This is a genomic window from Gordonia aurantiaca (assembly GCF_039939235.1).
GTDB lineage: Bacteria > Actinomycetota > Actinomycetes > Mycobacteriales > Mycobacteriaceae > Gordonia.
The window spans coordinates 450,857-563,698 of the sequence record NZ_JBDUUF010000001.1; the positions used below are offsets into that span (position 1 = coordinate 450,857).

Genomic DNA, 112,842 nt, shown 5'->3' on the forward strand with positions numbered 1-112,842 from the left:
CTGTAGCACGGTCAGCAGGCGGCGGCGGTCGACGCGGTCGGCGATGACGCCCGCATAGGGGCCGATGACCAGGACGGGCAGTGCCTGCAGGGCGACGATGACACCGAGCACCGAGGCCGAACCGCTCAGCGTCAGCACGAGCCAGGCCTGGGCGGTGGACTGCATCCAGGAGCCGGTCATCGACACGGCCATCCCGGTGTAGAAGATCCGGTAGTTGGGGATGCGCAGCGACGCGAAGACGGTCTGTTTCCGCTGCGCATCTTCGTTCGCCGTGACGACCTCGTTCGGCTCGGGTGCGGGGTCGTCGGTCATCGACGTCCATGCTAGTTGCTTCGTTCAACCGTCACCGGTGTGGGATCGCGCCGATCGCTCCCCGAGAACCTCGTCGATCACGTCCATCAGGGCCAGCGGTTCCTCGAGCATGATGTGGTGACCGGCGCCACGGAGTTCGACGACGCGGGCCGGATCATCGAGATGCGACGTGACCTGATCGACCATCGCCGGCGTCATCACACCGTGTTCGCCGTGGACAACGCTCAGCCGCACGTCGCGGGGCGGCCGGGGCGGGAGGTCGCGTAGTTCGTCGGCGAATCCGCGGTCGAACTTCCACCGCCAGCCGTCGTCGTCGCGCACCGCGGACTGTCGTGCGACGTGCGCGAGCGTGTATTCGAGGCTCGCGTGGTCGGGGACCAGGCGGAAGCGTTCGAGGGCGGCCTCGAGGGTCGGATAGGTCCTGTTTCCGCGCGGGATGCCGTTCTGCGGCTGGGTGCGCTGGATCTCGTCGAGGCCCGCGGCGTCGAGGATGCGGGAGTCGACCAGCATGAGGTCACGCACGAGGTCCGGGTGCGCGAGCGACGCGCGGATTCCGACCAGACCGCCGAGGCTGTGCCCGATCACGACGGCATCGGTGCCGGCGCCCGCGTCGGCGGCGACCGCGACCACCTCGTCGGCCCAGGTCGCGATGCTGTACGTGTCACGCCAGTCGCTGTCGCCGTGTCCGGAGAGATCGGGTGCGACGACCCGCCGGTGCTGCGCGTAGCGCGGCGCGATGTGGTCCCACCAACCGGAGTGGGCGGCGCCGCCGTGGATCAGGATCAGGCCCGGTGCTCCGCGTTCACCCCAGGTGCGGTAGGCGATCCGCGCGCCGTCGACGGTGATCGACGCGCGCTCGGGCGTGGTCTCGACGGCGGCCCTGAACCATTCCGGAACGTCCTCGGTGACGTTCGTGCCCATGGGCTTCTCCTTCATGCGCCGAGAGCCCCTGGCGGACCGTCGACTGCTGAGGTACATACGGTGAGATCAATATAGACATTTCGACAACTACTACATCGGGTGAGGATGGTCGCGGCGATGGCGCAGACGGTGATCGTGTCAGGTGGTACGGGCGGACTCGGTTCGGCGGTGACGAGGAAGCTGCTCGACGACGGCCGGCGGGTGGTGGTGCCGTGGGTCGTGGCGGCCGAGCTGTCGCGCCTGCCCGAATCCGATCGGCTGGTGACCATCGAGGCCGATCTGTTCGACGAGTCGTCGGTCGCCGAGGTCGTGGCGACCGCGGCCTCCGACCCGTCGGCCCCGGTGACCGCGGTGGTCAACCTGGTCGGCGGCTTCGCGATGGGCGAGCGCGTGCACGCCACCCCGATCGGCGAGTTCGAGCGGCTGCTACGGCTCAACCTGCGTCCGCTGTATCTGTTGTCGGCGGCGGCCATCCCGAAACTGATCGAGGCGGGCGGCGGTTCCGTGGTCGGGGTGTCGGCGAAGGCGGCGTTCACGCCGTTCTCCGGGGCGGCCGGCTACATCACGTCGAAAGCCGCTGTGTGGGCGTTCATCTCCGCGCTCGCCGCGGAGTACAAAGACGACGGCATCCGCGCCAACGCCATCCTGCCGTCGGTGATCGACACCCCGGGCAACCGCGAGAGCCTGCCCGATTCGTCCCGCAAGGGGTGGGTGTCGCCCGAGTCGATCGCCGAGACCGTCGCCTTCCTGGTCTCCGACGCCTCGGCCGCGGTGACCGGCGCACAGGTGCCGGTGCCCGGGGTCGGCTGAGGGCGGGCCCGCGGAGGGGTCGGTCCGCGGAGGGGTCAGTCCGCGCGCCGGTACACCGTGCGTCCGCCGATCACGGTGTGGCGCACGGCCTCCGAACCCCGCGCGAGCGCGTCGTGGAGCGCTCCATCGAGCAGGACGAGGTCGGCGGGGGCGCCGGCGTGGACCGTCCGCGGCGCGCCGCCGGGCTGCGCGAGCGGCGCGAGATAGCGCGCGAGAGCCGTTGTGCGGTCGATCCTTTCGTCCTCACCGATAATCCGGCCGTCCGGTGCGCGACGCGTTGCGGCGGCGTCGACCACCGCCCACGGGTCGACCGGGCCGTACGGGGCGTCACTCGACATCGCGAGCGGCACGTCATGGTCGACGAGGGAACGGCACCGGTAGAGGTCGGGGACGTCCGCGGCGTCGAGGCGGTCGAGGAAGTCGTCGCCGCGATCGGCGAGGAAGCCGGGTTGGGTCACGACCGTGAGACGCCGGCGGCGCAACTCACCGACGGTGTCCGCGGCGATGATCGCGCCGTGCTCGACGCGGTCGTCGGGGTGGGCGCCGACCTCGTCGAGGGCGGCGAGCAGCAGGATCAGCGACTCGCGGGTCACACTGTGCACGGCGACGCCGCGGCCGGCGTCGTGAGCGGTGCCGATGCGGTCGCACAGCACGTCGAAGTCGGGGAGGTCGGAGTCGGCCAGCACGATCTTGACCGGCCCGGCGCCCACCGTCGCCGGGAGATCCGCGGTCGGTGCGCCCAGGAGATGGAGACGTTGTGGGACAGCGCCTCTGGTGTGTGCCTCGACGAGGTCCCGCAGGGCGTCGGCGTCGAGGTCGGGAGTGGCATCGGTGACGCCGGTGATGCCGTGGCGCGCCAGGGACGTGCCGACCGACGACAGATCGGGCGGGGCGGCGCGCCCCAGTCGGTCACGAAGCCAGTCGTCGGCGCGCCATACGCGTCCGGTGGGCGCGCCCGACTCATCGCGTTCGACGCCGGGGTGATCCGCGGTGGCCAGCCCGACCCGCTCGGCGGCCGCGGAGTTGAGGAACCACACCGCGCCGCTGCGGTGTTGCAGGCGGACGGGACGGCGTGCATGGAGACGGTCGAGCCTGGTCGAATCCAGCAGACCGGCAACGGTTTCCACGTATCCGACGCCGCGGACCCAGCCGGCCTGGTCCGCCCCGGCGGCGTCGAGGGCGGCGGCGAGTCCGTCGGCGCTGGTCACCTGCGGCGGTCCGCACCGCACCGACCACGTCGAAGCGGCCAGCGCGTGCAGGTGGATGTGATGGTCGTGGAGTCCCGGGATGAGCGCGCCCCCTCGGCCGTGCACGACCTCGTCGACGCCGGTGGCCGGCAGGTGGACGCCGACGGCGGTGACCGCCGCATCGTCGACCCGCACGTCGACGACTCCCGTCGGCGGGCCGTAGGGGAGCGACACCCGCCGGAACAGGATGCTCATCGGGGGATTCCCAGGTCGGCGAGGACGGCGTCGGTGTCCCGGCCGGGAGGTGGTGCGGCGGCCATCGGTCTCCGGGGCCGCGGCGGAGCGAGTTCCACCGCGCCGGAATCGGTGTCGACGACCCATCGATCGCCGTCACGCCGGGCCGCCCGGGCCGGGCGGCCGTCGAGGGTCGCGGCGGCCGTGGCGCGCATGGAGATGTCCCACAGCACACCGGGGCCGCCGTGCTCCCGGGCGTCCGAGGTGCTCATGGCCGATGCCGCGGCGGTCAGACCGGCCAGGGGATCGGCGATCGCGTCGCCCACGAACACCGGTCCGCTGTCGTCGTGGGCCACGAGGCCCGCGGAGGCGGCGATGTCGTCGCCGAAACCGATCCGGTCCGAGTCACGTCCGGCGGCGGTGATCGAGATCCATGTACCGCCGGCTGCGACGAACTCCTCGCTGCGCAGGCCGAATCGGCGCAAGGCGCGGGGCCGCGACGACTCGATGACGATGTCCGCGGCGGCGACGAGCCGGTGGAGTGCGTCGCGCTCGGCGTCGACGGCCGGGTCGAGCACGACCGACTCGTGCCCGCCGTGGAGGAGACGATAGAAGTCCGGGTTTCCGCGGCGCGCACCGTCGGGACGTTGTGGCGTCTCGACTTTCACGATGCGGGCGCCGGCGAGACCGAGCAGGTGCGCGCAGAGCGGGCCGGCCCAGAGCGCGCTGAAGTCGACGACGAGCAGCCCGTCGACGGACCGCGGAATCGGGTCGGGCACCGATCTCGGACGAGTGGCGTCGGCGATCTCCTCACCCGCTGCGACGCCGCCGCCGGGGATACCCAGCAGTGTGGCGCGCTCGTCGAAATCGGCGCGGGTGTGGACGCGCAACCAGTCGGCGACGGCGGGCCACACCGTGCGGGCGTCCACCTCGCGTTCGACGAGTGCGCCGAGCAGCGCCGGATCGTCCGGGCGCGCGCAGCTGACGGCCACCCACCCGTCGACCGCCGGCAGCAGCCGCCCGGAACCGCCGGGGGTGACGTCGCCCCGGCGACGGTGGCCGGTGAGGGCCGCGCGTTCGGCGAGGAGCGCGGCCCCGTCGACGTCGACGGAACCCGCGCTCGCGGTGCGGATCCAGTCGGTGAGTTCTCGTGCCCGTGCGGCGGCGTGACCAGGCGGGATGATCGGCGGGCCGTCGGGTCGTCCGGTGAGATGCGGTATTCCGCTCTCGGCCCATGCGCGCACCGGGGCGCAGGACGCGTGGCTGGTCACGGCCGAAATGCTACCGTCCGCACGACAAAGCTCAGGAGGTTCATCGTCATGCACGTCCGACGCATCTCGATCGCCGATCTCGCCGCCGAGCCGCTCATCGGCGGCGGCGATCTGCTCGGTGTCGAAGCGGAGGTGACGCGTCCGATCACGCTGGTCGACCTCGATGTGCCGGTGCCGGTCGACGTGCTCGACCGCGCGGTGGCGCGGGCCCGGACGTCCGACGTCATCCTGGCCGGCGTGGCGAGTGGTCCGCTCGCCACGGAGTTGCATCATCTGGTAGAGGCACTGGACCTCACATTCGCGCCCGTCGCCGACCATCGTGCGGTGGTCGGGGCCGCAGACCTCGACACCGACCTCGACGCGCTGGTCCGGGGGTTCGTCGACGCGGGCGTTCGGTGTCCGCAGGCCTCGCTGGTGGCCGCACAGGTCGTCCGCACCGCGGCGCCACTCGAGCCGGTGGCCGCCATCGACGTCGAATCCCTCGGGTACTCCACGCTGCAGGGCGGTATCGAATACGGCCGGTGGCTCGAAGAACGCCGCGCACTGGGGCGGCCGCTACCGCCGGCCGCCGATGTCGACCCGGTGCTGCTCGAGCGCGACGGCACCACTCTGCACATCACCCTGAACCGGCCCGAACGACGGAACGCCTACGGCACCGCGCTGCGCGACGCCCTCGTCGAGGCGCTGCGGATCGCGGTTCTCGACGACTCGATCGAGCACGTCGTAATCGACGGTGCGGGCAGCTCGTTCTGCGCCGGCGGCGACCTCGACGAGTTCGGCCACATGCCGGATTCGACCACCGCGCATCTGATCCGCACCCGCGGGGGAGCGGGCCGCCTGGTGGCGACCCTCGCCGACCGGATCGAGGTCCGGCTGCACGGGCACTGCGTGGGCGCGGGGATCGAGATCCCGGCCTTCGCCGGGCGGATCGTCGCCGCACCCGACACCCGAATCCGCCTCCCCGAGGTGTCCATGGGACTCATCCCCGGTGCGGGTGGCACCGCGAGCGTGTCGCGACGGATCGGCCGGTGGCGGGCGCTGTACCTGTTCGTCACCGGCGCCGAGATCGGCGCGGAGCAGGCGCTGCGGTGGGGGCTCGTGGACGAGGTCGTTGGCTGAGCGTTCCGCGGAACTTATCTAACTCAGTTGTTTGATTTCTCCCTTTCGGCGCCCTTCTTCTGCTTACGATCCCCGGTGAGCTGAGGCCGTCGCGCCCGATGGTGCGCGGGTGCTCGCAGCGATTCGAACGAACTCGGTGAGGGGTCGACGACAATTGTCGGATGCAGTTCTCGTGGAGCGCCGTGGGCGCATCCTGGTGATCACGATCAACCGTCCGCAGGCGCGCAATGCGATCAACCACGAGGTGAGCCGGGCGCTCGCCGACGCGATGGACGAGCTCGACGACAGCCCGGACCTGTCGGTGGCGATCCTGACCGGCGCGGGCGGGAACTTCTGTGCGGGCATGGATCTCAAGGCCTTCGCCGCGGGCGAGCGGGTCGCCATCGACGGGCGCGGTCTCGGCTTCACGCAGAAGCCGCCGCGCAAACCGGTCATCGCCGCGGTCGAGGGTTTCGCGCTCGCCGGTGGCACCGAGCTCGTGCTCGCCACCGACCTCGTGGTGGCGTCGAGATCGGCGAGGTTCGGCATCCCCGAGGTCAAGCGCGGCCTGGTCGCCGGCGCAGGTGGCCTGCTGCGCCTGCCCCGGAAGATCCCGTACCAGAAGGCCCTCGAGCTCGCCCTGACCGGCGACAACTTCACCGCCGAGCAGGCCGCCGACTGGGGCTTCGTGAACGTGCTGACCGAGGAGGGCGGCGCGCTCGACGGCGCCCTCGAGCTCGCCGAGCGCATCACCCGCAACGGCCCGCTCGCCGTCGCGATCACCAGGCGGATCATCGCCGAGTCGGAATCGTGGGGCGAGGACGAGAAGTGGGACCGGCAGGCCGAACTGCTCGCCCCCGTCTTCACCTCCGAGGACGCGATCGAGGGTGCCAGGGCATTCGCCGAGAAGCGTGAGCCGCAATGGACCGGCCAATGAATCGACTTCCGCTGCGACCACACCGACCCAGCTGAGGAGAACACATGTCGTTCGAGGGAGAAGTCGCACTCGTCACCGGTGGCGCGGGTGGGCTCGGCGCCGCGACGGTCCGCCGCCTGCACGACGCCGGCGCGTCCGTGGTCATCGCCGACGTCGCCGACGAACCGGCCAAGCAGCTCGCCGACGAACTCGGGGAGCGAGCCATCCACGTCCGCACGGACGTGCTCGACGACGACTCGGTGGACGACGCGCTCGACCGGGCCGGGCAGCTCGGCGACCTGCGCTACGCGGTCATCGCGCACGGCGGTTTCGGCGTGGCGTCGAGGCTCGTCGACCGCGCCGGCTCGCCGCACCCGATGAAGGCTTTCGTCGACACGATCGGCCTGTACCTGACCGGCACCTACAACGTCCTGCGTCTCACGGCGGCGAGGCTCGCCGCGTCCGCGCCCAAGGCGAACGGCGAGCGCGGCGCCATCGTCATGACCAGTTCGATCGCCGGCTTCGAGGGCCAGATCGGCCAGACCGCATACGCGGCCGCGAAGGCGGGCGTCATGGGCCTCACCCTGTCGGGCGCCCGCGACCTCGGTTCGATCGCGGTCCGCCTCAACACCATCGCTCCCGGCACCATGCGCACACCGATCATGGAATCGATGGGAGAAGAGGCGCTCGCCAAGTTCGCGCAGGGGGTCCCGTACCCCAAGCGGCTCGGCTCGCCCGATGAATACGCTGCGCTCGCACAGCATCTGCTGGAGAACACCTACCTCAACGGTGAGATCGTCCGCCTCGACGGCGCGCAGCGGTTCCAGCCGCGCTGACGTTGGTCACGAACACCTAACGACGGCTCCTCTCGGCTTGGGGCGCCCGGTGAACCTCGGTTACCTTTGTTGCGTCTGAGAATATTGTTAACAAAGGGGCTGTTGGTGCGTTCGTGGTGGAAGAAGCGACTGGTCGTCGCCGCGTGTGCTGTCGCGGTGGCCGCAGCCGGAGCGCCCGCGGCATCGGCCGCGCCGGCTCCCGATCCGAAACTTGCCCGGATCGATACGGTCATCCATGATTCGGCACAGCAGACGACGCTGATCGTCTACTCGGGTGCCATGCGCAAGCTGATCCCGGTCAACGTCCTGCGTCCGCGGAACCAGAAGAAGCCGGCGCCGACGCTGTACCTGCTCAACGGGGCCGGGGGCGGTGAGGACACCGCCACCTGGGGTGCGAAGACGCAGTACGCGAAGTACTTCTCCGACAAGCACGTCAACGTGGTCACGCCCATCGGCGGCGCGTTCTCGTACTACACCGACTGGCAGCGCGACGATGCCGTCCTCGGCCGCAACAAGTGGCAGACGTTCCTCACCAAGGAGTTGCCGCCGTTGGTGAACAAGCAGTTCGCCACGACGGGCAAGAACGCCATCGCGGGAATCTCGATGGCCGGCACGTCGGTGTTGAACCTCGCGATCGCCGCGCCGCGGCTCTACAAGTCGGTCGCCGCCTACAGTGGCTGCGCCCGCACCAGTGATCCGTTGGGGCAGGCCTACATCCGGATGGTCGTCGCCGACCGTGGCGGCGGCAACCTCGACAACATGTGGGGCCCGGTCAACTCGTCGGGCTGGCGCGCAAACGACCCGTACCTCAACGCCGCCAAGCTGCGCGGCACGAAGGTCTACATGACCAGCGGCACCGGCCTTCCCGGCTGGTACGACCGGCTCGAGGCCCCGCTCGTCGCCGGCGACCCGGCGACGTTGGCCAACCAGGTCGTCATCGGCGGCATCATCGAGGCCGCGGTCAACGAGTGCACCAAGCAGATGGCACAACGCTTGCGCGCGTTGAAGATCCAGCACAAGGTGCTGCTGCGCCCGGACGGCACCCACTCGTGGGGCTACTGGGAGCGTGACCTCAAGACCACCTGGCCGATGATCGCAAAGGACCTGAGGTGACCGAGGGCGACCGACTCCGGGCCGAGGACCTCCATCCCGGTCAGGTGCTGGCGCTGGGGTCCCACAAGGTGACCGAGGACGAGATCGTCGAGTTCGCGGCCGCATGGGATCCGCAGGACTTCCACGTCGACAGGGAGCTCGCCGAGAAGCGTGCCTACGGCGGACTCATCGCCAGTGGCATCCACACCATGGCGATCTATCAGCGTCTCGCGGTCAACGGGGTGCTGCGCCGCCTGCCGGTCATCGCCGGCAAGCGCCTGGCGGACACGGTGTTCCTGCGTCCGGTGCGTCCGGGTGACACCCTCACCGGGAAGATGATCGTCGACGCCGTCGACTTCGACGACCGCGGTCGCGCGCTCATCACATCGACGGGCGAACTCGACAACGCCGAGGGCAAGGCGGTGTTCCGGACCGTCGTCGAGGCGTACGTGCAGGCCTCGCCGGCGGAGTAGCGAGCCGTCCCCAGGGGAGTGGCGGGCCTCGCCACTCTTGCTCGGCGGCCGTCTTGCTGGGCCCGGTCCTCCTGTCCGGCCGGGTCCTCCTGTCCGGCTCAGTCCTCCTGCTTGACGCGGTCCTTCAGCAGCAGGCGCACGGTGAGCTCGAGGCGGTTGGTCACGTCGGTGGCAGATGCGCGGCGGGTGAGCCACTGGACCAGATTCGACATCCATACGTCGGAGAGCACGCGAGCGATCGCGAGGTCTTCCTCGGTGGGATCGCCCTCGTCGACGATGGCGTTCGCCAGCAGCCGGTCGATGATGTTGGCGACCTGGTCGACCTCGGCGGTCGCCGACGCGTCGGCGAACATGAACGCGCGCGTCATCGCCTCGGTGAGCAGCGGGTCGCGCTGCATCGCGAAGGTGATCATGTCCAGCACGTGGCGGAGGCGGTCGATGGCGTTGTCGCCGCGCAGCTGGGAGCGGTCGACCTTGGACTCGACCCGCTCGAACTCGCGCGCGAGCGCGGTCACCAGCAGGTGGACCTTCGACGGGAAGTAGCGGTACAGCGTGCCGACCGCGACGTCGGCCTTGTCGGCGACGGTGCGCATCTGGACGGCGTCGTAGCCGCCTTTCGAGGCGAGGGCGAGGGTCGCGTCGAGGATGCGGCGCCGACGCTCGCGCTGCGCGGTGGAACCGGCTTCGGGCGACGAGGCCGGGGTCGGTGTCCCGGCGGGAGCGTCGACCGCGGCATTGCCTGGTGCAGAGCGGGCCATGTGCTTACGAACATCCTCACGTGATCGGCGACCGGGTAGGCGGGGAATCTCGGGTGGCTACCCGATCACCTCCACCCATGGCATATTAGAACAGGTTCTAATTATTCCTCACAACCTGACATGCAGGGGATCACTCGTGACAATCGCCACGTCTTCCGAGCAAATTGCCGTCTGCCACAGCATCGAGTCCTGGGCGCGCGCCGCGAAGGTGACCGAGCTGGTCCGCTCCGACATCGACAAGCCGCGCGACCAGTGGACGCAGCTGTTCGGCCGGCTGGCCGACCTCGGTGTGTTCGCGGCGGCGCTTCCGGAATCGGCGGGCGGACTCGGCGCGGGCTTCGTGGACGTGGCGGCGATGATCGAGCAATGCGGCGCCGAACTCGTGCCCGGCCCGATCGTCCCGACCGTCACCGCGGCGATCGCCCTGTCCGGCCTCGACGACCCGCGCGCGGGTGAGCTGCTGGAGCAGGTGATCACCGGGTCGACACCCGTCGTCACCCCGGCGGCGAGTCATACGCGCACCGTGGTCCCCGAGCTGTCGGACACCCTCGACCTCGGACTGGTCGGCGGATACGTCGACGGCGCCGCGCTGCTGCTGGCCCTCGACGTCCCGGGTGCGGACTCCCGCTGGTGGATCCTCCCGCCCGGAGCGGGACGCGCCGACGTCGCGCCGCAGGCCCCCCTCGACGGCACCACGTCGGTGTCGCGGGTTCGGTTGTCCGGGGTCACGTCCGAGGACCTGATCCCGCTGTCGGACGCCGCGCTCGTCGAGGGGCTGCTCTCGGCGGCGATGGCCGCCTACCAGAGCGGCGTCACCCGGTGGGCGCTCGACACCGCCGTCGAATACGCCAAGGTCCGAACGCAATTCGGTGCGCCGATCGGCTCCTTCCAGGCCATCAAGCACATCTGCGCCGAGATGCTCTGCCGCAGCGAGGAGGTCACGGCCGTGGCGTGGGACGTGGCCTGCGCCGTCGACGAGGTGCTGACCGCGAGGCCCGAGGAGCTCGACTCCGCGCGTGAGCAGCTCGCGCTCAGCAGGCTCGCCGCCGATGTCGTCGTCGCGTCGGCGCCGGTCGCCGCCGCGAAGGACTGTGTCCAGGTGCTCGGCGGCATCGGCTTCACCTTCGAACACGACGCGCACCTCTACCTGCGGTCCGCGCTGGCGGCACAGGCCGTGCTGGAGAACGGCACGGCCGCGGCCACCGCGCTCGCCGACCTCGGGTGCAGCGGCGCGCGGCGTCGGTTCGCGCTCGACCTCTCGCAAGTGGAGGACCGTCGTGACGAGGTCCGGGCCACCGTCGCCCGCATCGCCGAGACCGATCCCGCCGACCGCCGTCGGGTGCTCGCCGAGACCGGCTACCTCACGCCGCACTGGCCCGAGCCCTACGGGCTCGGCGCCGACGCCGCGCTGCAGCTGCTCATCGACACCGAACTCGACGCCGCCGGGATCGAGCGGCCCGACCTCGTCATCGGCGCCTGGGCGATCCCGACGATCCTGGCCCACGGCACCGACGAGCAGCGGCGGCGTTTCGTCGCCCCGACCCTGGCCGGCGAGATCGTCTGGTGCCAGCTGTTCAGCGAACCCGAGGCCGGCTCCGACCTCGCGTCCCTGCGGACCAGGGCGGAGCGGGTCGACGGAGGCTGGAAGCTGTCCGGCCAGAAGATCTGGACGTCGCAGGCGCACAACGCGCAGTGGGCGATCTGCCTGGCCCGCACCAACCCCGAGGCGCCCAAGAACAAGGGCATCACCTACTTCCTCGTCGACATGTCCTCGCCCGGCATCGACATCCGGCCGCTGCGCGAACTGACCGGTCGTGCCAACTTCAACGAGGTCTTCCTCGACGGCGTCTTCGTCCCCGACGACTGCGTGGTCGGCGAGGTCGACGGCGGCTGGCGACTGGCGCGCACCACCCTCGCCAACGAGCGCGTCGCCATGGGTGGCTCCGGTCTCGGCAAGGAGATGGAGTCCCTCCTGCGTCAGGTGAAGGGACTGGGCCGGGAACTCACCCCCGACGAGCGTGCGGCGCTCGGCAGGCAGTTCGCCGACGCCCACGTCGGGCGGGTGCTCGATGCCCGGGCGGCCACCCGGCAGCTGGCCGGTCTCGACCCCGGCGCGCTGTCGAGCGTCCGCAAGCTCATCGGGGTCGGGCACCGCCAGTCGGTGCCCGACCTGGCCCTCCGCCTGCTCGGCGCGCAGGGTCTCGCACTCACCGACGCCGGCGACGCCGTGCTGCAGAACCGGTGCCTGTCCATCGCGGGCGGCACCACCCAGATCCTCAAGACCGCGGCGGCTGAACGGATTCTCGGTTTGCCTCGCGGCTGACGGCCAGTTCTGGGCGAAAAGCGCAGATGAACCGCGATCTCTACCCCATGTCGGGTGGACTCTGATACAACTAGAACAAGTTCTAGTTCTGTTGCCCGCACATGGAGGAGACGCAGGGTGGACTTTGCCCTGGACGCTACGGCGATCGCGGTGCGCGACGTCGCCGACGAGGTGTTCGCACGCCGACAACCCGACTGGGAGTCGACCTTCGGCAAACGTGGTCGCAACGACCGGCCGGGCAGTGATCGGCCGGGTGGGTTCGACACCGAGACCTGGCAGGCTCTCGTCGACGCCGGCCTGCTGGTGCTCCCGTTGCCGGCGTCGGCCGACGGCGACGAGGTCGACGAGGCCGGTCTGCTGCCGCTGTTGCGCCGGATGGGACGCGCCGCGGCGGTGACCCCGGCCCTGGGTACCCTCACCGCCGCGCTCGTCCTGGCGAAGGCCGAGTCCGGGGTGTGGGACAGGTGGGGCGAGTCGATCGTCGGCGGCCGCTGGGCCGCCGTCGCACTCGGTGAGCACGGTGACGCCCTGACCGCGACACCGCAGACAGGCGTCCGCGGTGGACGCCTCAACGGCACCAAGGTCGGTGTGCTGCACGCCGAAGGTGCGTCGGTCCTGCTCGTCACCACCGATGCGGGCGTCGTCGCGGTCCGGCCGGACGCCGACGGCGTCACCCTCACCCGCACCCCGACCTCGAGCGGCTGGGGCGAGTACACGGTCACCTTCGACGACGTCGCCGTCGACGACGCCGACATCATCGGCCGCGACCTCGCCGGCCTGCGTGACCGTTTCCGCCTGGCCCTCTGCGCCTACGGAGACGGCCTGATCGCCGGCGCCACCCGCCTGACCGCCGATCACGTGTCCACGCGTGAGCAGTTCGGCAAGCCGATCGCGTTGTTCCAGGCGGTCGGCCAGCAACTCGCCGACATCTACGTCGTCGGCCGCTCGATGGAGCTGGCCACCACGGCGGCGGCCTGGCGGCTCTCCGAAGGGCTCGACGCCGCAACGGATCTCGGCATCGCCGCGTACTGGCTGGCCGAGGAGATCCCGCCGACGCTGCGCACGATGACCCACCTTCACGGCGGCATCGGCGTCGACATCACCTACCCGCTGCACCGCTACTTCTCCATCGCCAAGGACCTCGCCCGCCTGGTCGGTGGGTCGACGGTGCGACTCGACGAACTCGCCGACACCACCGATGGTGCTGCCTCGGCCGGACAGGGGTGAGAGATGTTCATCGACCTGACACCAGAACAGCGCAGGCTGCGTGCCGAACTCCGCGAGTACTTCGCCGACCTCGTCAGTCCCGAGGAGGCGGAGACCATGCTCACCGAGCGGCACGGGCCCACCTATCGCAAGATCATCAAGCGCATGGGCGACGACGGCTGGCTCGGGGTGGGCTGGCCGAAGGAGTTCGGCGGCAAGGGTTTCGGTGAGATCGAACAGCAGATCTTCACCAACGAGGCGGTCCGTGCCGACGTCCCCCTGCCGTCGGTGACCCTGCAGACCGTCGGCCCGACGCTGCAGGTCCACGGCACGGAGGAGCAGAAGCGGAGGTTCCTGCCCGCGATCCTCGCCGGCGACGTCCACTTCGCCATCGGCTACACCGAGCCGTCGGCGGGCACCGACCTCGCGTCGCTGACCACCACCGCGGTACGCGACGGCGACCACTACATCGTCAACGGACAGAAGATCTTCACCACCGGCGGCCACGACGCCGACTACATCTGGCTCGCCGTGCGCACGGACAAGGACGCGCCGAAGCACAAGGGCATCTCGATCCTCATCGTCGACACCAGGGATCCAGGGTTCAGCTGGACCCCGATCATCACGGCCGACGGCGCCCACCATGTGAACGCGACCTACTACAACGACGTCAAGGTCCCGGTGTCGATGCGCGTGGGCGAGGAGGGCGACGGTTGGAAGCTGATCACCACCCAGCTCAACCACGAGCGGGTCATGCTCGGCCCCGCCGGACGCATCGAGGGCCTCGCCGCACGACTCCGGGAATGGGCGCAACGACCCGGGCCGGATGGCACCGTCATCGCCAAGCATCCCGACGTGCGGCGTGCGCTGGCCACCATCGACGCCTACGGCCGTATCAACGAACTGCTCAACTGGCAGGTCGCATCCACCGGTGAGGCAATTTCGATGGCCGACGCCGCAGCGACCAAGGTGTTCTCCACCGAGCGCATCCAGACGGTGTGTCGCATGGCCAACGAGATCATCGGCCGCTACGGCGATTTCACCGACCCGGAGACCGCGGCCCTGGTCGACTGGCTCGACGTCCAGCAGAAGCGGCACGTCGTGATCACCTTCGGCGGCGGGGTCAACGAGGTCATGCGCGACATGATCGCCACCGCCGGACTCGGACTGCCGAGGGCCAAGCGATGAGTACGACGCAGGAGAGGGACGAGGTGACCACGGCCGACGGTGTCAGCGGCGACGAGGCGATCCGGGCTGCGGCACAGAAGATCATGGACGGCGGTCCCAGTGCGCCGGTCCGCGGCCGGGATCCCATCAACCAGCCGATGATCAACAACTGGGTCGAGGCGATGGGCGACAGCAATCCCATCTACGTCGACGAGGCCGCGGCGCGCGCCGCCGGACACCCCGGGATCGTCGCCCCACCGGCGATGGCCCAGGTGTGGACGATGCGCGGGCTCAACGGTGTTCGCACCGCGGACGATCCGCTCGGCCGCGCGTCACAGCTCTTCGACGAGGCCGGGTTCACCTCCGTCGTCGCGACCAACTGCGACACCGTCTATCACCGCTACACGCGACCGGGCGAGGAGGTGTCGCTGTCCGCCGAGCTCGTCGAGGTCGTCGGCCCCAAGAACACCGCGTTGGGCGAGGGCTGGTTCTTCACCACCCGCAACGTCTGGTCGGTGGTCGGAGAAGACGGTGCAGACGAGGTGGTTGCCGAGATGCGGTTCCGCATCCTCAAGTTCCGGCCGCCGGCCGCGAACACCGCCTCCGAGGAGACTGCCGCCCGGCAGGCGTCGGTGGTTCCCGACGATCTCGACCCGGCTCGGATGCTCAAGCCGAGCGTCTCGCGGGACACCGCATTCTTCTGGGAGGGCGTCAAGGCCCACGAGTTGCGCATCCAGCGCGACGGCGAGGGCGCCCTGCGCCACCCGCCGGTCCCGGCGACGTGGAAGCCGCGCCGGCCCGACGGCACGGTCCCTGAGACCGATTACGTCGTCGCGGCCGGAACCGGGACGGTATACAGCTACGTCGTCCACCGGGCACCCAAGGTGCCCGGGCGGCAGCTGCCGTTCGTCGTGGCCCTCGTCGAACTCGACGAGGGCGTGCGGATGCTCGGCGAGCTGCGCGGCGTCGAACCGGAGGAGGTGTCGATCGGCATGCCGGTGCGGGTCACGTTCCTCGATTTCCCCGCGGACGAGGACGCGGGCACGGAGGCATGGACGCTCTACGCATGGGAGCCGGCCGGATCGAGCGAGGGGACGGACCGATGACCGGTATCGCCGCAACACCGATCTCGGTCGGGACCACGTTGCCGCCGTTGACGATCGAGGCCACGCCGACCTTCGTCGTGGCCACCGCGCTGGCCACCCGCGATTTCCAGGACGTCCACCACGATCGCGATCTCGCCCAGGCGAAGGGGTCCAAGGACATCTTCGTCAACATCCTGACCGACACCGGGTTGGTCGAACGGTTCGTCACCGACTGGGCCGGCCCGAACGCCCGAATCCGCTCGATCGCGCTCAAGCTCGGCGTGCCCTGGTACGCCTACGACACGGTCACGTTCGCCGGCGAGGTCACCGAGGTCGCCGACGACGGGCTCGTCACCGTCGCGGTCACCGGCACCAATTCGCTGGGCAAGCACGTCATCTCGACCGTCACCCTCACCATCGGCGACGGCGCCCACGATTCGACAGAACAACATTCGGCAGAAGGGAAGGGACGCTGATGGGCACGCTGTCGGGACAGGCGGCGATCGTCGGCATCGGCGCCACCGAGTTCTCCAAGGACTCCGGACGCAGCGAACTGCGACTTGCCGCAGAGGCGGTGCAGGCGGCCATCGCCGACGCGGGCCTCACGCCGGCCGACGTCGACGGGCTGGTCACCTTCACCATGGACACCAACAGCGAGATCTCGGTCGCGCGTGCCGTCGGCATCCCGGAACTGACCTATTTCTCGCGCATCCACTACGGCGGCGGCGCCGCCTGCGCGACCGTGCAGCAGGCCGCGATGGCCGTCGCGACCGGTGTGGCCGACGTGGTGGTCGCCTATCGCGCCTTCAACGAGCGGTCCGGACTGCGCTTCGGGCAGGTGAATTCGGCGGTGGCCAACCAGGAGAACTCGTCGGGTACCGAGAACGCCTTCAGCTATCCGCACGGACTGTCGACGCCGGCGGCGTTCGTCGCGATGATCGCGCAGCGGTACATGTACGATTACGGCGCCACCAGCGAGGATTTCGGCCGGATCGCCGTTGTCGATCGCAAGCATGCGGCGAACAACCCCGATGCGTTCTTCTACGGCAAGCCGATCACCCTCGAGGACCACCAGAACTCGCGCTACATCGCCGAACCGCTGCATCTGCTCGACTGCTGTCAGGAGTCCGACGGCGGCGTGGCGCTGGTGATCACCTCGGCCGAACGCGCCAGGGAACTGCCACACAAGCCCGCCGTGATCGCCGCGGCGGCGGCGGGTTCGGCGGCGGACCAGTACATCATGACCAGCTACTACCGCGAGGACTTGGCGGCGCTGCCCGAGATGGGGCTCGTCGGTCGCCAGTTGTGGTCGCAGTCCGGCCTCGGACCCGACGACATGGACATGGCCATCCTCTACGACCACTTCACTCCGTACACCCTCATCCAACTCGAGGAACTAGGCTTCTGCGGTCGCGGAGAGGCCAAGGACTTCGTGCGCGAGCCGGGAGCCCTGGAAGTGGGCGGGCGGCTCCCGCTGAACACCCACGGCGGACAGCTCGGTGAGGCCTACATCCACGGGATGAACGGCATCGCCGAGGCGGTCCGCCAGATCCGCGGTACCTCGGTCAACCAGGTCGACGACGCCGAGAAGATCGTCGTCACCGCCGGAACCGGTGTCCCGACAAGCGGACTGGTGCTCACCGCATGAGCACGCCCACCCGCCCCGTCCCGATCGAACACAGTCAGCCACATCCGTCCACGAACACTCTTGAAAACGAGGAGCGCGCACGATGAAGTTCAACCTCGCCGATGTCTTCGAAACCGTCGCCGATTCGGTGCCCGAGCGGATCGCGCTCAGTTACCAGGGCCGCCAGATCAGCTACGCCGAACTCGACAAGCTCTCGAACCAGGTCGCGCACCTCCTCTCGGACAACGGGATCGGCGCGTTCGACAACGTGGCGCTGTTCCTGAAGAACAGCGTGGAGCACGTCACCAGCCTGCTCGGCCTCCTGAAGATCCGTGCGGTCCCGGTCAACGTCAACTACCGCTACACCAATGCCGAGCTGCAGTACATCTTCGACAACTCCGATTCGCGCGCGATCATCGTCGAGCTCCCCGAGCACCAGCGCAGCGTCGCCGCGATCCTCCCCGAGATTCCCACCGTCCGTACGGTGTTCGTCATCGGTGAGATCGTCGACGAGCTGCATCAGGCGGTCGCCGACCTGCCCGGCGGCCGACTCGTCGAGGTCGTGTCGTTCTCCGACTACGAGTCCGAGCCGGACCACCGCGACTTCGAGCCGCGCAACGGCGAGGAGCTGTACCTGCTCTACACCGGCGGCACCACGGGCTATCCCAAGGGCGTCATGTGGCAGCACGACGACTTCTTCCGCAAGCCGCTGTCCGGCGGCAACCCGTACGGTGAGGCGCGCAAGGACCTCGAGGAGATCGGCACGACGGTCAAGGACTTCCCGTCGATCGCGTTCCTGCTCGCGGCCCCGCTCATGCACGGCGCGGCGTCGTACTCGCTGTTCACCTTCTTCACCCTGGGCGGGCGCCTGGTGATCCAGCGCGACTTCGATCCGGCCGCCATCGTCACCGAGGTCGAGAAGGAGAAGGTCAACATCGTCCTCATCGTCGGCGACGCCATGGGCCTGCCGCTCGTCGAGGAGATGGAGAAGCGCAAGGACGAGGTGGATCTGTCGTCGATGTTCTCCATCACCTCCGGCGGTGCGATCTGGTCGCAGCACGTGCGCGACCGCATGCTGGCGGTGAAGCCGGATCTGGTGCTGCGCGACAACTTCGGCGCCTCGGAGTCGGGCAACGACGGCGAGATCATGATGGACGAGAACGGCCACCTGAAGGTGCCGCCGACCGACAAGATGATGGTCGTCGACGAGAAGCTCAACAAGATCGAGCCCGGCTCGGGCGAGGTCGGCTACATCGCCCGCATCGGCAACGTGCCGCTCGGTTATTACAAGGACCCGGAGAAGACCGCCAAGACCTTCCCGACCCTGCCGGACGGCACCCGCATCTCGATCCTCGGCGACATGGGCACGGTCGAGGCCGACGGCTCGATCGTCTTCCTGGGTCGCGGTTCCCAGTGCATCAACACCGGCGGCGAAAAGGTGTACGCAGAGGAGGTCGAGGCGGTCCTGCACGGGCACCCGGCCATCGCCGACGCCCTGGTGGTCCCGGTTCCCGACGAGAAGTACGGCCAGCGAGTCGCCGCGGTCGTCCAACTCGCCGAGGGAGCCGACGAGCCGTCGCTCGAGGACATCCAGGAGCACTGCCGACAGGAACTGGCCCGCTACAAGGTCCCGCGCACCGTCGTCTTCGTCGACGAGGTGAAGCGCACCCCGGCAGGCAAGGCCGACTACCGCTGGGCCAAGAACGAGGCGGCGAAGGAGAGCACCGCGGTCTAGCGCAGCTGCAAACCCGCCCACAACGCGACCACCGCCGCCCCGAGTGTCACCGGGACCGTCAGCGCCCCCAGGCGCAGGTACTCCCGGGACGTCGGGGCGGCGGTGTCCCTGTGCATGGTGTCCCTGTGCATGATCTCGCGCCACAACAGGTTCGCGAGCGAGCCGAAGTAGGCCAGGTTGGGGCCGATGTTCACCCCGAGCAGCATGGCCAGGACCAGGCCCGGGTCGTGGGCGACGAGTGGGATCAGCAGAAGCGTCGCCGGCAGGTTGTTGACCAGGTTCGCCAGGACCGCGGCCAGCACGGCGACCGTGAGGATGCCGAGCAACGTCGACGACGAGGGGATCAGACGCGAGATCCAGTCGCCCAACGGACCGTTGCGGACCGGCAGGATCACGACGCCCAGCGTCGCCACGAATCCCAGGAACGGGATGTTCACCGCGACCGCGGCGTCGCGCAGCGCCGGCAACGGTGAACGGATCAGCCCGGGCAGCGCGAAGATCGCCGCGCCGACACCGGCGACAACTGCGAGCGGCACCCCGAACGGCTCGGCGACCACGAACGCGACCAGCAGCAGGGCCAGCGCCACCAGCAGGAGAGTGGGTCGTCGGGGCGGCGCATCGGGGGTGTCGGGAGCCGGGACGTCGGGTGGCGTCGTCTCGCGCAACGCGTCGGCGAAGAACCAACGGAAGATCAGGTACTCGACGACGATCCCGGCCACCCACGGCGCGGCCATCAGCCCGGTGAACCCGAGAAAGCCCAGCCCGGTCGCCGAGAACGCCAGCAGGTTGGTCAGATTCGACACCGGCATCAACGTCGACGCGGTGTTGGCCAGATGCGCGCTGGAGAACGCGACCGGCGTGACCCGCGCGCCGATGTGCCGGGCGGTGGCGACCGCAACCGGGGTCAGCAGCACGATCGTCGTGTCGAGACTGAGGATCGCGGTGGTCATCGCGGCAACCACGAAAACGATGCGCAGCAGGCGGTGCGGGGAACCCCGGCTCCAGCCGGCCAGTACCGACCCCACCCACCCGAACACCCCCTCGCGGGCACACACCTCGGCGATCACCAGCATCGCGGCGAGGAACCCGATGGTGGGCGCCATGGTCACGACCTCGGCGACCGCCGCGTCGAGGTCGGTCAGACCGAGCGCGACGAGCAGAACGGCGACGGGGGCCGCGACCACCACGGCCGGGACGCGCTGCGCCGCAAGCGTTGCGGCGATGACCACGACGAGCGCGACGACGCCGACGAGGCATCCTGCGACGTTGTCGGTGGTGAGCACCGCAGAGAGGTTACGCGCAGGCGGGGACCAGGTCAGTCGCGGGCGAGGGTGTCGTCGCGGTCGGGATCGAGATCACCGGTCTTGTCGATGTACACCGGTCCCTCGACGACGCGACGGGGTGTGATCCACACCAGGACGACGGCGCTGACGAGCATGATGCCGCCCAGGATCAGCGACGCGTGCTCGAAGGGCACGTCGAAGGCCGACTGGCTACCCTCGGCGATCCTGTCGGCGAGCTCTTTGGATTGCGCCTCGAGGTTGTCCACGACGACCCGCGCCTCGGCGAGGGACCGCCCGATGAGCGTGGCGGCCTGCTCGGCCTGGGCGATGGTGGCCTCGCCACCCGCCACGTCGCCGGCCGCGACCTGCTGCTGTCCGGCGGCGGTGAGCTGTTCGCGCGCGAGATCCGCGGTGGGGCCGATCCGCGCCTTGTATCCGGCGGCGACCATCGAACCGGCGATCGCGATGCCGATGGCCGCGCCGATCTCGCGGGCCGTGTCGTTGATCGCCGACCCGACGCCCTGATTGTCCAACGGCGTGTTGGACATGATCGCGGTGGTCGCCGGCGCGGAGGCCATGCCGATGCCGATCGCGACGACCGCCAGGATCAAGGCCAGCGTCAGGTAATCGCCCACCCGGATCAGGCCGAGGAGGGTCAGGCCGATACCACACAGCAGCGCGCCGCCGGCGATCACGAATTTCAGCGAATCCAGCCGCACCGCCAGCCAGTTCGACAGCAGGGAGAACACACCGACGCCGGCGACGAACGGCATGAGGGCAACCGCGGACTGCAGCGGCGAGTACCCGAACACCAGCTGTAGCAGTTGCAGGACGAGGTAGAACATGCCGAACGAGGCGAGGAACTGCACCGCCACCGACAGGGAGCCCGAACCGAATGCCCGGTTGCCCAGCAGTCGCACATCGAAAAGCGGTGATGCCGAGCGCAGTTCGACCACGACGAACAACGCCGCCAGCAGCACGCCGCCGATCAGGCAGATCAACACCAGGGCGTCGTCCCAACCCCGGTGCGGGGCTTCGAGGAGACCGAAGACGATGCCGGTCACGGCGAGGATCGAACAGACGCTGCCCGGGATGTCGAACCGCCCCGGATCACTGTCCTTGCTCGTGCCGATGGTGAAGCACAGTGCCGCCGAGACGGCCGACGACGCGGCGAAGGTGATGAAGATCGAATGCCAGGAGAAGAATTCCAGGAGCAGGCCGGTCACGAGGAAGCCGGCGATCGCACCACCGCCGGCGACGGCCGACCAGATGCTGATGCCGAGGGCGCGCTGACCGTCGGGCATCCCAGAGGTGATGAGCGACAACGTCGTCGGCATGATCAGTGCGGCCGCCGCGCCCGCGAGGCAGCGGGTGAGGATCAGCTGTTCCGGGCCGTCGACCCAGATCGCGGCCAGTGACGCGAGGCCGAACAGGATGAGGCCGACGATGAGCACCTCGCGGCGTCCGAGGCGGTCGCCGATCGCGCCCGCCGGGAGCAGCAGGGCGGCCAGCGCGAGGGTGTAACCGTCGACGATCCAGGTCATCTGACCGGCGTCGGCGCCGGTGTCGACGGCGATGTCGGGGAGCGCGGTGTTGAGGGCCGCCATCGCCGCGACCACCATGCTCACCGAGAGGCAGGCGATGAGGACGAGCCACGCGGAGCGCCAGTCCATCCGGATGCCGTTCGGCAATTTCATGATTCGCCCCCGCCGTCGATGGTGTCTTCGTAGGATGCCAGGGTTGCCGATCGCCGCGTTGCGGTTTCGTTATCGCGACACGCGCGGGGGGAAATTCCGCAACGTGGGTAACTTGTGCCACATTTATCACTGCAGTACCACTCTCGGGTCAACCGGCTGTGGGACTGCGGACCGCAACGGTCGAAGTCGACCCCGGACAATCGAAAGTGGTGACAGGTCATGGCCTCACCCCGCATCGCGTCGGACCCCGTCGGACCCACTTCCGTCGCGTCCACGACCGCGGTGTCGTCGAACACCACCGAGATGTCACCGGCCCGCGTGCACGTGTGGCGAGTGCTGTCCATGCTCGCGGCGCTCATCGGTGTCATCGTCGCGCTCGTGGTGATCGCGTCGTCGGCGGTCTGACCGCCGACGACGCGATCCGCGCACGCTACTGCGCGTGCTTCTCGATGGTCGCGCCCACGCGCGGAAGTGCGGCGACCACGTAGTTCTTGGCCTTTCCGCGCAGCGAGTTGTAGGCCTTCGCCAGAGCCGGCTTGGCGGTGTCGGCCTGGGCGTCGGTGACCGCCAGCAGCGCCTCGGCCGCGGCATCGCCGTTGGCCGAGAGATGATCGCCGAAGGCGACTCCCGCCGGCTTCGAGTCCCAGAACGGCGCCAGCGCCGTCAGGAAGTCCTCTGCCAGCTGATCCGTGGCGCTGTGCACCACGTTCGGCTTCACCTTCTGGACCGCGGCGTACGCGGTCTTCACAGCGGCGCCGCTCAGACCCGACTGGTCGGCAACCTCGGCGTCGATGACCCCGACCAGGTCGGTCACCAGGGCGCTGCGGTTGTCGGCGAGAAGGGGCGTCAGCGAATCGCTCATGCGGTCTCCTTGTGGATATGCGACGTAGTGGTCCACGCGGTCCGATTGCCGGACCGCGTGGACAGAGTACTGGCCCCCGGTGACCGCGCAAGGCGGCCGCGGGGGTGTCAGCTACGCGCGCACACCACATTGCCGAGGGCCTTCGCGCCCTCCCGTTCGACCACGCTCGCGGTCGCCAGCAGGCGGGAACCGTCCTCCCACACATCGACCTGCAGCGTCTCGCCCGGGAACACGATCCCGGCGAAGGAGGCGGAGAAGTCGGCCACCGCGGTGACGTCGCCGTCGAGCAGCTCGTCGACGATCGCGCGGCACACCGATCCGTAGGTGCACAGGCCGTGCAGGATCGGCCGCGGGAACCCTGCCCGCTCGGCGAACCCCGGGTCGGAGTGCAGCGGGTTGCGGTCACCGCACAGGCGGTACAGCAGTGCCTGGTTCGGCAGGGTCGGCACCGTGAGACGGTGGTCGGGTGCGCGGTCGGGGTAGGCGACCTTCTCCGACCGGCCGCGCTCGCCTCCGAAACCTCCCTCGCCTTTGGCGAAGATGGATGACCTTGCGCTCCACAGGGTCTCGCCGGAGTCGTCGGTGGTGACCGACTCCTGGATGATCACCGCAGCCGATCCCTTGTCCTGGATCTCGGCGATCCGGGTGCGGGTGGTCGCCTTGCCGCTCGGTGGCAGGGGCCGGTGCGCGGTGATCCGCTGGCTGCCGTGCACGACCTTGGCGAGGTCGATGTCGACACCCGGGAAGGACACCCGCGGCGGTTCGGTGGCGTGGAACGACGCTGCGACGGTCGCGAACGTCGGCAGCACCTTCGGGGTCGAATCATGCACGTAGGCAAGGGCGGTGGTGTCCATCGGGTCGGCGGCCGCGCCCACCGCGAGGTGATACAGCGCGACATCCGATGCCGACCACTCGAACGACACCTCGGGCAGCTCGGCTCCGACGGCGACAGCGGGATCGATCGGCATGGCTCAGGCTCCTGTCTGTGGGGTCGTGACCGGGGTGGACTTGCCGGCGGCCTTCTCGGCGATGTCGCTGGCGGCGAGGTATCCGAAGACGATCGCGGGACCGATGGTCGCGCCCGGGCCGGCGTAGGTGTGGCCCATGACCGGGGCGCTGGTGTTGCCGGCGGCGTAGAGGCCCTCGATGACAGACCCGTCGGCACGCAGGGCGCGACCCGCGGCGTCGGCGTTGATCCCGCCCTTGGTGCCGAGATCGCCGGGCACCATCTTCACCGCGTAGAACGGCGGCTTGCTCACCTCACCCAGACTCGGATTCGGCTTGTTGGTGATGTCGCCGTAGTAGTGGTCGTAGCCGCTCTCGCCGCGGTGGAAGTCCTCGTCGACGCCGGAGCGGGCGAACCCGTTGAACCGCTTGGTGGTCGCCTCGAGCTCGTCGGCTGGCACGCCGATCTTCTCGGCGAGTTCACGGATGCTGCCGGCCTTGACGACCACGCCCGAGTCGAACCACTTCTTGGGCAACGGCTGTCGTGCGTTGATGCCGGCGAACAGGTACCGGTTGCGGCAGCGCTGATCGAAGATCAGCCACGACGGCACGTTCTCGCCCGGACCCTCGCCGTGGCCGAACTCGCCACCGTACATCCGGTGCACCGCTTCGACATATGGCAGCGACTCGTTCATGTAGCGCTTGCCGCGCATGTTGACGATGAAGGTGCCCGGCACCGAGCGCTCCGACAGCGCGAACCACGGACCGCGCGGCAGCGGGATCGTCGGTCCCCACCAGGCGTCGTCCATCAGCGAGACCGCGGCGCCGATCTTGAGGCCCGCGTTGATGCCGTCGCCGGTGTTGCTGGGGGCGCCGGTGGTCCACTCCGAGCCGATGGGTTCACGCTGGTACTTCTTGCGCATCTCCTCGTTGTGCTCGAAGCCGCCGCAGGCCAGGACCACGCCGTGGCGGGCGCGGATCTCGAACTGCCTGCCCTCGGACTCGGCGACGACACCGACGACGCGGTCGCCCTCGGTGATCAGGTCGACCAGTCCGGTGTTGAGCCGCAACGGGACCCCGGCCTCGCGGACGCCGATGAGCAGCTCCGCGGCCAGCGCCGCGCCCATCGCGATCAGCTTCTTGCCGCGGCTGCGTGCCCAGAAGAAGCGGGCGCCGACCTTCGCCATCCGCAGCGGACCGCGCCAGTGCCGCATGCCGGTGTTGAGCCACCGGTAGTCCGACTGCAGCACGACCATGTTCAGCGGCGCCTTGGTGTACTGCGGATGCAGTGTCTTCAGGTCGTCGCCGAGGCGGCGCGCGTCGAACGGGCGCGGCTCGATCGACCGGCCCTCGAGGCGGCCGCCGGGCGCCTCCGGGTAGTAGTCGGAGTAACCCTTGACCCACTCGAGGTCGAGGGGAGCGTGCTCCATCAGGAAGTCGAGGGCCTCCGGGCCGCGGTCGATGTAGGCGTCGATGCGGTCGGCGGGGGCGTGCTCACCGATGATCGCGTGCACATACTCACGGGCCTTCTCCGGCGAGTCGACGACGCCGTCACGGCGCAGCACCGAGTTGTTCGGAATCCAGACGCCGCCGCCCGAGCGCGAGGTGGAGCCGCCCCAGTAGGGCGACTTCTCGATCAGGATGGTCTCGAGGCCCTTGTTGGCCGCGGTGATCGCGGCACTCATGCCCGCACCGCCCGCACCCACGACGACGACGTCGTAGGTCTCGGGTTCGGCGCCGGTCTGCTGTGGGCTGGTCTGTGGATCGGTCGAGCCGGCCATGGGGTCCCCTTCGTGCGACGCAGCTGTAACGTGTTCTACTCCCTGAATTAGAACACGTTACAGAAACGGAATGCCAGGGTGGGCGACGGTCGAGGTCGCCGGGGTCGCGCTCAGCTCGCGGCCGAGGTCACCGCGACGTCGGCCGGAGCCCAGAATGCGCGCATCGAGGTGATCAGGCCGTGGTCGTCGAAGGCCATCACGTCGATCGGCTCGATGACGATCGTGCGGTCCGGCAGTGACGTGGTGACCCGGAAGCGGAATGCGGCCTCGCGGCCGGCGGCCCGCAGGGTGAGGAGTTCGGCCGTGGTCTCCACGCCGTCGAGGCCGCGGAGAACTCCTCGATCTGCTCGCGTCCGATCCTGGGGTCCGAGCCCACCGGGTCCTCGAGGCGGGCGTCCGGCGCGTACAGGGCGGCGACATCGCCGGACCGGCCCGTCGAGATCGTCGTGAGATAGCGGACCACCAGGGTCTCGATGTCGGGTCCGGATGCGGTCGTCATTCGTTGTCTCCTTCGCGGGTGCACCATGTCACGCGGTCGACGCGGCGCGACGGGTACGTGCATGCTCCGTCCGGGGGCGGGTCGCGCGGGCGTGCGCCGTCCGCTGAATGGGAGAGAGGCCGGAGCCCGGGCCGATACGCCGGTGTTCTTCCCGGTCAGCGGAAACGCGCGGCGCCACCGGCCCGCCCCGGGCATAGCGTTCGCGACCATGACGAACACATGGACCCGTGAAGAACTCGAGAACGTCTACCAGTCGTGGTTCACCGCGATCAACCGTGCCGGTTCCGGCGAGGGGAGCTGGAAGGACTTCATCGATCTCTTCACCGACGACGTCGTCTACGTCGAGCAGATGGCCGGCGAGCTCGAGGGCAAGGACGCGGTCTGGGCGTGGGCCGAGCCGTCGCTGGCGCAGTTCCCCGGCGATCACACCGTGGCCTTCCCGGAACGCTGGCACGTCATCGACGAGGTGAACGGCGTCATCGTGACCGCGCTCGAGGACGTCATGAAGGACCCGGGCGACGGCTCCCGCTTCGCGGCGACCCACATCAGCGTCCTCACCTACGCCGGGAACGGGAAGTTCTCCCGCGAGGAGGACGTCTACGACGTCACCTCGTTCCTCGAGCTGATCAAGTCCTGGGGCCGGCGCGCGATGGAACTCGGCACGCTCGACGAGACCCAGCGCGCATGGTTCGCCCAGGTCTACCCGGAGACCGTCCCCGCCTGATCCGAGGGCGGTCCACTGAATGGGAAGGGTTCGACCACCCCGTCGGAGGCCGTCCTACTGTACGTCTCGTGCACGCCGTGTGACCCAGTTCACTCAAGCCTCGCGCCCGCTGCTGACGCATTGGCGCACAACACATGTCACCAATCGACCTTCCGGAGGTTCACCGATGAGCAGTCCCGTCGACGCCGTGGCGGCCGCCGTCTCGGCAGCTGGCGCACCCACTTTCGAGGCCCGGAGCACCTCCGCCGGGTACTCCTGGCCGGAGTGCCCGCGCTGGCACGACGGGGTCTTCTGGTTCTCCGACATGTACACGGGGACCCTCAAGACCCTGGACGCGGAAGGCAACGCGACCGTCGTGGTCGACGCGAATGCCCGCGCGGCCGACACCGACGTGCCCATCGTGCTCGGCGGCTTCGGCTGGCTGCCGGACGGCCGGCTGATCGTGAACTCGATGCACGAGCAGAAGCTCCTCGTCCACGGCGGGGGAGGCCCCGATGACCTGAGTGTCTACGCCGACCTCTCGGAATTCGCGATCAAGGCGGTCAACGACATGGTCGTCGACGCCGACGGGCGCGCCTACATCACCCAGCTCGGCTTCGACCTCTTCCAGGGCGAGACCCCGATCACCTCGCCGTTGATCGTGGTGGAGCCGGACGGGACGGTCACCAAGCCGACGGACGTCCCGGAACTCATGTGCGGCAACGGGATCGCGATCAGCGCCGACGGGTCGAAGCTGTTCGTGGCCGAGGTGATGGCGCAGAAGATCACCGTGATGGACCGCGCCGCCGACGGCACGCTGTCGAACGCGCGCGACTTCGCGAGCTGCCCGTTCATGCCGGACGGCATCGGACTCGACGACGAGGGCGGCGTGTGGGCCGCGCTGCCCGGCGGCGGCTACGTCGCCCGCTTCACCGAGGACGGTCTCACCGACGCGGTCCCGATGCCGCTGGAGCAGGGCATCGCCTCGGCCTGCCTGCTCGGCGGACCCGACCGCAACACCCTCTACATGACCGTGGGATTCGAGGTCTTCGACTTCGAGAAGTCCGCCCGGGAGGCGCTCGGCTCGATCTGGACCGCCGACGTCAAGCACCACGGCGGAGCGACCCGTCCCTGACGCGGCTCACCAGCCGACGACATCTCCTGATCCCGACCCCAGAACCGAGGACGACAACATGACCACAGAACTCGATTTCACCGGCCGCGTGGTGATCGTGACCGGTGCCGGCCGCGGCATCGGCCGCGCGCACGCACTGCTGCTCGCCTCGCGCGGCGCATCGGTGGTGGTGGGCGACCTGGGCGCGACGACGGACGGTTCCGGCGTCGAGTCCGGCGACCCGGCCGCCGATGTCGTCGCGGAGATCACCTCCGCCGGTGGCCGCGCCGTCGCGGTGAACGCCGACGTCACCACCGACGAGGGCGCGAATGCGCTTGTGGACGCCGCGATCTCCGATTTCGGACAGCTCGACGCGGTGATCAACAACGCGGGCATCGTGCGTACCGCGCCGTTCCGCGAGGTTCCCGACGAGGAGTACCAGCGTCACCTCGACGTGCACTACCTCGGCCCGATGCGTCTCCTGCGTGCCGCCTGGCCGCACCTCGTCGAGTCGCCGGCCCCGCGCGTCGTCAACACCATCTCGCAGGCGATGCTGGGCAACCCCGGCATGGCGCACTACGGCGGCTCGAAGGGTGCGCTCTTCGGACTCACCCGCAACCTCGCGCTCGAGGGCCTCGAGTCGGGCGTCAAGGTGAATGCCATTGCGCCGGGCGCGGGTACGCGGATGGCCGAGGCGGCCGCCGACACGCTCTCGCCGGAGATCATGGAGTACATGCGCACCCAGTTGCTGCCGGAGCACGTGGCACCGGTCGCGGCGTACCTCGTGCACCCCTCGTGCGAGACCACCGGCGAGGTGTTCAACGTCGCCGGCGGCATCGTCAACCGCCTGGCGCTGGTCAACACCGTGGGGATCCACGATCCGGCGCTCACCGTCGAGACGGTCGCCGAGAAGTGGGACCAGATCATGGCCATCACCGGCGACGCGATCCCACAGGTGGTCGCCCCCGCGCAGATGCCGGTGTCCTGACCGGCATCCGATGTAGCGCTGCACAGCCCCCGACACTGGAGTACACACATGAGCACAACCGAAGCCGACCCGACGACGGTCAGCACCGAATACCCGTTCGAGGCGGTGCCGCCGGGAGAAGCCGCCGCCCGGTTCGCGGCGATCGCCGCAGATCGCCCGATGTCGAAGATGACTATGCCGTTCGGCGGGGACGTCTGGGTGATCCATCGCAACGCGACCGCGCGGGAGATGCTCGGTGACCCGCGCTTCGTCCGAGAGCCCTTCCGCACGGGCGAGCGTGTGGTGCCGTACTTCGTCGAGTTCCCGGACTTCCTCCGCTCGACCCTCCAGTTCGAGGATCCGCCGCACCACACCAAGCTGCGAAAGCTGCTGCAGCGCTCCATCTCTCCCAAGCGCGTGAAGGCGATGCGGGACTCGGCGGTGGCCTACGCCAACGAGTTGATCGACACGATGATCGCCGACAAGGGCGACGAGCCGATCAACCTCGTGCCCGAATACGCTGTCGCCCTGCCGATCCAGATGATCAGCAATCTCCTCGGCGTGCCGTCGGAGGACCGCGACAAGTTCCAGAAGTGGAGCTCGGCGACGCTGTCGACGTCGAACATGAGCGAGGAAGAGGTCATGACCAACATGACCGAACTCTTCGGCTACATCTTCGAACTCATCGAGCGCCGCCGCCAGGAGCCCCGCGAGGATCTCATCAGCGACCTGGCCAACGCCCGTGACAAGGACGACAGCCTCACCGACGCCGAGATCCTGCCGATCGCCATGCTCCTGGTGATCGCCGGATTCGACAACACCGCCAACTTCATCTGCTCGGGCGTACTCTCGCTCCTGCGCAATGCCGACCAGCTCGAGATCTTCCTGCAGGACCCGGACGGCGTGGCCCCGACCGCGGTCGAAGAGGTGTTGCGGCACGGGCGATTCGCCCTCGGCGACACCGTGGCCGGCGGTGGCGGGCTGGTGCCGTTCGTCGCCACCGAGGACGTCGAACTCGACGGACAGGTCGTGGCGGCCGGCGAGGCCATCCTGGTCGACCCGGCGGCGGTCAACCACGACGGCGTGGCGTTCGAGCACGGCGAGGTCTTCGACGTGCGTCGCGAGAACAACCCGCACCTGACGCTGAGCTACGGCCTGCATCACTGCCTGGGTGCGCCGTTGGCGCGCATGGAGATGCAGGTCGGCCTGGCGGAGCTGTTCAAGCGGCTCCCCGGCCTGAAGCTGGCGGGTGAGGCGGTCGTCGACACGACCAACCTGACGCTGCCGATCGTCGAAGTCCCCGTCACCTGGTAGGAGTAACCGTGCCGAAGGTGTTCTACACCCAGCCCGACGGCGTCGAGAAGATCATCGACGGCGCGGTCGGGGACTCGGTGATGGCGACGGCCGTCCGCAACGGCGTCACCGGGATCGTCGGACAGTGCGGCGGTTCGCTGTCGTGCGCGACCTGCCACGTCTATCTGGACCCGGCCGAGATGGGCAATTTCCCGGAGCCGGTGGAGGACGAGGAGGACATGCTCGAGTGCACGGCATCCGATCGTGAACCCAACTCGCGGCTGTCCTGTCAGCTGATCCTCGCCGAGGGCGTCGACGTCCACGTCGTCATCCCGGACGAACAGGTCTGACGTGGCGGGTGAACGAGCCGGCGCTCCCGTCCCGGAGGCGCCGGTGCCCTCCGGTGTCGGGGTGGTGGGCGCGTCGCACGCCGCGGTGGCGCTGGCCGACGGCCTGCGCAGCGCGGGGTACACCGGTGCGATCACGCTGATCACACATGAATCCCACCTGCCGTATCAGCGGCCGCCGCTGTCCAAGGCCCTGCTCAAGGGCGAGGCGACGGTGGACTCGCTTCGGCTGCGGGACGCCAAGTACTACGAGGACAACGGGATCGAGCTCGTCCTCGACACCGAGGTGACCGCTGCGCGACGCATCGGCGACGGGTACACCCTGGAACTGTCGAGCGACGGCCGCACGAGCCAGCGGACCTTCGACCGGTTGGTGCTCGCCACCGGGGCACGGGCTCGCACCCTCGATCTGCCGGGGGCCGAGCACCCCGACGTCGTGGTCCTCCGCGACCTCGGCGACGCACACGGTCTCCTGTCCCGGCTCGGGGCGGGACCCGTGGCGGTCATCGGCGGCGGGTTCATCGGCCTCGAGGTGGCGGCGACCGCCCGCGCGCTCGGGCTCGACGTGACGGTGATCGAGGCCGCCGACCGGCTGTTGGGGCGGGCCGTCGGCCCGGCGACCGCCGAGACCCTCCTCGACGCCCACCGGGCGATGGGCACCGCGGTCGAACTCGGCGCGGTGCCCGAGGCGGTGGTCGGTTCGGACGACCGCATCGTCGGTGTCCGCCTCGACGACGGCCGGATGATCCCGGCGACAACGGTTCTCGTCGGCGTGGGGGCGAACCCGCGGATCGAGCTGGCCGAGCAACTCGGGCTCGAGTGCGACGGCGGCGTGGTGGTGGACGATCGCTGCCTGGCGTCGGACGGGCGGACCCTCGCCATCGGCGACTGTGCCGTGCACGTGTCCTCCACGGGTCGCAGGTACCGCCTGGAATCGGTGGACAACGCCACTGAGCAGGCCGCGGTCGCTGCGAGCGTGATCGCCGGCACCGAGGCCCCGCGGCGTCAACCGCCGTGGTTCTGGTCGGACCAGGGCGATCAGAAGCTGCAGATCGTCGGCCTGGTGGGCGGCCACACCTCGGTGCTGGTGCGAGAGGACCCCGACCGGCCGCGGCGCAAGGTCGCGCTCTATTTCCGCGACGACGAGCTGATCGCCGCGGAATGCCTCAACTCGCCGGCCGACTTCATGGTCCTGCGGTCGGCGTTGGGCCGTGGTCTCCGGCCGTCGCGCGATCTGCTCGCAGACACCTCGGTGCCCTTGAAGAAGCTCCTGGCGCCGGTCCGCACCTGACCCCGTGGTGCGCGGGCGCCCAGGATGATCGGGGGAGCGCCGTGCCGCATCCACGGATGCGGCACGGCGTGCTCATCCGACCCGGCACGCGAAGCGCGCCGCCACCAGCGCCCCGACCTCGGCCATCGCCAACCGTGCCCGAGCGACCGATGCGGTCTGCATCGCGAAACCGTGTCCCACGCCCGGATACCGGAGCTGGGCGACCTGGACACCGCTGCGCCGCAATCGATCTCCGTAGGCCTCGACCGAGTCCCGAAGAGGGTCGTTGGCGCCGATGGCGATGATCGCCGGCGGCAGGCCGGCGAGTGACTCGGCGATGGCGGGCGTGCCGTATTCGTCGTCGCGCGAGGGATCGTCGCCGAGGTACATGTTCTTCATCCAGTCGATGTCCTCGGCGGTGAGGAACACGCTGTCGCCGAACTCGCGCATGGAGGGCGTGTCGGCACGCCGGGCGACGCCCGGATAGAACATCACCTGCTGGGCGATCGCAGGGCCGTCGGTGTTCCGGCTGCGCAGCGCGGTGGAGGCGGCGAGTCCGCCCCCGGCGCTGTCTCCCCCGACACCGATCCGGTGAGGGTCGATCCCGAGGTCGCCGGCGTTGCGGTGGGTCCATTCCAGCGCCGCGAAGGCGTCGTCGTTGCCCACGGGATAGCGGTGTTCGGGCGCCAGTCGGTAGTCGACGTTGACGATGACGGCGCCGGTGGCCGCCGCGACATCGCGGGCGAGCCGGTCGAACGAGTGCAGCGACCCCATGATCATCCCGCCGCCGTGGTACCAGACCAGGGCCGGTGCCCCGGTGGCCGGCGCCTGCTCGGGACGGTAGATGCGAACGGGGATCGGTCCGTGCGGACCGTAGGCCGCGGCGTCGACGACCTGCGCCATCTCCGGTCCCGGCGGGCGGACGATCGACTCGAGCGACTCCCGCACGGCCTCGACGCCGCGCTGCCACGACGGCTTCACGCCGAGCGACCTCATCCGGTCGATCATCACCTCGACGTCGGGGTCCCAGGCCGACCCGTCACGTGACGCGTCGGGGGTGGTGATGTCCTGCTGTGTCATGCGGTGACCTCCGATCTAGCCCGTGCCGAAGACCCCGGCGTCGCGGAGTTCGTCCAGCCGGGCCGGCTCGTAACCCATGGCCTCGAGCACCTCTCGCGTGTGGGCGCCCTTGGCGACCGCGGGACGGGGCTCCCGGTGCCCAGATCGGCTCAACGAGATCGGCACGCCGACCCCTCGGTAGTCCTCCGACTCGATGAAGAGCCCGCGGTGACGGACCTGCGGGGAGGTCAGCGCCTCGTCGACGGTGTTCACCGAGCTGGCGGGCACGCCGACGGCCTCGAGGCGGTCCGCGAGATCGGCGCGGTCGTACTCGGCGATGCGTTCGCCGAGGAGTTCGGCGAGCAGTTCCCGGTGCGCGTGGCGATCCCTGTTGGCGGCGAAGCGCGGGTCGTCGGCGAGTTCGGGCATGCCGAGGGTCTCGACCAGTGAGCGGAACTGGCGGTCGTTGGCCGCGCTGACGAAGAAGTCACCGTCGCGGGCCGAGAAGACCTGGTAGGGCGCCACGGTGGGGTGGAAGTCGCCGGTCCGCCTGGGGACCCGTCCGTCGGCGATCCAGTTGGCCGCGTGCGGGTGGAGGATCGAGATGACCGAGTCGAGGAGCGTCACGTCGACGAGCTGGCCGCGGCCGGTGCGCTCACGCTCGAGGAGCGCGAGCAGGATGCCGCTGACCGCCAGGTTGGCGGCGACGAGATCGACGATGGGCACGCCGACGCGGAGCGGGTTCCCGTCCGGGTAGCCGTTGATGCTCATCAAGCCGCCGAAGGACTGCAACACCGCGTCGTAGCCGGGGAGCCCGCCCATGGGGCCGTCGACGCCGAAACCGGTGATCCGGCAGTAGACGAGCTCCGGATGGCGCTCGGCCAGGACCGTCTCGTAGTCCAGGCCCCAACGCGCCATGGTGCCCGCCTTGAAGTTCTCGATCACCACGTCGGCGCCGGCGACGAGATCGGCGAGGATCTCCAGGCCCGCCTCCGATCGCAGGTCGAGACAGATGTTCTCCTTGCTGTGGTTCAGGCTCTGGTAGTAGGCGCTGCTCGCACCGTCGTCGGTGAAAGGCGGTCCCCAGCCCCGGGTTTCGTCTCCGGCCGGGGCCTCGACCTTGATCACCTCGGCACCGTGGTCGGCGAGGCTCTGCGCGCAGTAGGGGCCGGCGAGGACCCGGCTGAGATCGAGTACGCGCACGCCGGTGAGGACGCCCTTGCCCTCCGCGGCGTCGGCGGCGCGCCACGCCGCCCGGGGCGTCACCCGTCGCTGCCCGTCCGATGCCGAGTCGTCCACGGGGAGTGTCGTGGTCACTGTGCCTGTCCTTCCGCCGATGCCGGGAGTCGTGTCGCGTCGCCGACGGTGCCGGTGATCAGGTCCCACGGGTCGAGTCCGTCGTCCAGGATGCGTCCGGCAAGGCCGGAAGCCCATTCGCGCTCGGTGCCGTGACGGTCGCGCCACGTCCACAGCGCGGTGGTGAACCGGCCCAGCGAATGCTCGGAGGTGAACCCGATCGCGCCGTGGATCTGATGACCGGCCGCCGCGACGGCGTGACCGTAGAGCGAGGTCACCACCTTGGCGGCGGCGGTCGAGACCTCCGCGAGGACCGGGTCGCCGTCGCCGGCGGCGACGGCCCGCGACGAGGCGACCTCCATCATGGTCGCCAGCGCGGCCAGCGTGGCGAGTCTCTGCTGCACGGCCTGGAACCTGGTGAGCGGACGGCCGAACTGCACACGCTCCGATGCGTACTGCACCGTCCGGTCGCACACTGCGCGCGCCGCGGCGGCGAGCGCCGCCGCGTAGACGAGGGCGCCCCGCTCGCGCAGTCGCTCGGCGTCGACGGGGGTCTCGGCGACCCCGATCGCCGGGACCCGGTCGAGCGTCACGTCGCCGATCGACGCCCCGAGGAGGTCGGCCCCGGCGCTCACCGACACACCGGGGTGATCGAGCGGGAGCGTCGCCACCTGTGCGGGGCGATCGCCGTCGCCGGGTACCAGGGCCACGACCACCGACGCCGCCGAGACGTGGACGACGTCGCGCAGGACGCCGGTGACGTACGCCTGCTCGCCGTCGGCATCCAGGGCGAGGTCCGCGTCGGCGACCGCGATCGTCGCGGTCGCGTCCGGGAGTTCGTGGCCGGCGGAGCCGGCCAGCCACGCGGCCAGCATCGCGTGTTCGGCGTAGGGGACCAGCGCACCGCTCTCGGTGATCGTCGTGAGCACGGACATCGCGTCCGCGGTGTCGCCGCCGTGCCCTCCGGCCGCTTCCGGGACGTCGATCGAGGTGAAACCCGACTCACGCAGCGCCTCCCACAGCGCGTCGTCGGTGTGCTCGGCCGGTGTCCGGGTGTCGATCTCGATCCGCTCGATCATCGAACGCACTGCGGACACCAGGTCCGCCGACATCTCGCTCATCGAATCCCCAATCCGCGCGCCACGATCCCGCGCAAGATCTCGTTGGTGCCGCCGCGCAGCGTGAAAGCCGGTGTGTGCAGGACGCTCTGGGCCAGCAGACGCTCCATGCGCGAACCGCCGGAGCGCCGTGCCGCGACTCCCGAGGAGCTGCGGATCGCGTCGACCAGGTCGCCCTCGAACGTCGAGCCCAGGTCCTTCACCATGGCGGCCAGGACATCGGGGCGCCGCCCGGCCGACAGCTCGTCGGCCACCTGCAGCGACATCGACCGCAGCGCCCAGGCGCGCGCGGTGAGCGTGCCCAGCGTCACGCGCTGTTCCTCCGTCGCGCCGTGCGTGCGCAGTTCGTCGGCCCAGGCGCGCAGCAACGGCATCGTGCTGAGGTAGCGCTCGGGTCCGGAACGCTCGAAGGCCAGCTCGCGCATCACCTGCGACCATCCCTTTCCGCGCTCGCCCAGCAGAGCCGACGAGTCGACGACCGCGTCGTGGAAGATGACCTCGTTGAAGTGGGCCTGCCCGTCGATGCTCTCCAGCGGACGGATCTCGATGTCGGGGTGGGGGAGGTCGATGACGAGCTGGGACAGACCCTCGTGCCGGTCCTCCGGGCGACCGTCGGTGCGCGCGAGCAGCACCATCGCGTGGGCGAGATGCGCACCCGTCGTCCACACCTTGGTGCCGCTGATCGTCCAGGAGTCGCCGCCCGCGACGGCGCGGGTCCGGACCGCGGCGAGGTCGGAGCCGGCGTCCGGCTCGCTCATGCCGATCGCGAAGAACGACGTCCCGGCCGCGATCCCGGGCAGGTAGCGCTGCTTCTGCTCCTCGGTGCCGTTGGCGAGGATGCCCGGCGCCATCTGCCGGTCGGCGATCCAATGGGCGGCCACCGGGGCCCCGTGGGCGAGTAGCTCCTCGGTGATCACGAACCGCTCCGTCGCGGTGCGCCCCCGGCCGCCGTAGGCCTCCGGGATGGTCATCCCGAGCCAACCGCGCTCGCCGAGCCTCCGGCTGAACTCCGGGTCGAAACCGGTCATCCAACTGTCGACATCGGGTTCGAAGGCGCCGCGATCGATCTCGTCGCGCAGGAAGGCTCGGACGCCGGCGCGCAATGCCTCCAGGTCGTCGCGGGTGACGGCCCGCGTCTCGGTGATGGTGCCCGTCATCTGCGCTCCGGCCCCCGGGAAGACCAGGCCTGCTTGCCCTTCCGCGACATCGACCACATCTGCACGCCGCGCTCGATCTCGAGCGCCGAGGCCCAGCTGACCGCCGGCGGGCCGAGCTCGAGGCGGGCGCTGTTCATGACCCGCCGGGTCAGCTCGGGGTCGCGGGCGGCCGGTCCGGTCAGCCCGTCGACGAGTGCCGGCAGCTCCTCCGCCGGTGCCGCGGCGTAGGCGAGCCCGCGCGCCACGGCCTGCTCGCCGGTCAGGCTCTGCCCGCACGCCGCCAGCGCGATCGTGGTGGACCAGCCGACCGCTCGTCCGAGCAGGGAGAGATGGCCTCCGCCGGGGTGGATGCTGCGTGCCAGGAAGCCGCTGTCGAGCACGGCGTCGGGGGTGGTCACCATGATGTCGGTCGCCATGGCCAGGTTCAGTCCGGCACCCACCGCGCCGCCGATCACGACGGAGATGGTCGGTACGGGCAGGCTTCCGACACGGACGAATGCGCCGTACACCGCCGACGTCCGCGCGACCGCCTCCGGCGAGGCCGGGTCGGCCGACGAGCTGGCCAGGTCGCGGGTGTCGGCCCCACTGCAGAAGTACTGCCCCGCGGCGTCGACGACGACCACGCCGACGCTCGTGTCGTCGGCGACCCGATCGCAGAACTCCTCGATGGCCGCGGCCATCTCGAGGTTGATCGCGTTCTTGCGCCGGGGGTTGTTCAGGGTCAGTCGCGCCACGCCGTCGGTGAACGAGGTGAGAATGGCCGGACCGCCGGCCTCGGCGGAGGGGGTGGGTGTTCCTTCGGTGGTCATGCGCCGAACGTACAAGAGCGGATGCGCGGCCGTATCCGATTCGACCGCTGGGTGGGACGTCCGCGCGGAGGGGATCGGTCACCCGCTGAGTGGGAAGGGTCCGCTCGCCGGGGATCGCTTCGGCGCTACGGTGCGGCGGACGGCGATCGGCACGCGACCGTGCGGCGGGCGCCGGCAGAAGGAGGACCAGTTGTTCGAACTGACAGGGCGGATCGCATTCGTCAGCGGAGCCGGCCAGAGCGTCGGCGAGGGGATCGCGAAAGTGCTTGCCCGGCAAGGCGCATCGGTCATCGTCAACGACCTGCACGCCGAGCGCGCAGAGAAGGTGGCGGCCGGGATCGTCGAGGAGGGCAACCGTGCGGTCGCGGCGCCCTTCGACGTCACCGACTTCGACGCCACGCGCGACGGCATCCGCGCGGCGGAGGCCGAACTCGGCGGCCACGTCGACATCCTGGTGAACAACGCGGGCGTGGCCGAAGGCCGGGTCATCCGCCCGTTCCGCGAGCTCGAGCCGGAGGACTGGCGAGCCCCCATCGACCTCAACATCTTCGGTGCGCTCAACTGCATCAAGGTGGTCATCGACGCGATGTGCGACACGGGGTTCGGCCGGGTCATCCAGATCTCCTCGGGCTCGGCGCGCACGGGGCAGAACATCAACCAGACGATGTACGCGACCGGCAAGAGCGGCATCGAGGGCTTCATCCGCCATCTCGCCGCCGAGACGGGCCGGTACGGCGTCACCGCGAACATCGTGGCGCTCGGTCACCAGAAGAACCTCGAGGAGAAGATGTCTCCCGAGATGGTCGAGGCCATCCTCGAGACGATCCCGATCGGCCGGTTGGGAGACCCGATCGAGGTGGGCGCCTTCTGCGCCTACCTGGCGTCGAACGAGGCGGCCGGGATGACCGGGCAGACACTCGACTTCAACGGCGGATCGCAGACCCGATGACGGCCGGCGAGGTCACCTTCTCGCTCGGCGCGATCCGGGTGGGGGACCTGGACAGGTCGCTGGACTTCTACACCGGCGGCTGCGGTTTCGTCCTGGAGAAGAGGTTCACCACGCCTGCGTTCGAGGCGGCGATCGTACGGGTGGGCGTCGCCGGCGTCGAACTCATCGTGCCGCACGGGGAATCTGCGACGGAGCGCCCCGATCACGGGAACATGCTGCAGAAGTTCGTGCTGAACACCCCGGACCCGGCGGCGGTCATGCGTCGTGCGTGCGAGTTCGGCGGTTCGGAGGTCTCCCCGGCCACCGAATATCCCGCCTACGGGATGACGATCGGGGTGCTCGCCGACCCCGACGGCTACCTGCTGGAACTGGTGGGCCGCACCGCCGATCCGGCCGACCCCCGCTGAAACGACCGGCCCGTGCGACACGGGCGAGAACACACGCGTCGACAGCGTTGCGACGCGACAGAAGGATACGGAGTGTCAGGGCTATGACATGGGATGACAGCTATGACGTCGTCGTCGTCGGTTCGGGTGGTGCGGCGCTGGCCGGCGCTCTCGCGGCGACCCACCGCGGGCTGACGGTCTGCGTGGTGGAGAAGACCGACCGCTTCGGCGGCACGTCCGCCTATTCCGGAGGGAGCGTGTGGCTTCCGGGCAACCACGTCCTGCGCCGCGACGGTGTCGACGACTCGGTGGAGGAGGGGCTGACCTACTTCCGGGCCACGGTCGGGGACCGGACGGATGCCGACGTGCAGCAGACCTTTATCGAGACCGGCCCCGAGGTGGTCGAGTTCCTCGAGAACGAGGCGGGGATCCCGCTCGAGCACCGGCCGTTCCCCGACTACTTCGCCGCACCCGGGCGAAAGGACTTCGGACGCTCCATCTTCGCCAAGGCCATCACCGCCGAGGAGGTGGGCGCGCGCATCGACGACGTCCGGCCGATGGTCCCGACCGACCAGTTCGGCATCGAGATGGACCGCTCGGTCCTCGACGGCGGGCAGGCATGGATCGCGCGAATGGTGTTGGCACTCGACGAGTCCGGCCGCGCCGACCTCCGGCTGATCACCGCCGCGCGGTCGCTGGTCACCGACGAGTCGGGCCGGGTCACCGGTCTGGTGGTCTCGGGTCCGGACGGCGAGCAGCGCTTGCAGGCCCGCGGCGGCGTCCTCCTCGCGGCCGGCGGTTTCGAACGCAACGACGACCTCCGTCGCGAGTACCAGCACATGCCCACCGGGGAGTGGACCTCTTCGCACCCGGCGACCGGCTCGGGGGACGCGTTGACGATGCTGAGCGGCGTCGGGGCGAAGCTCGACCTGCTCGACCAGTCGTGGTGGTGTCCGGCGACCCTCTTCCCCAACGGGCACGCCGTGTTCACGCTCGGGCTGCGCGCGGGCATCATCGTCGACGACACCGCGGAGCGGTTCGCCAACGAGATGCTCCCGTACGACCAGATGGGCCGGGCGATGCGCGAACGGATGCTCGCGGGCACCGGTGAGCACTTCTGGTACATCTTCGACAACCGCTTCGGCGACGACCTCCCGGCGATCTGCGCCCCCGCCCCCGACCGTCAGGCGATGACCGAGGCCGGGCTGTGGTTCACCGCAGACTCCCTGGCCGGACTGGCCGGGCTCATCGGGCTGGACCCGCAGGCGCTGGGCGCCACGGTCGAGCGCTTCAACGGGTTCGCCGAACAGGGCGCCGACGCGGACTTCCACCGCGGCGAGGACCCGTACGGCCGGTTCTTCCTCGGCGCACAGTCCGCCGCGCAGTGCCTGGCGCCGCTCGACGGAACCCGCTTCCACGCCGTGCGCCTCGTGCTCGGCGACCTCGGGACCAAGGGTGGCGCCGTCATCAACCGGGACGGGGCGGTCGTGCGCGCCGACGACGGCGAGCCCATTCCCGGCCTGTACGCCGCCGGGAACTCGACGGCGTCCATCTCCGGCGAGGTCTACCCGGGTCCGGGCACGCCGCTCGGATCGGGAATGGTCATGGCGTACCGCGCCGTCGCGGACATGGCCGGCCGGGTTGTCGAGGCAGGGGCCGCGGCCACGTCCTGACAGGTGAACCGACGAGGCGGCCGGTGGTGTGGGCGTCCCGCCACCGGCCGCCTTTTGTTCTGTGCCGACGGTATTCACATGTGGCTGCCGGCCGCCATCGGTGTTCACATGTGGCTGCCGCCATCGCTGTTCACATGTGGCTGCCGGCCGCCATCGGTGTTCACATGTGGCTGCCGCCATCGACGCGCACCTCGGTGCCGCTGATGAACGCCCCGTCGTCCGAGGCCAGCATCGCGACCACGCCTGCGACGTGATCGGGACTCGCCATGCCTGGGATGCGCACGGCGTCGGACGCGGAGTGCTCGACGCGCACGACCGGCTGCATCTTCATGAACAGGGACGGGTCGGCGTCCTCGGGGAGTCCGGGCGCAGCCGTCATTCCCGAGGAGATGCTGCCCGGCGCGACCGACACCGCGCGCAGGCCGTGCTTGGCGTACTCCAGGGCGATGGCGTGGGTCATCGCCTGCACGCCTCCCTTGCTGGCCGCGTAGGCGGCCATGTACGGGTGGGCGAAGCTCGCCGAGGTGGAACTGAAGTTCACCACCACGCCGCGACCCGACGCGATGAGCGCCGGCAGGCTCTCGCGGATCATCAGGAACGTGCCGGTCAGGTTGACGCGGATGACCTGCTCCCAGTCCTGCAGGCTGAGCTGCTCGGTGTGCGCGCTGCGGAGGATGCCCGCCGCGTTCACCAGGACGTCGAGCCCGCCGAGGTGATCGGTCGCGAAGGCCACGCCCGACCTCACCGACTCCTCGTCCGCGATGTCGACGACGCGGACGGTCAGTCGCCCGTCGTGACCACCCTCGATCGCCGTCGACGCGAGGGAATCCAGCTGCCCGGCCGAAATGTCGGCCGCGACCACGTCGGCGCCCTCCGCGAGCAGTCGGAGCGCGGTCGCCCGGCCGATCCCCGAGGCCGCACCGGTGACCACGACCCGCCGGTCGCTGAATCGCTTCATTCGTCTCTCCTCCACTGACCAACACTGCCTTCCGGCCCGCGGGAGCGCCGGCCGGATGAGCTCATGCTTCCGCGGACGGGGGCCCGGGCGCAGCGGGTCCTCCCACTCGGTGGGTCAACGGGTGCGGCGGGCGGGCCCGGCGCTCAATGCATCGCGAGATCTGCTGCGACGCAACGGTCCCAGATCTCACCCGCGGCGATCCGGACCGGGCCGAGGAGCTTGCGATGGTCGAGGGTGCCCAGCGGTGCGCAGATGGACAGGGCCGCCAGGTTGCCGTAGATGTGATCCGGCGGGCCGATCGACACCCCGACGCATCCGATCCCGGCGAACGCCTCCCCGCGGTCGAACGCGCCGCCGCGATCGCGGATCATCGCGAGCTCGTCGGCGAACAGCTTCGGGTCGGTGATGCTCATGGCGGTCCGGCGCACCAGCGAGCCGTCGTCGGCCACGTGCAGCGTGGCGTTCGTGGAGCCCGGTTCGGCGTGGGCGAGCGTCGCCTTGCCCAGGGCGGTGAGGTGGGCGGGCACGCGCTGTCCCACGGCGGTCGGGGTGGGGCCCGACAGGCGACCGTTCACCTTGGCGAGGTAGACGCAGTCACCCCGATCGACGACGCCGAGTTGCACCGTGTACCCGGTCCGGTGGGCGAACGCGTGCATCACGGGCCGGGCGCCGCGCAGCAGGCGATTCTGGTTGAGCGCGGCCTGGCCGAGTTCGTAGGCCTTGACCCCGAGCTCATAGGTCTGTTCGGGCGAGCGCGCGAGCCACCCCGCCGCGGTGAGCTGCTCGAGCAGCCGGTGAACCGATGATCGAGGCAGACTGGTCCGCGCGGTCACCTGGGCCAGCGTCATCGGCCCCGAGCCGTTGAATGCCTCCAGCACCGTGGACACCCGATCCACCACGGAAATGGGGGTGTCGCCCTTGTGAGTTGTCCGCACCTGTCCTCCTCGATGTGACAGGGGTCACCGTACCCGTGACCGGGGGTCACGTCCAAAGCCGCCGACGCGACTCGTCCCGAATGATGGCATCCACGCATCCGGGGTCCCGGTGTTCGTCCCGGCCAACGGAACGACGTCGTTCGGCGGGCGCCTCACTGCCCTAACGTTCGCGCACATGTCGGCCGGGCCCGCGCGTGTGCGGGGGATGGCCGCCGGCATCCGACGAGGCGACGAGGAGCGTGCATGACCAGCGAGACGATCACCGGGGACGACGTCGTCACGACGCCGGCCGCGGCGGGGGAGCGAACCCGGGCGCGGCAGGTCCGGGTGGTCGAGGTCATCGACGAGACCGCCGATGCCCGATCGATCGTCGTGCGGCCCGATCCGCAGGACGTGGCCGAGTTCGCCTACCTTCCCGGGCAGTTCCTCACCGTGCGCGTCCCGGACGTCGGAACGGGTTGTGCCCGGTGCTATTCGCTGGCGAGCTCGCCGCACGTGGACGACGACCTGAAGTTCACCGTGAAGCGGGTGTCCGGCGGTCACGGCTCGAACTGGATCTGTGACAACGTCGCAGCCGGGGACCTTCTCGAGGTGTTGCCGCCGGGCGGAACCTTCGGGCCTCGATCGCTGGACGGGGACGTGGTCCTGGTCGCCGGCGGGAGCGGCATCACCCCGGTGATGTCGGTCGCGAAGTCGATCCTGTTCGGGGGAACCGGGACGGTGTTCCTCGTCTACGCGAACCGGGACCCGGAATCGGTCATCTTCGCCTCCGAACTACGCGCTCTCACAGAACGATTCGCGGAGCGTCTGGTGGTCGTCCACATCCTGGAAGCGGTTCAGGGGTTGCCGACGGGGTCGGGGCTGGCAGCGATCCTCCGCCCGATGGCCGACCGGGAGGTCTACGTCTGCGGACCGACGCCCCTGATGGACCTGGTCGTCGGGGTGTGCGCAGAACTGGGGTTCGGCCCGGAGCGCGTGCACACGGAGAGGTTCCTGTCGTTGCACGGCAACCCGTTCGAGCCGGTGGCTTCGCAGCCGGAGCCGGACTCGGCGGCCGCGACCGCGGCGTGCGAGGTCACCGTCGAACTCGACGGCGAGCAGCACACCGTCGGGTGGAGGTCGGGGCAGAAACTGCTCGATGCCCTCCTCGGCGCCGGCCTCGACGTGCCGTATTCATGCCGCGAGGGGGCCTGCAGCGCATGCGTCTGCGTCCTGAAATCGGGCGAGATCACCATGGCGCACAACGAGATCCTCGCCGACGAGGACGTCGCGGAGGGCTACATCCTGGCCTGTCAGGCCGAGCCGGTCAGCGATCGGGTGGAGATCGAGTACTGACCCTCCCATTCGGTGGGAGACGCACATCACACCGGGCCTGATGGTTGTCAAGCTGATCACATGCGATGGTGCGGCCCCTCCGGGTCGCCGATGTCCGATCAGGAGGCCTGAGTGAGTTCCACAACCGACAGCAACGCCGAGGTCCGGGTCATCGACGCGGGGACGCCGCCGGAGCGTTTCGCCCGCGGCTGGCACTGCCTCGGGCTGGTCCGAGACCTTGCCGACGGCCGGCCGCATCAGGTGTCCGCCTTCGGCACCGATCTCGTCGTCTTCGCAGGTGAGGACGGCAAGCTGAACGTCCTCGACGCGTATTGCCGCCACATGGGCGGCAACCTCGCGCAGGGGACGATCAAGGGCGACTCGATCGCGTGCCCCTTCCACGACTGGCGGTGGCGCGGCGACGGCAAGTGCACCGGCATCCCGTACGCCAAGCGCGTCCCGCCGATCGCTCGCACGCGGGCATGGCACACCGCCGTCGTCAGCGGCCAGCTCTTCGTCTGGCACGATCCGCAGAACCGCAAGCCCCCGGCCGAGCTGGCCATCCCCGAGATCCCCGTCTACGGGGACCCGGGATGGACGGACTGGGTGTGGAACTCCATCGAGGTCAACGGCGCGCACTGCCGCGAGCTCGTGGACAACGTCGTCGACATGGCGCACTTCTTCTACGTGCACTACGGGATGCCCACCTACTTCCGGAACGTCTTCGAAGGGCACACCGCCTCGCAGGCGATGCGGACCCGCCCCCGCGCCGACGCCGTCGGCGTGAGCCAGAGCACCAACTACAGCTACGAAAGTCAGTCGGACGCCACCTATTACGGGCCGTCCTACATGATCGACAAGCTGTGGAGCGGCGGTCGCGACCACAACGCCGACCCGAACATCTACCTCATCAACTGTCACTACCCGATCACGGCCACCTCGTTCCGCCTGCAGTACGGCGTCATGGTGGAGAAGCCCTCCGGGGTGCCGGACGAACAGGCCGAGCAGATCGCGCAGGCGGTGGCCAAGGGCGTCGCGATCGGATTCGAGCAGGATGTGGCGATCTGGAAGAACAAGACCCGCATCGACAATCCGCTGCTGTGCGAGGAGGACGGGCCGGTCTACCAGCTCCGTCGCTGGTACGAGCAGTTCTACGTCGACGTCGAGGACGTGACCCCGGACATGGTGAACCGCTTCGAGTACGAGATCGACACCGAACGCGCGCTCAAGTCGTGGCAGGCCGAGGTCGATGCGAACCTCGCCGCCGGCCGCACCGCCTTCGACACCCACCAGCCCGCTTCCTGACACCTCGGCCCCGGCCCGACGACGCACGCGTCGGCATCGAACACGACCTATTCCCAGGAGAAGACCAATGGCCTACGAAGTCCTCGACCGCATCATCGACAGTGCGGACGAATTGCGTGCCGGCGCCGACGAATCCGAACGGCTCGGGCGCCTGAGCGACGGTGTGGCGAAACAGCTCCGGCGGTCCGGGATCATCCGGCTGCTGCAGCGCAAGAAGTACGACGGTTACGAAGCGCATCCGCGCGAGTTCGCCGAGACGGTGATGAAGGCCGCGAGCATCTACGGCTCGGCGGGCTGGATCGGCGGCATCGTCGGCGTGCATCCCTGGCAGCTGGCCTTCGCCGACCCCAAGGTCCAGGACGAGGTGCTCGGCGGCGACACCGACACCTGGCAGGCCTCGCCGTACATGCCGGGCGGCGTGGCGATCCCGGTCGAGGGCGGCTTCCGCCTGACCGGCCGGTGGCAGTTCTCCTCGGGCACCGACCACTGCGACTGGATCTTCCTCGGCGCGATGGTCGGCGACAGCGAGGGCAAGCCGCTCATGCCGCCGACCGGCCTCCACGTGATCCTGCCGCGGGCGGATTACCAGATCGTCGAGGACTCCTGGGACGTGGTCGGCCTCCGGGGCACCGGCAGCAAGGACATCGTGGTCACCGACTCGTTCATCCCGGATTACCGCGTGATGCGGTCGGCGGAGGTCATCGACGGCACCGCCGCCAAGGAATACGGCGTCACCGAGACCTTGTACAAGATGCCCTGGTCGACGATGTTCCCGCTCGGCATCACCGCGGCGACGATCGGCATCTGCGAAGGCGTCCTGGCCGCCGGCGTCGACTACCAGCGGGAGCGGGTGGGGGCCGCCGGGACCAAGATCAAGGACGACCCCTATGTCCTCCACTCCCTGGGTGAGGCGGCCGCGGAGATCGACGCGGCCCGCCAGCAGCTGCTGAGCAACGTCGATCGCATCTTCGACCTCGTCGACGCCGGCAAGGAGATCGACTTCGAGACGCGGGCCACGGCACGACGCAACCAGATCCGCTCGGCGTGGCGGGCCGTGCGCGCCGCCGACGAGATCTTCGACCATTCGGGCGGCAACGCCCTGCGGATGGACAATCCGCTGCAGCGCTTCTGGCGTGACGCCCATGCCGGCATCCACCACGCCATCCACGTCACCAGCACCACCTACCACGCGGCAGCACTGGCGTCGCTGGGCGTCGAGGTCCCGGCCGGCCCGCTGCGCGTGATGATCTGAGCCCGGTCGACCACGAGGCCCCGAGACCAACAGAGGATCACCAACCACATGACCGAGATCAAAGGCCTTGGCTACGTACGCGTCCTGGCCACCGACATGGATCGCTGGCGCGAGCTCGGATACGAGGTGCTCGGCTTCGCCCCGGGGACCGGACCCGAGCCCGACGCGCTGCACTTCCGCATGGACGAGCGGCCGTCGCGGATCACCGTCGAGCACGCCGACCGCAACCGGGTGAGCGCAGTCGGGTGGGAGGTCCGCGACCACCTCGCCCTGCGTCGGCTGACGGCGGTACTCGACTCCGCCGGCGTCGAGTACGCCCCGATGCCGCTCGAGCTGTGCGAGGCACGCCGCGTCGAGGGAGGCATCACGCTGAAGGACCCGGGCGGCACGCCGCTGGAGATCTTCTTCGGGCCCGTGCTCGACCACAGTCCGGTCCTGACCAAGTACGGACAGCGGTTCGTCACCGGGCAGCAGGGGCTCGGACACGTCGTGATGCCGACCACCAACTTCGACGAGTCCTACCGGTTCTACACCGAGACACTGGGATTCCTTCCGCGCGGCGCGTTCCGGATGCCCTCCCCGCCGGGGTCGCCGCCGGTGCGAATCCGCTTCCTCGGGGTGAACCGGCGCCATCACAGCCTGGCGATCATGCCGAGCCTCGAAGGTCGCGATCCCGGCCTGATCCACGTGATGGTGGAGGTCGACGAGCTCGACGCGGTCGGCCGGGCATACGACCAGGTGATGGCGCGTGACTTCCCGGTGTCGTCGACGCTGGGCCGCCACACCAACGACAAGATGATCTCCTTCTACGTCCGGGTGCCCGGCGGCTGGGACATCGAGTACGGCACCGGCGGTCAACCCGTCGACGAGACCTACTACACCGCCGAGGAGATCAGCGCCGACAGCTACTGGGGACACGAGTGGATGTGGGCGCGCCAGGCCAAGGAGGCCGCCGAGGCGGCCCCGACGAACGAGGCCGCCTCGGCGGCAGCAGACAACGAGGAAGTGACATTGTGACGACCAGGGATATCGATCACGACGCCGTCGTCATCGGCGCCGGCCTGTCCGGGCTCTACGCGGTGTACCGGCTGCGCGCCGACGGCCTCGACGTCCGCGGCTTCGAGTCCGCGGAGGGCGTGGGCGGCACCTGGTACCACAACCGGTACCCCGGGGCGCGGTGCGACGTGGAGAGCATCGACTACTCGTACTCGTTCGACGACGACCTGCAGCAGGAGTGGACCTGGTCGGAGCGCTTCGCCACCCAGAGCGAGATCCTGGCCTATCTCGAACACGTCGCCGACCGCTTCGACCTGCGCAAGCACTTCGACTTCCTGACCCGGGTCACCTCGACGGTCTACGACGAGGACGCGGCGGCGTGGACGATCACCACCGACACGGGGGTGACCACCACGGCCCGCTTCCTCATCATGGCGACCGGCGTCCTGTCGGCGACCAACAGGCCCGACATCCCCGGCCGCGACCGGTTCGAGGGGGAGAGCTACCACACCGGCGAGTGGCCGCACCACGAGGTGAGCTTCGCCGGCAAGCGGGTCGGCGTGATCGGCACCGGATCGTCGGGCATCCAGTCGATCCCGGTGATCGCCGAGACCGCGGAGCAACTCGTGGTTTTCCAGCGCTCCCCGAACTACTCCATCCCCGCCGGGAACCGGCCGCTGACCGAGGAATACATCGCCGAGGTCAAGGCCAATTACGCCGAACGCCGGCGCCTCTCGCGCGAGAGCGGCGGCGGCACCCCGAACTTCCCGTACCCGAAGGGCGCTCTGGAGGTCGACGAGGCCGAGCGCAAGCGCATCTACGACGAGTGGTGGCAGCGCGGCGGCTACCTCTTCGCCAAGGCGTTCCCCGACCAGACCACCAGCCTCGAGGCGAACGACACCGCACGCGAGTACGTCGAGGCCAAGATCCGCGAGATCGTCAAGGACCCGGCGGTCGCCGACGACCTGATCCCGACCGACCACCCGATCGGGACCAAGCGGATCGTCACCGACAGCGGCTACTTCGAGACGTTCAACCGCGACAACGTGAAGCTCGTCAACCTGCGCAAGACGCCGATCGAGGAGATCACCGACACCGGCGTGCGCACCAGCGATCACCTGTACGAGCTCGACATGATCGTCTACGCAACGGGTTTCGATGCGATGACCGGTTCGCTGTCGCGTATCGACATCCGCGGCCGCGGCGGCCGCAAGCTCGTCGACGAGTGGTCGGCGGGTCCCCGGACCTACATCGGCCTCGCGGTGCACGGCTTCCCCAACATGTTCATCGTGACCGGGGCGGGCAGTCCGAGCGTGCTCGCCAACATGGTCCTCGGCGCCGAGCAGCATGTCGACTGGATCTCCGACTGCATCTCCTATCTCGGTGAGCACGACGCGAAGTCGATCGAGGCCGACGCCGAGGCGGTCGACGAGTGGGTCGCCGAGTGCAACGCGAAGGCCTCTGCGACGCTCTTCCCGCAGGCCAACTCGTGGTACATGGGCGCCAACATCGAGGGCAAGCCGCGCGTGTTCATGCCCTACATCGGCGGTTTCGCCAACTACGGCAGGATCATCGACGAGGTCGCCGACTCCGGCTACAAGGGCTTCACGGTCTCGTGAGGGGTGACCGGTGCGATGAGTGAACCAGATTCTGTTGTGTCCCAAGAGAATGCAGCCGGGCAGAATACAACCGGGCAGAACGTCCGGCGGCCGGACCTGCACCCCGATGTCGAGGCGATGCTGTCGGTCCTCGAATCCGGATTCCCGGATGTGACCGCGCACGACCCCGCCGAACTGCGCGAGATCATCGTGTCCCGGCGGGCGCCCCTGACACGCCTGCCGGACATGAAGACCGCTCGTGACCTGACCATCGACGGTCCGGGCGGGGACCTGGACCTGCGGGTCTACGTGCCGCACGGCACGGGCGACGCCGGACCCCGGCCGGTGATCGTGTTCGCCCACGGCGGCGGATTCGTCTTCTGTGATCTCGACAGTCACGACGAGTTCTGTCGCAGCATGGCCGACGCCGTCGACGCGATCGTGGTCGCGGTCGACTATCGGCTGGCACCGGAGCACCCCGCGCCGGCGGCGATGGAGGACGTGTACCGGGCGGTCTGCTGGGCGGCGGACAACATCGCCGACCTCGGCGGGGACCCGGCGCGGATCGCGGTCGCCGGCGACAGCGCCGGGGGCAACCTCGCCGCGACGGTCAGCATCGCCGCGCGGGACCGCGGAGGGCCCGCGCTCTGCGCCCAGATCCTGCTCTACCCGGTGATCGACGACGATTTCGACACCGAGTCGTATCGCCGCTACGGCATCGGCTATTACAACTCGGCCAAGGCGATGAGGTGGTACTGGGATCAGTACGCGCCGAGCGGCCGGGACGATCCGCTCGTCGTCCCGACGCGCGCGGACTCGCTGGCCGGCCTTCCCCCGGCCGTGGTGGCCACCGCCGAGCTCGATCCGCCGTGTTCGTCCGGCGAGGACTACGCGCGCGCACTGTCCGACGCCGGCGTGCGGGTCATCGCGCACCGGTTCGACGGTCTGTTCCACGGCTTCTTGACCTTTCCCCAGTTGTCGCTGACGCCTCCTGCCCGGCAGAAGGTCTGGCAGATGGCCTCCGAGATCCTCGCGTGAGAGCGACATCCGAAGCGACGACAACCCGAACGACGACACCGAGGTGGTCATGACACAACGACTCGAGGGCAAGGTCGCCCTGGTCACCGGCAGCAGCCGGGGCATCGGCCGGGCGATCGCCCGCAGGCTGGCCGCAGAGGGCGCGACGGTCGCGGTCAGCGCGCGGTCGGCGAGCGCGCCGGCGGTCTCCGTCCGCGACGGTGAGACACACCAGCTGTCCGGAACGCTCGCCGAGACCGTCGCACTCATCGAGGAGGCCGGGGGCCGCGCCATCGCCATCCCCGCGGACCTCGAGAACCCGGCGGAACGGGACGGGCTCGTCGACGCCGTCGTGGAGGCCGCGGGCACCATCGACATCCTCGTGAACAACGCGGGGTTCGCCGACTACAGCAGCATCGAGAAGATGAGCGAGGAGACCTTCGACCGGACGTTGGAGCACTACCTGAAGGTTCCGGTCTTCCTGTCGCAGAAGGCCATACCGCACATGCGCCGCAATGGCGCGGGCTGGATCGTCAACATCGGGTCGTCCACCGGGCTGAGTCCCATCCGGCCGTTCCGCGAGTACAACAAGACCTCCGGCGACGTGATCTACGCGTCCGCGAAGGCGGCCCAGCACCGGTTCACGCAGGGGCTCGCCGCCGAGGTGCTCGACGACAACATCGCGGTGAACGCGGTCGGCCCGTCGACGGCGATCATGACCCCGGGGGCGGCGTCCCTGTTGCCGGAGGGCTACGAGACCGAGCCGGTCGAGTACCTCGCGCAGACCGTCCTGGAGATGTGCACCGAGCCCGCCGCCGAGCGCACGGGGTTGGTGGCGTTCAGCCTCCACTACCCGTGGGCGACGAAGACGGCCGTGCGCACGCTCGACGGCCGGGACGAGTTGCCGCCGCTCGAGCCGCCGGCGTGGGCCAACCCGAACATCCGGCCCACCGGGCTCTAGACGAAAGGCGAGGTCGGATCTCATGGGTAGTGCTGCACAAGGGCGCTTTTCGGAGGGCACCGCGGTCGTCACCGGGGCGGCCGCGGGGATCGGCGAGGGCCTGGTCCGTCATCTGGGGTCACTCGGGATGACGGTCGTGGTGGCCGACATCGACGCCGGGCGGGCCGAGTCGGTAGCCGGCGACATCGAGGCGGCCGGCGGCCGTGCCGAGGCGTTCGGCCTGGACGTGAGTCGGTCGGAGGACGTCGAGGCACTGGCCGCGGCCGTGTTCGACCGGCACGGCAGCGTCGAGCTGCTCGTCAACAACGCCGGCATCGAGTCCGCCGGGTTGCTGTGGGAGATCGACGAGGCGCGCTGGCACCGCGTGATGCAGGTGAACGTCGACGGGGTGTTCTACTGCCTCAAGGCCTTCGTGCCGCGGATGATCGACGCCGGCACCCCGGCGTGCATCGCAAACCTCTCCTCGGTGGGCGGCCTCAACTGCGTCGCCGTGCAGAGCCCGTACATCGTCAGCAAACACGCGGTGCTCGCCATGACCGAATGCCTGTACCAGGACCTCTCGCTGACAGATGCCCCGATCCAGGTGAGCGCGGTGATCCCGCACTCGGTGCGCAGCGAGATCTTCCTCGCGGCGCAGCGCGAGGCCCCCTCGACCAACCCGACCGCGAACGCGGTCTTCGACGCGATGCAGCGGGACAACGTCACCAAGGGGATGGACCCGCTCGTCGCCGCAGAGCACATGATCGAACAGATCGCCCAGGGACACTTCTGGATTCACTCCGACGACGAGATCTGCTCGGCCGCGGCGCGACGCCGCGGAGCGCAGTTGACCGAGTTGCGTCCCCCCTCAGACCCACGAGAGATGCTCACCCGGATGGGTGTGCCACTTCCGGAAGGCAGACGATGACCGACACGATGACCGGTGGACCGGGCGTGAGCGCCGGGGCCGGCGACGTCCTCACCGCAGAAGGCCTGCGACAGATCCTCGCCGAGTGCGACCCGGCGCCGCTGCTGATGTCGCTGGTCCACCTGACCGGCGACTCCACATTGCTCGACGAGTTCGCGGACCGTCTCGAATACTCCCGTCCCGGAACGCATTACGCGGCCCCGGTGCCGGGCGCGCTGCCGCCCGGGCAGTACCCGGAGGACGTGATCGCCGACATCCGCGCCCGCGCGGCCGAACTGCTCGCCGACGCGGACCCCGACGCGCAGCCGGGGCTCGGTGTGCCCGCACCCGAGCTGTTCGCGCGGATGGCGCGGGTCGCCACCTCCCAGGAGGTGGACGAGGAGTTCATCCCGCTGCTGCTCGAGCAGGCCGGTTTCGTCACCGACGAGCGGCACGTCCCGGTCACCGTCACGCCGCCCACGGACTTCGAGGTCATCGTCATCGGCGCCGGCATGACCGGCATCAACGCAGCCATCAAGCTCGGCGAGGCGGGCTTCAACTACACCGTCTTCGAGGCCCGCGACGAGATCGGCGGGACCTGGACCCGCAACACCTACCCGGGCGCGGCGGTCGACACCCCGAGCCACTATTACTCCTACTCGTTCGAGCTGAACCCGCACTGGTCGCGGTACTACCCGACGGGCGAGGAGTACCAGCAGTACCTCCTCGACGTCGTCGAGAAGTACGGGCTGCGTGAGCACATCCGGCTGCAGACCTCGGTGCTGGAGATGTCCTGGTCCGAGGAGGACCAGGTCTGGGACGTGGTCACCCGCGACGCCGCCGGCGTGGTCGAGCACCACCGTGCCAAGGCGGTCGTCTCGGCGCTGGGGATGCTGAACTCCGCCAACATCCCCGACGTCCCCGGCCTCGACGAATTCGCGGGACGGGTGATCCACACCGCCGAGTGGGACACCGACCTGGACCTCACCGGCAAACGGGTCATCGTGCTGGGCACCGGGTGCACCTCGGTGCAGGTGGTCGCCAGCATCGTCGACAAGGTGACGGCCCTCGACGTGGTCGTACGGACCCCGCACTGGATCGTGCCGGAGCGGACCGTGGTCCACGACGTCCCCGAGGGGCAGCGCTGGGCGCTCGAGCACCTCCCGTTCTTCAACGAGTGGTTCCGGCTGCGTTCGTACTGGTTCGCCTCGGACAACCTCTACCGGCTCCCCAGGGTCGACCCGGAGTGGGCCGCGGAGCACTTCTCCGCGTCGCGCGAGAACGACATGGTCCTGAAGAACGCGCAGAAGTACCTGCACGACAGCTTCGGCGACCGCCCCGATCTCATCGAGAAGCTGACCCCGGACTTCCGCCCCTACGCCAAGCGGATCGTCAAGGACCCGGGCTTCTACGCGGCGCTCAAGCGCGAACACGTGGCCCTGCACCGCGCGTCCTTCGAGCGGGTCACGCCGGAGGGCGTGTACCTGACCACGGGGGAGTTCGTCCCCGCGGACGTCATCATCCTCGCGACCGGGTTCAAGCTCGAGTTCACCACCCGCATCGACATCGTCGGACGCGACGGCCGCAAGCTCGCCGACGTGTGGTCCGGTGGCGAGGACCCGCGTGCGTACAAGGGCGTCCAGGTGTCCGGGTTCCCGAACCTCTTCGTGACCTCCGGCCCGAACTCGGCGCCGAATCACGGTGCCGGACACAACATCACCAGCGAGGAACAGGTCCACTACATCGTCGAGTGCCTGCAGTACCTGCTGGAGAACGACCACGCCTCCATGGATGTGCGCCAGGACGCGCTCGACGAGTACAACGCGAAGGTCGACGAGGCGCTGGACGAGACGGTCTGGGCACACCCGGGCGGCCAGGTGAACAGCTACTACCGCAACAGCCAGGGCCGGCCCATCGTGCCGTGCCCGTGGCGGCTGGTCGACTACTGGACCATGATGCGCGAGCCCGACCCCGCCGACATGGTCTTCGTGCCGGCGAACAAGTCAGGGGAGAAGGCGTGACGGCATCCGGCAACGACGACCTCACCGGCACAGCGACGAGCGCCGACGTCGACGTCGACCTGCTCGTCGTAGGGTCGGGCACCGGGCTGGCGGCGGCGCTGGCCGCGCACGAGGAGGGGCTGTCGACCCTGGTCGTGGAGAAGTCGGAGTACGTCGGAGGCTCCCTGGCACGGTCCGGCGGCGCCTTCTGGGTGCCGGGCAACCCGGTGCTCGCCCGGTTGCAGCCGGGGGACACCGTGGCCGACGCCGCGACGTACATCCGTTCGGTCGTCGACGGCAGCGCGCCGCAGGAGCGGGGGGCATCGTTCCTCGAGCACGGTGCGGCGGCCATCGCGATGCTGTCCCGGACGACGCCGATGAAGTTCATGTGGGCGCGCGGCTACTCCGATTACCACCCGGAGAAGCCGGGCGGTTCGGCGATGGGCCGGACCTGCGAGTGCGTCCCGTTCGACGTCGCGCAGCTCGGTGCCGAACGTGCCCGCCTGCGTCCCGGACTGATGGAGGCGCCGTTGCCGGTGCCCATCACCGGCGCGGACTACAAGTGGCTCAACCTGCTGACACGGGCCCCCCGCAAGTCCGGATGGCGGGTGATGAAGGCACTGGGGATCGGTCTCGGCGGGATGGCCGTCAAGCGCGAGTACGCCGCCGGCGGGCAGGCGCTGGCCGCCGGGTTGTTCGCAGGCGTCCTCCGCGCCGGCATCCCGGTGTGGACGAGCGCGCCGCTCGTCGGTCTCGTCACCGACGGCGGTCGGGTGACGGGCGCGGTCGTGGAGCGTGACGGGGTGCCGACCCGGGTCAACGCGCGGCGGGGCGTGGTGCTCGCGGCCGGCGGCTTCGACCACGACATGGCGATGCGCCGAGAGTTCCAGTCCGAGTCCCTGCCCGACGACGCGAGCCTGGGATGCGCGGCGAACACCGGCGATGCCATCCGGATCGGCCAGGAGGTGGGTGCCGGGGTCTCCTCCATGGACCAGGCCTGGTGGTTCCCCGCGGTGGCCGCGGTGCCCGGGGGCGCCCCGGCGGTGCTCCTCGCCGACCGGTCGCTGCCGGGGTCGTTCATCGTCGACTCGTCCGGCCGCCGCTTCGTCAACGAGGCGATGGACTACATGAGCTTCGGCCAGCGGGTTCTCGAGCGCGAGCGCAACGGCGATCCCGTCGGCGACATGTGGCTGGTCTTCGACCAGAAGTACCGCAACAGCTATGTGCTCGCCGGCTCCCTGTTCCCGCGGCAGCCGCTGCCGCAGGAGTGGTACGACAACGGCATCGCGGTCAAGGCGAGCGACCCGCGCGAGCTGGCGCGTCGGATGGGCGTCGACGAGCAGGCCTTCGCGGCCACGTTCGAGTCCTTCAACGCCGGTGCGGTCCTGGGCATCGACCACGACTTTGGTCGCGGGGCGAGTGCCTACGACCGCTACTACGGCGACCCGACCGTGGTTCCCAATCCCAACCTTCGTGCCCTGCAGGGTGATTCGCTCTACGCGGTTCGCATGGTCCTCAGTGACCTCGGGACGTGCGGCGGCCTGAACGCCGACGAGCGCGGGCGGGTCCTCCGCGAAGACGGGTCGACCATCGACGGGCTGTACGCGATCGGCAACACCGCCGCCAACGCGTTCGGGTCCACCTATCCCGGCGCCGGGGCGACCATCGGCCAGGGTCTGGTCTACGGCTACATCGCGGCACTCGACTCCGCGGGCAGGCTCGACCGGACGGAGAGGAGATCGGCGTGACGGCGGCCGACGCCATCGACGGACAGCACATGCGGCGGGTGCTCGGACATTTCGCGACGGGCGTCGTCGCCGTGACGGGCATCCAAGCCGACACCGGCGCACCGGTCGGCCTCGCCGCCAACTCGTTCACCTCGGTGTCGCTGGACCCGCCGCTCGTCGCCTTCTGCGTGGGGAAGGCCAGCACGTCCTGGCCGCTCGTCCGGCAGATCCCCCGCTTCTCCATCAACATCCTCGCCGAGGACCAGGAAGAGGTGTGTCGCCGGCTCGCGACCAAGGGGGCGGACAAGTTCCGCGGACTGAGCTGGGATCACTCTCCCGGGGGTGCGCCCATCCTGGCCGGCGGCCTCGCCTGGATCGAGGCCGAGCTCGCCGACGAGCACGAAGCGGGCGACCACACGATCGTCGTGGCGCGGGTCCGGCACCTCGAGGCCTTCGACCGCGATCCGCTCCTGTTCTTCCGCGGCGGGTACGGCAGGATCGCCACCGATCGGGCGGAGGTGCGCCGATGACGATGACGCCGCTCACCTGCAAGGGATGCGGCCGCGGGGTCCGCGTGGAGAAGTTCAGCGAGGCCCACACCTCGATCGAATGGACCTTCGACGCCCGCGAATGCCCCTTCATCGCCGCCGCCCGCGACGAGCAGGGCCTCGGCTCGTACTCGGGCGGATGCGCGCAGTTGCGCGCCACCATCGACGATGCGGTCCGCGACGGAGAGCTCGTCGTCACCGAGCTGGAACTCCCCCGGGGAGAACGGCTTCCGCGCCTGCACTGAGCGCGGTCGGCGGCCGCGAGGACGCCGCGCGTCCGGTGAACGGGAACGCCGGGAGCCGTCGCACGCCGACGATGGCACGCTCGAGGGATGACGACCGAGACGAACACCCAGAACATCCCGCCACTTCTCGAATTGCCCACGGAGAACGGAGTTCTCCGCTACCGCGAGGCCGGTGAGGGAGAACCGCTGCTGCTGCTCCACGGTTCCGGGCCGGGGGTCACCGGCTGGCGCAACTTCCGCGGGAACGTTCCCGCCCTGGCGGAACACTTCCGGACCCTCGTCCTGGAACTGCCCGGGTTCGGTGTGAGCGACGGCTTCGGGGCCGCTCACCCGATGATGTCGGCGCAGACCGCCGTGCGGGCGTTCCTGGACGGTCTCGGCATCGACCGGGTCCGGATCATCGGCAACTCGATGGGCGGATTCATCGCGACCGATTTCGCCCTCGCACAACCGGAACGGGTCGACCGGCTCGTCACGGTGGGCGGTGCCGGGACCAACCTGTTCGGTCCGGCGCCCTCGGAGGGGATCGTGCGCCTGTCCGAGTTCGTCGAGAACCCGACCCGGGAGTCCTTGGTCGCGTGGCTGCACTCGATGGTCTGCGACCGCTCGCTGATCACCGAGGAGCTGATCGAGGAGCGGTGGACACAGGCCACCGATCCCGAGACCCTGGCGAGTTCGCGCGCCATGTACGGCTCGGCGGCGCTCGAGCGGATGAGCGCGGCGATGCGCAACCCGGACGTCACGCCGGGGTGGGCGAACCTGCGCAAGCTCACGGTCCCGACACTCATCACCTGGGGACGCGACGACCGGGTCAGTCCCGTGGACATGTCGATCATCCCGATGCGGACGCTGGTCTCCGGGGAGATCCACATCTTCCCCAACTGCGGGCACTGGGTGATGATCGAGCAGCAGAAGGCCTGGGAATCGGTGGTTCTCGCGTTCCTGCAGCGCTGACCCGCACCCCCCGGTGGGCCGGGGCGCGCCCCGCCCACCGGGCACCCCGGGCCGACCCCGTCGGTGGGGTCATACCCGGGCCGACTCCATCGGGAGGGTCATACCTGGGCCGACTCCGTCGGGAGGGAGGCCGGCTCGATGAGGGGCCGGTCGGTGGTGCAGAAGCTGTGGCAGACGCGCTCGGTCACCAGGCACACCGGGTTCTCGGGATCGAAGAACGGGTCGACCGACGCCCAGTGGATCGGGTGATTCATGTACGGCCCGAGGAGGCCGTCGACGTCGGCGTACTCCTGCTCCCACACGTGCGTCCACCGCGAATCCCCGCCGGCGACGGCCACCCGGCTCAGGCGCCATGCCTGGATCGCGTCGACATATCGCGGCATCCGCAGCAGGGCCCGCTCGAACCGGTCCACCTCGTCGGGCGTGGCCGAATCGTCCACGCGCAGGAGGAGGGTGCGGTACACCGCGCCGGGGTTGCCCATCGCGCGCCGGCCCACGGCACCGGGCCGGTGAGGGCTGCCGTGGTACTCGACGGAGTTGACCCGGACTACCGGCTCCTGCGATGTCGCGCGGTCGAACGCGGCCCGCGACTCGATCCACCGATCCTCCGAGTCGAACTGCAGGTGGGCCACGAGGTGACCCCCGTTGCGCACGCCGGGAAGCGTGGGCGACACCAGGGCGGCCTCCGCGCCCGTGGCGTCGGCCGCGGCGGCGATGCGCGCGGCGACGGCGTCCAGTGTCGGCTCGTCGAGCGGAGACACGTCGATCAGCCTGGTCACCTCATACATCGCACAGCCCTTCCACGTCGGCGGCGTCGGCGGCCATCGTCCTGGTCCGCTCGACGATCATCGGTGCCATCTGCGCCCACCACTCCGACGGCGCCGGGTCGTGGCGGGCGGCGACCGCGGCCTGCCACCAGGCCCGGGTGCCCGGTACCGACCAGGTCGCGGTCACGGTGTTGGTGTCGTCGTCGAGCCAGACGGGTGGCGTCACGAGTATGCGATCGAGGGTGAGGCCCCGCCGGGTGGCCGCAGGTGCGTATTCGCTCAGGTACGCGGCGACGAATTCACGTGCGGCACCGGGCTTGAGGACGACCTGATCGACGACGAAGATGGTTCGGTCGGTCATGTCGACGACGCTATCGCCCGACCGGCGGAAACGGTCTCCGACATTCCCGGTGGTCGGGAGATCGCCACCCCCGGTGACCCGCGGGCGTTGATAGTCTCGCCGCGTGAGCGCCGAATCGATCCCGAATCTGCCGGCCACGAGCTGGGCGGTACTCGGCATGCTGTCGTTCGGTGAGGAACTCACCGGCAACGACCTCAAGAAGTGGGCGGACTGGAGCATCGGGTTCTTCTACTGGAGCCCCTCGGTCAGCCAGGTCTACGCCGAGCTGAAGAAGCTCGAGGAACATTCGCTGGTGACCTCGCGAAAGGTTGCCGACGGCGGGGTCCGGGGGCGTCGCGTCTACGCGATCACCGAGCGAGGTGTCGAGGCGCTGCGGTCGTGGTCGAGTCGTGACGAGGTCGACATGCCCGTTCTGAAACACGGTGTGATGCTCCGCCTGTACATGGGGCATCTGCACGATCCGGAGGAGCTGAAGCGGATCGTCCGGGCGCATGTCGACAATCTCCGGGATGCCGCCGAACGCGCCGCCCAGCACGCCGAACACTCCGAAGGGGAACCGGGGTGGGCCTTCTCGCAGATGAGCCTGCGGTGGGCAAAGCGCTACTACGAGGCCGAGATCACGCTGGCCGAGGAGTTGCTGGACGAGATCGATTCGGCCGCAGCGCGATTCGCGGAGTCTGCCGAGCGCGACCCGCTCGGCCTCCCCGTGCCGCGCGACCCCGGGGCCTGGCGTTCGGTCCCCGAGGACTCCGAGCAGGGCTGACCGGAATCGTGCGAACGGACAGGAGTCCGCCCGGGCGTCGGGCGGACTCCTGTCGGTACGGGACCTCGGCGGACCCTCGGCCCGCCGTTCTCATCCTTCTGCGAGCACGCGTGTCGCGGTGGGCAGCGACCTCATCAGGTTGCGGCGCTGGAGGGTGGGCGTGACCCGGGTGCCGTCGCACATGCTCCGCCAGATCGCGCCGGCGGTGAGGCGGACCGGGGTGATCATCGTCGAATCGAACCGCAGCTCGCGCAGTGGGCCGCACACCGAGACCGCGGTCGTCGACTCACCCACCGGGCCGATCGGCGCGGCGACACAACCGAATCCGTTCACGGACTCGTTGCGCTCGAAGGCGATCCCGCGCTCCAGGATCGATTCGTGGCCGGGGATCCGGACGCCGTTGTAGGCGAGCAGCGCGCGGCCGAGCGCCGAGGTCCGGGCGTCCCGCCGTCCTCCGATCCGCGTCGGCACGAGTGCGGACAGGCGCCCGCCGATCTTCTCCAGGTACACCACGTCGTCGCCGTCGAGGACGGCCAGGTGCACCACCATGCCCGTGGTCCGGTACAGGTGATGCAGGTGGTCCCTCGCCGCCGCGTGGACGCGGTCCTGATGGACGGCGAGGGAGCCGAGCTCGACCAGCCGGATGCCGAGGCTGTAGCTGCGCCCCTCGCGGCTGAGCCACCTCAGGGAGACGAGCCGCTCCAGCATGCGGTGCGCCGAGGAGCGCGGGAGCCCGGTCCGCAAGACGATCTCGGAGAGGCTGAGCCGGTCCCGCCCCTCGAATGCGTCCAGGATCAGCGTCAACCGGTCGAGGATGGCGCTCGGGGTGCTGGAGGTGCCGGTGTCCGCGTACTCCTGGGTGATCGACATGCCGATGACTCCTGTTCTCATGCAACGGCCTGACGTGCCTATTTCGATTAGGAACGTGGCTATTTCGATTAGGAATATGCCACACTCCGGCCGAGATGTGAACCGGATCACCAAATCGTGATCAGCGTGTCCCGGTCTTGGCGTTCGGCCGCTCGACCACCAGTGGGCAGCGGGTGCCGGTGAAGATGCTCGCCGCGCAGAGATTGCAGTGGATGCACAACGAGGTCGTCTCCAGGTCCTGCCGGATGCGGTTGATCAGGTCCGGCTCGCGGAGAAGCGCCCGTGCCATCGCGACGTACTCGAAGCCGTCCCGCATGGCGGTCGTCATCGCGTCGTGGTCGGTGATGCCGCCGAGGAGGATCAGCGGCATGTCGAGGGCGTCGCGGAACTGCCGGGCGTGATCGCGGAAGTAGAGCCGCTCGTAGGGGTAGTGCTTGAACACGAGGTTTCCGAACATCTTCATGCCGACCTTGACGATGCCGGTCTGGGTCTCGGCCATCGCGCGGACCGGGACGTCGCCGCGGAACAGGTACATGGGGTTCAGCAACGACGATCCGCCGGTGAGTTCGAGCGCATCGAGATGTCCGTCGGCCTCGAGCATCTGCGCGAACTGCAGGGACTCGTCGAGCCAGAGCCCGCCGGGCACGCCGTCGGCCATGTTCATCTTCGCGATCACCGCGATGCGGCCGTCGACGGCCTCGCCGACGGCGGCGACGACCCGTCGGGCGAACTCGGCGCGGTGGGCCAGCGAGCCGCCCCAGGAATCCTTGCGCCGGTTGATGTTCGGACTGAGGAACGAGCTGGCCAGGTAGTTGTGGCCCAGGTGGATCTCCACCGCGTCGAAGCCGACCTCGATCGCATACCGCGCGGCGTCGGCGTGTGCCGCGATCACCCGGGCGATGTCGTCTTCGGTCGCGGCCCGGTCGAGGCCCATCGCGAGGGGGTTGGGGCGGGTGGACGGCGCGATCGACGGCAGGCCGGTCGAGCGCGAGTTGGCCACCGGACCCGCGTGACCGATCTGCGCCGAGACCTTGGCGCCGGTGGCGTGGACGGCGTCGGTCAGACGCTGCAGACCGGCGAGAGCCTCAGGACGCCAGTAGATCTGGTCGCGCTCCGTGCGGCCCTCCGGGGCGACGGCCAGATAGGCGACCGTGGTCATGCCGACGCCGCCGCGGCCGACCGCGACGTGGAAGTCGACGAGCCGGTCGCTGACGAGGGCGTTCGGGGTGGCCCCCTCGAACGTCGCGGACTTGATGATCCGGTTCCGCATCTCGATCGGACCGAGGCGTGCCGGCGCGAGCGGATCGGGAACTGCGGTCACGGGTGGGGTCGCGGCGGTAGGGGTGGCCGGGGTCGTGGTGGCATCGCTCATCGGGATCTCCTCGAGGGCTGGGTGAGGGGGACGGCGTGGACCGCCGCCGGTCGGCCGGCGGGTTCCACTCGCGGATCGTGGGACACCGGACCCGGCTTCCCGCACCGATGTCCCGGTCACCGGGAACTGCCGTCTCCAAGGCTGCTCGGCGTCCGCTCATAATTCACTGCTCGCACCAAAGGGTGATGCGAATCACGCGGGCGGCTCGATGCGTCGGATGGATGTCCGGGCACCTGGCCTCGCGGTTCTTGTGAAGGAGTACCTGAAATGAAACTCGGTGGTCTGACTCGTCATCGACGAGCCATTGCCGGCCTGAGCGCCGTGGCCATGTTCGGCACGCTGGGCCTCACTGCGTGTGGCGGTGACGATTCCTCGGACAGCAGCGGGTCGACGGCGTCGACGACGTCTCTGCCCGGCGACGCTGCGCAGGGCGAACCCGTCAAGATCGGCTTCCTCTCGCCCGAAGGCGGTGCGGCGGTGTCGATCCCGGAGTACCGCGAGGGTGCTGAGGCCGCGGTCAAGTATGTGAACGAGAACGCCGGCGGCCTGGCCGGCCGTCCGGTCGAGCTGGTGGTGTGCAAGCAGCAGGAGGAGCCGACCTCGGCGACCAAGTGCGCGAACGAACTCGTCGAGAAGAAGGTCGCGGCGGTCGTCACGCCCGGCACCTCGATGGGCGAGGTCGTCGCACCGGTGATCACCGGGGCCAAGATCCCCTACGTCACCCTGAACGCGGTGTCGGCGGCCGAGCTCACCAATCCTGCGGTGGCCGCTCTCTCGGCCGGCCTGCCGGGCTCGCTGACCACCACCGCGACCGCGGCGAAGGACGCCGGACTCGGCAAGGTCACCATCTTCGCCAGTGACGGCGGCGGCATGGGCTCGATCGTCACGCAGATGGGCGCGCCGATCTTCCAGGCGCTCGGCGTCGAGCTCGAGGTCACGCCGATCCCGCTCGGCGTGCCGGACCCGAGCCCGATGGTGACCGCCGGTCTGTCGAAGAAGCCGGACGGCATCAGCGTCATCGCCGACGCGGCGACCTGCGCCTCCGTGCTCAAGTCGGTCCAGACCCAGGCTCCCGACGTCAAGAAGCTGCTCATCCCGACCTGCCTGGACCCGAACGTCACCAAGGTCGTCGGCATGGACGCGATCAAGGGCAACATCGGCATCACCGCGACCGATTACCTGTCGGATCAGCCTGATTCGGTTCTCTACCGCACCGTCATCACCGAATACGCTCCCGAGCTGTCGGTGACCGGCGCCGGATCGTCGGGCTACCAGGTCCTGCTGGGTCTGGTCCGCGCTGCCGACAACATCCAGGGCGAGGTCAACGCGGCCTCGATCGCCGAGGCGCTCAAGACGTCCAAGGACGTCGAGATGCCGGCCGGCGGCGGGATCACGTTCACCTGCAACGGCACCGCGTTCCCGCAGATGCCGTCGCTGTGCTCGTCGCAGATGCTCTACGGTCCGCTCAACGATGACGGCGTCCCGGTCGACCTGAAGCTCGCCGGCCAGAAGCCGTCCGCATAAGAAAGCCGACGGCACAGAGGATTTGACATGACAGACCATCTCTCCTATCTCGTACTCGGACTCGGCAACGGGGCGGTGTACGCGGCGATCGGGCTCGCGCTCGTGATGACGTTCAAGAGTTCGGGCGTCGTGAACTTCGCGACCGGCGCCATCGCGCTCTACACCGCGTACACCTATGTCCTGCTCAGGACGGGGGAGTTGATGGTCCCGATTCCGGGACTCCCCAAGACGGTCGACCTCGGTGGGCCTCTTGGGGTGTTCCCGGCCATGGGCATCGCGCTCGCGATCGCGGCGGTGCTCGGCATGCTCTGCTACGTGCTGATCTTCCGCCCGATGCGCAACGCCTCGGTGGTCGCGAAGGCGGTCGCGTCGATCGGCCTGATGATCGTGCTGCAGGCCCTGATCGCACAGCGGGTCGGCACGCAGATCCCCTTGGTGGAGCCCATCTTCCCGGTGAAGTCGATCTCGATCGGCGACACCGTCGCGCCCACCGACCGCCTGTGGCTGGCGGGCTGCATCATCGGACTCGCGGTCGTGACCACGATCGCCTTCCGCCACACCCGCTTCGGCGTCGCCACCGAGGCCGCCGCGGAGTCCGAGAAGGGCGCCTACCTGACCGGCCTGTCCCCGGACCGGATCGCGCTCGCCAACTGGGCGCTGTCGTCGGTGCTGGCCGGCCTGGGCGGCATCCTGATCTCGCCGATGGTCTCGCTGAACCCGGTGGCCTACACCATGTTCATCGTCCCGGCGCTCGCCGCCACCCTGGTCGGCAACTTCTCGTCCATCTGGCTGACCGTGATCGCGGGCATCGCCATCGGCGCGCTGCAATCGGAGGCCACGAATCTGCAGAACACCATCGACTGGCTACCGCAGACCGGTCTCTCCGAGGCGGTTCCGCTGATCCTGATCCTCGGCTTCCTCGTCCTCAAGGGGCGGCCGCTGCCCGACCGCGGGGCCGTGACGCGACAGGCCCTCGGCCGCGCGCCACGCCCCGAACGGATCGCCGTGCCGGTACTGCTGTCGGTGGCGGTCGCGGTGATCGCCCTCCTGACCACCAGCGGCAGCTACCGGGCCGCGGTCATCACCAGCATCATCTTCGGCGTCGTGGCGCTGTCGCAGGTCGTCGTCACCGGCTATGCGGGACAGGTGTCGCTGGCGCAGCTGACCCTCGCCGGCGTGGGCGCCTACTCGCTGTCGTCGCTCAACACCCATCTCGGCATACCGTTCCCGTTCGCGCCGATCCTCGCGGCGGTGTGCGCCACCGTGCTGGGCGTCGTCGTGGGCCTGCCGGCGCTGCGCGTGCGCGGTCTGCCGCTCACCGTCGTGACCCTGGCGCTGGCCGTCTTCTGCGAGGCCTTCTGGTTCCGCAACCCGTCCTTCAACGGCGGCTTCTCCGGCTCCCCGATCGACTCCCCGCGCATCTTCGGGATCGAACTCGGCATCGGCGCGGGCGAGGACCATCCGCGCAGCGCCTTCGGCATCCTCAGCCTGATCGTGCTCGTCGTGGTCGGACTCGGCGTCGCCTGGCTGCGCCGGAGCACCCTGGGCACCGACATGCTCGCCGTGCGCGCCAACGAACGCTCCGCCGCCGCAACCGGTATCGACGTCTCGCGGACCAAGCTGGCCGCGTTCGCCATCGGTGCCTTCATCGCCGGACTGGGCGGCTCGCTCCTCGGGTACCAGCAATCGCTGGCCACGGCCGAGTCGTTCACCGTCTTCCTCGGGATCAGCCTGTTCGCGATCATGTACATCGCGGGCATCACCTCGATCACCGGCGGCATCCTGGCCGGCATCATGGCACCCGGCGGCCTGCTCTACATCGTCCTCGACCGGTTCGCGAACATCGGCGAGTACTACACGCTGCTCAGCGGGGTGCTGTTGATCGTCTCGGTGATGGTCAACCCGGACGGCATCGCGAGCCGGTTGCCCCACATCCCTTGGCCTGCACTGCCCTTCGGTCGTCGTTCGGCGGCCGCCGGGACGGAGGAGACCCCACAGGCGGTCGCTCCGGTTGCTGCCGGGGACCGCAGCACACCCGTGCTGGCCGTCCAGAACGTGGGCGTCCGTTACGGCGCCGTCGTCGCGGCCGAGGGGGTCACCTTCGACGTGTATCCCGGCGAGATCGTCGGCCTGATCGGCCCCAACGGCGCCGGGAAGACCACGGTGATCGACGCGGTCACGGGCTTCGCCCCGTCGACGGGCACGGTGTCCCTGGAGGGCAAGGCGATCAGCACGCTCGGACCCCACCTGCGCAGCCGGGCCGGCCTGGGACGAAGCTTCCAGGACGTCGAACTCTACGACGATCTCTCGGTGGCGGAGAACGTCACCGTCGGCGCCAGCCGGTCGCGGTCCGACGTGCCGGTGAGCCGTCGCGTGGAACAGGTCCTGCACATGGTGGGACTCGACGACATGGCCGACGCCGAGGTCGCGACCCTGTCGCAGGGCCGGCGGCAGCTCGTGTCGGTGGCACGCGTGATGGCGGCCTCGCCGGCGATCGCGCTCCTCGACGAGCCCGCGGCGGGCCTCGACTCGGGCGAGAGCCAGTGGCTCGGCGAACGCCTGCGGCAGGCGCGCGACTCGGGCATCTCGATCCTGATGGTCGACCACGACATGGATCTGGTCCTCACCATCTGCGACCGGGTCGTGGTCCTCGACCTCGGAAAGGTCATCGCGACCGGAACCCCGGACGAGATCCGCAACGACGACGCGGTGATCCGCGCGTACCTGGGCATGCCGGTCGAGGCCGCAGCCGAACCCGATGCCGACACCGCGAGAGCACAGGAGGTCATGTCGTGAGCGTGCTGAAGGTCGACGGGCTGACGACCGGCTACGTCAAGCAGCGTCCGTGTGTCCGGGACGTCGACCTGTCGGTCGAACCGGGCGAGATCCGGTGTCTGCTCGGTCCGAACGGCGCGGGCAAGACCACGCTCCTGCTCGCACTCGCGGGCATGCTGCCCCGGTGCGCCGGCGAGGTCGAGGTCGGCGGGGTGGCCGTTCCCGGCGGCAACCCGCGCGCGGCCATCACCGCGGGAATGGTGCTGGTTCCCGACGACCGTGCGCTGTTCCGCCAGTTGCCGACCGTGCAGAACCTCCGCCTGGCGGTCCGGCAGCGGTCGCGGCGGGCCGCCGCGGTCGACGAGGTGATCGAATACTTCCCGTCGCTGGAGAAGCGCCTGCACGTCGACGCGGGCCGGCTCTCCGGCGGCGAGCAGCAGATGCTCGCGATCGGGCGCGCGATCGTCCAGCGCCCGAAGGTCCTCCTCATCGACGAGCTGAGCATGGGGCTCGCCCCCGTGATCGTCGACGAGATCCTCGCGGTGCTGCGTCGGCTGAGCCGTGAGACCGAGATGAGCGTCGTGCTGGTGGAACAGCACGTCCACCTCGCGCTCGGCGTGGCCGACCGGGCGAGCGTGCTGGTGCACGGCTCGGTCGTCATCGACGACTCCGCCGAGGCGCTGCGGGCCGACCCGTCGCGAATCGAGGCCGCCTACCTGGGGGCCGACGTCGACGCCGCGGTGTGACCGACGCTCCCGCTGAACGGACGGCGCGTCCCGGCGTGCGGGGTGTTCGTAGTGCAATCACGGGGGATCGACGACCGGTCGGCGGACAGCCGGTGTCGCAATACTGGAACCTGTTCTAAACTAGAACACGTTCACTTTCGGAAGGCGAGGAATCCATGGCGGTTGACCAGCAGGTTCGAGAGCAGATCGCCGCAGATCTGTGGAACGCGGAGCAGACGGCGACGGCGATCGACCGTCCCACCGACTCCCATCCCGACCTCGACGTGGTCGATGCCTACGAGATCCAGCTGATCAACATCCGCAAGCGGCTCGACGCCGGCGCGAAGGTGGCCGGGCACAAGGTCGGCCTCGCCTCCGAGGCGATGCAGAAGATGATGGGGGTCGACGAGCCCGACTACGGGCACCTCCTCGACGAGATGCAGTACTTCGAGGACACCCCGATCGACGCGAAGAAGCTGTGCTTCCCGCGCGTCGAGGTCGAGGTCGGGTTCATCCTCGGCGAGGACCTGCCGGGCGAGGGCTGCACCAACGAGGACGTCATCGCGGCGGTCGAGTGGGTGGTCCCGGCGATCGAGCTCATCGACTCGCGCATCAAGGACTGGAAGATCACGCTGTGCGACACGATCGCCGACAACGCGTCGTCGTGCGGCTGGATCCTCGGCAAGGAGCGTGTGCCGATCAGCGAGATCGACACCGGCGACATCGACGCGGTGCTGCACCGCAACGGCGAGATCGTCGCGAAGGGCAACTCCTCGGCGGTGCTGGGTCATCCGCTCAACGCGGTGTCGTGGCTGGCGCGCAAGGTCGACGGCTTCGGGGTGCGGCTGCGCAAGGGCGACGTCATCCTGCCGGGCACCGCGACCCGGGCCATCGACATCGCCTCCGGGGACCACTTCGTCGCCGAGTTCGCCGGACTCGGCTCGGTCACTCTCGATTTCACCTGATTCACCAGACTTTTCACGAGCACAAGGAGGGTTCACGTGGCGGCAAAGCTGACCGCGGCGATCATCGGATCGGGCAACATCGGCACCGATCTGATGTACAAGCTGGAGCGTTCGGAGGTCATCGATCCGCGATGGATGGTCGGTATCGATCCCGACTCCGAGGGGATGAAGCGCGCCGCCGACCACGGCCTCATCACCATGAGCGGCGGCGCGGACGAACTCCTCGCCTCGCAGGAGAAGCCCGACCTCATCTTCGAGGCGACCTCGGCCTACGTGCACCGCGAGTACGCGCCCAAGTACGAGGCGGCGGGGATCACCGCCATCGACCTCACCCCGGCCGCGGTCGGACCCGCAGTGGTCCCGCCGGCGAACCTGCGTGAGCACCTCGACGCCCCCAACACCAACATGATCACGTGCGGCGGCCAGGCCACCATCCCGATGGTGCACGCGGTCAGTTCGGTCGTCCCGGTTCCGTACGCGGAGATCGTCGCATCGGTCGCATCCGTGTCGGCGGGTCCGGGCACCCGCGCGAACATCGACGAGTTCACCCGCACCACGTCGAAGGGCATCGAGACGATCGGCGGTGCCGACCGCGGCAAGGCCATCATCATCCTGAACCCGGCCGACCCGCCGATGATCATGCGCGACACCATCTTCTGCGCGATCCCCGAGGATGCCGACACCGACGCGATCGCCGAGTCGATCCACAAGCGGGAGAAGGAGATCCAGGAGTACGTGCCGGGTTACCGGCTGCTGCAGGAGCCGCAGTTCGACCCGCCGAGCGTCATCAACGGCGGTTTCGCCCGCGTGTCCATCTTCGTGGAGGTCGAGGGCGCGGGGGACTTCCTGCCGCCCTACGCCGGAAACCTCGACATCATGACCGCCGCCGCCACCAAGGTCGGCGAAGAACTCGCCAAGAAGAAGTTGGGAGTCCCCGCATGAGCACCAACGTCGCCCCCAGGCAGCACGACCCGAAGCTGATGGCGAACGCGCGCAAGTTCTCCGACGAACTCGACATCCGCGTCACCGACTCGTCGCTGCGCGACGGCAGCCACCACAAGCGGCACCAGTTCACCGAGGAAGAGGTGCGCGCGATCGTCGGCGCCCTCGACGAGGCCGGCGTGCCGGTCATCGAGGTGACCCACGGTGACGGACTCGGCGGCTCGTCGTTCAACTACGGCTTCTCCAAGACCCCGGAGCAGCAGCTCATCGCGGCCGCGGCGGACACCGCCAAGCGCGCCAAGATCGCCTTCCTCATGCTCCCGGGCCTCGGCACCAAGGACGACATCCGCGCCGCGCAGGACAACGGCGGCCAGATCTGCCGCATCGCCACCCACTGCACCGAGGCGGACGTGTCGATCCAGCACTTCGGCCTCGCCCGCGACCTCGGCCTCGAGACCGTCGGCTTCCTCATGATGAGCCACAGCCAGCCGCCGGAGGTCATCGCCAAGCAGGGCCGCATCATGGCCGACGCCGGCTGCCAGTGCGTCTACGTGGTCGACTCCGCGGGCGCCCTCGTCCTCGAGGACGTGACACTGCGGGTGGAGGCGCTGCGTGCCGAGCTCGGCGACGACGCGCAGATCGGCTTCCACGGCCACGAGAACCTCGACATCGCGATCGCCAACTCCATCCACGCGATCCGCGCGGGCGCCCAGCAGATCGACGGTTCGGTCCGCCGCTTCGGCGCCGGTGCGGGCAACACCCCGACCGAGGCCCTCGTCGGCGTGTGCGACAAGCTCGGCATCAAGACCGGCATCGACTTCATGAAGATCGCCGACGCGGCGCAGGACGTCGTCCGCCCGGCGATGCCGACCGAGTGCCTGGTTGACCGTCCGTCGATGATGATGGGCTACGCGGGCTGCTACAGCTCGTTCCTCAAGCACGCCGAGAGCCACGCGGAGCGGTACGGCGTCTCCGCGGCGGACATCCTCATCGAGGCCGGCAACCGCAAGCTGGTCGGCGGCCAAGAGGACCAGCTCATCGACATCGCGCTCGAGCTGAAGAAGAAGCAAGACGCGAATGCCGGGGTCTGAGCTCACGTCGGGGGAGTCGACGGGGTTCGATCCGGGCAGGTACGGCCCGTGGGCGGTGATCGCCGGCGGTTCGGAAGGGGTGGGTGCGTCGTTCGCCCACCAGCTCGCCGACGCCGGCGTCAACGTCGTGCTCATCGCCCGCAAGCCGGGACCCCTGCAGGAGACCGCGGAGGCGGTACGGGCCAGGGGAGTGCAGGCGGCGACCCTCTCGCTCGACCTGACCGAGCCGGCGGCGATCGATGAGATCGTCTCGGCGACCGAGGATCTCGACGTCGGCCTTCTGATCTACAACGCCGGGGCCAACACCTACGGCGCCGACTTCGTCGACGGCGACCTCGCGGGGTTCCAGAAGGTCATCGACCTCAACATCACCGCGCAACTCGCGCTCGTCCAGCACTTCGGCCGCCGGTTGAAGGATCGGGGACGGGGCGGGCTGCTGCTGGTCGGTTCGATGAGCGGCTACCTCGGTGGTCGTCACCTGTCGGTCTACGGCGGGGTCAAGGCCTTCGGGCGGGTCTTCGCCGAGTCGCTGTGGCTGGAACTGCGGGAGCACGGGGTCGACGTCCTCGAACTCGTCCTCGGCGTCACGCGCACCCCGGCGATGGAACGTGCCGGGCTGAACTTCGGCGGAGCGTTCAAGGCCGACGAACCCGACGACGTCGCACGGGAGGGGCTCGAGCACCTCGCCGACGGTCCGGTCTGGATCACCGGCGGCAACGCGCGGCGCGCCGAGAAGATCAACGGCCCCGACCGGCGGGGCCTGATCCTCGCCCAGCACGAGGCGATGGCGAAGCTGTTCCCGCAGAAGGCGGACGCTGCCCGTTGAGTTCTCTGCGCCTCGGCCTCACCAGCCCGATCGTCACCCGGCTGCCCGGCGTCGCCGGCGGCTGGGAGGCGAGCGCGGGAATCGCCGAACTGGCCGACATCGCGGTTGCCGCAGAGGAACTCGGCTTCGAGTACCTGACCTGCAGCGAACACGTCGCCGTGCCCACCGGGGTCGCCGCACAACGCGGCGGCACCTACTGGGACCCGCTGTCGACCTTCGGTTTCCTGGCCGCACGCACCCGGCGAATCCGGTTCGTCACGCAGGTTCTGGTGCTCGGCTACCACCATCCGCTGGAGATCGCCAAGCGATACGGCACCCTCGACGCCGTCAGCGGGGGACGGGTGACTCTCGGTGTCGGAGTCGGTTCTCTCCGTGAGGAATTCGAGTTGCTCGGCGCCGAGTTCGCCGGTCGCGGTGCCCTGGCCGACGACGCCCTCCGGGCGTTGCGCGCGTCGTTGTCGGTGCCCGAGCCCGAATATGAGGGTTCCGCGTACCGGTATGACGGGATGCTCGTCGAACCCCATGCGGTGCAGGATCACGTCCCTATCTGGGTGGGCGGGCGCTCGATGCGGTCGCTGCGGCGTGCAGTGGAACTCGGCGATGGATGGGTGCCGTTCGGCCTGGGACGCAGGCAGCTCGCCGAGATGCTCGATTCGGTGTCGCTGCCCGACGGTTTCGAGGTCGTGCTCCCGGCGGGGCCGCTCGACCCGACCGACGCCGACACGGCGGGCTACGCACTGGAGAAGACGAGGCAGGCCGGTGCCACGATCGTCGGCGTGACCCTCCGGGCGTCGTCGGCCGACGACTACGTCCACAAGCTGCGTCGCCTCGCCGACCTGGCGGGGCTCCGGCCCACGGAGAAGACGGCGCCACGGTGAAGGGGTGACGGATGGGATCTCTGGAGGACAGGATCGCCCGGCTCGAGGCCACGGTCGCCACGCTCGCGGACGAACGGGAGATCACCCGGCTCGTCACCGCTTACGGACCGCTCGTCGACAGCGGCGACGCCGACGCGGTTGCGCAGCTGTGGACCCCGGACGGCGTCTACGACGTCGACGGCCTGTACATGGAGGGGCGTGACGACATTGTCGCCATGGTCCGCTCGGAGGCGCACCAGGGACTGATCGCACGCGGCTGCACCCACCTGCAGGGCGCGGTGCACGTGAACCTGCACGGTGACGAGGCCCTCGCCGCCAGTCACTCGCTGCTGGTGGTCGCCGTCGATGGCAAGGGCTTCCGCGTGCTGCGGGCCACCGCCCACCACTGGCGGTTCGTGCGCACCGACGCCGGCTGGAAGGTCGCACGCCGCACCAGCCGGACCCTCGACGGGAACCCTGACGCCCACCGGCTCCTCAACGCCGGTGCACACGGGGTCGACCTCGCGGCAGACCTTCCCCGCAGGTCAGCCGAAGACGGTTGACGCACCCGGTTCCGCTCCTACCATCGATGGCACACCAGAAGGTCGAGCTCGGACCGATGGTGCCGAGCATCAAACCCGATGGAGTCGCACCGAAGGAGTCGTGATGGCAGCCGAGGAACCCTGGACCATCGATGCCGCGAATGATGCGGACATCGCCGAACAGACGATCCCGGTCGATCCGTCCGACCTGGACCCCGAGGCACCCGTCGTGGACGAGATCCCGACGCCCGGCCTCGAGGTGGACCCTGCCGACCTGGTCGAGCAGTCCATCCCGGCCGGCCTCGACGACCCCGACGAGTACCCGCCGGAGGACGAGTAGCGCGGAATCGGTAGAAGTCAGCGGGATATGGCGCCGATGACTTCTACCGATCGCCGGCCTCACATCCCTGCCGGCGGATGTCCCAGGCAGATCTGCGCGCCAGTCGGATCCTTGATCGCGGCGAGGGTGCCGTACGGCGTCTCCTCGCCGGGCATGAGGATCTCCCCGCCGAGTGACTCCACCTGCTTCACCGTCGCCGCGACGTCGTCGACGGTGATGTAGACCTGCCAGAACGACGGCACCTCGGCCGGGTACATCGAGGCCGAGTCCATGATCCCGGCGTAGGACATCTCGCCGAAGAAGATCTGAGCGTAGCGGTCGGGGCCCACTGCGTCGGGATCGCCGCCGGTACCGACCTCCTCGATACGTGCGCCGAGGACCTTCGTGTAGAAATCGACCGACTTCGCGAAATCCTTGGAGTGTGTCTCGAACCAGTACGGGGTGCCGTGGACGCCGTACTCGGAGTAGCCGGTGTGCTGGTTCGGCTGCCAGAATCCGATGGCGGCGCCCGCGGGATCGACCGCGACCATCATCGTGCCCTCGGCCCCTATCTCCATCGGCGGGAACATGACGCTGCCGCCGGCCACCTCCACGGCCTGCGCGGTGGCCGCGGCGTTCTCGGTGTGGAGATAGACCGCCCAGACATCGGACGGTCCGCCGGCTCCCTCGATCACCGGGCTCAGTCCGGCGACGCGCCGGCCGTTCCGTGTGAAGTTGCGGTAGCCGCCCATCTGCTCGTCGGGCGCCTCCGCTTCCCAGCCGAAGATCTCGCCGTAGAAGCGCTCCGCCTTCGCGGTGTCGCTGCTCGTCAGGTCGAACCAGATCGGCGCCCCGGACGGGGCTGCGTACTCGGCCATGTCGTGTCCTCCCGGTGGAACTCGTGTCGTTGTCACAGGTCTGACATCGAGCGTCCCGCAAACTCATCGCGACGGGGCCGGGATGGCAACCTTGATGCCATGACGACACAACGGGGCATCGTCGAGCGGCTACGTGCGTGGGTGTGGCCCGCCGCCCTCGCCGGTGGACTCCTCCTGGTGTTGTTCGCCCAGGTGGAGTGGGGAAGCACCGACGAGGGCGTGCAACCGTCCATCACCGGTCTCGGACGCGTCACGGTTCCGGGGGCGAGCGATGAGGACGTGGCCTTCTTCTTCGAGGACAACACCGAGCGGCCGGGTCTGACGGTCGTCGTGGCCGGTGTCGTCATCGCGGTGATCGCCGCGTCGGCGTGGCGGAGGGAGCGCCTGCGCCCGGCGGCGATCGGTCTGATCGGGGTGGCGTCGATCGTCGTGCTCGTGGTCGGCGTCCGGACGATGACCGACCCGGCCGCCCACCTGTTCTCCGATCGGGTGGCACAGGCTCTCGATCTCGAACTCCCGACGATGGACCCGGGTTACGGACTGATCGGGACCGTGGTGGTCCCGATCGCGCTCCTCGTCATGGTGGTGTTCGGGATCGCCGGCCTGGTGTGGCCGGCGCGGGCGACCGGGTCGGCTCATCCCACCGACACCGGGCCGGTCAGCCGATACGACGAATCGTCTTGATGTAGCCGAAGTCCTTCAGCTTGGTGAAACCGGTCGGGACGCCGCTGCCGTAGGCGTTGAACACCAGCCCGCCGCCCGCGTAGATGCCGACGTGACCGGCGTCGCGGCGGAAGATGATGATGTCGCCGGGGGCGAGCGCGTAGAACGGGATCGCGTGCCCGACCTTCGCCTGCTGCTGGCTGGTGCGGGGCAGCTTCACGCCGGCCACCGAGAACGCCCATTGGACCAGGCCCGAGCAGTCCCAGGAGTGCGGGCCGGTGCCGCCCCATCTGTACGGCTTGCCGATCTGGGTCATGGCCGCACCGAGCGCGGTGATCCCCGCGGGCGTGGGCACGGGAAGGTAGATCGGCACCGATCCCGTCGAGTCACTGGACCCGGAGCTGGAACCGATCGCCGCGGCCCGGCCCGCGTCGGCGAACGGCGAACCGATGAACGGCACGCCGACGGACAATGCGGCCGAGAGAGCAACTACACAGGTGACTCGCCTCGCGCGAGTACGCAAATCGGGCATGTCGAAAACCTTGGCGGATTGGCACCGGGCCTGTCGCCATTAGTTTTCGACGTGTGATGAAGGTGTGATCATTGTGATGCTTGGGGCGAATGATTATTGGTGTGATCAGAGATCACTCATAGACGATCGCCGTGAATTCGTCTCACCAATAACCGTCGGGATCGGATTCGGGCGATTCCGCAGGGATGATCCCCTCTGCGACCGCGTGGTCGATGCTCGCCGACAGGCGCACACAGGTCGGCATCATCGCGCCCGGCAACAACGGTCCGTTGCCGTCCACGCCGGCGCGCATCTGGTCGAGGCCCTGGCACCTGCTGCGGGCCTCGGCGTTCCACTGCACCGTGGTGTGGAACGGACTGGTCTTCTTCACCAGGACGCACGCATGGCAGGCGCGGCACTCGATCTCGTGGAACCCGGCGGCCAGATAGTGCTCGCGGTCGCGCTGCGTCGCAGCGTGAACCCGGGCCGCACGCTCCGGATCGTTGCTGAAATCCGGCGCCTTGGCCCATCCGCGCGTCCGTGCTGCGGCCCGGGTCATCGTCAGACCTGCGCCTTCTCCGACGGGTCGGCGTCGGTCTCGGCCTTCTCGGCCTCCTCGCGCTGACGTCGCAGGTTCTCCTCGATCTCCACGCCCCAACTCTCGAGGGCCTTCGTCGTGTCGATCTCGTACTCGAAGCGGCCGGTCATCTCCTCGGTGACGTCGGCCTTGTCGACGTAGAACTGCTCATACCAGCGCCGCAGCTGGTACACCGGACCGTCCTCCTCGACGAGGAGCGGGTTCTCGATGCGGGTCTTGTGCTTCCAGATCTCGACGTCCTGGAGGAAGCCCACCTCGACGCCCTTGCTGATCTTGTAGGCCATCTTCGACGCCTGCTCCGGGGTGAGTCCCTCGGGGACCTTCGCCATCACGCCGTACATCAGCACGAAATTGTTCTCGTCGATCGGGTAGTGGCAGTTGGTCAGAATGGTCTCGACCGCGTACTCGCCGTAGTACTGGACCATCGGGTTGAGCATGTACGACGGTCCGTAATACGCGGCGATCGATTCCAGGCGGCTGTCACCGTAATTGGTTCCCAGCGTGACGTCGGGGCGGCCGTGCGAATTCATGTACTGCGCGGCGATCTCGCCCTCGAAGACGTTCTTGAAGTAATCCGGCAACGCGAAATGGACGTAGTAGAAGTGCGCCATGTCCACGACGTTGTCGATGATCTCGCGGCAGTTGGAACCCTCGATCACGATGCGATTCCAGGTCCAATCGGTCCATTCGTCGGAGCCGTACTCGTCGAGCGCCGGGATGATGCACTCCTCCGGCGGCGGATCGCCCTCCGGGTCGTTGTAGACGAATACCTGCCCGTTGCGGATCATCGACGGCCACGAGCGGGTCTTGGCCAGCTTCGGGTTGCGCTTGGCGTACGGCACGTCGGCGCAGCGGCCGTTGCCCTTCCACTTCCAGCCGTGGAACGGGCACGCGACGTTGTCGCCGTCGAGTTTGCCCTGCGACAGGTCCGCGCCCATGTGCCGGCAGTACGCGTCGAGGACGTTCAGCTCACCCTTGGTGTCGATCCAGACGACCAGCTTGGTGCCGAAGACCTGGACCGAGTGCGGCTTCCCGTCGTCGAACTCCCGCACCAGTCCGAGGCAGTGCCACCCGCGGGCGAACCGGGTGGGGGGTGCGCCGGTGTCGATCTCCCGGATACCCACCTCGGCGTCGCTCTCGCGCGGGGAACCGGGGGTGCTCGGGCTCATCGTGTCGGGTGCAGATGACATTTGCCCTCTCCTGTCTGTGACTGGTGTCGCATGGAACCACTGTCCCCGATACTAGAACACGTTTCAAATTCTCATGGACGATCATGTGTCGGATTCGCGATCACGCCTGTACATGGGCACAAAGTCCCAGTGCTCGACAGAAATGAGAACGTGTTCTAATCTCGAACCCGATGGGTTAAGCGGCCGGCCGGTCCGGCTGACGAGAGACAGGTAGGAGCAGGCGAGATGCCAGCACAACGGAGCGAAGCCGCCGAGCAGGTCCTGGAGAAGATCAACGCCCTGCTCCCGGAGATCGAGCAGCGTGCCCAGGCCACCGAGGATCTGCGGCGGATTCCCGACGAGACCGTGTCCAGCCTGGAGACGGCGGGGTTCTTCAAGCTGATGCAGCCCGAACAGTGGGGCGGTTACCAGGTCGACCCGGTGACCTTCTACGAGGCGGTCCGTCGGATCGCGTCGGCGTGCGGCTCGACCGGCTGGGTCGCGGGCATCATCGGCATCCACAACTGGCACCTCGCCCTCTTCGACCAGCAGGCGCAGGAGGACGTGTGGGGCAAGAACCCCAACGTCCGCATCTCGTCGTCGTACGCGCCGATGGGCATGGGCGAGGTCGTCGACGGCGGCTACAAGGTCAACGGCTCGTGGGCCTGGTCGTCGGGATGTGACACCGCGGACTGGGCGTTCGTCGGCGGCCCGGTGATCAAGGACGGCAAGCCGGTCGACTTCGTGAGCTTCCTGATCCCGCGCGAGGACTACACCATCAAGGACGTGTGGAACGTCGTCGGCCTGCGCGGCACCGGTTCCAACACGCTCGAGGTCAAGGACGTCTTCGTCCCGCGTCACCGCATGCTGAGCATGCGCACGATGTCGATGGGGCAGAGCCCGGGCCTGGAGGTCAACACCGCCCCGGTCTACAAGATGCCCTGGGGCACCATCCACCCCAGCACGATCTCGACGCCGATCGTCGGCATGGCGTACGGGGCCTACCGCGCCCACGTCGAGCATCAGGGCAAGCGTGTCCGCGCCGCGTACGCGGGGGAGAAGGCCAAGGACGACCCGTTCGCGAAGGTCAGGATCGCCGAGGCGGCCAGCGACATCGACGCCGCATGGCGACAGTTGACGGGCAACCTGCAGGCCGAATACGACCTGATCCTCGCCGGCGAGGAGATCCCGATGGAGTTGCGCCTGGCCGCACGGCGTGACCAGGTCCGCGCCACCGGACGCGCGATCTCGGCCATCGACCGGCTCTTCGAGAACTCCGGCGCACACGCGCTCGAGAACGGCACCCCGATCCAGCGGTTCTGGCGCGACGCGCATGCCGGCCGGGTTCACGCGGCCAACGACCCGGAGCGCGCCTACGTCGCATTCGGCAACGGCGAGTTCGGGATTCCCATCGGCGACACGATGGTCTGATCCGGATTCCGCCAAACACAACCACACGAGGAGTGTCGTGGAGATGAGTGACTGTCCGATCCGATCGCTGGGGTACATGAGGATCGAGGCGACCGACATCCCGGCCTGGCGCGAGTTCGGGCTGAAGGTCCTGGGCATGGTCGAGGGCAAGGGCATCACCGAGGGGGCCCTCTACCTGCGGATGGACGATTTCCCGGCGCGTCTGGTCATCGTGCCGTCGGACCACGACCGGCTGGCGTGCTCGGGCTGGGAGGTCGCGAACGCCGAAGGGCTGCAGGAGGTCCGGGACCGGCTGTCCCGTGCGGGCGTCGTGTACCGGGAGGGCAAGGACGAGGAGCTCGCCGACCGGCGCGTCGCCGAACTGATCAGCTTCTCCGACCCGGCCGGCAACACCCTCGAGGTGTTCCACGGCGCCGCGCTCGAGCACCGGCGCGTCGTGAGCCCGTACGGGCACCGGTTCGTCACCGAGGAACAGGGCCTCGGCCACGTCGTGCTGACCTGCACCGACGACAAGGCCGCCCTCGAGTTCTACCGTGACGTCCTCGGATTCAAGCTGCGCGACTCCATGCGGCTGCCCCCGCAGGTGGTGGGACGCGAAGAGGGCGACGAGGTCCCGTGGCTGCGGTTCCTCGGCTGCAACCCGCGTCACCACTCGCTGGCGTTCCTCCCGATCCCGAACAGCACCGGGATCGTGCATCTGATGGTGGAGGTGGAGAACTCCGACGACGTCGGCCTGTGCCTCGACCGCGCGCTACGTCGCAAGGTGCCGATGTCGGCCACGCTCGGTCGGCACGTCAACGACCTGATGCTGTCGTTCTACATGAAGACGCCTGGCGGTTTCGACGTCGAATTCGGTTGTGAGGGAAGGACCGTCAACGACGACGAGTGGGTGGCTCGGGAGAGTACGGCCGTCAGTCTCTGGGGGCACGACTTCAGCGTCGGGTTCAAGAACTGAGACGGCCCGGCACCGATATGGCACAGACTCCATACGGCACCGAGGAGTTCGACTCCCGTCAGTTCCGGACCGCGATGGGCCAGTTCTGCACCGGCGTCACGGTGATCACCACGCTCGACGACGCCGAGAAACCCGTCGGGTTCGCGTGTCAGTCGTTCGTCGCGCTCTCGCTCGACCCGCCGCTTGTGTTGTTCTGCCCGATGAAGACCTCGCGGAGCTGGAAGGCCATCGAGAACAACGGCAAGTTCGTCGTGAACGTGCTGTCCAACCGGCAGCAGGACGTGAGCGCGGCGTTCGGCGCGCCGGGTGACGACAAGTTCCGCAACATCACCTGGGATCCGTCCCCGACGGGCCTGCCGGTCATCCGACACGGCCTGACCTGGGTGGAGTGCGACATCGAACGTGTCACAGATGGCGGCGATCACCACATCGTCATCGGGCGGGTGCGTCTGCTCGGCGAGGTGCTGCAGGATCGGCCGCTGCTGTTCTACCGCGGCGGCTACCTGTCCACCGAACACCCGCGGGTCACACCGGCCCAGGCCGAGCTCGAACACTTCTTGACCTGGACCGGAGGAGACACCTGGCTATGAGCTCGAGCGAATTCGCCGTCCCGGCCGACATCACCGCGCCACTCACCGATGCGATCGCGGAGGCCGAGAAGCTGATCGCGTCGGCCGAATTCGCCGAGACGGAGCAGGATCTCGCCGAGGGCTTCGACTACCTCGCGGGCAGCATCGCGGCCATCGTCCAGCTGGTCCGGGCGCGGTCGCTGTCGCATCCGAACTTCGTCACGTCGACCGGTCCGTCGACCAAGATGGGTCTCGACAACCCCGACACGCTCTACTACCACGCCGACGTCGAACCGACCGGAACCTATCTGGTGCGTGGACGCCGGGGCACCACAACGGATCTCAGTTTCCAGGTGTTGCGCGGTGACTACACGCCGTCCACGGTGCCCGGCGGCGAGGACGCCTTCGACGACCGGCGCCTGCAGATCGCGGCCGACGGTACGTTCGAGCTGACCTTCGGTCCGGCGATCCCCGACCCACCCGACAACTATTTCCCGCTCGGTGAGGGCGCGTCCATGCTGGCGGTGCGGGAGGTGTATTCGGACTGGACCGAGCGCAAGGGCTCGATCACCATCGAGCGGGTCGACACCGTCGGCACCGCACCGGCCGAACCCGATCTGGCGCGGGTCGCGCGACGCTACGCGACCGCCGGGAAGATGCTTCTCGCGCGCATCAACACGTGGTTCAACTTCCCCAAGTGGTTCTATCTCGACGAACCGGTCAACACCTTCACCCCGCCGCGGCAGACGCCGGGGGGTCTGAGCACCCAGTTCTCCTCGGTCGGGCACTACCGCTTGGCGCCCGACGAGGCGATGGTCATCACGATCCCGAAATCCGATGCGCCGTACCAGGGTTTCCAGCTCGGGAGCATGTGGTACATCTCGCTCGACTACGTCAATCACCAGACCAGCCTCAATTCTGCTCAGGCGCAGGTCGATCCGGACGGGATGATCCGGATGGTGGTCGCGCACCGCGATCCCGGGATCGCGAACTGGATCGAGACCACCGGCCGCGCCAAGGGGATCCTGCAGTTCCGCTGGCAGCGTGTGGACTCGCCGATCGGGCCGGAACTCGGGCCGACGGCGGTCGTCGTGCCGATTGACGAGGTGGGTGATCACCTGCCGTACTTCGCGCAGAACAAGATCGACGAGGCGGGCTGGAGGGACCGGATCGCCGCACGTCAGCGCGCATTCGCCGAAAGGATGCTGGGATGAGTGGTCTGCTCGGCGACAAGGTGGTCGTCGTATCCGGTGTCGGACCGGGACTCGGGCGGTCGATCTGCCTGCGTGCCGCCGCCGAAGGTGCACGCGTCGTGCTCGCCGCCCGGACCGAGTCGCGGTTGAAGGAGGTTGCCGCGGAGGTCGACGCGGCCGGCGGGACATCGCTGGTCGTGCCGACCGACATCACCGACGACGCCGCGGTGGCCAACCTCGTGTCGACCACACTCGCCGAGTTCGGCCGTGCGGACGTGCTGGTCAACAACGCATTCGCTTTGCCGTCGATGAAACCGCTGGGCCGCACCGGTTTCGAGCAGATCACGAACAGTCTCGAGGTCACCGTGGTGGGAACGTTGCGCGTCATCAAGGAGTTCACCGACGCGCTTGCCGCGGCGAAGGGCTCGATCGTCAACATCAACTCGATGGTGATCCGCCACTCCGAACCCCGCTACGGCAGTTACAAGATCGCCAAGTCGGCGTTGCTCGCGATGTCGCAGACGCTCGCCACCGAGTTGGGTGACAAGGGCATCCGGATCAATTCGGTTGCACCTGGGTACATCTGGGACGACCAGCTCAAGTGGTACTTCGGGGAGATCGCCAAGAAATACGGCATCACGCCGGAGCAGGTGTACGAGCAGACGGCGTCGAGATCCGACCTGAAGCGTCTGCCCGAACCCGACGAGATCGCCGACGCCGTCGTCTTCCTCGCGTCGCCGATGGCGCGGGCGATCACCGGCCACACCCTCGACGTGAATTGCGGTGAATTCCATGACTAGTGCTGAACGCACCGATGTCGGCACCATCGAGGACCTGCACGCCTCGGCGACCCGGGCCACCGGCCTCGACGACTTCGGGGACACCGACTACCTGGAACCGCTGGGCATCCTGCTCGAGTCGTATCGCACGGAGGCCGGGCTGACCGAACTCGGCAGCAAGATGTTCCGGTTCTTCCTGAAGGGCGCGCTCGTCGCGCGGCTGCTGAGCGAGGCGTCGTGGAAGGCGCATCCCGAACACGCCGACGTCGAGATCAGCCGGCCGGTCTTCGTCACCGGACTGCCCCGCACCGGGACCACGGCATTGCATCGACTCCTCGCGGCCGATCCCGACCACCAGGGACTGGAGATGTGGCTGGCGGAGTTCCCGCAGCCGCGGCCGCCGCGCGACACCTGGGCGGACAATCCGGTCTTTGCGCAGATCCAGGCGGGTTTCGCGCAGCACCACGTCGAGAACCCCGAGTTCATGGGGCTGCACTACATGGACGCCGCCGAGGTCGAGGAGTGTTGGCAGCTGCTGCGGCAGTCGGTCATGTCGATCTCGTACGAGTCGCTCGCCCACATCCCCACGTACTCCCAGTGGCTCGCGCGGCAGGACTGGACGCCGGCGTACCGGCGGCACCGCAAGAACCTGCAGCTGATCGGCCTCAACGATCCCGGTAAGCGATGGGTTCTGAAGAACCCGAGCCACCTGTTCGCGCTCGACGCGCTCATGGCCGCCTACCCGGATGCGCTGGTGATCCAGACCCATCGCGCACCGACCACGATCATCGCGTCGATGTGCAGCCTCGCCGATCACGCCACCCGCGGTTACTCGACGACGTTCACCGGCGACCAGATCGGGCGCGACCAGCTCGAACTGTGGTCACGCGGGCTTCGGGAGTTCTCGAAGGCCCGCCAGAAGTACGACCCGGCACAGTTCCTCGACATCGACTTCGCGGACCTGCGCTCGGATCCGATCGGCACCGTCGAGCGTGTCTACGAGGCGCTCGGAACACCGATGTCGGATGCCGCCCGGGCCGCGGTCGTCGCGCTCGACGAGGAGAGCAAGTCCGGGCCGCGCAAGCCGCAGCACCGGTATCAGCTGTCGGACTACGGACTCGACGTGGAGACGGTGGCGGCGGCGTTCGGAGGGTGAGCACGTGCGTGTTGCGGGTCGCCGTGACGCCGGTACCCTTCCGCTGATCGGATCGTGCGACGGGTGCACGAAGACACTCGGGGAGGATGGCCGGTGACCAGCAGCCGCAGCTCCGTGCAGTACAGCGTCGGCCTTCCCAATTCGCAAGGGCAGCTTCACCAGGTGGCGCTCCCCGGCGGGGAGGTTCCGCCCATCAGCCGCGATCTCGACGAGGTGCGATCCTGGGCGGTCCGCCACGCCGGGAACTTCCGCGAACCGCTTCACATCATCTACCGCATCATCGGGCCCTGGCGGGATGGTCCCGTGCCACGCGCGACCGCCGAGGAGCGTCTCGACGACCTGGTCCAGGTGCTGACCCGGGCGGTCGAGCGGGGTGAGTCCGTGGACCCGGTGGACGTTCTACGGCTCATCGCCGACCCCGAGGAGCCGATTCCCCGGCGCCGGAGGCAGTAGGGAGGGCGTCCCCGCGAAGAACTGCGCCCCGCCCGATCGCCGCGCGGACGGTCCGACCCGGAACTACATTTCTTCCATGGCAGAACCGGAGAATCTGCGCTCGTCGGAAGGCCTGACCCGTCTGGTCGCGTTCACCGACGCCGTCGTGGCGATCGCGCTGACGCTGCTGGTGCTCCCGCTGGTCGACATCACCAACGACCTGCACGACGACCACGAGACCTCGGTCGCGGAGCTGGTGGGCGATCACTCGCTCGAGATCACCAGCTTCGTCGTCAGCTTCGTGGTGATCTGGATTCTCTGGCGCCAGCACCACCGCACGATGGAGTACTTCGCGTCCTACGACTCGGTACTGATGAACCTGAACTTCGTCTGGCTGTTCACCATCGTCGTGTTGCCGTTCACCACGGCGATGGTCGACGACAGTCGCGTGGAGTGGGCCAACAGCCTCTACATCGGCACCCTCGCGGTGTCGGTGGCGTGCCTCGTCGGCATCTCCCAGTGGGGACAGCGGCACCCGGATTTGCTGGTCGAACACGAGGCCGCCGAATCCTGGAAGCGGACATCGGGAGGCCGGGGCACCCTGTTGTTGCTGACCGTGGCCCTGATCGTCGCCCTCGTCGCGCCGGTGACCGGGATCTGGCCGCTGGCGCTGTTGTTCCTCACCGACCCGGTCGAGAAACTCATCGACCGGGTCCGGTTCGGCACGGAGTAGCCGCTCAGCCGGTCTTCTGCAGCCGCTCGGCCACCTCTGTCACGGCCGTGTGCGGCGCACCCAGCAGCTGCGACGTCGCCTGGGCGCGTTTGAAATACAGCTGGATGTCGTGCTCCCAGGTGATGCCGATGCCGCCGTGCAACTGGATGGCCTCGCCGGCGATGCGGCGGTAGGCATCCGAGCAGTACACGTGCGCGGCGAGCGCGAGGTCGGCGGATTCCGGGGCGTCGGCGGACACGGCCGCGACCGCGGCCCGCGAGATCGACCGTGCGGTCTCGACGAGGACGTACATGTCGGCCATCCGGTGCTTGAGCGCCTGGAACGAGCCGATCGTGCGGCCGAACTGCTTGCGCGACTTGGTGTAGTCGACGGTCAGGTCCAGTGCACGTTGCGCGGCACCGACCTGCTCGGCCGACAGCAGCGCCCACCCGAGCGCGCGCAGCCGCTCCGCCAGATCGGCCGGCGTCGGGATCGGGGTCGACGCGACCTCGTCGAATCGCACCGTCGACAGGCTCCGGGTCGGGTCGAGCAGCGGCAACGGCGAGATCGTCACACCTTCCGCGCCGGCCGCCACCTCGTGCAGGGTGATGTGCTCACCCGAACCGGACGCCAGCACGAGCAACGTGTCGGCGGTCTCCGCATCGATGACGAAATGTGCGGTACCGGTGAGCAGCCCGGCCTCTGCCCGGACTCCCGGCGTGTCCCAGCCGCGTTCGCCCGCCCAGCACAGCGCGGCCGTGCGTTCACCGGTGGACAGCTCGGGCAACAACCGCTCGGCCGGCTCCGAATCCCGCGAGTACAGCAGCGCGCCGGTCGCCAGGACCGCTGACCCGAAGGCCGGGACCGGACTCAGCGCGGCGCCGAGCTCCTCGAGGACCGCCGCGAGTTCGGCCCACGACGCGCCGGCACCGCCGGACTCCTCCGGGATCGGCAGCGCGGCCACGCCGATCTCGGCGCACAGCGTCTGCCACAGGCCCCGGTCGATGCGGCCGGGCGAGGCCATCGCCTTGCGCACCGACGCGGTGTCGCCGCGGCGTCGTAGCAGGTCGCGTACGGCCTCGGCGAGCGCCTGGCGTTCCTCGGCGGAGATCGAGAGGGTGTCGGTCACAGCGTCTCCAGGATGCGTCGACGGTGGACGGCGGGCGATCCCCAGGCGGACAGGAGCGCACGCGTCTTGGTGATGTACAGGGACAGATCGTGTTCGGCGGTGTAGCCGATCGCGCCGAGTACCTGCAGCGAACGCCGGGCCGCCAGGTGCGCGGCGTCGGCGGCGGCGACCTTCGCGGCCGAGACGTCCCGAGAGACGTTGGTCCCCTCGGGCACCTGACCGTCGATGCCGAGCGCCGCCGCATGGACCAATGGGCGCGCCATCTCGAGCGCGATCGCGACATCGGCGAGCTGGTGCTTGACCGCCTGGAAGGAGCCGATCGGACGCCCGAACTGCTTGCGCGACTGCGCATACTCACTGGCCAGGGTGAGCATCGTCTGTCCGAGGCCGAGCAGTTCGGCCGCGGTGGCCAGCGCGCCGGCGTCGACCGCGTCGGACGGGTCGACGCCGGTGGCGAGGGTCTCGTCCGGTTCGACCCGCGACAGGGTGCGGGTCGGGTCGACCGTCTTCTCGGTGCTCACCACCCGCCCGGTCGACAGCACGCCGTCCTCGACGACGTATACGTCGGCCGACTCGACGTCGGCGGCCAGCGGCTGCAGCGGGGGGATGGCGCAGGTCGCCAGCCGCCCCTCGGCCAGGAGGTTGAGCGGACCGTTCACGTCGGCGTCACGCAACAGGATGGGCAGGACCGCAACGCTTTCCACGATCGGTCCGGGAGCGCAGTGGCGGCCGAGCTGTTCGACGGCGACGACCATCTCCACGGCTCCGGCGCTGCTGCCGCCGTGGGATTCGTCGATGAGGAGACCGCAGATCCCCGCGTCGGCGAGTTGCGAGTAGACCTTGGTGACGGCCGTCCGGTCGCCGGCCGCCCATGCGCGCGCAGCGGTCGGCATGTCGGCCTTGCCGAGCATGGCGTCGACGGTCGCGGCCAGGTCGGTGTGGATGTCGGAGAGTTGAAAGTCCATGAGATCAGCGGTCTCCGCGGGGAAGGCCGAGCAGCCGCTCGGCGATGACATTGCGTTGGATCTCGTTGGTACCCGCATAGATCGGGCCCGACAGGGAGAACAGGTATCCGTCCATCCAGTCGTCGTGGAGTTCGGCGTCCGGCCCCTGCAGGTCCAGGGCGGTCTCGTGGGCGGCGATGTCCCACTGCGACCAGAACACCTTGTTGATCGACGACTCCATGCCCAACTGGCCACCGGATGCGAGCCGGCTCACGGTCTGCCAGGTCGACAACTCGTAGGCGCGCGATCCGATCCAGGCGTCGGCGACCCGTGCGTCGACGTTCGCCGTCGACGGCACCTCGTCGCGCCGCGACCGCCACAGGTCGACGAGCCGGTCGGTGGTCGCCAGGAACCGTCCCGGCGCGCGCAGCGACAGTCCGCGTTCGTTGGCGGCGGTGCTCATCGCGACCCGCCAGCCGTCGTTGACGGTGCCGATCACCCCGGACTCGCCGGGGTTGTCCGGGTCGTCGGGCACGAAGACGTTCTCCAGGAACAGCTCCGCGAAGCCGGGCTCGCCGTCGAGTTGGGCGATGGGACGTACCGTGACGCCCTCGGCGCGCAGGTCGAACATGAAGTAGGTGAGGCCCCTGTGGCGCTGGGCCTCTTTGTCGGTGCGGAACAACCCGAAGGCGCGGTCGGCGAAACTCGACCGTGAGCTCCAGGTCTTCTGTCCGTTGAGCAGCCAGCCGCCGTCGGTGCGCGTGGCGGTCGACCGCAGGGAGGCGAGGTCGCTGCCGGCCTCCGGCTCGCTCCACGCCTGGCCCCAGATGTCGTCGCCGCGTGCCATTCTCGGCAGGATCCGTTCGAGCTGGGCCGGGTGGGCGTGTTCGAACAGGGTGGGTGCCAGCAGGAAAATGCCGTTCTGGCTGACACGCCCCGGTGCGCCGGCCCGGTAGTACTCCTCCTCGAAGATGACCCAGTGGAGCAGCGGTGCGTCGCGTCCGCCGTACTCCTCGGGCCAGCTCACCACGGACATGCGGTCGGCGGCCATCTCGCGTTCCCACTCGCGGTGGGCCTCGAAGCCCTCCGCGGTGTCCATGGACGGCAACGGTTCTCTCGGCACGTGTTCGGCGAGCCAGGCGCGGACCTCCGCGCGGAATTCGTCGGCGGCGTCGTCGAAGAGCAGGTCCATGTCAGCCACCCGCTCCCGACGGCACGGACGAGCCCGCGGCCTTCATGGACTTGGCGTCCATGCCGCCGAGCGAGTCGCCGCCGGCCTCGGCGTTGGCGGCGTGGGCGAAGTGATGCCAACCGAACACCGAGTCCATCGCGTTGCGCATGCCCATCTGGTCCTCGCAGATGTTGACGGCCTTCTTGCTGAGGAACAGCCCCTGCATCGGCATCGCGACCGCCTTCTCGGCGATCTCGTTCACCTTGGCCGCCAGCTGATCGCGGCTGACGACGTGGTTGACCATCCCCCAGTCGGCTGCCTGGGTTGCGGTGAATCGCTCGCCGGTGAACAGGATCTCCTTCGCCCGGCGCGGACCGAGGACGAAGGCGTGGGCGAAGTACTCGACACCCGGGATGCCCATCCGTGCCACGGGGTCGGAGAAGAACGCGTCGTCGGAGGCGACGATGAAGTCGCAGATCCACGCCAGCATCAGTCCGCCGGCGATGCAGGCGCCGTGGACCTGGGCGATGACCGGCTTGGGGATCTCGCGCCAGCGGCGGCACATCCCCATGTAGACCTCCATCTCGCGGGCGAGACGCTGGTCTGCGCCGGTCTTGTCGGTGTGGTCCCAGTGCAGGACGGCGACGTTGTCGTAGTAGGTGTCGAAGTCGCGTTCGGGGGTGCCGATGTCGTGGCCCGCGGAGAAGTGTTTGCCGTTCGCACGGAGAACGATCACCTTGACCGATGCGTCGTCGACGGCCTTGCGGAAGGCCGCGTCGAGCGAATAGGTCATCACCGAGTTCTGGGCGTTGCGGTACTCGGGTCGGTTCAGCGTCACGTACGCGACCGCGGACTCGGGGCCGCCGACCTCGTAGGCGACCGGCGTGGTGTCCGGGCCGAGGTCGTCGGGCCCGAGTGCGGGCGGGATCACGGCATCACTCATGCCCACGAGCCTAACCTAGCAAGTGCTTGGTTGGTAGCCTTCCCGGTTCTGCGGTCAGGGGATGTTGATGGTCCCGCTGCAACTCGTCGACGGAATGGCCCACAGTGCGTTGCGGTTGACCGCGCCGAACGTGACGTTCACCCTGCCGCGGCCGATCTGGCCCAGCGGGATGACGAAGTAATGGACGCCCTGATAGGGCGGGTTCACGCGGGTGTTGCTGACCTTGCTCCCGCGCTTGCCGGTGGCGGGGTTGTGCCAGTCGAGGCGGGCCGTCGACTGGTAGCCGCCCGGGAAGTAGCTGGGGAAATCGGTGGCGATGTAGGCGTTGCCGTCGTAGGTGCTGACGATGGCGCGGCGGGCCAGGAACGGCACGTCGACGATGTTCGGCGACACGCCCACGCACGTCGACAGCGGGTACTCGCGGGAGGGCGACGCATCGGCCTGTCCCGCGCCCGCCAGGCCGACCGCCGCGGCGGCCAGGAGTGACGTCGCAGCGGCAACCGCCCGGGTGATTTTGTGTGTCCGGGCCATGTCGAACTCCTCACCTTGTCGGAACGCGCGTGTGGCGCGGCTCACAGGGATTGTCGCCGCAACGGGCTCCGGGCGTTACCCATTTCCGCCGGCGCGTCATTCGCCCGGACGGTGCAGGGTCGGCCGGTACACGAGTTCCTGGGTGCGCCCGTCGAGCACGCGGCTCGAGAGGAGTTCGAGGTCGAAGTCGTCGAACCCCGCGAAGACCGGGGAGGTTCCACAGGCGCCGGTCAACACCGGAAAGATCGTCACCTGGATGCGGTCGATCAGACCCGCCGCCGCAAGCGCCCGGTTGAGCGAGAGGCTGCCGTGTGAGCGCAGCGGGAGGTCGGATTCACCCTTCAGCCGGCGCGCGATCTCGACGCCGTCGCCGCCGACGACCGTCGCGTCGGGCCAGCCGCCGGTGTCGGTGATCGTCGACGACACCACGGTCGCCGGGGTCCGGCGCATCGCCTGCACCCACGGGTCGAAGAACTCCGAGTCGGGTCCGGCCTGGCCGGTCATCGTGACGAACTCACGGAACGTGTTGCCGCCGAATACCATCCGCTGTTGTCGGGTGAACTGCCCGGCGCGGTGGGCGAGGAGTTCGGATCCTTGTCTGCCCCAGTAGCCGCCCCAGTCCCCGGGCTCGGCGTACGAACCGAATCCGTCGAGGCTGGTGAAGATGTCGAATGTGTAGGTCGCGGCCATCGGTCCGTCTCCTCTTCAGGTGAATACCGTCAGAGGGTGTGACCGCGGCGACCGGTCGAACTCATCGGCGCCGTCGACGATGTCAGCGCAGCTGTGCGGTGATCGCCTCGGCGCTCGCGCGCGTGGCGTCGGCCAGCTCGTGGAATCCGGCGAGGGGGAGCGTCGCGTTGGGGCAGGCCACCACGGAAGCGACGACCGAGCCGGCTTCGTCGAAGACGGGCGCGCCGATGGTCACGACCGCGACGCCGGCTTCCGCGGCGGCTTCGAGTTCCTCCGGGAGGTAGTCGACGACGGACAACTCTGTGAGCAGGTCACCCACGCGGCTGCGCAGTGTCTCGGGCACGGTGTCGAGCGAGCCGAGCGCCTCGATGACGGCCACATGGTCATCGGTCATCCGCTCGATCGAGTATCCGCGTTCGGCGACGACGTCGAGCGCCATGCGCAATCGCGTGCGGGTGGACTCGGCCGCCCGTGCAATCCACGCCTCCCTGTCCTCGGGCGGATCGAACGCCACGAACTCCCGGCAGATCGGCGGGCGGATCCGGATCCGGCTGCCGTCGCGCAGCCACGGATGCGGGTCGGATTCGGGTGCGAGGTGCGGTGGGAAGGCGTGCGCCGCGAGCGTGAGGACGTCCGACGACGCGCGCCGGGCCACGAAGAACGGGATGCCGAACCGATCGCAGAGGTCACGCGTGGCCTCTGCGGCCCATCGCTGGAGTTGATCGGTGCCGCCGGCCCTGCGGGCCAGTGCCACGAACCCCGGGCCGAGACCGTAGCGTCCGGTCGCCGGATCGCGGCGCAGCCAGCCGTGGTCGGTCAGTTCCGAGACGATCGCGTGCGCCGTGGCGCGCGACAGCGAGGTCTGGCGGACGATCTCGGCAAGGGTCAGCGACCGCTGATCGGTGGTGGCCAGGAGTTCGACGATGTGGACCACGCGGGCGGTCGGCGGCGACGCGGGCCGCGCCGGTTGACGCGTCCGCTCGGGGTCACCTACCGTCGGTGTCACATTGTCAACACTTAATGTCGAATATTCGACATGTCAAGGGGGTTGCGCGCGGTGACCAGTACGACAGACACCGGGGGCCATGACGGCGGTGCTGCCCGCCGGTCGTCTCACCGCAGCTACGAGCTGTCCCATCTCGAGGCGCTCGAGGCCGAATCGGTGCACATCTTCCGCGAGGTCGCGGCCACCTTCGAGCGGCCGGTGCTGCTGTTCTCCGGTGGCAAGGACTCGGTCGTCATGTTCCACATCGCCCGCAAGGCGTTCTGGCCGGCGCCCGTCCCGTTCCCGCTGATGCACGTCGACACCGGCCACAACTTCGACGAGGTCATCGAGTATCGGGACCGCGTGGTCGAGAAGACCGGCGTCCGCCTCATCGTGAGCTCGGTCCAGGACGACATCGACGCCGGCCGCGTCGTCGAGCCCACCGGCCCGGGTGCGAGTCGCAACCGGCTGCAGACCACCGCGCTGCTGCGCGGGATCGCCGAGAACCGCTTCGACGCGGTGTTCGGCGGCGCCCGCCGCGACGAGGAGAAGGCCCGCGCGAAGGAACGGGTGTTCAGCTTCCGCGACGAGTTCGGTGCGTGGAACCCGCGCGACCAGCGGCCCGAATTGTGGCGGCTCTACAACGGCCGCCACCACAAGGGCGAGCACATCCGCGTGTTCCCGCTGTCGAACTGGACCGAACTCGACATCTGGCAGTACATCGCCGCCGAGGGCATCGAACTCCCCTCGATCTACTACGCGCACCAGCGCGAGGTCATCCCGCGTGACGGCATGCTGCTCGCGAAAACCCGATTCCTCCAACCTCTTCCGGGCGAGGAGGTGCGGGTGGAGACCGTGCGGTTCCGCACCGTCGGCGATGCCACCTGCACCGGCTGCGTGCTGTCCGGCTCCGACGACGTCCAGAAGGTCATCGCCGAGATCGAGGCGACCCGGCTGACCGAACGCGGCGCCACCCGCGCCGACGACCGGATCTCCGAATCCGGCATGGAGGATCGCAAGAAGGAGGGGTACTTCTGATGAGCGGCTCCGACCACAGGGGGGCCACCGAACTGTTGCGGCTCGCGACCGCGGGATCGGTCGACGACGGCAAGTCCACGCTGATCGGACGGCTGCTCTACGACTCGAAGGCGATCTTCGCCGACCAGCTCGAGGCGATCGAGCGCACCAGCGCGGCGCGCGGCGACGAGTACGCCGACCTCGCGCTGCTCACCGATGGCTTGCGCGCCGAGCGTGAACAGGGCATCACCATCGACGTCGCGTACCGCTACTTCGCAACGCCCAAGCGGAAATTCATCATCGCCGACACCCCGGGGCACATCCAGTACACCCGGAACATGGTGACCGGCGCATCGACCGCCGACCTCGCGATCATCCTCATCGACGCGCGCAAGGGCGTGCTCGAGCAGACCCGGCGCCATGCGTTCCTGTCGACGCTGCTCGGCATCCCGCACCTCACCGTGTGCGTCAACAAGATGGACCTCGTCGACTGGTCGCAGCAGCGGTTCGACGAGATCTGCGCCGACTTCGTCGATTTCGCGGCCAAGCTCAACGTCGCCGATGTCACCTTCGTCCCGATCTCGGCGCTGCGCGGCGACAACGTCGTCGAGCCCTCGTCGGCGATGCCGTGGTACGGGGGACGTCCTCTGCTCGATCACCTCGAGAACGTCTACATCGCCTCCGACCGCAACCTGATCGACGCGCGGTTCCCGGTGCAATACGTGATCCGCCCCCAGCGTGCCGACGGCCTCGACCACCGCGCCTACGCCGGCACGGTGGCCGGTGGCGTCTTCACCAAGGGGGACGAGGTCGTGGTGCTGCCAAGTGGTTTCAGCACGAGGATCACCGCGATCTGGGGGCCCGGCGGCAAGTCGGTCGACCAGGCGTTCGCGTCGATGGCCGTCTCGATCGAACTGGCCGACGAGATCGACATCGTCCGCGGCGACATGCTGGCGCGGCCCAACAACCGTCCCTATGTGGGTCGCGACATCGACGCGCTGACGTGCTGGTTCTCCGAGGACACCGAGCTGCGCCCGGGCAACCGGTATCAGCTGCTGTGCGGCACCCGGATGACCCGTGCGCAGATCAGTGGACTGAACTACCGCCTCGACGTCAACACGCTGCACCGAGACGGGCACGCGGATGCGTTGTCGCTCAACGAGATCGGTCGGATCACCCTGCATACGCAGGAGCCGGTCATGTTCGACTCCTACCGGCGCAACCGCGACACCGGCAGCTTCATCCTCATCGACGAGGCCACCAACCGGACCGTCGCGGCGGGCATGATCACCGCCCCGGTGAGCCATGACAGCCACGTCGTCTGGCAGGCCTCCAAGGTCTCGCGCGAGCATCGCCCGTACCGCGGCGCCACGATCTGGCTGACCGGGTTGTCCGGATCGGGCAAGTCGTCGCTCGCCGTCGAACTGGAGCGACGATTCGTCGCCGAAGGCCGGCCCGCCTACCTGATGGACGGCGACAACCTGCGCCACGGACTCAACTCCGACCTCGGTTTCTCCGACGACGACCGGCGCGAGAACATCCGCCGGACCAGCGAGGTCGCGGCGTTGTTCGCCGATTCGGGTGCGGTGGCGATCGTCTCGCTGATCAGCCCGTTCGCCGAGGAACGTCGCCGGGCCCGCGAGATCCACGCCGAGCGCGGCCTGCCGTTCTACGAGATCTTCATCGACACACCTCTCGAGGAGTGCGAACGCCGCGATCCGAAGGGGCTCTACCGTAAGGCGCGCCGGGGCGAGATCGGTCAGTTCACCGGCATCGACTCCCCGTACGAGCGGCCACAGGACCCCGAACTGGTCATCACCCCCGACGACGGCGAGCCGGCCGAGGTCGCGGACATGGTGATCCGTAACCTGGGGCTGTAGCCCCGACCCGAGAGGACAGCCGTGACCGACGATCGAGTCTTGGCGGGCGACCTCGCCACCGCAGCCGGCGAACTCCTGCTGGACATCCGCAAGACCAGCGGTCTGGTCGGCAAGGAGCTCGGGAAGGCCGGTGACCAGCGGTCCAACGATTTCCTGCTGAACCGGCTGGCGGAGGAACGTCCCGACGACGCCGTGCTGTCGGAGGAATCCGCGGACGACAAGACCCGACTGACCGCCGAGCGGGTGTGGATCGTCGACCCGGTCGACGGAACGCGCGAATACGGAACCCATGAGAACGGTGGCGGCCGTACCGACTGGGCCGTGCACGTGGCGCTGTGGTCGGCGACCGACGGACTGATCGCCGGGGCGGTCGCGTTGCCCGCACTCGGGGTGACCTACCTCGACGACGACACGGCCGTCGAACCCGTGGAAGGGCTCGCGTCCCGGCCCCGCACCGGGGTTCCGCGGGTCGTCGCGAGCAGTTCGCGGCCACCGGCCTTCGCCGACGAGGTCGCCGCCGCGATCGGCGGTGAGGTCCTGCCGATGGGGTCGGCGGGCGCCAAGGCGATGGCCGTCGTGCGGGGCGAGGCCGACGCCTACGTGCACGCAGGCGGTCAGTACGAATGGGATTCGGCCGCACCGGTCGCCGTCGCGCGGGCGAAGGGACTGTGGTGTGGGCGAATCGACGGTTCTCCGCTGTCGTACAACAACGACGACACCTACCTGCCCGACCTGGTCATCTGCCGGCCGGAGTTCACCGAGGCGATCCTCACCGTGACCAGCGGCGGCGCCGGCGGCTGAGGCCGCTCACGTCACCGCGGCCGCTTGTGCAGCATGTTGTAGACGGTCTCGTCCGGGGTGGCCGGGCAGAGGATGCCGAGCAGGTTGGCGACCGTCTCGAAATTCCGGGTCGCGCCCACGCCGATGAGCACCGCGATCTGGTGGGACTTGTCCATCTCGACGAATTCGCGGCAGGTGATGCTCGCGGAGTTCGGCGGCGGAGGCACTTCGGAGATCGGCGGCCTGGTGCTCGTCGGTGTGGACGGGGCCGTCGAGTACGGGCTCGAGGATTCGGAGTCGAGGTCGTCATCGGACGAGGACGTGCCCGTCGGGGTGGCGCTGAGCTCCGACGGGTCGGCGAGCGGCGTGCCCTCCGTCGTGCAGGCGCCGAGCCCGGTGGCCGCGGCGGCGATCAGCAGTGTCGCCGCGAGCGTGCGCAAGTGTGTTCCGGTCACCAGGTCCCCCAAATCCGGTCGCAGGTTCGGGCGATCATATCCGAGTCCCGAGCCGGGGTCCGGACGGCGATCCACAGCCTTGGCGCGGGCGGACCGGGGCGCCGGTGTCAGTGCGTGAGGATGACCTTGACCACGACGATCGCGGTGGCGACCAGGGTGACGGCCGCCGAGCCGATGAGCGTTGCGCGACCGGATCTTTCGTTGTTGAGCCGGTCGATGACGAACATGGTCCCGCCGATGCGCAACAGGATCACGATCTCCGCGGCCAGCTGGGCGGTGCGTGGTTCGAGCCAGCCGAGCCACGCGGCCGCCAGGATGAGGCACGGCACAGAGGCCGACGTGAGGATCGGCACCGAGTCCCGCAGATGGTGCAGGATCATCGATTTCGTGGGGTGGATCGGACCCTCGTGCACCCGTCGGCCGACCGCCTCGGCGAAGACATGCGCGACGAACGTCGAGAACGCGGTGCCGAGCACGATGAGGATGCCGACGTAGTCCTCGGTCAGGTGCAGCGGGATGAGCGCGGCCAGGATCAGGATGTTGCCGTAGATGTAGGCGCTGATGCGAGGCGCCGCGTGGTCGCGGTCGAGTGGACGGCTCCGGGGCAACAACGGGCCGTGCAGCACTGTCCACGGGCGGTTCGTCATGGACAGTGAACGTATCAGCGGCCGGGCACGAGTTCATCCAGGACGTCGGCGACCTTGTCGCGCTCGCGGCCCAGGCACGCCGCGGCCGCGACCATCGCGACCTGTTCGGAGTTCGACTTCACCCCGAGCGCTGCGACCGCGGCGGCCCGCGCGTCGTCCTCGAGCTCCCGGAACTCGCGGCAGCTCGGGTTCGCGGCCCGGGCCCCGGACGGTGCCTTCGTGGACGGTGCCTTCGTGGACGGTGTGGAGGCGCCGTCGGTGTCCGGTGCGGTGGGAGCGGCCGCAGCGGATGTCGCCGAGGTCGTCGCCGAGGATGACGCGGAGGATGACGCGGACGGTGTGCGGGAAGAGGTCGTGGCGGCCGAGCTCGCCGAGCTCGGCGTCACCGAGGTGCTCGGTCCGGGTTCGGCCTCGTCGGACGAGCATCCGCCGATCGTCAGGGCCAGGGCGGCGACGAGACCGGCGAGCAGGCCGGAACGGGAACGGACACAGGACTTCGCCGGCGGCGACGTGGACATACTCACAACCTCTCTGTGCTGACGTGAGCTGGGCCGAGGTGAGCGGGCGGAACACGCGCAGAGAAGACTAGCGCGAGCGGCGGACCCCGATGCTCGACACCTCGGGGCTCGACACCTCGGGGCTCGACACCTCGGGGCTCGACACGTCTGGGCTCGACCCATGTGAACTCGACCCGTCGGGGCTCGACTGCTCCGGGCCGGACGTCTCAGCGGCGCAACCCCGACAACACCCCGGAGAGGGCCGAGCGGACGTCGTCGACCTCGATGCGCATCAGGTCGTCGGCCGACAGCGACTCGAGATCGGCGGTGGTGGAAAGCCGGTACTCGCGTTCCTCCTCGGCGGCCTCGACGATGTTGCGGATGAAGCGGCCGTTGCCCGCGAGATCGGTGGCGCGACGGGCGTTCTCGCCCATCCCGCGGACGTCGTGATAGAGCGGCGTGCAGGCCTGCTCGAGTTCGGCGACCGCTTCCGGGGTGAGCGCGGAATCGCGTTTGCGCGCGATGAATTCGCCGATCTGGGCCAGTTCGCGCGGGGTGTACGAGTCGAACCGGATGCGGCGTGCGAATCGAGACGCGAGACCGTCGTTGGCGGCGAGGAACCGGTCGATCTCGCTGTCGTAGCCGGCGATGATCACCACGAGTCGGTCGCGGTCGTCCTCCATGCGCGCCAGCAGCGTGTCGACGGCCTCGCGGCCGAACGCGTCGCCGCCGGACAGCCCCTGCTGGATGAGGGTGTAGGCCTCGTCGATGAACAGCACGCCGTCCATCGCGGAATCGATGAGCGCCGAGGTCTTGATGGCCGTGCTGCCGAGGTGTTCGCCGACCAGATCGCGCCGGGAGGCCTCGACGACCTTGTCGGTCTTGATGAATCCGAGTCCGCAGTAGATCTTGGCGACGATCCGGGCGACCGTCGTCTTGCCGGTGCCGGGCGGGCCGGTGAAGGCGAGATGCAGGCTACGGGCGGTGGTCGACAGGCCACGGTCGGCGCGCACCCGGGCCAGCATCGCCGCCGACTGCAGCTTGGCGACCTGCTGCTTCACCGACTCGAGGCCGATCTGCTCGTCGAGTTCGCGCTGCGCCTCGGTCACCAGCTCGCCCGCCGCAGCGGCATCGCCGTCACCGCCACCGTCCGCCGCTCCGGACGGCACCGGGGTCGTGCCGCGCTCAGGCACCGACGCGGGGTCCCACTTGTCGGTGCGGGCGGCGATCTCCTCGGGAGTGGTCTGGACGAGCATCAGGGAGGGGAACTGCAGCGCCTGCGCGGCGTCGGCCATCGCCGGGTTGCGCGCGTAGGCCTGCTCGAACATGGCCTTGGCCTTCTCCTGGTGGCCCTGCGCGCGCAACGCCATGCCGTAGAAGAACATCGCCCTCGTCGCGCAACCCGCGACCGGCCCGTCCATGGCGTTCTGCAGGCGGCGCATGCCCTCGCCGAACATCCCGAGGTGCGCACAGGCGACCCCGGCCATCAGGTCGGCGACCGACTGCAGCACCGTGTCGCCCCACCGGTCGGAGCGGGTCAGCGACGTGAGCACATCGGGCCAGCGCTGCGTCGTGTAGTGCAGTCGCGCGCGGACGAAGTCGACGATCGGCAGCCGGTGCGCGGGCGGGATCTCGTCGAGGACCTCCTCGGCGCCCGCATGATCGGCGCCGCGGATGAGGCTGGATGCGTAGGCGGCGGTCGCGTCCACGGCGGTCGTCGCCGGGTAGTCGACGTAGAAGTCGGTGCTCCACCGCCCGGCGAGCGTTCCGGGTGGCAGGCCCAGCCTGCGCTGCTCGGCGCCGATGGACGCGCGCGCCCGGTACAGGCCCAGCAACACCTCGTCGGTGTTGTCGCCGCACGCCATCCGGCCGATCCAGGCGTCGCCGAGCGACGGATCCCATTCGGTGGCCCGGGTGAAGGCCTTCGCCGCCTGGGCCGGGTTGTTGACCGGCTCCTGGCCGTCGAGGGGGATGTTCAGGCTCAGCACACCCAGTTCGAAGAGTGCCCTCGCCTTGCGCACGTCGGCCATCGCGTCCCCCCGTCGCTCGTAAGAAGTCGTCACACGCGTCCTCGGTCGGCGGGCCCATCCCACCCCGTGCCCGCCGGGACACACCGTGCAGCTCAGGCCAACAGACTATCGGTAGATGCCGGTGGGGTCGGCGACTGATCTCCCCAGCCCAGAGCCTCTGACCGCCCCGTCGGCCGTCCCGCCCGGGCCACGCCTAGACTGGTCAAGGTGAGTGCCCAGGTGGATACCGTCTCAGCCGCTGCCCAGACCCCGGACCATCCGCAACCGTTCCGCGAGCTCGGTCTCAAGGACGACGAGTACGCGCGCATCCGCGAGATCCTCGGCCGTCGGCCCACCGACGCCGAACTCGCCATGTACTCGGTGATGTGGTCGGAGCACTGCAGCTACAAGTCGTCGAAGGTCCACCTGCGCTACTTCGGTGAGACCACCACCGACGAGATGCGCGCGAGCATGCTGGCCGGCATCGGCGAGAACGCCGGCGTCGTCGACATCGGCGACGGCTGGGCGGTCACCTTCAAGGTCGAGTCGCACAACCACCCGAGCTACGTCGAGCCCTATCAGGGCGCGGCCACCGGCGTGGGCGGTATCGTCCGCGACATCATGGCGATGGGCGCGCGCCCGGTCGCGGTGATGGATCAGCTCCGCTTCGGCGCGGCCGACGCCCCCGACACCCGCCGCGTTCTCGACGGCGTGGTGCGCGGCATCGGTGGCTACGGCAACTCCCTGGGCCTGCCCAACATCGGCGGCGAGACCGTCTTCGACGCCAGCTACGCCGGCAACCCGCTGGTCAACGCGCTGTGCGCCGGAGTGCTGCGTGTCGAGGACCTGCATCTGGCCTTCGCCTCGGGCACCGGCAACAAGATCATCCTGTTCGGCGCCCGCACCGGCCTCGACGGTATCGGCGGCGTGTCCGTGCTCGCGTCGGAGACCTTCGACGACGTGGACGCCGGGAGCGAGGCGAGCGGGTCCGATGATGCAGCGAGGACTCGTCCTGGTCGCAAGAAGCTCCCGAGCGTGCAGGTCGGCGACCCGTTCACCGAGAAGGTCCTCATCGAGTGCTGCCTCGAGTTGTACAAGGCCGGTCTGGTGGTCGGCATCCAGGACCTCGGTGGCGCCGGCCTCTCGTGTGCGACAAGCGAGCTCGCGGCGGCCGGTGACGGCGGCATGCACATCGACCTGGAGAAGGTGCCGACCCGCGCCGAGGGCATGACCCCGGCCGAGGTGCTCTCCAGCGAGTCGCAGGAACGCATGTGCGCGGTCGTCAAGCCGGAGAACGTCGACGCCTTCCTCGAGGTCTGCCGCAAGTGGGACGTCCTCGCGACCGTCATCGGCGAGGTCACCGACGGTGACCGCCTGGTCATCGACTGGCATGGCGAGACCGTCGTCGACGTGCCGCCGCGCACCGTCGCCCACGACGGCCCGGTCTACGAGCGCCCGGTCGCCCGGCCGGAGTGGCAGGACACCGTCATCGCGTCGACCACCGAGCCGCTGCAGCGCCCGAGCACCCCGGATCAGCTGCGGGAGACGCTGCTGCAGATGCTCGCCAGCCCGGCGCTGTGCAGCCGCAAGTTCATCACCGAGCAGTACGACCGCTACGTGCGCGGCAACACCGTCCTCGCCGAGCACGCCGACTCGGGCATGATCCGCATCGACGAGGAGACCGGCCGCGGCATCGCGCTGGCCACCGACGCGTCGGGCCGCTACACCTTCCTCGACCCGTACCGGGGCGCGCAGCTCGCGCTGGCCGAGGCCTACCGGAACGTCGCGGTCTCGGGTGCCACCCCGAAGGCGGTCACCAACTGTCTCAACTTCGGTTCGCCCGAGGACCCGGCCGTGATGTGGCAGTTCCAGCAGGCCGTGCGCGGTCTCGCCGACGGCTGTGCGCAGCTGGGCATCCCGGTCACCGGCGGCAACGTCAGCTTCTACAACCAGACCGGTTCGACCCCGATCCTGCCGACCCCGGTGGTCGGTGTGCTCGGCGTCATCGACGACGTGCGCCGGCGCATCCCGACCGGTTTCGGCACCGAACCCGGCGAGACGCTGATCCTGCTCGGCGAGACCCGCGACGAGTTCGACGGCTCGATCTGGGCGCAGGTCGCCTACGACCACCTCGGTGGTGTGCCCCCGGAGGTAGATCTCGAGCGCGAGCGCCTGCTCGCAGAGATCCTGACCGCCGCCTCGCGAGACGGACTGGTCTCGGCCGCACACGACCTCAGCGAAGGCGGCCTGATCCAGGCCGTCGTCGAGTCGGCGCTCGCCGGTGAGACCGGATGCCGGGTCCTCCTGCCCGAGGACGCCGATCCGTTCGTGTGGCTGTTCTCCGAGTCGGCAGGCCGTGTGCTGGTGGCGGTGCCGCGTACCGAGGAGTCGCGCTTCGTCGCGATGCTCGACGTCCGCGGCATGCCGTGGACCCGTATCGGTGTGGTGGACCAGGGTAGCGACTCGGTCGAGGTCCAGGACTACTTCTCGGTGCCGCTGACCGAGCTGCGCGAGGTGCACGAGTCGACGCTGCCGCGTCTGTTCGGCGACGCCGTCTAGGAGGCCACGCCCGTGTATGTCGCCCGTGTATGTCATTGGAAGCAATCTGTTTTCCGGACGCGGCTGATCGGGTGGTCGCCGGGTTAGGCTCGCTCTCGTTCTCAGCAGAGTCGAAAGGGCGCAGATGACCTACCCCAACGATCCGAACCAGGCGCCGTACGGCGTGCCCGGTCATGGACAGCCGCCGTACGGCGCATACGCGGGCGGCCCGCCGCCCGGACCCGAACCGGACAACAACCTCGTCTGGGCGATCCTGAGCACGGTGCTGTGTTGCCTGCCGACGGGCATCGTCGCGATCGTCAAGTCCACGTCGGTCAGCAAGCTCTGGGCCGCAGGCGATTTCGCAGGCGCGCAGAAGGCGGCCGACGAGGCCAGGAAGTGGGCCATCTGGGGCGCGGTCGCCGCGGTCGTCCTGTGGATCCTCATAGTGTTGATCTATGTCGTCTTCTTCGTCATCCTCGTCAGCGCCGCCGCCACCGGCAGCACGTACTGACCGTTTCGCCGGGCCTTTTCTCGGTCGGGTGGCGGCTCTCTCCGCGCATCCGGCACTCGGTCCGGCGACGGTGGTTGCCGGAGTCGGGATCTGTTGCACCGCAGTCTGGTTCGGCGATCCGACCACGCCCGGCGGGGTGCTGCCGGCGTGTCCGACCAAACTGCTGCTGCACATCACGTGTCCCGGTTGCGGATCACAGCGGGCGCTCTACTCGCTCCTGCACGGCGACCTGCCGGCCGCGTTGCACTACAACGCACTCGCGGTCGTCGCGATGGCGTTGCTGCTCTCGAGCTTCGGCGCCTACTGTGCGCGGCTGTGGACCGGTCGTCGGATCCGCGGATGGCACAACATGCGTTGGTCGGCGGTCGTCGTCCTCGTCGTCGTCCTGGTCTGGTTCGCGGTCCGCAACATCCCGGTGGAACCGTTCTGGTCGTTACACGTCTGACCGGCCCCGGCCGGTGGTGCGCCTCACCCAGCGGACCAGTCGTGATCCGGAACCGGCCGCAGGCCGAGATGTCACGTCGCCAATGCGCTCGAAGTCGATCGCGGCGACCGACTCCGGGTCGTCGGTGGTGATCTGGTCTACCCGCAACTCCAGCAGCCGCCTGATGTCCGGGAGCACCCGCGGTTCGACCCAGGTGACGGTGTAGCCGTCGACCCTGCGGCCATGCGAGCGGAATGCGCCCACGAGGTCGAATCCGCGGCGGTCGGCCGCGAGGATCAAGCGGTTCTCCAGGTAGATCATCTCGGCGTCCGGGGAGGCCGTCAGGGCGCGGTCGACGAAACCCGCGAAGTCCCCGGAGCGGATCGCGGCGTCGGCAGCCCCCTGATGGCAGGGGTCGTAGCCGACGCGGATGCCCGGGGCCGCCGACGTCAGCCGCCGCACGGCCGCCGCGTCCCCGCAGGACAGGATGTAGTGCGGCGCGAACGGGGCGACGCTGTCGGCGAAGATCTCCACCGCGCGGTCGTCGAGTGCGGCGTCGTTCTCCTTGAAGTCGAGTTGCAGCAGTGCATCCGGGGCGATGGCGAGGCCGGTGAACAGGTCGGTGAGGTCCTCGAGCAGCAGGACGCGTTCGTCGATCGGTCGGCCGCGGTTGTCCAGCAGCGACTGTCGGCGCAGGTACGACGCGGGCAGTGCGGAGATCGCACCGGAACCGGTGGTGGCGCGGTCGATGCGGCGGTCGTGCAGGACGGCGAAACCGCGTCCGGCGTGGATCACCAGGTCGACCTCGATCGACGCGCCGACCCGCATGCCCTCGACGATCCGCGATGCGGTGAACGCCGGGTCGTCGGCGCGCCGGCGTCCCCGATGCCACTTGAGCATCGTCCGGTGGCCGTGGAAGTCGATGGCGACGGGTGCCGTCGACGCTGAGGGGGACTCGGGCATCGTCGTGCGGTGCTCAGCCCTGCTTCTTCAGCCAGGCGAGCACGTCCGGTGTGGCGGGGTGCGAGTCCTCGGCGTAGTCCGGGTGCTTCTCGAGGAAGGCGGCGACGAGCGGGCACACCCCGACGATGACGAGGCCGCGGGCCCGTGCGTCGTCGAGGGCCTCGCGCACCAGGATCGTGGCGAGTCCACGACCGCCGAACGCCCCGTCGACCTCGGTGTGGAAGAAGATCCGCTCGGTTCGCGACTCACCACCGGTCTCCGCGGCGGCGGTGCGGTCGCGATACTCGGTGAAACCCGCGACGATGCCCGCCCCGTTGGCCGTGCCGACCGGTGCCGATTCGTCCGGTGACGATTCGTGGGGCGCCTCGTAGACGCTGATCTCGTAACGGCGTGCGGCCGGGTTGTCCGCGACGGCCGTCAGTGCTCCGGTCTTGTCCGTGGTCACGAAGGGCAGTCTGCCACCCGTCGGGCGAACCGACCAGGTTCTGCCGAACCCGCGTCGAACTCCTGGAACGTGTTCTACTTTGAGATCATGGCTCTACGTGTGGTCGAGTGGTCGACCGGAACGGTCGGCAGGCATGCGATCGCGGGGATCGACGCCCACCCCGAGCTCGAACTGGTGGGCGTCTGGGTGTCCAACCCCGAGAAGGCGGGCCGGGATGCGGGCGAACTCGCCGGGCTCGACCGGGAGCTCGGTGTCACCGCGACGACCGACCGGGATGTGCTGATCGCGCTGAAACCCGACTGCGTCGTGCACACCGCGATGACCGACGACCGGGTCATGGAGTCGATCGAGGACCTGATCTTCTTCCTGGAGAACGGGATCAACGTGGTGTCGAGCGGGCCGGTGGTGCTGCAGTTCCCGTTCGGGATCCTGCCCGAGTCGCTGCTCGAGCGGATCGCGCGGGCCGGTGCGGCCGGCGGCGCCAGCCTGCACGTCAACGGCATCGACCCGGGATTCGCGAACGACGTTCTGCCGCTGTCCATGACGAGCCTCTCGCAGCGGGTCGACGAGGTGCGCTGCCAGGAGATCGCCGACTACTCCACGTACTATCAGCCGGTCGTGATGCGCGACCTCTTCGGTTTCGGGCAGCCGATGGACACCACGCCGCTGCTGCTGTCGCCCGGAATCCTGTCGATGGGATGGGGATCGGTGGTGCGACAGATCGCCACCGGACTCGGCGTCACCCTCGACGAGCCCCTCGTGGAACGGGTGGAGCGCGTCCCGGCCGACCGCGACTACTCGACGGCGTCCGTCGAGATCCCCGAGGGCACCATGGCGGCGCTGCGATTCGAGGTCGTCGGACAGGTCGATGGCGTGGATCGCATTGTGCTGGAGCACTATACGCGCACCCACCCCGAGCAATGCCCGGACTGGCCACGGCCGGCCGACGGCGACGGCTGCTACCGCATCCTGATCTCCGGCGAGCCCGAGATGGCGGTCGAGTTCGGCCACCACGGCGAGCGCGGCGACCACAACGTCTCCGGCATGATCGTCACCGCGATGCGCCTGGTGAACTCGGTCCCCGCGGTGGTGGAGGCCGAGCCGGGGCTGGTGACCGCGCTGGACCTGCCGCTCATCACCGGACGGGGGTTGGTGGCAGGGGTGCGGTCGGCCGTGCACTAGCGACTCTCGCCGGCACGATCCACGGGCGGGAGGTGCTGCGGATCGTGCCGACGGGGTGCGGCGCGGTTCTGCGCCGTCGGGAGTACTACCGGGACGGCAGGCCGCGCGCCCGCAGATGTGCCCGGAGTTCCTCGCGGCCGTGCAACGACTCCACCCCGGCCAGGCGCGCCAGCACGCGCGAACTCCAGTCGCCGTCGAGACCGTGGCGCCGGTTGTACGCCGCGAGCGCCTCGTCGTAGGCGGGCAGGTGGGAGTCCGCGGCGTCGGCGTCATAGGTCTCGTGATGCAGGACGGCCCGCTGGGGGAGGCGGGGCTTGATCCCCGCGGACTCGGTGGGATCCGGTGTGCCGATGGCGAGGCCGAAGGTCGCGACGGTGTGGTCGGGGAGCCCGAGCTCGGTGGCCACCTCGAGAGGGTTGTTTCGGATCCCTCCGACGAAAACCGTTCCCAGGCCGAGGGATTCGGCAGCCACCACCGCATTCTGGGCGGCCAGCGCGGTGTCCACGAACCCGATGATCGTCGTTTCCAGATAGTCGGTCGCCCTGAGCGTCGCGTCATTGCGGGCGGCGATGCGGTGGGCCCGGCCGAGGTCGGCGATCCACACCAGGAACAGGGGTGCCCGCGCGATGAAGCCCTGATTTCCGGCCAGGGTGGCCAGTCGTGACCTGCGGGCGGGGTCGCGGACCGCGATCACGCTCCAGGGCTGGAGATTCGAGGACGTCGGCGCGGACTGGGCCGCCGCGATGATCGCGTGAAGCGTGTCGTCGGTGACCGGGTCGGGCAGGAATCTCCGGACCGACCGGTGTGCGAGTTGCACTGCGAGAACGTCGTTCACGAGGTCGAGGGTCGCGGCGGGGTCGGCGTACCGCTCGGCGATCGTCATCGGGCGGCGGGGGATGGGCGTCGATTCATGGGGTCGAGGATCTCGCCGGACGGGTCGCAGACGCAACTTCCACGCGCACCGTGGGCGAAAAACGTGTCACACATCCCAGGTGTGCACCGGCTCGCCCTCGTGCATGAGGGTGATGTAGTCGGCGAGCATGCCGCGCAACGCGTCCGAACGGCTCTCCCCGGCACTCTCCCGGGCGGCGACGGCCTCGCGCTGCCACACCGACCCGGTGCGCCGTGTGATGCATCGCCCCTCGATCACCGACAGGTACCGCTTGCGGGCCTTGTCGGAGACGCCGTAGGAGCGCAGCCCCTTCTCGGCGAGTACCAGCAGCCGCCGCAGCACCAGTTCGTCCGGGCGCACCCAGCCGACGTCCGGCCAGTACAGCTGCGATTCCATGCCGAAATGGGCGCCCGACTGCAGGTTCTCGGCGGCGGCGTTGAACGACATCTGCGACCAGAGTGGCCGGTCGGCCTCCACCAGGCCGCGGACCACTCCGTAGTAGAACGCCGCGTTGGCCATCGTGTCGACGACCGTCGGTCCGGCCGGCAGCACCCGGTTCTCGACTCGCAGGTGCGCGTGTCCCTCGTGGATGTCGTAGACCGGCCGGTTCCAGCGGTAGACGGTGCCGTTGTGCAGGCGGAGCTCGTCGAGGGTGGGGATGCGGCCGGCGTCGAGCTCGGCGAGCGGGTCGACGTCGGTGGAGACCGGCAGCAGCGCCGGGTAGTAGCGGATGTTCTCCTCGAACAGGTCGAAGATGGTGTTGATCCAGCGCTCGCCGAACCACACCCGGGGCCGCACGCCCTGGTTCTTCAGCTCCAGGGGGCGGGTGTCGGTGGCCTGCTCGAAGACCGGGATGCGGCTCTCGTGCCACAGCGCGGTCTCGGCGAGGAAGGGGGAGTTCCCGGCCAGCGCGACCTGGACCCCGGCGATGGCCTGGGCGGCGTTCCAGTGCGCGGCAAAGTCTTCCGGCGCCACCCGCAGGTGCAGCTGGAGGGAGGTGCAGGCGGCCTCGGGCAGGATCGAGTCGGTCGAGGTGTGCAGGCGCTCGATCTGATGGTCGTCGTCGAGTGGGATGCCGGTGATGTCGATCTCCAGGTCCTCGCCGCGGGCCGCGAAGATCTGCTGGTTCAGCAGGTCGTAGCGTGGGTTCGCTGAGATCCATTGGTGGGCAAAGTGTTCGGCCGTCAGCGTGGGCAGCATCCCGATCATCACGAGATGGTTGTCGGTCCGCGCGGCGCGCTCCTCGGCGCGGTTGAGCGACGTTCGCAGCGCCTGTTCCAGCGAGATCGTGTCGTCGGTGGTGAACGGACGCGGCGAGACGTTGATCTCGATGTTGAACTGGCCGAGTTCGGTCTGGTAGTCGGGATCGGCGATCGCGTCGAGGACCGTGGCGTTGGCCATCGCCGGACGCAACTGATCGTCGACGAGATTGAGTTCCACCTCCATGCCGAGCAACGGCTCGGGCGGCCGGCCCTGGTCGGTGAACAGCCCGTCGGCGAGCATTCGGGCGATGGCGTCCGTGCCCCGGCTGACCTGCCGCCGGAACCGCACGCGGTCCTCACCCGTGAACTCCTGCCTGCTCACCTCCGCGCCCATGGACACATAGTGCCCCAAAACGGGCGTGATGAAGCCTGTTGCAAAGATGTCTGACGTGGCTGTGCGCAAGAAAGTGGATCCGGCGGAGGTCCGGGCGGCGGTGCTCGCCGTCGCGGACTGGCTCGCCGATCCCTCGGCGCCCGCGCCGTCGCGGCCCCTGCTCGCCGCTGCGGTCCGCGGCACCGCGCGGACGATCGAGCAGCTCGCGCCGGGTAACTCGGTCGAGCTGCGCGTCCCGCCGTTCGTCGCCGTCCAGTGCATCGAGGGCCCGCGCCACACCCGCGGCACCCCGCCCAATGTCGTCGAGACCGATCCACGGACCTGGCTGCTGCTGGTCACCGGCCGGCTGACGTTCGACGACGCGGTCGCCGCCGGGTCGGTCGACGCGTCCGGCCACCGGGCCGGGCTGGTGGCCGATCTGTTGCCGCTCGTCCCGCTCAGGTGAGTGTGTTCCGTCACTGATCCGCACTGACGTGGAACAACTCTCCGTCGCGCGCCGCTGCAAGATTCGCTATGCGAGGCAACGGCCACGTAAACTCGCGTTTGTCTCCCAGCACGTAGACGTGTCATCCGATCGCAGCCCCAGGGGAGCTAGTCGATGCCTGATCATTCGATCGCCAACATGAACCTGCTCGCTCCCATGGGACAGGCGGGATGCGCCGCCGGCGGGTGCGCGCCGAAGCCGGCGCCGCTGGACGAATCCGAGAACGAACCCCGCGAGGAATGCGGCGTGTTCGGTGTCTGGGCACCGGGGGAGGACGTCGCCAAGCTGACCTACTACGGCCTCTACGCACTGCAGCATCGCGGTCAGGAGGCGGCGGGCATCGCCGTCGGTGACGGCAGCCAGGTCGTCGTCTTCAAGGACCTGGGCCTGGTCAGTCAGGTCTTCGACGAGCAGACGCTGGGTGCGATGAACGGACACGTCGCCGTCGGCCACTGTCGTTACTCGACGACCGGGTCGACCACCTGGGAGAACTCGCAGCCGATCTTCCGCACCACCGACGCCGGGACCGGCGTCGCGCTCGGGCACAACGGCAACCTCGTCAACACTGCCGAACTGGCTGCGCGCGCCCGCGAGAAGGGCATCAAGAGCTCCGCTGCCACCTCGGACTCCGACGTCGTCGGCGCGCTGCTCGCGCACGGCGCAGCCGACAGCTCGATCGAGCAGGCCGCACTCGAGCTGCTGCCCACCCTCAAGGGCGCCTTCTGCCTCACGTTCATGGACGAGCACACGCTGTACGCCGCGCGCGATCCCCACGGGGTTCGTCCGCTGTCGCTCGGTCGTCTCGACCGCGGCTGGGTCGTCGCGTCGGAGACCGCGGCCCTCGACATCGTCGGCGCCTCCTTCGTCCGCGACATCGAGCCCGGTGAGCTGCTCGCCATCGACGCCGACGGCGTGCGCTCCCAGCGCTTCGCCGAACCGACGCCGGCCGGCTGTGTCTTCGAGTACGTGTACCTCGCCCGTCCCGACTCGGTGATCCACGGCCGTTCGGTGCATTCGGCCCGCGTCGACATCGGCCGACGCCTGGCGCGCGAGCACCCGGCCGAGGGCGACCTGGTGATCCCGGTGCCCGAGTCGGGTGTCCCGGCCGCCGTCGGCTTCGCCCAGGAATCGGGCATCCCGTACGGCCAGGGCCTGATGAAGAACGCCTATGTGGGTCGCACCTTCATCCAGCCGTCGCAGACGATCCGCCAGCTCGGCATCCGGCTCAAGCTGAACCCGCTGCGCGAGGTGATCCGCGGCAAGCGGCTCGTCGTGGTGGACGACTCGATCGTCCGCGGCAACACCCAGCGCGCCCTCATCCGCATGCTGCGCGAGGCCGGCGCCGCCGAGGTGCATGTGCGCATCGCGTCGAGCCCGGTGCGCTGGCCCTGCTTCTACGGCATCGACTTCGCCTCCCCGGCCGAACTCATCGCCAACGGCATGGAGTCCGAGGAGGGGATGGTCGAGGGCGTGCGACAGGCCATCGGCGCCGATTCGCTGGGCTACATCAGCATCGACGAGATGATCGCCGCGACCGAACAGCCCGCGTCGTCGCTGTGCGCCGCCTGCTTCGACGGCAACTATCCGATCGAGCTGCCCAAGGAGAGCTCCCTGGGCAAGGCGGTGCTCGAGCAGATGCTCGCGGCCGCCGGGGACGGGGTCGACCCGCTGACGAAGCCCAACGACAACGTCAGCGCAGTCATGCGTCCCTGAATCCGGGGAAAGTGCACTCCGGTACCGTGTGATCCGTCGGCGAACACGCCGAGAACGACTTTTCGACCAAGGGGTGCTTGCGGAGATGACGGAGCGGGATGCGGCTGCCGAGGAGACGACGGGCGCTACGCCGCCGGCGTCCTATGCGGCGGCCGGAGTCGACATCGACGCCGGTGAGCGGGCGGTGGAACTCATCACTCCGCACGCGAAGCGGGCGTCACGTCCCGAGGTCCTCGGCGGGATCGGCGGTTTCTCCGGCCTGTTCGCGCTGAAGGGCAACTACCGGGAGCCGGTGCTGGCGGCCGCCAGCGACGGCGTCGGCACCAAGCTCGCCATCGCCCAGGCGATCGACAAGCACGACACCGTCGGTCGCGACCTCGTCGCGATGTGCGTCGACGACCTGGTCGTGTGCGGTGCCGAGCCGTTGTTCCTGCAGGACTACATCGCCGTGGGCAAGGTGGTCCCGGAGACCGTCGCCGAGATCGTGGCCGGTATCGCCGACGGCTGCGTGGACGCCGGTTGTGCGCTGCTGGGCGGCGAGACGGCCGAGCATCCGGGCCTCATGCAGGACGACCACTACGACCTGTCGGCGACCGCCGTGGGCGTCGTCGAGGCCGACGACGTGCTCACCCCCGACCGGGTCCGTGCCGGCGACGTGGTGATCGCGATGGGCTCGTCGGGTCTGCATTCCAACGGCTACTCGCTGGCCCGCAAGGTCCTGCTCGAGTGGGGGCACATGGATCTGCGCGGCCATGTCGAGGAGTTCGGCCGCACCCTGGGTGAGGAGCTGCTCGAACCGACCCGAATCTACGCTCGCGACTGCCTCGCCCTCATCGCCGAGGCGGATGTGCGGACCTTCGCCCACATCACCGGCGGCGGACTGGCCGAGAACCTGGCCCGCGTGATACCGCAGGGACTCGTCGCGGAGCTGGAACGCAACACCTGGACCCCGGCGCCGGTCTTCGCGCTCATCGCCCAGCGCGGTCGCGTCGAGCAGGTGGAGATGGAGCGCACTTTCAACATGGGTGTCGGCATGGTCGCGGTCGTCGCGCCCGAGGACACCGATCGTGCGCAGGCCGTCCTGACCGCCCGGCACGTCGACAACTGGGTCCTGGGCACCATCAAGCGCGCCCCGGATGCCTCCGCCGCACGCGTTACGCTGGTCGGCGAGCACCCGCGCTTCTGAGCTCGCGCCGGACCGCACCGGATCGGAGCACACGACAACGGCGGGGGACCTGGACAAGGTCCCCCGCCGTTGTGCTCGTACTCGTGAAAACCAGTACTCGTGAAATCCGGAAGGTCGTCTTCCCACGGCCACGACCCGACGCGCGCCGGACGATCGCGGTGTCGCGATCGTCCGGCGCGTACGGAAAGATCAACCCGCGTCGCCGCGAGTCCGCTTGAGCGGAGAGGTCGTGGGAAGAGGTCGGGCGCTGTGTGGGGATGCAGCGCCCGGAGTGGAGCGCGTCAGGCGCGGCGCCACTCGTCCTCGTCTGCCCACTCGTCCACCGGATCCGGTCGATCAACCGAGCTGCTCTGCCCGGACAGCTCTCGCTGCAGACGTTCCAGATCGGTGTTCGGTGTGGAGTACTTCAGCTGACGTGCAACCTTCGTCTGCTTTGCCTTTGCCCGGCCGCGGCCCATACGGGACCCCCTCGCACAATGACGGGGCGGCCAAACAGTTTGGCGGCCCCGTTCTCTTGAAGTAATTCTGTCGTGCTGCCAGTCTAGCGCGCCTCTACGAATTGTGTGCCGCGCCCTGCCCTGCCGCGTCGTCGGCGGGCGTCGCCTTGGCGAGGATCCTGGTCGCCTCGCGGCGGACCTTGACCGGCAGATCGTCGTCGGAGAGCAGACTGCGCAGGGCGTCCGGATCGGTTCCGAGGAGTAGATGGCGGGCCGTCACGCCGTGGTCCGGGCGTTGGACCACCTCGACCCAGTCGCCCGCCGCAACCGTTCCTGGATGGAGAACACGCAGGTAGGCGCCGAAATCGGCGCGCCGGAAGAACCTCTTGACCCATTGCGGCTCACCCGCCCAGACCGCGAAGGTCCGACAGGGTACGCGGGGGATGGTGACCTCGAGGAGGAGGCCGTCGTCTCCGACCCGCCACCGCTCGCCGACGAGGGCGCCGGAGACGTCGATCCCGTCGATCCGGAGATTCTCCCCGAACCAACCGTAAGGAAGCTCACGCCCGAGCTCGGCCGACCAGCGTCGCGCCTCCGGTTCGGCGTAGGCGTACACCGCCTGGTCGACGCCGCCGTGGTGTTTGCGGTTGCGCTGGTGATCGGCGGCGAGTCCGAGCTCCCCGACCTCGGCGCGACCGGTCAGCGGACGCTTGTCGATCGCAGACGGACCGATGCCGTCGAGCACGACGTCCCGGCCGGACGCGCACACGGCCACCACGCTTCCGGTGCCCACCGGTCACGCGCCCGGGGTCGAGCCGCTGCGCAGTCGCTCGACGGCGGCGCGTCCGGGCTGGACGTGGTGGTCGTCGCGGACCGAGTCGGGGTCGATCCGGGCGCTCACCGGCTCTTCGGCTCCGGCCGTCAGCTCGATGTCCGCACCGACGTTGCGCTTGACGAGGGCGAGTGCGATGGGACCCCACTCGTAGTGGTCGACGACGGTGCCCAGGCGGCCGACGGTGCGTCCGCCGGCGGTGACCGGGTCGCCGGTCGCGGGTCGCCGGTCGGAGCTGCCGTCCAGATGCAGCAGGACCAGGCGGCGCGGGGCCTTTCCGAGGTTGTGGACGCGCGCCACCGTCTCCTGGCCGCGATAGCAGCCCTTGTCGAGGTGCACCGCGCCCTCGAGGGTGGGATCGCCGATCCAGTCGACCTCGTGGGGGATGGTCCGCTCGTCGGTGTCGGCGCCCAGCCGGGGCCGGCGTGCGGCGACGCGCAGGGCCTCGTACGCCCAGCTGCCCGCGGGACGGGCGCCCGCCTCGGTCAGCGCATCCCACCACCGCAGCAGATCGCCCTCGGGCACCACGACGTCGACGACCGGGAGGTCGCGGTCCTCGCCGAGCGCGGGCATCCGGCGCCAGAACCCGAGCGGCTCGGCCTCGTGGTGGGTCTCGGGCAGGTCGCCGGCCCGGTAGACCTCGGCGTCGGCGGTGATCTCGAGCAGCCCGGCCACCGGCCCGCTCACCGCGCCCGGGCCGACGAGGGTGAAAACCTTCATGTCCTCGCGTGCGACCGGCTCGGCCTTGGTCCAGAAGACCATTTTCTGCAGGAACCCGACGAGCGGCTCGCCGCGGGAGCCCTCGGTGTCGATCCAGGTGACCCCGTCGATGTCGGTGAGGACGAAGTGCTCCTCCACACGCCCGTTGGCGTCGAGGGAGAGGTTCTCCGCGCTGCGGCGGTCGGGGAGCTCGGCGACGTGCTGGCTGGAGATGGTGTGCAGCCAGCTCAGCCGTTCCTGTCCGGACAGCTCGATGACGGCCCGGTCGGAACGGTCGACCACGATCACCCCGCGGGCCGCGGCACGCTGTTCACCGAGTGGATCGCCGAAGTGCCACGGGGTGTCGGTGGAGGAGAAACCTCCGGGACCGGGCACCGCCCCGGACTCGGAATACCTGGTCAGGATGGGTGAACGGCTCACGGGTCGATTCTACGGGTCCGCACGTCGGAGGGGGTGTGCAGCGCAACGCGGCGGGTCCGTGGCAACCTCATGACCATGTCGGATTCCATCCTGGTCACGCTCGACGGCGCTCGGCACGACGCCGACGTCCCGTTCCTCCACGCAGACGACCTCGCGGCGGTGCGCGGAGACGGCATCTTCGAGACGCTGCTGGTCCGCGGCGGTCGCGCGCGGTGCGTGCGGCTGCATCTCGAGCGCCTAGGCCGCAGTGCGACCGCGATGGGACTGCCCGCCCCCGACCTCGACGTGTGGCGGCAGGCGATCGAGACCGCGGTGTCGTGCTGGACCGATGAGCACGGTTCCGCCGACGAGGCGCTGCTGCGACTGGTCTACACGCGCGGTCGCGAACACGGGTACGAGCCCACGGCCTACCTCACGATCGAGGGACAGCCCGAGCGGGTGGTGTCGGCACGCGCCAACGGTGTCTCGGTGATCACCCTCGACCGGGGCTTCTCCATCGACCTGTCGGCGCGCGCACCGTGGCAGCTGCTCGGCGCCAAGACCCTCAGCTATGCGACCAACATGGCCGCGCTGCGGTACGCGGCGTCGGAGGGGTATGACGACGTCATCTTCGTCAGCAGCGAGGGGGTGGTCCTGGAGGGGCCGCGCTCGTCGGTGGTCGCGGTGTACGGCGACACCCTCGTGACCCCGCCGCCGGAGATCGGGATCCTCGAATCCACCACCGTGCGGGCGGTCTTCGACCTAGCCGCGGCGGAGGGGTGGAAGACCAAGGCGGAGCAGCTGCGACCGGCCGACCTCGTCGCCGCCGACTCGGTCTGGCTGCTCTCCAGCGTCACGCTCGCGGCCCGGGTGACGCACCTGAACAGATATGTGATGCCGATACCGAAAGATCTGGCCAGGATTCCCGGTTTGGTGGATCGCGCCATCGCCGCCGAAGACAATTGACCCCGGTCACTCGGGCCTGTTCCCGGGCCTGGGTCACACGCCGGTTTCGGGTGAGAGGGAACGCACCCGAAACGGCGTCTCATCGGGACCTTTGGCGCTTGAACAGGGTTGGTGACCAGGCGTAACGTCGCGCCTGAGGCCTACTACCGGAAGTAGTAGGCGCGTTGGGAACCTGCCGGTTGCACAACCGGTCACCTGATTCGAGGCAGATATGGATGCTCTGGACATCTCCAGATGGCAATTCGGGATCACGACGGTCTACCACTTCATCTTCGTCCCGCTGACCATCGGTCTGGCGCCGATGATCGCGGTGATGCAGACCGTCTGGCACGTCACCGGCAACGAGCAATGGCTCCGGGCCACCCGATTCTTCGGCAAGCTCTTCCTCATCAACTTCGCGCTCGGCGTCGCGACCGGCATCGTCCAGGAGTTCCAGTTCGGCATGAACTGGAGCGAGTACAGCCGGTTCGTCGCGGACGTCTTCGGCGCCCCGCTCGCACTCGAGGGCCTGGTCGCCTTCTTCCTCGAGTCGACCTTCATCGGACTCTGGATCTTCGGCTGGGATCGCCTGCCGCGCAGGGTCCATCTGGCCTGCATCTGGCTGGCGGCCATCGGCGTCAACGCCTCGGCGTACTTCATCATCGCCGCGAACTCGTGGATGCAGCACCCGGTTGGCGTCAAGTGGGACGAGGCCCGCAACCGGCCGGCGATGGACGACTTCTGGGCGGTCATCACCAACAACACGACCCTGGCCGCCTTCCCGCACGTGATCGCCGGCGCGTTCCTGACCGCGGGCACCTTCGTCGCCGCCATCGGCATCTGGTGGATGGCCCGGAATGCCTGGCGCGCCAAGAAGCTGCGTGAGGCACTCGAGACCGGCGACGCGAGCATCGTCCCGGAGAGCACCTCGCCGAGCCACATCGACGCCACCCCCGAGGATCTCGAGAAGGATGCGCGCGACCTCTGGCGTCCGGTCACCCGGTTCGCGTTGTGGGTGACCCTGGTCTCCGGCATCGCGCTGTTCGTCACCGGCGACATCCAGGCGCAGATCATGTTCAAGCAGCAGCCGATGAAGATGGCGTCGGCGGAGTCGCTGTGCGAGACCCAGACCGGCCCGGGCTTCTCGGTGCTGTCCATCGGCCGCCAGAACAACTGCGAGAACATCGATCACAT

The 112,842-nt window shown here is 69.2% G+C and carries 112 protein-coding genes (2 of these 112 only partly in view); 68 read left to right on the forward strand and 44 right to left on the reverse strand.

Translation table 11 applies throughout. The annotated features are described in order from the left end of the window. On the reverse strand, window positions 1–312 hold the beginning of the coding sequence (locus ABFT43_RS02025; protein WP_347958734.1) for an MFS transporter. 975 nt of this gene lie to the left of the window's left edge; 312 of the gene's 1,287 nt are visible here — the first part of the coding sequence; it begins with the start codon at window positions 310–312; the stop codon falls past the left edge of the window. Between the two features lie 24 nt (window positions 313–336). Continuing rightward, entirely contained in the window at window positions 337–1,233 is an 897-nt protein-coding gene (locus tag ABFT43_RS02030) for an alpha/beta fold hydrolase (protein ID WP_347958735.1), read from the reverse strand. 117 nt (window positions 1,234–1,350) lie between these two features. Here ABFT43_RS02030 and ABFT43_RS02035 point away from each other — a divergent pair, with 117 nt between their 5' ends. Then, a complete protein-coding gene (locus ABFT43_RS02035; protein ID WP_347958736.1) occupies window positions 1,351–2,043 on the forward strand; it encodes an SDR family NAD(P)-dependent oxidoreductase in 693 nt (230 codons plus the stop codon). Between the two features lie 35 nt (window positions 2,044–2,078). On the opposite strand, the gene ABFT43_RS02040 is transcribed toward ABFT43_RS02035, so the two are convergent. Both ABFT43_RS02040 and ABFT43_RS02045 read right to left on the reverse strand, forming a co-directional pair. Further along, complete coding sequence (locus ABFT43_RS02040; protein ID WP_347958737.1) at window positions 2,079–3,485, reverse strand: amidohydrolase family protein; 1,407 nt, start codon at window positions 3,483–3,485, stop codon at window positions 2,079–2,081. Next, complete coding sequence (locus tag ABFT43_RS02045) at window positions 3,482–4,735, reverse strand: CoA transferase (RefSeq protein WP_347958738.1); 1,254 nt, start codon at window positions 4,733–4,735, stop codon at window positions 3,482–3,484. Before ABFT43_RS02045 ends, ABFT43_RS02040 begins: the two co-directional genes overlap by 4 nt. Before the next feature lie 48 nt (window positions 4,736–4,783). Between ABFT43_RS02045 and ABFT43_RS02050 the strand changes: the two genes are divergently transcribed. The 5 genes from ABFT43_RS02050 to ABFT43_RS02070 all read left to right on the forward strand — a co-directional run bounded on the left by ABFT43_RS02050 (window position 4,784) and on the right by ABFT43_RS02070 (window position 9,150). After that, a complete protein-coding gene (locus ABFT43_RS02050; RefSeq protein WP_347958739.1) occupies window positions 4,784–5,854 on the forward strand; it encodes an enoyl-CoA hydratase/isomerase family protein in 1,071 nt (356 codons plus the stop codon). A 154-nt stretch (window positions 5,855–6,008) separates the two neighbouring features. Then, on the forward strand, window positions 6,009–6,770 hold the full coding sequence (locus ABFT43_RS02055) for a crotonase/enoyl-CoA hydratase family protein (protein WP_347958740.1): 762 nt from the start codon (window positions 6,009–6,011) through the stop codon (window positions 6,768–6,770). A 44-nt stretch (window positions 6,771–6,814) separates the two neighbouring features. Continuing rightward, window positions 6,815–7,585, forward strand: a complete 771-nt coding sequence (locus ABFT43_RS02060) for an SDR family NAD(P)-dependent oxidoreductase (protein ID WP_347958741.1) — start codon at window positions 6,815–6,817, stop codon at window positions 7,583–7,585. 105 nt (window positions 7,586–7,690) lie between these two features. After that, entirely contained in the window at window positions 7,691–8,698 is a 1,008-nt protein-coding gene (locus tag ABFT43_RS02065; protein WP_347958742.1) for an alpha/beta hydrolase, read from the forward strand. Further along, complete coding sequence (locus ABFT43_RS02070) at window positions 8,695–9,150, forward strand: MaoC/PaaZ C-terminal domain-containing protein (RefSeq protein ID WP_347958743.1); 456 nt, start codon at window positions 8,695–8,697, stop codon at window positions 9,148–9,150. The genes ABFT43_RS02065 and ABFT43_RS02070 overlap by 4 nt, the downstream gene beginning before the upstream one ends. Window positions 9,151–9,248: 98 nt before the next feature. Here ABFT43_RS02070 and kstR read toward each other — a convergent pair whose 3' ends face one another. Next, window positions 9,249–9,908 (reverse strand): cholesterol catabolism transcriptional regulator KstR, encoded by a 660-nt coding sequence (kstR, locus tag ABFT43_RS02075; protein ID WP_347958744.1) that lies wholly within the window; start codon window positions 9,906–9,908, stop codon window positions 9,249–9,251. A gap of 136 nt (window positions 9,909–10,044) precedes the next feature. On the opposite strand from kstR, the gene ABFT43_RS02080 reads away from it, so the two are divergent. From ABFT43_RS02080 to ABFT43_RS02110, 7 genes are all read left to right on the forward strand, one after another. Next, window positions 10,045–12,231, forward strand: coding sequence for an acyl-CoA dehydrogenase (locus ABFT43_RS02080; protein ID WP_347958745.1), 2,187 nt, complete (start codon window positions 10,045–10,047; stop codon window positions 12,229–12,231). A 117-nt stretch (window positions 12,232–12,348) separates the two neighbouring features. Then, window positions 12,349–13,458, forward strand: coding sequence for an acyl-CoA dehydrogenase family protein (locus ABFT43_RS02085; protein WP_347958746.1), 1,110 nt, complete (start codon window positions 12,349–12,351; stop codon window positions 13,456–13,458). Between the two features lie 3 nt (window positions 13,459–13,461). Continuing rightward, complete coding sequence (locus tag ABFT43_RS02090; RefSeq protein WP_347958747.1) at window positions 13,462–14,625, forward strand: acyl-CoA dehydrogenase family protein; 1,164 nt, start codon at window positions 13,462–13,464, stop codon at window positions 14,623–14,625. Then, window positions 14,622–15,710, forward strand: coding sequence for a bifunctional MaoC family dehydratase N-terminal/OB-fold nucleic acid binding domain-containing protein (locus ABFT43_RS02095; RefSeq protein WP_347958748.1), 1,089 nt, complete (start codon window positions 14,622–14,624; stop codon window positions 15,708–15,710). The genes ABFT43_RS02090 and ABFT43_RS02095 overlap by 4 nt, the downstream gene beginning before the upstream one ends. Continuing rightward, the gene (locus ABFT43_RS02100; RefSeq protein WP_347958749.1) at window positions 15,707–16,165 is read left to right on the forward strand and encodes a MaoC family dehydratase; all 459 of its coding nucleotides are present in this window, start codon (window positions 15,707–15,709) and stop codon (window positions 16,163–16,165) included. The genes ABFT43_RS02095 and ABFT43_RS02100 overlap by 4 nt, the downstream gene beginning before the upstream one ends. After that, entirely contained in the window at window positions 16,165–17,337 is a 1,173-nt protein-coding gene (locus ABFT43_RS02105) for a lipid-transfer protein (protein ID WP_347958750.1), read from the forward strand. The genes ABFT43_RS02100 and ABFT43_RS02105 overlap by 1 nt, the downstream gene beginning before the upstream one ends. Before the next feature lie 82 nt (window positions 17,338–17,419). After that, window positions 17,420–19,051, forward strand: a complete 1,632-nt coding sequence (locus ABFT43_RS02110) for an acyl-CoA synthetase (protein WP_347958751.1) — start codon at window positions 17,420–17,422, stop codon at window positions 19,049–19,051. On the opposite strand, the gene ABFT43_RS02115 is transcribed toward ABFT43_RS02110, so the two are convergent. Together ABFT43_RS02115 and ABFT43_RS02120 are read right to left on the reverse strand one after the other, a co-directional pair. Continuing rightward, a complete protein-coding gene (locus tag ABFT43_RS02115; protein ID WP_347958752.1) occupies window positions 19,048–20,334 on the reverse strand; it encodes an SLC13 family permease in 1,287 nt (428 codons plus the stop codon). The genes ABFT43_RS02110 and ABFT43_RS02115 overlap by 4 nt on opposite strands. Window positions 20,335–20,366: 32 nt before the next feature. Further along, complete coding sequence (locus ABFT43_RS02120; RefSeq protein WP_347958753.1) at window positions 20,367–22,031, reverse strand: MFS transporter; 1,665 nt, start codon at window positions 22,029–22,031, stop codon at window positions 20,367–20,369. Window positions 22,032–22,250: 219 nt separating this feature from the next. Between ABFT43_RS02120 and ABFT43_RS02125 the strand changes: the two genes are divergently transcribed. Continuing rightward, a complete protein-coding gene (locus ABFT43_RS02125; protein WP_347958754.1) occupies window positions 22,251–22,436 on the forward strand; it encodes a hypothetical protein in 186 nt (61 codons plus the stop codon). Between the two features lie 25 nt (window positions 22,437–22,461). Here ABFT43_RS02125 and ABFT43_RS02130 read toward each other — a convergent pair whose 3' ends face one another. The 4 genes from ABFT43_RS02130 to ABFT43_RS22660 all read right to left on the reverse strand — a co-directional run bounded on the left by ABFT43_RS02130 (window position 22,462) and on the right by ABFT43_RS22660 (window position 25,933). Further along, window positions 22,462–22,893 (reverse strand): DUF6918 family protein, encoded by a 432-nt coding sequence (locus tag ABFT43_RS02130; RefSeq protein ID WP_347958755.1) that lies wholly within the window; start codon window positions 22,891–22,893, stop codon window positions 22,462–22,464. Window positions 22,894–23,000: 107 nt separating this feature from the next. Further along, the gene (locus tag ABFT43_RS02135; protein WP_347958756.1) at window positions 23,001–23,861 is read right to left on the reverse strand and encodes a MaoC/PaaZ C-terminal domain-containing protein; all 861 of its coding nucleotides are present in this window, start codon (window positions 23,859–23,861) and stop codon (window positions 23,001–23,003) included. A gap of 3 nt (window positions 23,862–23,864) precedes the next feature. Further along, on the reverse strand, window positions 23,865–25,619 hold the full coding sequence (gene kstD / locus ABFT43_RS02140) for a 3-oxosteroid 1-dehydrogenase (RefSeq protein WP_347958757.1): 1,755 nt from the start codon (window positions 25,617–25,619) through the stop codon (window positions 23,865–23,867). Window positions 25,620–25,729: 110 nt separating this feature from the next. Next, window positions 25,730–25,933 carry a hypothetical protein gene (locus ABFT43_RS22660; RefSeq protein WP_457590086.1) on the reverse strand — a complete coding sequence of 68 codons (204 nt, stop codon included), beginning with the start codon at window positions 25,931–25,933 and terminating at the stop codon, window positions 25,730–25,732. A gap of 393 nt (window positions 25,934–26,326) precedes the next feature. On the opposite strand from ABFT43_RS22660, the gene ABFT43_RS02150 reads away from it, so the two are divergent. The 6 genes from ABFT43_RS02150 (at window position 26,327) to ABFT43_RS02175 (ending at window position 31,833) form a co-directional block, all read left to right on the forward strand. Then, entirely contained in the window at window positions 26,327–26,842 is a 516-nt protein-coding gene (locus ABFT43_RS02150) for a nuclear transport factor 2 family protein (protein WP_347958758.1), read from the forward strand. 166 nt (window positions 26,843–27,008) lie between these two features. Beyond that, entirely contained in the window at window positions 27,009–27,956 is a 948-nt protein-coding gene (locus ABFT43_RS02155) for an SMP-30/gluconolactonase/LRE family protein (RefSeq protein ID WP_347958759.1), read from the forward strand. 58 nt (window positions 27,957–28,014) lie between these two features. After that, on the forward strand, window positions 28,015–28,923 hold the full coding sequence (locus ABFT43_RS02160; protein WP_347958760.1) for an SDR family NAD(P)-dependent oxidoreductase: 909 nt from the start codon (window positions 28,015–28,017) through the stop codon (window positions 28,921–28,923). A gap of 48 nt (window positions 28,924–28,971) precedes the next feature. Then, a complete protein-coding gene (locus ABFT43_RS02165) occupies window positions 28,972–30,216 on the forward strand; it encodes a cytochrome P450 (RefSeq protein ID WP_347958761.1) in 1,245 nt (414 codons plus the stop codon). 8 nt (window positions 30,217–30,224) lie between these two features. After that, window positions 30,225–30,545 (forward strand): 2Fe-2S iron-sulfur cluster-binding protein, encoded by a 321-nt coding sequence (locus tag ABFT43_RS02170; RefSeq protein WP_131734866.1) that lies wholly within the window; start codon window positions 30,225–30,227, stop codon window positions 30,543–30,545. Between the two features lies 1 nt (window position 30,546). After that, window positions 30,547–31,833: an NAD(P)/FAD-dependent oxidoreductase gene (locus tag ABFT43_RS02175; RefSeq protein WP_347958762.1), complete on the forward strand. Its 1,287-nt coding sequence runs from the start codon at window positions 30,547–30,549 to the stop codon at window positions 31,831–31,833. 72 nt (window positions 31,834–31,905) lie between these two features. On the opposite strand, the gene ABFT43_RS02180 is transcribed toward ABFT43_RS02175, so the two are convergent. The 5 genes from ABFT43_RS02180 to ABFT43_RS02200 are packed head-to-tail and all read right to left on the reverse strand — an operon-like array spanning window position 31,906 to window position 37,251. Beyond that, window positions 31,906–32,892: an alpha/beta hydrolase gene (locus ABFT43_RS02180; RefSeq protein WP_347958763.1), complete on the reverse strand. Its 987-nt coding sequence runs from the start codon at window positions 32,890–32,892 to the stop codon at window positions 31,906–31,908. A 15-nt stretch (window positions 32,893–32,907) separates the two neighbouring features. Then, window positions 32,908–34,188 carry a CaiB/BaiF CoA transferase family protein gene (locus ABFT43_RS02185; RefSeq protein WP_347958764.1) on the reverse strand — a complete coding sequence of 427 codons (1,281 nt, stop codon included), beginning with the start codon at window positions 34,186–34,188 and terminating at the stop codon, window positions 32,908–32,910. Then, a complete protein-coding gene (locus tag ABFT43_RS02190; RefSeq protein WP_347958765.1) occupies window positions 34,185–35,288 on the reverse strand; it encodes an acyl-CoA dehydrogenase family protein in 1,104 nt (367 codons plus the stop codon). Before ABFT43_RS02190 ends, ABFT43_RS02185 begins: the two co-directional genes overlap by 4 nt. Then, the gene (locus ABFT43_RS02195) at window positions 35,285–36,442 is read right to left on the reverse strand and encodes an acyl-CoA dehydrogenase family protein (RefSeq protein ID WP_347958766.1); all 1,158 of its coding nucleotides are present in this window, start codon (window positions 36,440–36,442) and stop codon (window positions 35,285–35,287) included. The genes ABFT43_RS02190 and ABFT43_RS02195 overlap by 4 nt, the downstream gene beginning before the upstream one ends. Continuing rightward, window positions 36,439–37,251, reverse strand: a complete 813-nt coding sequence (locus ABFT43_RS02200; protein WP_131734870.1) for an enoyl-CoA hydratase-related protein — start codon at window positions 37,249–37,251, stop codon at window positions 36,439–36,441. The genes ABFT43_RS02195 and ABFT43_RS02200 overlap by 4 nt, the downstream gene beginning before the upstream one ends. Window positions 37,252–37,441: 190 nt before the next feature. Here ABFT43_RS02200 and ABFT43_RS02205 point away from each other — a divergent pair, with 190 nt between their 5' ends. From ABFT43_RS02205 to ABFT43_RS02215, 3 genes are all read left to right on the forward strand, one after another. Continuing rightward, window positions 37,442–38,200: an SDR family NAD(P)-dependent oxidoreductase gene (locus tag ABFT43_RS02205; RefSeq protein WP_347958767.1), complete on the forward strand. Its 759-nt coding sequence runs from the start codon at window positions 37,442–37,444 to the stop codon at window positions 38,198–38,200. Beyond that, complete coding sequence (locus ABFT43_RS02210) at window positions 38,197–38,607, forward strand: VOC family protein (protein ID WP_347958768.1); 411 nt, start codon at window positions 38,197–38,199, stop codon at window positions 38,605–38,607. The genes ABFT43_RS02205 and ABFT43_RS02210 overlap by 4 nt, the downstream gene beginning before the upstream one ends. 83 nt (window positions 38,608–38,690) lie before the next feature. After that, window positions 38,691–40,259, forward strand: a complete 1,569-nt coding sequence (locus ABFT43_RS02215; RefSeq protein WP_347958769.1) for an FAD-dependent oxidoreductase — start codon at window positions 38,691–38,693, stop codon at window positions 40,257–40,259. 160 nt (window positions 40,260–40,419) lie between these two features. Here ABFT43_RS02215 and ABFT43_RS02220 read toward each other — a convergent pair whose 3' ends face one another. Both ABFT43_RS02220 and ABFT43_RS02225 read right to left on the reverse strand, forming a co-directional pair. Beyond that, a complete protein-coding gene (locus ABFT43_RS02220) occupies window positions 40,420–41,217 on the reverse strand; it encodes an SDR family NAD(P)-dependent oxidoreductase (protein WP_347958770.1) in 798 nt (265 codons plus the stop codon). A gap of 143 nt (window positions 41,218–41,360) precedes the next feature. Then, window positions 41,361–42,152, reverse strand: coding sequence for an IclR family transcriptional regulator (locus tag ABFT43_RS02225; RefSeq protein WP_347958771.1), 792 nt, complete (start codon window positions 42,150–42,152; stop codon window positions 41,361–41,363). 243 nt (window positions 42,153–42,395) lie between these two features. On the opposite strand from ABFT43_RS02225, the gene ABFT43_RS02230 reads away from it, so the two are divergent. From ABFT43_RS02230 to ABFT43_RS02290, 13 genes are all read left to right on the forward strand, one after another. Beyond that, window positions 42,396–43,487 carry a 2Fe-2S iron-sulfur cluster-binding protein gene (locus tag ABFT43_RS02230; protein WP_347958772.1) on the forward strand — a complete coding sequence of 364 codons (1,092 nt, stop codon included), beginning with the start codon at window positions 42,396–42,398 and terminating at the stop codon, window positions 43,485–43,487. A 111-nt stretch (window positions 43,488–43,598) separates the two neighbouring features. Further along, window positions 43,599–44,771 carry a Rieske 2Fe-2S domain-containing protein gene (locus tag ABFT43_RS02235; RefSeq protein ID WP_347958773.1) on the forward strand — a complete coding sequence of 391 codons (1,173 nt, stop codon included), beginning with the start codon at window positions 43,599–43,601 and terminating at the stop codon, window positions 44,769–44,771. A gap of 67 nt (window positions 44,772–44,838) precedes the next feature. Continuing rightward, window positions 44,839–46,023: an acyl-CoA dehydrogenase family protein gene (locus ABFT43_RS02240; RefSeq protein WP_347958774.1), complete on the forward strand. Its 1,185-nt coding sequence runs from the start codon at window positions 44,839–44,841 to the stop codon at window positions 46,021–46,023. A gap of 48 nt (window positions 46,024–46,071) precedes the next feature. After that, on the forward strand, window positions 46,072–47,040 hold the full coding sequence (locus tag ABFT43_RS02245) for a VOC family protein (protein ID WP_347958775.1): 969 nt from the start codon (window positions 46,072–46,074) through the stop codon (window positions 47,038–47,040). Next, window positions 47,037–48,638 (forward strand): flavin-containing monooxygenase, encoded by a 1,602-nt coding sequence (locus ABFT43_RS02250; RefSeq protein ID WP_168698245.1) that lies wholly within the window; start codon window positions 47,037–47,039, stop codon window positions 48,636–48,638. The genes ABFT43_RS02245 and ABFT43_RS02250 overlap by 4 nt, the downstream gene beginning before the upstream one ends. A 117-nt stretch (window positions 48,639–48,755) precedes the next feature. After that, a complete protein-coding gene (locus tag ABFT43_RS02255) occupies window positions 48,756–49,655 on the forward strand; it encodes an alpha/beta hydrolase (protein ID WP_347959247.1) in 900 nt (299 codons plus the stop codon). 49 nt (window positions 49,656–49,704) lie between these two features. After that, complete coding sequence (locus ABFT43_RS02260; RefSeq protein ID WP_131734882.1) at window positions 49,705–50,595, forward strand: SDR family NAD(P)-dependent oxidoreductase; 891 nt, start codon at window positions 49,705–49,707, stop codon at window positions 50,593–50,595. 22 nt (window positions 50,596–50,617) lie between these two features. Then, entirely contained in the window at window positions 50,618–51,502 is an 885-nt protein-coding gene (locus ABFT43_RS02265; protein WP_347958776.1) for an SDR family NAD(P)-dependent oxidoreductase, read from the forward strand. After that, window positions 51,499–53,502, forward strand: a complete 2,004-nt coding sequence (locus ABFT43_RS02270) for a flavin-containing monooxygenase (RefSeq protein WP_347958777.1) — start codon at window positions 51,499–51,501, stop codon at window positions 53,500–53,502. Before ABFT43_RS02265 ends, ABFT43_RS02270 begins: the two co-directional genes overlap by 4 nt. After that, window positions 53,499–55,229 (forward strand): 3-ketosteroid-delta-1-dehydrogenase, encoded by a 1,731-nt coding sequence (locus ABFT43_RS02275; RefSeq protein WP_347958778.1) that lies wholly within the window; start codon window positions 53,499–53,501, stop codon window positions 55,227–55,229. The genes ABFT43_RS02270 and ABFT43_RS02275 overlap by 4 nt, the downstream gene beginning before the upstream one ends. Next, window positions 55,226–55,738, forward strand: a complete 513-nt coding sequence (locus ABFT43_RS02280; RefSeq protein WP_347958779.1) for a flavin reductase family protein — start codon at window positions 55,226–55,228, stop codon at window positions 55,736–55,738. The genes ABFT43_RS02275 and ABFT43_RS02280 overlap by 4 nt, the downstream gene beginning before the upstream one ends. Continuing rightward, on the forward strand, window positions 55,735–56,001 hold the full coding sequence (locus ABFT43_RS02285; RefSeq protein WP_347958780.1) for a hypothetical protein: 267 nt from the start codon (window positions 55,735–55,737) through the stop codon (window positions 55,999–56,001). Before ABFT43_RS02280 ends, ABFT43_RS02285 begins: the two co-directional genes overlap by 4 nt. 87 nt (window positions 56,002–56,088) lie before the next feature. After that, a complete protein-coding gene (locus ABFT43_RS02290; protein WP_347958781.1) occupies window positions 56,089–56,955 on the forward strand; it encodes an alpha/beta fold hydrolase in 867 nt (288 codons plus the stop codon). Window positions 56,956–57,053: 98 nt separating this feature from the next. Here the strand turns inward: ABFT43_RS02290 and ABFT43_RS02295 are convergent, their stop codons facing one another. Together ABFT43_RS02295 and ABFT43_RS02300 are read right to left on the reverse strand one after the other, a co-directional pair. Beyond that, window positions 57,054–57,743 (reverse strand): Dabb family protein, encoded by a 690-nt coding sequence (locus ABFT43_RS02295; protein WP_347958782.1) that lies wholly within the window; start codon window positions 57,741–57,743, stop codon window positions 57,054–57,056. Further along, the gene (locus tag ABFT43_RS02300; RefSeq protein WP_168700137.1) at window positions 57,736–58,083 is read right to left on the reverse strand and encodes a hypothetical protein; all 348 of its coding nucleotides are present in this window, start codon (window positions 58,081–58,083) and stop codon (window positions 57,736–57,738) included. Before ABFT43_RS02300 ends, ABFT43_RS02295 begins: the two co-directional genes overlap by 8 nt. A 157-nt stretch (window positions 58,084–58,240) precedes the next feature. On the opposite strand from ABFT43_RS02300, the gene ABFT43_RS02305 reads away from it, so the two are divergent. Beyond that, window positions 58,241–58,846 carry a helix-turn-helix transcriptional regulator gene (locus ABFT43_RS02305; RefSeq protein WP_347959248.1) on the forward strand — a complete coding sequence of 202 codons (606 nt, stop codon included), beginning with the start codon at window positions 58,241–58,243 and terminating at the stop codon, window positions 58,844–58,846. Window positions 58,847–58,936: 90 nt separating this feature from the next. Here ABFT43_RS02305 and ABFT43_RS02310 read toward each other — a convergent pair whose 3' ends face one another. Further along, window positions 58,937–59,716, reverse strand: coding sequence for an IclR family transcriptional regulator (locus tag ABFT43_RS02310; protein WP_347958783.1), 780 nt, complete (start codon window positions 59,714–59,716; stop codon window positions 58,937–58,939). Between the two features lie 121 nt (window positions 59,717–59,837). Continuing rightward, on the reverse strand, window positions 59,838–61,037 hold the full coding sequence (locus ABFT43_RS02315) for an NADH:flavin oxidoreductase (protein ID WP_457590097.1): 1,200 nt from the start codon (window positions 61,035–61,037) through the stop codon (window positions 59,838–59,840). A 318-nt stretch (window positions 61,038–61,355) separates the two neighbouring features. Here ABFT43_RS02315 and ABFT43_RS02320 point away from each other — a divergent pair, with 318 nt between their 5' ends. From ABFT43_RS02320 to ABFT43_RS02365, 10 genes are all read left to right on the forward strand, one after another. After that, the gene (locus tag ABFT43_RS02320) at window positions 61,356–62,612 is read left to right on the forward strand and encodes an ABC transporter substrate-binding protein (RefSeq protein WP_168698336.1); all 1,257 of its coding nucleotides are present in this window, start codon (window positions 61,356–61,358) and stop codon (window positions 62,610–62,612) included. Window positions 62,613–62,639: 27 nt separating this feature from the next. Then, complete coding sequence (locus tag ABFT43_RS02325; protein ID WP_347958785.1) at window positions 62,640–65,408, forward strand: branched-chain amino acid ABC transporter permease/ATP-binding protein; 2,769 nt, start codon at window positions 62,640–62,642, stop codon at window positions 65,406–65,408. After that, a complete protein-coding gene (locus ABFT43_RS02330; RefSeq protein WP_347958786.1) occupies window positions 65,405–66,133 on the forward strand; it encodes an ABC transporter ATP-binding protein in 729 nt (242 codons plus the stop codon). The genes ABFT43_RS02325 and ABFT43_RS02330 overlap by 4 nt, the downstream gene beginning before the upstream one ends. A 155-nt stretch (window positions 66,134–66,288) precedes the next feature. Then, complete coding sequence (locus tag ABFT43_RS02335) at window positions 66,289–67,077, forward strand: 2-keto-4-pentenoate hydratase (protein WP_109238196.1); 789 nt, start codon at window positions 66,289–66,291, stop codon at window positions 67,075–67,077. Between the two features lie 36 nt (window positions 67,078–67,113). Next, on the forward strand, window positions 67,114–68,019 hold the full coding sequence (locus tag ABFT43_RS02340) for an acetaldehyde dehydrogenase (acetylating) (protein WP_006898969.1): 906 nt from the start codon (window positions 67,114–67,116) through the stop codon (window positions 68,017–68,019). Beyond that, the gene (dmpG, locus tag ABFT43_RS02345) at window positions 68,016–69,110 is read left to right on the forward strand and encodes a 4-hydroxy-2-oxovalerate aldolase (protein WP_006898970.1); all 1,095 of its coding nucleotides are present in this window, start codon (window positions 68,016–68,018) and stop codon (window positions 69,108–69,110) included. Before ABFT43_RS02340 ends, dmpG begins: the two co-directional genes overlap by 4 nt. Further along, on the forward strand, window positions 69,097–69,936 hold the full coding sequence (locus ABFT43_RS02350; RefSeq protein WP_347958787.1) for an SDR family NAD(P)-dependent oxidoreductase: 840 nt from the start codon (window positions 69,097–69,099) through the stop codon (window positions 69,934–69,936). Before dmpG ends, ABFT43_RS02350 begins: the two co-directional genes overlap by 14 nt. A 5-nt stretch (window positions 69,937–69,941) precedes the next feature. Further along, complete coding sequence (locus tag ABFT43_RS02355) at window positions 69,942–70,814, forward strand: LLM class F420-dependent oxidoreductase (protein ID WP_347959249.1); 873 nt, start codon at window positions 69,942–69,944, stop codon at window positions 70,812–70,814. 11 nt (window positions 70,815–70,825) lie between these two features. Beyond that, complete coding sequence (locus ABFT43_RS02360; protein ID WP_347958788.1) at window positions 70,826–71,356, forward strand: nuclear transport factor 2 family protein; 531 nt, start codon at window positions 70,826–70,828, stop codon at window positions 71,354–71,356. Window positions 71,357–71,459: 103 nt separating this feature from the next. Further along, window positions 71,460–71,675 (forward strand): hypothetical protein, encoded by a 216-nt coding sequence (locus ABFT43_RS02365; protein WP_347958789.1) that lies wholly within the window; start codon window positions 71,460–71,462, stop codon window positions 71,673–71,675. A gap of 59 nt (window positions 71,676–71,734) precedes the next feature. Here the strand turns inward: ABFT43_RS02365 and ABFT43_RS02370 are convergent, their stop codons facing one another. After that, window positions 71,735–72,532, reverse strand: coding sequence for a VOC family protein (locus tag ABFT43_RS02370; RefSeq protein ID WP_347958790.1), 798 nt, complete (start codon window positions 72,530–72,532; stop codon window positions 71,735–71,737). A gap of 99 nt (window positions 72,533–72,631) precedes the next feature. Here ABFT43_RS02370 and ABFT43_RS02375 point away from each other — a divergent pair, with 99 nt between their 5' ends. Then, window positions 72,632–73,216 carry a hypothetical protein gene (locus tag ABFT43_RS02375; protein ID WP_347958791.1) on the forward strand — a complete coding sequence of 195 codons (585 nt, stop codon included), beginning with the start codon at window positions 72,632–72,634 and terminating at the stop codon, window positions 73,214–73,216. Here ABFT43_RS02375 and ABFT43_RS02380 read toward each other — a convergent pair. From ABFT43_RS02380 to ABFT43_RS02390, 3 genes are all read right to left on the reverse strand, one after another. Next, window positions 73,191–73,727 (reverse strand): C40 family peptidase, encoded by a 537-nt coding sequence (locus ABFT43_RS02380; protein ID WP_347958792.1) that lies wholly within the window; start codon window positions 73,725–73,727, stop codon window positions 73,191–73,193. The genes ABFT43_RS02375 and ABFT43_RS02380 overlap by 26 nt on opposite strands. A gap of 142 nt (window positions 73,728–73,869) precedes the next feature. Beyond that, window positions 73,870–74,265 carry a hypothetical protein gene (locus tag ABFT43_RS02385; protein ID WP_347958793.1) on the reverse strand — a complete coding sequence of 132 codons (396 nt, stop codon included), beginning with the start codon at window positions 74,263–74,265 and terminating at the stop codon, window positions 73,870–73,872. Between the two features lie 2 nt (window positions 74,266–74,267). Then, on the reverse strand, window positions 74,268–75,494 hold the full coding sequence (locus ABFT43_RS02390; protein ID WP_347958794.1) for a Rieske 2Fe-2S domain-containing protein: 1,227 nt from the start codon (window positions 75,492–75,494) through the stop codon (window positions 74,268–74,270). 225 nt (window positions 75,495–75,719) lie between these two features. Here ABFT43_RS02390 and hsaA point away from each other — a divergent pair, with 225 nt between their 5' ends. From hsaA to ABFT43_RS02430, 8 genes are all read left to right on the forward strand, one after another. After that, on the forward strand, window positions 75,720–76,904 hold the full coding sequence (gene hsaA / locus ABFT43_RS02395; RefSeq protein WP_347958795.1) for a 3-hydroxy-9,10-secoandrosta-1,3,5(10)-triene-9,17-dione monooxygenase oxygenase subunit: 1,185 nt from the start codon (window positions 75,720–75,722) through the stop codon (window positions 76,902–76,904). Window positions 76,905–76,947: 43 nt separating this feature from the next. Continuing rightward, the gene (gene hsaC, locus ABFT43_RS02400; protein ID WP_347958796.1) at window positions 76,948–77,859 is read left to right on the forward strand and encodes an iron-dependent extradiol dioxygenase HsaC; all 912 of its coding nucleotides are present in this window, start codon (window positions 76,948–76,950) and stop codon (window positions 77,857–77,859) included. 17 nt (window positions 77,860–77,876) lie between these two features. Beyond that, complete coding sequence (hsaB, locus tag ABFT43_RS02405) at window positions 77,877–78,449, forward strand: 3-hydroxy-9,10-secoandrosta-1,3,5(10)-triene-9,17-dione monooxygenase reductase subunit (RefSeq protein ID WP_347958797.1); 573 nt, start codon at window positions 77,877–77,879, stop codon at window positions 78,447–78,449. Further along, window positions 78,446–79,642 (forward strand): hypothetical protein, encoded by a 1,197-nt coding sequence (locus tag ABFT43_RS02410; protein WP_347958798.1) that lies wholly within the window; start codon window positions 78,446–78,448, stop codon window positions 79,640–79,642. The genes hsaB and ABFT43_RS02410 overlap by 4 nt, the downstream gene beginning before the upstream one ends. Continuing rightward, window positions 79,639–80,421: an SDR family oxidoreductase gene (locus tag ABFT43_RS02415; protein WP_347958799.1), complete on the forward strand. Its 783-nt coding sequence runs from the start codon at window positions 79,639–79,641 to the stop codon at window positions 80,419–80,421. The genes ABFT43_RS02410 and ABFT43_RS02415 overlap by 4 nt, the downstream gene beginning before the upstream one ends. Beyond that, window positions 80,414–81,556, forward strand: a complete 1,143-nt coding sequence (locus tag ABFT43_RS02420) for a sulfotransferase family protein (RefSeq protein WP_347958800.1) — start codon at window positions 80,414–80,416, stop codon at window positions 81,554–81,556. Before ABFT43_RS02415 ends, ABFT43_RS02420 begins: the two co-directional genes overlap by 8 nt. 93 nt (window positions 81,557–81,649) lie before the next feature. After that, on the forward strand, window positions 81,650–82,009 hold the full coding sequence (locus ABFT43_RS02425) for a hypothetical protein (protein ID WP_347958801.1): 360 nt from the start codon (window positions 81,650–81,652) through the stop codon (window positions 82,007–82,009). A gap of 76 nt (window positions 82,010–82,085) precedes the next feature. Next, complete coding sequence (locus tag ABFT43_RS02430) at window positions 82,086–82,721, forward strand: TMEM175 family protein (protein WP_347958802.1); 636 nt, start codon at window positions 82,086–82,088, stop codon at window positions 82,719–82,721. A 4-nt stretch (window positions 82,722–82,725) separates the two neighbouring features. Here the strand turns inward: ABFT43_RS02430 and ABFT43_RS02435 are convergent, their stop codons facing one another. The 7 genes from ABFT43_RS02435 to ABFT43_RS02465 form a co-directional block, all read right to left on the reverse strand. After that, window positions 82,726–83,829, reverse strand: a complete 1,104-nt coding sequence (locus ABFT43_RS02435; protein ID WP_347958803.1) for an acyl-CoA dehydrogenase family protein — start codon at window positions 83,827–83,829, stop codon at window positions 82,726–82,728. After that, window positions 83,826–84,794 (reverse strand): acyl-CoA dehydrogenase family protein, encoded by a 969-nt coding sequence (locus tag ABFT43_RS02440; protein WP_347958804.1) that lies wholly within the window; start codon window positions 84,792–84,794, stop codon window positions 83,826–83,828. The genes ABFT43_RS02435 and ABFT43_RS02440 overlap by 4 nt, the downstream gene beginning before the upstream one ends. Window positions 84,795–84,798: 4 nt before the next feature. Continuing rightward, entirely contained in the window at window positions 84,799–85,965 is a 1,167-nt protein-coding gene (locus ABFT43_RS02445; protein ID WP_347959250.1) for an acyl-CoA dehydrogenase family protein, read from the reverse strand. A gap of 1 nt (window position 85,966) precedes the next feature. Next, entirely contained in the window at window positions 85,967–86,887 is a 921-nt protein-coding gene (locus tag ABFT43_RS02450; protein WP_347958805.1) for an enoyl-CoA hydratase, read from the reverse strand. 54 nt (window positions 86,888–86,941) lie between these two features. Beyond that, the gene (locus ABFT43_RS02455) at window positions 86,942–87,418 is read right to left on the reverse strand and encodes a hypothetical protein (protein WP_347958806.1); all 477 of its coding nucleotides are present in this window, start codon (window positions 87,416–87,418) and stop codon (window positions 86,942–86,944) included. 96 nt (window positions 87,419–87,514) lie between these two features. Then, window positions 87,515–88,108: a dihydrofolate reductase family protein gene (locus ABFT43_RS02460; protein WP_347958807.1), complete on the reverse strand. Its 594-nt coding sequence runs from the start codon at window positions 88,106–88,108 to the stop codon at window positions 87,515–87,517. Window positions 88,109–88,190: 82 nt separating this feature from the next. Further along, a complete protein-coding gene (locus ABFT43_RS02465; protein ID WP_347958808.1) occupies window positions 88,191–89,114 on the reverse strand; it encodes an IclR family transcriptional regulator in 924 nt (307 codons plus the stop codon). 51 nt (window positions 89,115–89,165) lie between these two features. Between ABFT43_RS02465 and cysD the strand changes: the two genes are divergently transcribed. From cysD to ABFT43_RS02480, 3 genes are read left to right on the forward strand one after another with little or no spacing between them, the layout of a single operon-like run. Continuing rightward, on the forward strand, window positions 89,166–90,131 hold the full coding sequence (cysD, locus tag ABFT43_RS02470) for a sulfate adenylyltransferase subunit CysD (protein WP_347958809.1): 966 nt from the start codon (window positions 89,166–89,168) through the stop codon (window positions 90,129–90,131). Then, complete coding sequence (cysC, locus tag ABFT43_RS02475) at window positions 90,131–91,990, forward strand: adenylyl-sulfate kinase (protein ID WP_347958810.1); 1,860 nt, start codon at window positions 90,131–90,133, stop codon at window positions 91,988–91,990. The genes cysD and cysC overlap by 1 nt, the downstream gene beginning before the upstream one ends. Window positions 91,991–92,011: 21 nt before the next feature. After that, entirely contained in the window at window positions 92,012–92,791 is a 780-nt protein-coding gene (locus ABFT43_RS02480) for a 3'(2'),5'-bisphosphate nucleotidase CysQ (protein WP_347958811.1), read from the forward strand. Between the two features lie 11 nt (window positions 92,792–92,802). Here ABFT43_RS02480 and ABFT43_RS02485 read toward each other — a convergent pair whose 3' ends face one another. The 4 genes from ABFT43_RS02485 to eccA all read right to left on the reverse strand — a co-directional run bounded on the left by ABFT43_RS02485 (window position 92,803) and on the right by eccA (window position 96,399). Next, window positions 92,803–93,225 (reverse strand): hypothetical protein, encoded by a 423-nt coding sequence (locus ABFT43_RS02485; RefSeq protein ID WP_347958812.1) that lies wholly within the window; start codon window positions 93,223–93,225, stop codon window positions 92,803–92,805. 107 nt (window positions 93,226–93,332) lie between these two features. Beyond that, a complete protein-coding gene (locus tag ABFT43_RS02490; RefSeq protein ID WP_347958813.1) occupies window positions 93,333–93,872 on the reverse strand; it encodes a hypothetical protein in 540 nt (179 codons plus the stop codon). A 14-nt stretch (window positions 93,873–93,886) separates the two neighbouring features. Further along, a complete protein-coding gene (locus tag ABFT43_RS02495) occupies window positions 93,887–94,390 on the reverse strand; it encodes a hypothetical protein (RefSeq protein WP_347958814.1) in 504 nt (167 codons plus the stop codon). Window positions 94,391–94,596: 206 nt separating this feature from the next. Continuing rightward, on the reverse strand, window positions 94,597–96,399 hold the full coding sequence (eccA, locus tag ABFT43_RS02500) for a type VII secretion AAA-ATPase EccA (protein ID WP_347959251.1): 1,803 nt from the start codon (window positions 96,397–96,399) through the stop codon (window positions 94,597–94,599). A 207-nt stretch (window positions 96,400–96,606) separates the two neighbouring features. Between eccA and purL the strand changes: the two genes are divergently transcribed. The 3 genes from purL (at window position 96,607) to ABFT43_RS02515 (ending at window position 99,875) form a co-directional block, all read left to right on the forward strand. Continuing rightward, on the forward strand, window positions 96,607–98,937 hold the full coding sequence (gene purL, locus ABFT43_RS02505; protein ID WP_347958815.1) for a phosphoribosylformylglycinamidine synthase subunit PurL: 2,331 nt from the start codon (window positions 96,607–96,609) through the stop codon (window positions 98,935–98,937). 124 nt (window positions 98,938–99,061) lie between these two features. Then, window positions 99,062–99,430: a CD225/dispanin family protein gene (locus ABFT43_RS02510; RefSeq protein WP_347958816.1), complete on the forward strand. Its 369-nt coding sequence runs from the start codon at window positions 99,062–99,064 to the stop codon at window positions 99,428–99,430. Between the two features lie 28 nt (window positions 99,431–99,458). Beyond that, window positions 99,459–99,875 carry a DUF2752 domain-containing protein gene (locus tag ABFT43_RS02515; protein WP_347958817.1) on the forward strand — a complete coding sequence of 139 codons (417 nt, stop codon included), beginning with the start codon at window positions 99,459–99,461 and terminating at the stop codon, window positions 99,873–99,875. On the opposite strand, the gene ABFT43_RS02520 is transcribed toward ABFT43_RS02515, so the two are convergent. Both ABFT43_RS02520 and ABFT43_RS02525 read right to left on the reverse strand, forming a co-directional pair. Further along, entirely contained in the window at window positions 99,864–100,817 is a 954-nt protein-coding gene (locus ABFT43_RS02520; protein WP_347958818.1) for a glycerophosphodiester phosphodiesterase, read from the reverse strand. The two genes, ABFT43_RS02515 and ABFT43_RS02520, sit on opposite strands and share 12 nt — an antisense overlap. Window positions 100,818–100,830: 13 nt before the next feature. Next, a complete protein-coding gene (locus ABFT43_RS02525) occupies window positions 100,831–101,262 on the reverse strand; it encodes a GNAT family N-acetyltransferase (RefSeq protein ID WP_347958819.1) in 432 nt (143 codons plus the stop codon). An 87-nt stretch (window positions 101,263–101,349) separates the two neighbouring features. On the opposite strand from ABFT43_RS02525, the gene ABFT43_RS02530 reads away from it, so the two are divergent. Further along, entirely contained in the window at window positions 101,350–102,444 is a 1,095-nt protein-coding gene (locus ABFT43_RS02530) for an NAD(P)H-dependent amine dehydrogenase family protein (RefSeq protein WP_347958820.1), read from the forward strand. An 85-nt stretch (window positions 102,445–102,529) separates the two neighbouring features. Here ABFT43_RS02530 and ABFT43_RS02535 read toward each other — a convergent pair whose 3' ends face one another. Both ABFT43_RS02535 and ABFT43_RS02540 read right to left on the reverse strand, forming a co-directional pair. Then, window positions 102,530–103,327 (reverse strand): NADPH-dependent oxidoreductase, encoded by a 798-nt coding sequence (locus ABFT43_RS02535; RefSeq protein ID WP_347958821.1) that lies wholly within the window; start codon window positions 103,325–103,327, stop codon window positions 102,530–102,532. 96 nt (window positions 103,328–103,423) lie between these two features. Then, window positions 103,424–104,932: a glutamate--cysteine ligase gene (locus ABFT43_RS02540; RefSeq protein ID WP_347958822.1), complete on the reverse strand. Its 1,509-nt coding sequence runs from the start codon at window positions 104,930–104,932 to the stop codon at window positions 103,424–103,426. A 46-nt stretch (window positions 104,933–104,978) separates the two neighbouring features. Between ABFT43_RS02540 and ABFT43_RS02545 the strand changes: the two genes are divergently transcribed. From ABFT43_RS02545 to purM, 3 genes are all read left to right on the forward strand, one after another. After that, entirely contained in the window at window positions 104,979–105,377 is a 399-nt protein-coding gene (locus ABFT43_RS02545; protein WP_347958823.1) for a sterol carrier family protein, read from the forward strand. A 153-nt stretch (window positions 105,378–105,530) separates the two neighbouring features. Next, complete coding sequence (gene purF, locus ABFT43_RS02550) at window positions 105,531–107,129, forward strand: amidophosphoribosyltransferase (RefSeq protein WP_347958824.1); 1,599 nt, start codon at window positions 105,531–105,533, stop codon at window positions 107,127–107,129. 85 nt (window positions 107,130–107,214) lie between these two features. Next, complete coding sequence (gene purM / locus ABFT43_RS02555; protein WP_347958825.1) at window positions 107,215–108,315, forward strand: phosphoribosylformylglycinamidine cyclo-ligase; 1,101 nt, start codon at window positions 107,215–107,217, stop codon at window positions 108,313–108,315. Window positions 108,316–108,596: 281 nt separating this feature from the next. Here purM and ABFT43_RS02560 read toward each other — a convergent pair whose 3' ends face one another. The 3 genes from ABFT43_RS02560 to ygfZ form a co-directional block, all read right to left on the reverse strand. Next, window positions 108,597–108,773: a DUF3073 domain-containing protein gene (locus tag ABFT43_RS02560; protein WP_347958826.1), complete on the reverse strand. Its 177-nt coding sequence runs from the start codon at window positions 108,771–108,773 to the stop codon at window positions 108,597–108,599. Between the two features lie 94 nt (window positions 108,774–108,867). Then, entirely contained in the window at window positions 108,868–109,545 is a 678-nt protein-coding gene (locus ABFT43_RS02565; RefSeq protein ID WP_347958827.1) for an MOSC domain-containing protein, read from the reverse strand. 3 nt (window positions 109,546–109,548) lie between these two features. After that, the gene (ygfZ, locus tag ABFT43_RS02570; protein WP_347958828.1) at window positions 109,549–110,724 is read right to left on the reverse strand and encodes a CAF17-like 4Fe-4S cluster assembly/insertion protein YgfZ; all 1,176 of its coding nucleotides are present in this window, start codon (window positions 110,722–110,724) and stop codon (window positions 109,549–109,551) included. 75 nt (window positions 110,725–110,799) lie between these two features. Between ygfZ and ABFT43_RS02575 the strand changes: the two genes are divergently transcribed. Next, window positions 110,800–111,669 (forward strand): aminodeoxychorismate lyase, encoded by an 870-nt coding sequence (locus tag ABFT43_RS02575; protein ID WP_347958829.1) that lies wholly within the window; start codon window positions 110,800–110,802, stop codon window positions 111,667–111,669. Window positions 111,670–111,880: 211 nt separating this feature from the next. Continuing rightward, a protein-coding gene (locus ABFT43_RS02580) for a cytochrome ubiquinol oxidase subunit I (protein WP_347958830.1) crosses the window boundary here: on the forward strand, window positions 111,881–112,842 show its 5' portion. It continues 625 nt past the right edge of the window; only the first 962 of its 1,587 coding nucleotides appear in the window; it begins with the start codon at window positions 111,881–111,883; its stop codon lies beyond the right edge, outside the window.

What these genes read in the sequence shown, in the direction of transcription:
- ABFT43_RS02030 (WP_347958735.1), bottom strand. Translation starts at nt 1,233, where the DNA reads ATGGGCACGAACGTCACCGAGGACGTTCCGGAATGGTTCAGGGCCGCC.
- ABFT43_RS02035 (WP_347958736.1), top strand. Translation starts at nt 1,351, where the DNA reads ATGGCGCAGACGGTGATCGTGTCAGGTGGTACGGGCGGACTCGGTTCG.
- ABFT43_RS02040 (WP_347958737.1), bottom strand. Translation starts at nt 3,485, where the DNA reads ATGAGCATCCTGTTCCGGCGGGTGTCGCTCCCCTACGGCCCGCCGACG.
- ABFT43_RS02050 (WP_347958739.1), top strand. Translation starts at nt 4,784, where the DNA reads ATGCACGTCCGACGCATCTCGATCGCCGATCTCGCCGCCGAGCCGCTC.
- ABFT43_RS02060 (WP_347958741.1), top strand. Translation starts at nt 6,815, where the DNA reads ATGTCGTTCGAGGGAGAAGTCGCACTCGTCACCGGTGGCGCGGGTGGG.
- kstR (WP_347958744.1), bottom strand. Translation starts at nt 9,908, where the DNA reads ATGGCCCGCTCTGCACCAGGCAATGCCGCGGTCGACGCTCCCGCCGGG.
- ABFT43_RS02090 (WP_347958747.1), top strand. Translation starts at nt 13,462, where the DNA reads ATGTTCATCGACCTGACACCAGAACAGCGCAGGCTGCGTGCCGAACTC.
- ABFT43_RS02095 (WP_347958748.1), top strand. Translation starts at nt 14,622, where the DNA reads ATGAGTACGACGCAGGAGAGGGACGAGGTGACCACGGCCGACGGTGTC.
- ABFT43_RS02100 (WP_347958749.1), top strand. Translation starts at nt 15,707, where the DNA reads ATGACCGGTATCGCCGCAACACCGATCTCGGTCGGGACCACGTTGCCG.
- ABFT43_RS02105 (WP_347958750.1), top strand. Translation starts at nt 16,165, where the DNA reads ATGGGCACGCTGTCGGGACAGGCGGCGATCGTCGGCATCGGCGCCACC.
- ABFT43_RS02110 (WP_347958751.1), top strand. Translation starts at nt 17,420, where the DNA reads ATGAAGTTCAACCTCGCCGATGTCTTCGAAACCGTCGCCGATTCGGTG.
- ABFT43_RS02120 (WP_347958753.1), bottom strand. Translation starts at nt 22,031, where the DNA reads ATGAAATTGCCGAACGGCATCCGGATGGACTGGCGCTCCGCGTGGCTC.
- ABFT43_RS02125 (WP_347958754.1), top strand. Translation starts at nt 22,251, where the DNA reads ATGGCCTCACCCCGCATCGCGTCGGACCCCGTCGGACCCACTTCCGTC.
- ABFT43_RS02130 (WP_347958755.1), bottom strand. Translation starts at nt 22,893, where the DNA reads ATGAGCGATTCGCTGACGCCCCTTCTCGCCGACAACCGCAGCGCCCTG.
- ABFT43_RS02135 (WP_347958756.1), bottom strand. Translation starts at nt 23,861, where the DNA reads ATGCCGATCGATCCCGCTGTCGCCGTCGGAGCCGAGCTGCCCGAGGTG.
- kstD (WP_347958757.1), bottom strand. Translation starts at nt 25,619, where the DNA reads ATGGCCGGCTCGACCGATCCACAGACCAGCCCACAGCAGACCGGCGCC.
- ABFT43_RS02150 (WP_347958758.1), top strand. Translation starts at nt 26,327, where the DNA reads ATGACGAACACATGGACCCGTGAAGAACTCGAGAACGTCTACCAGTCG.
- ABFT43_RS02155 (WP_347958759.1), top strand. Translation starts at nt 27,009, where the DNA reads ATGAGCAGTCCCGTCGACGCCGTGGCGGCCGCCGTCTCGGCAGCTGGC.
- ABFT43_RS02160 (WP_347958760.1), top strand. Translation starts at nt 28,015, where the DNA reads ATGACCACAGAACTCGATTTCACCGGCCGCGTGGTGATCGTGACCGGT.
- ABFT43_RS02165 (WP_347958761.1), top strand. Translation starts at nt 28,972, where the DNA reads ATGAGCACAACCGAAGCCGACCCGACGACGGTCAGCACCGAATACCCG.
- ABFT43_RS02180 (WP_347958763.1), bottom strand. Translation starts at nt 32,892, where the DNA reads ATGACACAGCAGGACATCACCACCCCCGACGCGTCACGTGACGGGTCG.
- ABFT43_RS02190 (WP_347958765.1), bottom strand. Translation starts at nt 35,288, where the DNA reads ATGAGCGAGATGTCGGCGGACCTGGTGTCCGCAGTGCGTTCGATGATC.
- ABFT43_RS02195 (WP_347958766.1), bottom strand. Translation starts at nt 36,442, where the DNA reads ATGACGGGCACCATCACCGAGACGCGGGCCGTCACCCGCGACGACCTG.
- ABFT43_RS02200 (WP_131734870.1), bottom strand. Translation starts at nt 37,251, where the DNA reads ATGACCACCGAAGGAACACCCACCCCCTCCGCCGAGGCCGGCGGTCCG.
- ABFT43_RS02210 (WP_347958768.1), top strand. Translation starts at nt 38,197, where the DNA reads ATGACGGCCGGCGAGGTCACCTTCTCGCTCGGCGCGATCCGGGTGGGG.
- ABFT43_RS02215 (WP_347958769.1), top strand. Translation starts at nt 38,691, where the DNA reads ATGACATGGGATGACAGCTATGACGTCGTCGTCGTCGGTTCGGGTGGT.
- ABFT43_RS02220 (WP_347958770.1), bottom strand. Translation starts at nt 41,217, where the DNA reads ATGAAGCGATTCAGCGACCGGCGGGTCGTGGTCACCGGTGCGGCCTCG.
- ABFT43_RS02230 (WP_347958772.1), top strand. Translation starts at nt 42,396, where the DNA reads ATGACCAGCGAGACGATCACCGGGGACGACGTCGTCACGACGCCGGCC.
- ABFT43_RS02240 (WP_347958774.1), top strand. Translation starts at nt 44,839, where the DNA reads ATGGCCTACGAAGTCCTCGACCGCATCATCGACAGTGCGGACGAATTG.
- ABFT43_RS02245 (WP_347958775.1), top strand. Translation starts at nt 46,072, where the DNA reads ATGACCGAGATCAAAGGCCTTGGCTACGTACGCGTCCTGGCCACCGAC.
- ABFT43_RS02255 (WP_347959247.1), top strand. Translation starts at nt 48,756, where the DNA reads ATGCTGTCGGTCCTCGAATCCGGATTCCCGGATGTGACCGCGCACGAC.
- ABFT43_RS02260 (WP_131734882.1), top strand. Translation starts at nt 49,705, where the DNA reads ATGACACAACGACTCGAGGGCAAGGTCGCCCTGGTCACCGGCAGCAGC.
- ABFT43_RS02265 (WP_347958776.1), top strand. Translation starts at nt 50,618, where the DNA reads ATGGGTAGTGCTGCACAAGGGCGCTTTTCGGAGGGCACCGCGGTCGTC.
- ABFT43_RS02270 (WP_347958777.1), top strand. Translation starts at nt 51,499, where the DNA reads ATGACCGACACGATGACCGGTGGACCGGGCGTGAGCGCCGGGGCCGGC.
- ABFT43_RS02285 (WP_347958780.1), top strand. Translation starts at nt 55,735, where the DNA reads ATGACGATGACGCCGCTCACCTGCAAGGGATGCGGCCGCGGGGTCCGC.
- ABFT43_RS02290 (WP_347958781.1), top strand. Translation starts at nt 56,089, where the DNA reads ATGACGACCGAGACGAACACCCAGAACATCCCGCCACTTCTCGAATTG.
- ABFT43_RS02295 (WP_347958782.1), bottom strand. Translation starts at nt 57,743, where the DNA reads ATGTATGAGGTGACCAGGCTGATCGACGTGTCTCCGCTCGACGAGCCG.
- ABFT43_RS02300 (WP_168700137.1), bottom strand. Translation starts at nt 58,083, where the DNA reads ATGACCGACCGAACCATCTTCGTCGTCGATCAGGTCGTCCTCAAGCCC.
- ABFT43_RS02305 (WP_347959248.1), top strand. Translation starts at nt 58,241, where the DNA reads ATGCTGTCGTTCGGTGAGGAACTCACCGGCAACGACCTCAAGAAGTGG.
- ABFT43_RS02310 (WP_347958783.1), bottom strand. Translation starts at nt 59,716, where the DNA reads ATGTCGATCACCCAGGAGTACGCGGACACCGGCACCTCCAGCACCCCG.
- ABFT43_RS02320 (WP_168698336.1), top strand. Translation starts at nt 61,356, where the DNA reads ATGAAACTCGGTGGTCTGACTCGTCATCGACGAGCCATTGCCGGCCTG.
- ABFT43_RS02325 (WP_347958785.1), top strand. Translation starts at nt 62,640, where the DNA reads ATGACAGACCATCTCTCCTATCTCGTACTCGGACTCGGCAACGGGGCG.
- ABFT43_RS02335 (WP_109238196.1), top strand. Translation starts at nt 66,289, where the DNA reads ATGGCGGTTGACCAGCAGGTTCGAGAGCAGATCGCCGCAGATCTGTGG.
- dmpG (WP_006898970.1), top strand. Translation starts at nt 68,016, where the DNA reads ATGAGCACCAACGTCGCCCCCAGGCAGCACGACCCGAAGCTGATGGCG.
- ABFT43_RS02350 (WP_347958787.1), top strand. Translation starts at nt 69,097, where the DNA reads ATGCCGGGGTCTGAGCTCACGTCGGGGGAGTCGACGGGGTTCGATCCG.
- ABFT43_RS02360 (WP_347958788.1), top strand. Translation starts at nt 70,826, where the DNA reads ATGGGATCTCTGGAGGACAGGATCGCCCGGCTCGAGGCCACGGTCGCC.
- ABFT43_RS02365 (WP_347958789.1), top strand. Translation starts at nt 71,460, where the DNA reads ATGGCAGCCGAGGAACCCTGGACCATCGATGCCGCGAATGATGCGGAC.
- ABFT43_RS02370 (WP_347958790.1), bottom strand. Translation starts at nt 72,532, where the DNA reads ATGGCCGAGTACGCAGCCCCGTCCGGGGCGCCGATCTGGTTCGACCTG.
- ABFT43_RS02375 (WP_347958791.1), top strand. Translation starts at nt 72,632, where the DNA reads ATGACGACACAACGGGGCATCGTCGAGCGGCTACGTGCGTGGGTGTGG.
- ABFT43_RS02380 (WP_347958792.1), bottom strand. Translation starts at nt 73,727, where the DNA reads ATGCCCGATTTGCGTACTCGCGCGAGGCGAGTCACCTGTGTAGTTGCT.
- ABFT43_RS02385 (WP_347958793.1), bottom strand. Translation starts at nt 74,265, where the DNA reads ATGACCCGGGCCGCAGCACGGACGCGCGGATGGGCCAAGGCGCCGGAT.
- ABFT43_RS02390 (WP_347958794.1), bottom strand. Translation starts at nt 75,494, where the DNA reads ATGTCATCTGCACCCGACACGATGAGCCCGAGCACCCCCGGTTCCCCG.
- hsaA (WP_347958795.1), top strand. Translation starts at nt 75,720, where the DNA reads ATGCCAGCACAACGGAGCGAAGCCGCCGAGCAGGTCCTGGAGAAGATC.
- hsaC (WP_347958796.1), top strand. Translation starts at nt 76,948, where the DNA reads ATGAGTGACTGTCCGATCCGATCGCTGGGGTACATGAGGATCGAGGCG.
- hsaB (WP_347958797.1), top strand. Translation starts at nt 77,877, where the DNA reads ATGGCACAGACTCCATACGGCACCGAGGAGTTCGACTCCCGTCAGTTC.
- ABFT43_RS02410 (WP_347958798.1), top strand. Translation starts at nt 78,446, where the DNA reads ATGAGCTCGAGCGAATTCGCCGTCCCGGCCGACATCACCGCGCCACTC.
- ABFT43_RS02415 (WP_347958799.1), top strand. Translation starts at nt 79,639, where the DNA reads ATGAGTGGTCTGCTCGGCGACAAGGTGGTCGTCGTATCCGGTGTCGGA.
- ABFT43_RS02420 (WP_347958800.1), top strand. Translation starts at nt 80,414, where the DNA reads ATGACTAGTGCTGAACGCACCGATGTCGGCACCATCGAGGACCTGCAC.
- ABFT43_RS02430 (WP_347958802.1), top strand. Translation starts at nt 82,086, where the DNA reads ATGGCAGAACCGGAGAATCTGCGCTCGTCGGAAGGCCTGACCCGTCTG.
- ABFT43_RS02440 (WP_347958804.1), bottom strand. Translation starts at nt 84,794, where the DNA reads ATGGACTTTCAACTCTCCGACATCCACACCGACCTGGCCGCGACCGTC.
- ABFT43_RS02445 (WP_347959250.1), bottom strand. Translation starts at nt 85,965, where the DNA reads ATGGACCTGCTCTTCGACGACGCCGCCGACGAATTCCGCGCGGAGGTC.
- ABFT43_RS02450 (WP_347958805.1), bottom strand. Translation starts at nt 86,887, where the DNA reads ATGAGTGATGCCGTGATCCCGCCCGCACTCGGGCCCGACGACCTCGGC.
- ABFT43_RS02455 (WP_347958806.1), bottom strand. Translation starts at nt 87,418, where the DNA reads ATGGCCCGGACACACAAAATCACCCGGGCGGTTGCCGCTGCGACGTCA.
- ABFT43_RS02460 (WP_347958807.1), bottom strand. Translation starts at nt 88,108, where the DNA reads ATGGCCGCGACCTACACATTCGACATCTTCACCAGCCTCGACGGATTC.
- cysC (WP_347958810.1), top strand. Translation starts at nt 90,131, where the DNA reads ATGAGCGGCTCCGACCACAGGGGGGCCACCGAACTGTTGCGGCTCGCG.
- ABFT43_RS02490 (WP_347958813.1), bottom strand. Translation starts at nt 93,872, where the DNA reads ATGACGAACCGCCCGTGGACAGTGCTGCACGGCCCGTTGTTGCCCCGG.
- ABFT43_RS02495 (WP_347958814.1), bottom strand. Translation starts at nt 94,390, where the DNA reads ATGTCCACGTCGCCGCCGGCGAAGTCCTGTGTCCGTTCCCGTTCCGGC.
- eccA (WP_347959251.1), bottom strand. Translation starts at nt 96,399, where the DNA reads ATGGCCGACGTGCGCAAGGCGAGGGCACTCTTCGAACTGGGTGTGCTG.
- ABFT43_RS02510 (WP_347958816.1), top strand. Translation starts at nt 99,062, where the DNA reads ATGACCTACCCCAACGATCCGAACCAGGCGCCGTACGGCGTGCCCGGT.
- ABFT43_RS02520 (WP_347958818.1), bottom strand. Translation starts at nt 100,817, where the DNA reads ATGCCCGAGTCCCCCTCAGCGTCGACGGCACCCGTCGCCATCGACTTC.
- ABFT43_RS02530 (WP_347958820.1), top strand. Translation starts at nt 101,350, where the DNA reads ATGGCTCTACGTGTGGTCGAGTGGTCGACCGGAACGGTCGGCAGGCAT.
- ABFT43_RS02535 (WP_347958821.1), bottom strand. Translation starts at nt 103,327, where the DNA reads ATGACGATCGCCGAGCGGTACGCCGACCCCGCCGCGACCCTCGACCTC.
- ABFT43_RS02540 (WP_347958822.1), bottom strand. Translation starts at nt 104,932, where the DNA reads ATGGGCGCGGAGGTGAGCAGGCAGGAGTTCACGGGTGAGGACCGCGTG.
- ABFT43_RS02545 (WP_347958823.1), top strand. Translation starts at nt 104,979, where the DNA reads ATGTCTGACGTGGCTGTGCGCAAGAAAGTGGATCCGGCGGAGGTCCGG.
- purF (WP_347958824.1), top strand. Translation starts at nt 105,531, where the DNA reads ATGCCTGATCATTCGATCGCCAACATGAACCTGCTCGCTCCCATGGGA.
- purM (WP_347958825.1), top strand. Translation starts at nt 107,215, where the DNA reads ATGACGGAGCGGGATGCGGCTGCCGAGGAGACGACGGGCGCTACGCCG.
- ABFT43_RS02560 (WP_347958826.1), bottom strand. Translation starts at nt 108,773, where the DNA reads ATGGGCCGCGGCCGGGCAAAGGCAAAGCAGACGAAGGTTGCACGTCAG.
- ABFT43_RS02575 (WP_347958829.1), top strand. Translation starts at nt 110,800, where the DNA reads ATGTCGGATTCCATCCTGGTCACGCTCGACGGCGCTCGGCACGACGCC.